The sequence below is a fragment of the Sulfitobacter sp. W027 genome (genome assembly GCF_025143985.1).
Taxonomy (GTDB): domain Bacteria; phylum Pseudomonadota; class Alphaproteobacteria; order Rhodobacterales; family Rhodobacteraceae; genus Sulfitobacter.
In genome coordinates this window covers 169,288-283,516 of sequence record NZ_CP083564.1, presented here as the reverse complement: position 1 = coordinate 283,516, position 114,229 = coordinate 169,288, and the positions used below count along the sequence as shown (strand labels likewise).

Sequence of the window (114,229 nt, the reverse complement as noted above, 5' to 3'; positions counted from 1 at the left end):
TTGGGTCAGGAAATAGATGCGATGTCCGCCGACTTGGGCCAGCCATTGCACCAATTCTCGGTACTGACCGGGCATGTTCTGATGCACAAAGAGAAAATTCATCCGACCGCCCCGTCATTAGCTTGAACCACAGTTAGCCGTATCTGGCGCGCTCTGGCAATATCCAGCGCCTTTTCATTCTGCCCGCCCGCTTGAACCTCCCCCGCCCCTATGGCACCTTTGGACATGACAGATAAAACGTTTCCCTCTTGGCCCGACGTGGCCGCGCAACTGGTCGAGGTCGCTGCCGGGCGGCACCCCGCTGATACGATCATTACGGGCGGCATCTGGGTGAATGTCCACACCCGCGAATGCCTGCCCGATCATGACATCGCCATTGCCGCCGGGCGCATCGCTTTTGTCGGGCCGGACGCAAGCCATTGCCGTGGCGACAACACCCAGATCATTGAGGCACGGGGCCGCTATATGGTCCCCGGCCTCTGCGACGGGCATATGCATATCGAAAGCACGATGCTCACCCCCGCCGAGTTCGCCCGCGCCGTGATCCCGCATGGCACGACATCGGCCTTCACCGACCCGCATGAGATCGCCAATGTGCTGGGTCTGAACGGCGTGCGCATGATGCATGATGAAGCGCTGATGCAGCCGATCAACATCTTCACTCAGATGCCCTCTTGCGCCCCCTCTGCACCGGGGCTTGAGACGACAGGCTTCGAGATCACCGCCGAGGATGTGGCCGAAGCCATGGCATGGCCCGGTATTATCGGCTTGGGCGAGATGATGAATTTTCCCGGCGTCAGCAACGCCGACCCGCAGATGCTGGCCGAGATCGCCGCGACCCAGCGTGCAGGTAAAACGGTGGGGGGCCACTATGCCTCGCCCGACCTCGGCCCCGCCTTTGCCGCCTATGTGTCGGGCGGGCCGGCAGATGACCACGAAGGCACCTGCGAAGCGGACGCCGTGGCGCGGATGCGGCAGGGGATGCGGTCGATGATCCGGCTGGGATCGGCGTGGTATGACGTCAAAACCCAAATCACCGCGATCACCGAAAAGGGTCTCGACTCGCGCAATATGATCCTCTGCACTGATGACAGCCACTCCGGCACCATCACGAGCGAGGGTCATATGAACCGCGTGGTCCGCCATGCCATCGACTGCGGCTGCGACCCACTGGTCGCGCTGCAAATGGCGACGATCAACACCGCCACCCACTTCGGGTTGGAGCGTGAGATCGGCTCGCTCACCCCCGGCCGTCGCGCTGATGTGATCCTGACCTCCGACCTCAAAACCCTCCCCATAGAGACTGTTGTTGCGCGGGGCGAAGTGGTGGCCGAAGACGGCAGATGCCTCGTCGATTGCCCGCATTACGACTGGCCTGACATGGCTCGCAACACTGTGAACATGGCACGCGACCTAAGCGCCGATGACTTCGACATCCCCGCCCCCGAAGGCGCAAACGCCGTCACCGCCAATGTCATCGGTGTAGTCGAAAACCAAGCCCCCACACGCGCGTTGAAGTTTGAACTGCCGGTCACCGAAGGCCGGGTGCAGGCCACAGGCGAGGTCTGCCAGATCGCGCTGGTCGAACGCCACCGCGCTACCGGCACAGTCACCAACGCTTTCGTTTCAGGCTTTGGCTATGAATGCCGTATGGCCATGGCCTCCACCGTGGCGCATGACAGCCACCATATGATCGTGGTGGGCACCGATGCCGAGCAGATGGCGCTGGCCGCCAACCGGCTGCGCGAGGTTGGCGGCGGCATCACCATTTTCCGAGACGGCGAAGAATTGGCGCTTGTCGCCCTGCCCATCGCCGGGCTCATGTCGGACCGCCCCGCCGCTGAGGTCGCCGCCGATGCGGAAGCACTTGTGCAGGCGATGATCGACTGTGGCTGCAAGCTGAACAACGCCTATATGCAGCACTCGCTCTTGGCCCTTGTGGTGATCCCGGAACTGCGGATCTCGGACCTTGGGCTGATCGATGTGCAGAAGTTTGAAATTATTCCATTGTTAGAGCCGCAAACATGACCACGATCCTGACCCCGGATACCCCGAACCCGGAAAGCTTCCGCGATGCGACCGCCGCCGTGGACCGCCTGACCGAACTTTATGAGCAGGCCACGACCTTCCTGCATGACGCTTTCGCCAAGGCGATGGAGACTTCGGCCCCCGACGCCCGCGTGCGCGCATTTTATCCAGAGCTGCGGTTTCGCACCTCCTCTTATGCCCATGTCGATACACGGCTGTCTTTCGGACATGTGTCGTCGCCCGGTACCTTCGCGGCGACGATCACCCGGCCTGATCTCTTTCGGAACTACCTGATCCAACAAATCGGCCTGCTGATCGAGAACCACGACCAGCCGATAATCGTCGGTCCCTCCACAACGCCGATCCCGGTGCATTTTGCCATGTCCGGGGACAACGCGCTGAACGTGCCGCAAGAAGGGGCCGCCGATTTCACCCTGCGCGATGTTTTCGATGTGCCTGACCTCAGCACCACTAATGATGACATCGTCAACGGCACCTATGTCCCCGAAGACGACGTGCGCCCGCTGGCGCCCTTCACCGCGCAACGGGTCGATTATTCGCTCGCTAGGCTGGCGCATTATACCGCCACGGACCCGGAGCATTTCCAGACCCATGTGCTCTTCACCAACTACCAGTTCTATGTGACGGAGTTCGAACAATACGCCCGCGAGATGCTGCGCGATCCCGACAGCGGCTATACCGCCTTTGTCTCGACCGGCAATGCCGAGATTACGGATCACGACGCGCCGCTGCCCGAAACGCTGAAGACCCCGCAGATGCCGACCTATCACCTGAAGCGGGCGGATGGGTCGGGCATCACGCTGGTGAATATCGGCGTTGGCCCGTCGAACGCGAAAACGGCCACGGACCATATCGCCGTGCTGCGCCCCCATGCGTGGTTGATGGTCGGCCACTGTGCCGGGCTGCGCAATACGCAGGCTTTGGGCGATTTCGTGCTGGCGCATGGCTACTTGCGCGAGGACCACGTTCTGGATGACGACCTGCCGGTCTGGGTGCCGATCCCGGCGCTGGCCGAGATTCAGATTGCGCTGGAACAGTCTGTGGCGCAGGTCACCCAGCTCGAAGGCTATGAGCTGAAGCGCATCATGCGTACCGGCACCGTCGCCACGATCGACAACCGCAACTGGGAATTGCGCGATCAATCCGGCCCAGTGCAACGCCTCAGCCAGTCCCGCGCCGTGGCACTGGATATGGAAAGCGCGACCATCGCCGCCAATGGCTACCGCTTCCGGGTGCCCTATGGCACGCTGCTTTGCGTTTCGGATAAACCACTGCATGGAGAGTTGAAGCTGCCCGGCATGGCCTCGGACTTCTATAAAACCCAAGTTGCACGTCATCTGATGATCGGAATTCGGGCTATGGAGTTGCTACGCCGCATGCCATTGGAGCGGATCCACAGCCGAAAACTGCGGTCTTTCGACGAAACGGCGTTCCTGTAAGGCCGAAAACAGCGGAAAATCGCATGTTTTCACGTTTAGTGCGCCACAATTCGTTGTGTTATCCCACAACATACCGTTACATTCCGGCCATGAGGCCCTAAAAGCGGGCAGTCTAAGGAGAATAAAATGGCAAAACCGATGACCAAGACCCAGCTCGTTGCTGCTCTGGCAGAAGAGATGGACACAGACAAGAAATCCGCAGGCGCAGCGCTCGACGCCGTTTGCAACCTGATCACCCGTGAAGTGTCCGCCGGCGGTGCCGTGACCCTGCCGGGCGTTGGCAAAATCTATTGCCGTGAGCGCCCCGAGCGGATGGTCCGCAACCCCGCCACGGGCGAGCAGTTCAAGAAAGACGCCGACAAAGTGGTCAAGATGACCATCGCGAAGGCGCTGAAGGACAGCGTGAACGAGTGAGCCTTTGGCTGACTGTTTGCGAAAGGGTCGCCCTCGGGCGGCCCTTTTTTGTTAAGGGTGGTGAGGGAAAGCACCTACGGCTTGATACCAAACTCAGCGGCGGTCGCAATCGTAGTACTGCATCTCTATCATCCCGTGAATTAGTGATCCGAGGGCCAGCGCCTGCCCGCGGGTTGGCGATCCGACGTCGCTTCATGCCACTTTATGGTGCAGCCATGTGATTGCTGCGCGAAGCTCCACCCAGCCTCGCTCAATCGCCTACCCGGTCGCACCAAAGGTGCGCCTAAACTAAATAGGCACGCTTTTAGCGTGACGGGCGGGCAGGCGATGGCCCGGGGCCTGCGGCTTGACTCCGGGCTAGGGTGGTATTTTCTACCGTCTTCCCACCTTGTCCTCCTCCCGCAAACCCGCCATTGCTTAGCAAGTTCAGCACAGGAGGCATCTCATGGACATCCGCGCAATTCTCATGGGTCTGGCCTTTGCTGTGATGTGGTCCTCGGCCTTCACCTCTGCGCGGATCATCGTCATGGACGCTTCGCCTCTACTGGCCCTGTCGCTGCGCTATCTGATCTCTGGCCTCATCGGCGTCGGCATCGCGCTGACCTTGGGGCAAAGCTGGCGGCTCACCCCCGCACAGTGGCGGGCGACAATCATCTTTGGCGTGCTGCAAAACGCGGTCTACCTCGGCCTCAATTTCATCGCCATGCAGACAATCGAAGCCTCCCTCGCCGCAATCATCGCCTCCACCATGCCGCTGCTCGTCGGCTTCGCCGCTTGGGCGTTCTTGGGCGAAAAGCTGCGCCCCTTGGGCATCGCGGGCCTTTTCGCTGGTGTCGTGGGAGTCGCCATCATCATGGGTGCGCGTTTGGGCGGCACGGTGGACCTTTATGGCCTCGCGCTCTGCGCCATCGGCGTTGTGGCCCTCACCGCCGCCACCCTGTTGGTACGTGGCGCTACCTCAGGCGGCAACTTCCTCATGGTCGTCGGCTTGCAAATGCTTGTCGGCTGCGTGGCCCTCTCCATCGCGACCCTTTTGTTCGAGACCCCCCGCATCGACCCTAGCCTGCGCCTCACTCTCGCCTTCGCCTATACCTGCCTCGTCCCCGGCCTTGCCGCCACTGTGGTCTGGTTCTGGCTGGTCAACCGCATCGGGGCGACGCGGGCGGCGACCTTTCACTTCCTCAACCCGTTCTTTGGGGTTGCCATCGCGGCCCTCCTGCTGGGCGAAACGCTGGGGCCGCGTGACATCCTTGGCGTTGCGATCATCGCGGGCGGCATCCTTGCGGTGCAGATCTCGCGTCAACGAAAGCGGTGAGCCGCCTCACGCCGCTGTTACCGCGCCCGCGCAAACCCTTTGAATTTCCCCGCTACACCCCATCTAATAGGCCAAGCCCATGAATGGAGGACGCCATGCCCCGCTACGAAAAAACCAACGAAGCGCTTGATGCGCTGAGCCCCGAAGAATTTCACGTCACCCAACGCAGCGGCACCGAACGCCCCGGGACCGGCAAATACCTGAGCAACAAAGAGCCGGGCATCTATGTCGATATCGTCTCAGGCGAGCCCTTGTTCGCCAGCGGTGACAAATACGAGAGCGGCTGCGGCTGGCCGAGCTTTACCAAACCGATCGAGCCCGCCTATGTTGAAGAGCTTCAAGACGCCTCGCTCGGCATGGTCCGCACCGAGGTGCGCAGCAAGCACGGCGATAGCCACCTTGGCCACGTCTTTCCCGATGGCCCGCCTGACCGGGGCGGGCTGCGCTACTGTATCAACTCCGCCTCCCTGCGCTTCATCCACCGCGACGACATGGAAGCCGAAGGCTATGGCGAGTACCTTAACCAAGTGGAGAATGTGACATGACAACCGAACGTGCAGTATTGGCCGGTGGCTGTTTCTGGGGCATGCAGGACCTGATCCGCCGGCGCCCCGGCGTGGTCTCGACACGCGTCGGCTATACCGGCGGCGACGTGCCCAATGCAACCTATCGCAACCACGGCACCCATGCTGAGGGGATCGAAATTAACTTTGACCCCGAAAAGACCTCCTACCGTGAGCTGCTGGAGTTCTTCTTTCAAATCCATGACCCCACCACGGCGAACCGCCAAGGCAATGATGTCGGTATGAGCTATCGCTCTGCGATCTACTACACCAACGACGACCAAAAAGCCGTGGCCGAAGACACCATCGCGGATGTGGAAGCCTCCGGCCTCTGGCCGGGCAAAGTGGTGACCGAAGTCGAGCCGGTCGGTGATTTTTGGGAAGCGGAGCCGGAGCATCAGGACTATCTTGAACGTCTGCCCAACGGCTACACCTGCCACTTCCCCCGCGCGGATTGGGTGCTGCCCAAGCGCGAAGCAGCCGAGTAACACAGCAGCCCCCGGCCCCGCGCCGGGGGTTAGCCCACGGCCACGCGTGGCCGCCCCGAGGCTTCGACGGTAAGCTCTGCCTCAACGAAAACCTCCCGCCCCTCGACTCCCGCCGTGCGGATATCGCGCGTCACTTGGCATTCAATTTCCGCCGCCCCGGCAGACTGCGCACGGGCACGGGCGGCTTGGGTCAATACAGTCTCTAGCTGAGACAACGCACGCTCTGCATCCGGGAAATCCTGTGGCCCATGGGCCAAATGCACTCGAAACACCCCCTCGCGCGGGGCGGTGATGGTGCCGCTTTCGCGCATGATAACCCGCCCCACCACTGCGCCGATGGCATTGGCGACATGCGCGTGCTCTGGCAGGATCATCTCTGTCCCCAGCACCTCTCCAACTGCGGGGTAATAGGTCGCGGCAGATGCGCCGAGGCCGACGACAGGCAGGTTCAAACCTGCGTCAATCCGCACCACCCCGCGATGCCCGGACAGGCCACGCTGCATCAGTACGTGACGGGCCAAAACCTCGGGCGAGAGGCCGAAACCCGGCTCCTCTTCTGCAAAAGCAGTCTCTAACAAAGTCAGGCTCGTCTGATGAGTCAGCCGGTTGATAATGATCTGGGCCAGCGCATCAGCATCGGGGCAAAACCGCAGCCCCGAACCGCCGCGCTTGCGCCCGAACAACTCAAGCGCCTTGCGCGCGGCGTCACTGTCCCATGCCGTTAAATGACCCGCCACATGGCTCGCATCCGAAGGGGTGACCCCCGCCACCTGCACCAGCCCGCGCGCCACCAGCCGCGTCAATGCACCCTGTTCTACCCGGTTCCGCAGGATTTCGCCCAAAGGCCAGACCGCGCCGCCGATCCGTTCCAGCAAAGCCAAATCGCGCGGGGCGAGTCCCTCGCCCTCCTGCCCCGGCACGGCACGCAGGAAACGGCCATCATGCTCCCCCGCCACGCTGCGCCGCAGTTGTGCGTCCAAGGCATTATGCACCACCTCTGGCGCGTCGACTGCGATCAGAGACACCGGCAGCAGCCGCTTCGGCCCAAGGGTGACGCCCGCCGTCAAACCTTCGGAGACGAAATGCACCTCGCTGTCACCGCCTAGCCCATGGGTGCGCATCGCCACCGCTTCGACCATGGTTCGATAGGGGCCAACCTGCGCGCCCGCCGGATCAATCGCCGGACGACCATCGCGCAGCAGTGCCACATCTGTCGTCGTCCCACCGATGTCCGACACCAGCGCCGTTTCCGCCCGGGTGAGCCAGCGTGCCCCGACCAGTGACGCGGCGGGGCCGCTGAGGATCGTCTCAATCGGTCGCTCACGGGCCTGCGCGCTCGACATCAGCGCGCCATCGCCGCGTACCACCATCATCGGAGCGTCGATCCCCAAGGCGCGCAGTTGGTCCTCTGCCCGGCCAATCAGCCGGTCGATCATGCCGATCAGCCGCGCGTTCAAAAGGGCCGTCAGCGCCCGCTTGGGGCCGTTCAATTTGGCCGATAGGTTATGAGAGGCCGAGACAGGACGCCCGGTGATCTGCGCCACCAATTCCGCCGCCCGCAGCTCATGGGCCGGGTTGCGCGTGGCAAACTGGCTGGCCACGGCAAAGCCGCTTACATCCTCTTTAAGTGTCTCTAAAAAGGGGATCAGGGCCGCTTCGTCCAGCGGTGCAACCTCTGCACCCGCGTGATCGTGACCTCCGGTCAGCAGCAGGCTGGGATCCCCCCGAAGCGCCTCAATAAGTCCGTGCGCCTCAAGATCGCTGGCGCGAAACCCGACGTAGATCAGAGCCACACGCCCGCCCTGCCCTTCAACCAGCGCATTGGTGGCGAGGGTTGTGGATAGCGACGCCATGGCGATTTCACCTGCCGGTATGCCGGATTGCGCAAGTACCGCCGTGACCGCATTGCCCACACCAATCGCCAGATCGGTTCGCGTCGTCAAAGCCTTGGCAGAGGCGATGACCTCGGTCTCATCCCGGATCAGTACCGCATCCGTATAGGTGCCGCCCGTGTCTACGCCCAATAAAACCGCCAATGGCGCGCCCCCTATGCCAACCGCTCTACCGCCCAACGCGCTGCATCTGCAACGGCGGGGTCGGCGTCTTCGGTCAGAGATTGCGCCACAGGGCGTAGCGGCGCCAGTCCGGAATTGCCGATGGCATAGAGTACGTTGCGCACAAAACGATCCCGTCCGATCCGCTTGATCGGGGAACCGGAATAGCGCGCGCGAAAAGTGGTGTCGTCCAGCATTGCAAGCTCAGCCAGATCCGCGGGCTGCACCGCAGGGCCGTGATAGCGCATATCGCTCGCCGTCACGGCAAACTTGTTCCATGGGCAGGCGGCAAGGCAATCGTCACAGCCATAGATCCGATTGCCCATCTTCTCGCGCAATTCCAGATCGACCGGCCCTTTATGCTCAATCGTCAGATAGGAAATGCAGCGCCGCGCGTCGAGTTGGTAGGGTGCGGGGAAGGCCTCCGTCGGGCAGACATCAAGGCAGGCACGGCAAGAGCCGCAGTGGTCTATCTCTCGTGGATCAGGCGTGAGGTCGAGGGTGGTGAAAACCGACCCTAAAAAGGCCCAGTTTCCAAATTTCCGGCTCAGCAAGTTGGTGTGCTTGCCCTGCCAGCCCAATCCCGCCGCCTGCGCCAAGGCTTTTTCGGGCACCGGGGCGGTATCGACGAAAACCTTCACCTCAGGCTCTGCCGCGCGCGCCTCTTCCATCAGCCAGCGCGCCAGCCGCTTCAGTCGTTTCTTGACGATATCGTGGTAATCTCGCCCCTGTGCATAGACCGAGATTGCCCCCATGTCGGGATGTTCCAACACCGCGCGGGGATCATGGTCAGGGGTATAGCTTTCGGCCAGCATGATGACCGACCGCGCCTCGGGCCAGAGCGCTGCGGGATTGCCGCGCCAGTGCATCCGCTCTTCCATCCAGCCCATCTGCCCGTGATAGCCTGCCTCGACAAATCGGGCGAGGCGTTCGGGCACTTCGGGCAGAGCGTCGGGACGGCAGATACGGCAGGCGACAAACCCTTCTTCCAGCGCCCGTGCGACCACACGCGCCTTTAGGTCATCGCTGTCCCCGGTCACCCTTTTGGCGCCTCGGCCGCCATCAGAAATCTAGGTTGTTGTATTGTCTGGGCGGCGGGAAGCCCGGCACCTGATCGGCAAGGATTGAGCGGAAGGCCGGCCGCGATTTGATCTTGGCGTACCAATCCTTAACCACGTCAGAGCGATTCCAATCGACATCCGAGATATAGTCGAGCGAAGACAGATGTGCGGCAGCTGCAAAGTCGGCCAGTGTCATCACATCACCCGCCAGCCAACGCCGATGGTCGAGCAACCATGTCATGTAATCCAGATGATACTTGATCGCCTTAGCCCCGGCTTTGACGTTTTTACTGTCCGGATAGCCCTGTTTAGTGACTTTCTTGTTCACCCGTTCATACAGCAGCTTGGAGGTGACCTCATGATGGAACTTATCATCGAACCAGTTCACCAATCGGCGCACTTCAAGCCGTTGTACGGGGTCGCTGGGCAGCAGTGATGCCTCGGGCCGGGTCTCTTCGATATATTCGCAGATCGCGGCGCTTTCGGACATCATGATGCCGTCGAGCCGCAGCACAGGCACCTTGCCGGCCGGATTGCGGCGCAGAAAATCCGGGTCTTGCTCCCAGTAACGCTCCTCGACCAATTCCACCTCGATCTTCTTCTCCCCAAGGCTAAGCCGCACCTTGCGACAGAAGGGGGACAAGGGAACGTGAAACAAGCGAGCCGTCATATAAAGTCCGTGTGTTTAAAGGGATTGCACTCTTCCATGCCTGCTGGCGAAGGGATTTTCAACTGTCGAAACAGGCGGCACGGCCATCCGCGCGGATGGTCGCCGCCCCGTCCATGATCTGCGCGGTGCGCTTGCGGGTAAAGTCTCCGGGGCGAGAAGCGGAACGCTCTTTTGGGTCGGGCAGGATCGCCGCGAGCCGAGCCGCCTGCGTGGGGCTAAGGTCTGCTGCCGCGACGCCAAAGTAATGCGGAGCCGCTGCGCCGACGCCAAAGACACCCTCATCGAACTCCGCCACATTCAGATAGACCTCAATGATCCGACGCTTGGGCCAAAGCGTCTCGACCAGCGGGGTCATCCCAGCCTCGAGCGCCTTGCGCAGCCAAGAGCGGCCATGCCAGAGGTACACATTCTTGACCGTCTGCTGGCTGATCGTAGAGGCCCCACGGGCGGAGCCGTTTTCAATCGCGGTCCGGATCGCCTGCATGTCAAAACCCCAATGATTGCAGAAATTCGCATCCTCCGCCGCCACGGCAGCGCGAGCCATGACAGGGGCGATCTGTTCCAGCGGCACCCAGTCGCGCTGCACTCCGCCTAAACGGCGTGATTCCGAGAGCATGTAGAGACCGGTGGGCGGGTTGACGAAGCGGAACAGCAGCACCAGCAGCACGACGAAGAGGCAGGCAAACGCCACCGCGCGCAGCATCCAACGGCCCGCACGCTTTTTCAACGGGGGGGCAGCCTTGCTCGATTTCTTGCCCTTGGGGGCGGTCTTTTTACGTGTCGCCATGACTTAGCTATAGGCCGCCTACGCGGTTTTGTGAACGGCTCTCGCGCGCTGTGATTTCAGAGGCGAGGTAACTGCCGATCCGAGCCGAGCCGCGGGCAGAGGGATGCACATTATCGCCTGCAAAGAGCCCGCGGTCCCCCCGATCGATCACGTCTTCGGAATCGACAAAATGGATGCCGGGGCGGCTTGCGGCGAAACTTGCGATGCGGGACTCGATCTCTACCAGATCATCGCGGCACCCCGCAAAGGAGCCAGAGCCGGAGCCTGCGTAATAGCCCATCCACATGACCTGCGCCCCGGTTTGGGCGCGAAGTTTACTTAGGAACGCTGGGATGCTGCCACTTTGGCTATCCGGTCCGATCAGCGCATTCACCGATGCCCCACAGGCACCGCAGCCGCAATCGGCGCTCAGATCGTTGGCCCCGCCATTGACCACCACCCAGTTCCAGCGTCCACCGGGGAACTGTTGTTGGATATCAAAGCCGACGGCTGAGGCGATGGTCGAGCCATTGTCGAACTGCGCGCCCGGCACGGCGCGGCTGATGACGCTGCGGCCCGTTGCGCTTGAGATAACGTCGGGGATCGCGGCATTGCCGTTCCATGCCATGATGGAATCGCCCAGCACGAGGATGTCCCCCCCGCCCCGTGGGGCGGTATCGGTGCAGGCGTTGAGGCCTGTGAACAGGGCCAAGATGATCAAGATTTTCCGCATACCGCCTCCTGTAAGACGGTTGAGGTAGTGCATCCGACAATATCTACCACCCCAGCCCGGAATCAAGCCGCAGGCGCCGGGCCATCGCCTGCCCGCCCCACCGGGTAGGCGATTTGGTGAGGCTGGGCGTGACATTGAGAACGCACATCACGGCTGAACCATAAAGTGGCATGAGGCCACGGAGGATCGCCCACCCGCGGGCAGGCGATCGCCCTCATCATTCCGCCGGAACGGCCGTCTCCTCAACGCTCAACGGCGCCGGCAAATGCACCAACATCTCCTTCGGGCAGACCTGTAAGAAGTTGTGCTTCTCACTCTCCCAATGCTGGAGGATATCCGCGCCCTTGCGGCTGTTCGTCTCTGCCACATGGCGCTCGATCAATCCGTGCAACTGATCCAGCCAATGATCCACAGTCACCGCACAGGTCACGATGGTTTCGGCATTCATGAGCTTCGGTGCCAGCCCGTCGGGATCATAGAGATAGGCCATCCCCCCGGTCATCCCGGCGGCAAAGTTCGCCCCGATCTCGCCAAGGATCACCGCAACACCGCCGGTCATATATTCACACCCGTTGCTGCCACAGCCCTCGATCACCACATGCGCGCCCGAGTTGCGGACAGCGAAACGCTCGCCCGCGCGGCCCGCAGCAAAGAGGTATCCCGCCGTCGCGCCATAAAGCACGGTGTTGCCGATGATCGTGTTCTCCGACGCCACCACAGGGCTTGCCATTGAAGGCCGCACCACAATCGTGCCGCCCGAAAGCCCTTTGCCTACATAGTCATTGGCATCGCCCGAGACTTCGAGCTTCAGCCCCGGTGCCGCAAAGGCTCCCAAGGACTGCCCCGCAGAGCCGGTTAGCTTCACCGTCAAGTGATCCGGCTGAAGGCTGTTACGCATCCCGAACTTGCGAACGATATGGCTGCTGACCCGCGTGCCCACGGTCCGATGCGTGTTTTGCACCGCGTAGGAGAGCTGCATCTTCTCGCCGTCCTCCAAGAACCGCGCGGCATCGCGCACGATCTGAGAGTCCAGCGTATCGAGCACGACCTGACGCGGCTTGTCGCGGTCATAGACGTTTTCATGCGCCCCATCGACGGTGATGAGCAGCGGGTTCAGGTCCAGATCATCCAAATGCGACGAGCCACGGCTGACCTGTGTCAGCAGATCGGCGCGGCCAATCACCTCATCAAGGCTCCGCGCACCGATGCTGGCAAGAATCTCGCGCACTTCGGTGGCGTAGAAGGTAATCAGGTTCACCACCTTGTCGGCATTGCCGGTGAACTTGCCACGCAGGGCTTCGTCCTGCGTGCAGACCCCCACCGGGCAGGTGTTCGACTGGCACTGACGCACCATGATACAGCCCATGGCGATCAGCGCGGCGGTGCCGATGCCGTATTCCTCGGCTCCCATCATCGCCGCCATGACGATGTCGCGCCCGGTGCGCAGCCCGCCATCGGTGCGCAATGTCACCCGGTCGCGCAGGTTGTTCATCGACAGAACCTGATGCGCTTCGGTCAGACCCATCTCCCACGGCAGACCGGCATATTTGATCGAGGTCGCAGGCGAGGCCCCGGTGCCACCGTTATGGCCCGAGATCAGGATGATATCGGCCTTGGCCTTCGCCACCCCGGCGGCAATCGTGCCAACGCCCGAAGAGGCCACCAGTTTCACCGTCACCTTGCAGCGCGGGTTGATCTGCTTGAGGTCATAGATCAGCTGCGCGAGGTCTTCGATCGAGTAGATGTCATGGTGCGGCGGCGGCGAGATCAGCGTCACGCCTTTGGTCGAATGCCGCAGCCGCGCGATCAGGTCGGTGACCTTCATGCCCGGAAGCTGGCCACCCTCACCGGGCTTGGCGCCCTGAGCCACCTTGATCTCCAACTCTTCGCACTGGTTCAGATATTCCGCCGTCACACCAAAGCGGCCCGAGGCGACCTGTTTGATCTTAGCGCTTGGGTTGTCACCATTGGCCTCCGGCACGAAATGCGCCGGATCTTCGCCGCCCTCGCCGCTGTCGGACTTCGCACCAATACGGTTCATCGCCACGTTCAGCGTCTTGTGGGCTTCAGGGGAAAGCGCCCCCAGCGACATGCCCGGCGTCACGAAACGTTTGCGGATCGAGGTGATGCTTTCCACCTCCTCCAACGGCACAGGATTGCCGCGCGGCTTGATGTCCAAGAGATCGCGCAGATGGATCGGCGGGTTGCTCTGCATCTTCTTCGAATACTGCTGCCACATCTGGTAGGATGCGCGGTCGCAGGCCATCTGCAGCATATGCATGCTGCTCGCCTCCCAAGCGTGTTTCTCACCCGACTTGCGCTGCTTGTAAAAACCGCCGATGGGCATGACGACATCATCGCCCTGCCAACCGCGCGCGTGAACCTCTTCGGCCTTGCGCTGAATGCCCACGACACCAATGCCGCTGATACGGCTGGTCATGCCGGGGAAATATTCCGCACACATGGCGCGCGACAGGCCCACCGCTTCAAAGTTCAGGCCACCACGGTAAGACGAGATCACCGAAATCCCCATCTTCGCCATGATCTTCAAGAGACCCTGGTCAATCGCCTCACGGTACTTTTGCACCGCCTGCGTCAGCGTCATATCCAGCAGCCCGCGCCCGATACGGTCGGCCAAGGAATCCTCGGCCAGATAGGCGTTCACCACGGTAGCACCACAGCCCACCAGAACGGCAAAGTAATGCGGATCAACACATTCCGCCGCGCGCACTTTGAGCGAGGTAAAGGTCCGCAAGCCCTTGCGCACCAGATGACTGTGCACCGCGCTGGTCGCCAAGATCATCGGCATCGCGACCCGATCTTCACCGCTATGCTGGTCCGTCAGCACCAGATGCCCCGCGCCCGAGCGCACTGCGTCCTCCGCCTCGGCCCGAATGCGTGCCAAACCGGTGCTAAGGTTGCTGCTGCCCGGCTCAAAGCTGCAGTCGATCGTAACAGTATGCACCTTGAACTGCGCCATCAGTTCTTCGAATTGCGCATTGCCGACGAAAGGACTGTCGAGCACGAGAATCTCGGTTTGAGAGCTGTCCTCGTCCAGCACGTTTTTGAGGTTCCCGAAGCGGGTCTTAAGGCTCATCACCCGGAATTCACGCAAGGAATCAATCGGCGGGTTGGTCACCTGGCTGAAGTTCTGGCGGAAGAAGTGGCTCAGCGGGCGGTATTGGCCGCTAAGGACAGCCGACGGCGTGTCATCGCCCATCGAGGCCAGCGTCTCTTTCCCGTCCTCGGCCATGGGGGCGAGGATCTGCTCAAGCTCTTCAATGGTATAGCCCGCGGCCACCTGACGGCGGCGCAGTTCAGCCCCCTCAAACAGCGGTCTCTCGGTGACGCCAGCAAGGACATCGTCCATCTCGGTGATCTTGCCGACCCATTCGCCGAAGGGCTGGTTGGCGGCCAGTTTGTCTTTGATTTCAGTGTCGTGGAAAAGCTTGCCCTCATCCATATCGACCGCGATGAGCTGCCCCGGACCAAGCGCGCCCTTGCGCACCACGCGGGCCTCATCCAGCGGCACCATCCCGGCCTCGGAACCGGCGATCAGCATGCCATCGGATGTCACCACATAGCGCATCGGGCGCAGACCGTTGCGGTCAAGCCCGGCGCAGACCCAGCGACCATCGGTCATCGCCAGAGCAGCGGGACCGTCCCATGGCTCCATGACAGAGTTGCAATAGGAGTACATGTCGCGCCACGCCTGCGGCAATTCCACGGCCTGTTTCGACCACGACTCCGGCACCAGCATCGTCTTGGCCATCGGAGCAGAACGGCCCGCGCGGACCAGCACTTCGAACACCGAATCCAGCGCCGCTGAGTCGCTCGACCCGGCGGCGACGATTGGTTTGATGTCTTCTGCCATGTCCCCGAAGGTGGCGGAGGCCATGCGGATCTCGTGGCTCTTCATCCAGTTCATGTTGCCCTTGAGCGTGTTGATCTCGCCGTTATGGGCCAACATGCGGAAGGGCTGCGCCAGCCACCACTGCGGGAAGGTGTTGGTGGAATAGCGCTGGTGATAGATCGCGAAGGCACTGATGAACTTGTCGTCCTTCAGGTCGGGATAGAATTCGGCAACCTGTTCGGCCAGCATCATGCCTTTATAGATGATGCTGCGGCAAGACATCGACGCGATGTACATCTGCGGCACCTGCGCGGCGATGGCGGCTTTCTCAATCCGGCGGCGGATGACGTAGAGTTCACGCTCGAATGTCTCTTCATCGACGCCCTTGGCGTTGGAAATTAGGATCTGCTCAATCTCAGGCCGGGTCGCGTTGGCTTTCTCGCCCAGCACGGAGATATCAACCGGCACATGGCGCCAGCCGTAGATGTAGTAGCCCATGCGCAGGACTTCGGTTTCGACGATGGTCCGGCAGGTTTCTTGTGCTGCAAAATTGGTGCGCGGCAGGAAGACTTGGCCCACGGCGATCAACTCGTTCTCGCGCGGGGTGTGGCCGGTGCGGCGGACCTGCTCATAAAAGAAGGGCACGGGGATCTGCACGTGGATGCCCGCGCCATCGCCGGTCATCCCATCTGCGTCAACCGCGCCGCGGTGCCAGATTGCCTTCAGCGCGTTGATCCCGTTCAGGACGACTTCGCGGGTCTTCTCGCCGTTGATATTGACCACAAGGCCCACGCCACAGGAAGAATGCTCTTCCTCGAAACTATACATGCCCTTCTCGGCCATCATTGCGCGTTTGGCTTCTTCGCGGGCCACCCAGGCGTCATCATATTTGGTCATGGCTTGGTTCCTTCCACAAACGCCGCAAATCCTGCTTCGACTTCGGCCTTGGTTTTGATCTCGTGGTCCCCGGCAAAGGCATAGCCGTCGGGCTTCACATCTATGTAAATCTCGGTCTTGAGCGGCAGGCCGCCCGCATTCTCCACCAACCCGGCAGAGAGTGAGTAATAGTCATGCCCCGGCAGCGTGAGGTGATACCAAAGCGTGCTGCCGCAACTGTCGCACCACGCCCGCTCGGCCCAGTCCGAAGAGGCATAGGATTTCACCGGGCCGTCATAGGTCAGGCTGCCCGGTTTGGCGTCGATCTCAAGGAAAGCGCTGCCGGTCCAACGACGGCACATCTCGCAGTGGCACGCGCCAAGCCCGTCTTTCAACGGTTCAAAGCTGACCGTGACCGCCCCGCAGAGGCAATGACCATTCAAAAGGCTCATCGCTCGTCCTCCACATGCTGGGTGCGGGCCTCGTAGTCGGCTTTGCTCACGCGCTCCAGTTCCCCGGCCAAGGCAAAGTTGCTTGGGGCGCGGTCGGCATAGACCACGCGCGCCAGCTTTGCGCCGCCGAAGCCATCGAAGAGCCCCGGAGCCAGCTCCAGCAGACCCGCATTCTCGCCTTCGGTATCGGCAAACCAAACCGCCGTGCCGCAGGTCTCGCACCACGCCCGCTCGGCAAAGGTGGAGGAGGCATAGGTCCGGATCGGCCCCTTATAGGAAACCCGCGCGCGGGGCACTTCGATCCCCATTTGGACAGAACCGCTCCACCGGGTGCAGAGGTCACAATGACAGGCCGAAATCGCAGCCAACGGCCCGGTCACATCCACCGTGACCGCGCCGCACAGACAATGGCCGTGGTGATGTTTGTCACCTATGATATTATCTGTTTTGATGGCTGCACCTGCACTCATCTCATTCCGCAGCGATGCGCTGCGCCCCATTGAAATCGTTAAGGATCGCTTCGGCGCAGTCGCGGCCATCTTTAATCGCCCAGACTACAAGGCTCGCACCGCGCACGATGTCGCCTACGGCATAGACGCCATCAAGCGTGGTGGCTCCGGTGACATAGTCGGCTTTGATCGTGCCCCAGCGGTTCACCGGCAGGTCCGGCTCGTTCCAAAGGGTCGGCAGGTCTTCGGGTTCAAAGCCCAGAGCCATGATGACCAGATCGGCCTCTTCGACGTAATCCGCACCTTCGATGACCTCGGGCGCCTGACGGCCAGTCACATCGGGCGCACCAAGCCGCATCTTCTGTACCATCACGCCGGTCACGGGATCGCCGACAAAACCCTTGGGCGCGCTCAGCCATTCAAAAATCACGCCTTCTTCCTCGGCGTTTTGCACTTCGCGCTGGCTGCCCGGCATATTGGCCCGGTCCCGACGGTAGAGACATTTCACGCTCTCCGCACCCTGACGGATCGAGGTGCGCACGCAGTCCATCGCCGTGTCACCGCCGCCGATCACAACGACCTTTTTGCCAGCGGCATTCAGACGGCCATTCTCGAATTCTTCGACCGTGTCGCCAAAGCTTTTGCGGTTGGAGGCGGTCAGAAAGTCAATCGCCCGCTCCACACCGAACCCACCCACACCGGGGACTTCGATCTCACGCGTTTTGTAAACGCCTGTGGCAATGATCACCGCGTCATGCTTGCCCCGGATCGCGCCAAAGCTGATGTCGGTGCCGACGTTGCAGTTCAATTCAAAGGTCACCCCACCCTCGGCGAGCTGTGCATTGCGGCGCTCGACCACGTCTTTCTCCAGCTTGAAGCCGGGGATGCCATAGGTCAGCAACCCGCCCGCCCGATCGTAGCGGTCATAGATGGTGACCTGCACGCCTGCGCGGCGCAGCATATCTGCCGCCGCCAGACCGCCGGGGCCCGCGCCGATGATGCCGACGCTCTCGGGGCGCTCTTCGCGCGGGGCGGCGGGTTTGACCCAGCCCTGCTCCCACGCAGTGTCGGTTATGTATTTCTCGATCGAGCCGATGGTGACGGTGCCATGGCCCGACTGCTCGATCACGCAGTTGCCTTCGCACAGGCGGTCCTGCGGGCAGATGCGGCCACAGATCTCGGGAAAAGTATTCGTGGCCTGACTGATCTCATAGGCCTCTTGCAGACGCCCTTCGGCGGTCAAGCGCAGCCAGTCTGGGATGTTGTTGTGTAGCGGACAATGGGTCTGGCAGTAGGGCACGCCGCATTGGCTGCAGCGGCTCGACTGCTCGGCGGCCTTGGCATCCGCGTATTCGGCATAGATCTCGTCGAAATCCGTCCTGCGCAAATTGGGCGGGCGCTTTTCGGGCATATCCCGTGCGACGTCTGTAAATTTCAGCATGACCTGCTTCGCCATATACCCGTTCCTTCGACAAATTCCGTCAGAAGGCTCAAATACAAGAGCGGCAAAGTAAATAAAAGACAGCAGTGATGACCTATTTACCTCTTTCCGAGCAATTAAGGCACCCGGATAACAATTTTATGCATCATTTAAGGTCCGATGTGGACCTATCTGCCTACATGCCCGCCCATAACGCGAGGATAACGACCCCGCCAACTAGGATTCGCCACCAACCGAAGAGTGCGTAGCCATAGCGGCTCACGTAATCGAGCACCCAACGCACCACGATCACGGCAGAGATAAAGGCCATGGCAAAGCCTACGGCGATTTCACCCATGGCAGAGGCATCAAGCACATCACGGTTTTGATAAAGGTCATAGGCGAAGGCCCCCGCCATGGTCGGCATCGACAGGAAGAACGAAAATTCCGCCGCAGCACGTTTGCTAGACCCCAGCAACAAGGCCCCGACAATGGTCGCACCCGACCGCGACGTGCCAGGCACCATAGCGAGGCATTGAATCACACCGATCTTGAAAGCCATCGAAGGCGGGAATTTGGTCGCGTCGGAATAAGTCGGCGCGGGGGCGATGCGATCCACTACTAAAAGCACCACCCCACCCAGCACCAACATGATGGCGATCAGCATCGGCGTTTCAAACAGGACCGTTTTAATAAAGTCGTGCGCCAAAACGCCGATCACGACCGCAGGCAGAAAGGCCAGAAGCACCGACCAGATGAACCGCCGCGCTTGCGGGTCATGGGGCGCGGCAGAGAAGACCGCCCAAAGCCGTGCAGAATAGACCGTCAGGATCGCCAACACGGCGCCAAGTTGGATCACGACCTCAAAGGTCCGTCCCGCGCTGTGGAACCCTAAAAAATACCCAGCCGTCAAAAGGTGTCCGGTCGAGGATACGGGGATGAACTCTGTCAGCCCCTCCAGCAAACCCAAAAAAGCAGCGATCAGAGTGGTCGACTGTTCCATTATCCCTGCCGCAGATTACGTGCCGATGCTTTGATGGCGTCATATTGCCCCGAAGGACGGAACCGCCACAGATAATCCGGAAGCACTGCATCCATTGCGGTGGGCGTGATACCAAGCTCGGTAAAACCGCGCGCGCCGTCGGACACGACGTTGTCATTCCGCAGGTTCTTAACCTGATCGCGGGTCAGCATTTTGTTGGTGAACAGCCCAAATGTGACCGCCTGAACCATGTCAAAGCCGAAAGCCATCATCCGAGCAACGAACCACGGCAAGTTTAGCACCAAGCGGCGGCGATGGATCACGTCAAGCATGCGCTGCATCAAGCCACGGAACGTATCCACGTCCGGGCCGCCTAGCTCATAGACACCCGAAGGTGCCGCTCCTTCCAGCGCCTTTTCGGCAGCCTTGGCCACGTCATCGACAAAGACCGGCTGGAAACGGGTCGAGGCACCGGCGACAGGGAGGATCGGGCCGGTGCGGGTCATGCCAGCAAAACGGTTAAAGAATTCGTCCTCGGCACCGAACATGATGGAGGGGCGCAGAATAACGGCATGAGGCATATGTTTAAGCACAGCTGCTTCGCCTTCGCCCTTGGTGCGGGCATAATCGCTGTCGGCCTCCATATCCGCACCGATGGCCGAGACATGTACAAAGCGCTCAACACCCTCGCCCGCAGCCATACGGGCGATACGCTCGGCCCCTTCGGATTGCACTGCATCAAAGCTGTTCTTGCCGGTCTCAACCAGAATGCCGACGCAGTTAACGACCGCATCTGCCCCGCGCAACGCCTCGCGCACGGAGCCGTCATCGCGAATGTTACACAAAACCGGTTCGACTTGGCCTACCACACCATAGGTCCGCACAAAGAGCGCCTCGTTTGGGTGACGCATCGCCACCCGCACCCGCCAACCAGCTCTGGCCATGCGATACGCGATATAGCGTCCGACAAACCCCGAACCGCCATAAATCGTGACCAGCTTAGACATTCTGCCGCTCCTGTAGATAAATTCTCTGACAGGATGTACCTGCGCGCCGCCCCTGTCACAAGGCCAAACCCCCGGTTGCAGAGGCCATCGCACAGGATTTTCGGTTTTTCGCTCAGATTGCGATTGACAGTCACCCAACCGAGCCTTAGAGCACCCCACACGATACGTGCCCAGGTGGCGGAATGGTAGACGCGCTAGCTTCAGGTGCTAGTACTGGCAACGGTGTGGAGGTTCGAGTCCTCTCCTGGGCACCATATAAACTCAGCTAAGGCTTTGGGTTTATTCACCTTATCAGGTTTGTTACCCTACTTAGGTCCACTTTTAGGTCCACATTAGGTACACATCTATGGCCCGCCCAGCGCTAAAACTTAAATACGTTAAACTCGATGAGAACGGGCGTTTCCGCTACAGGCGAAGAGTCCCCAAGTCACTTCACAGGGCACTGGGAAAGTCAGAGTTTTCCAAGGTGCTGGGCATCTCAGAACGAGAGGCCACTTTAGCCTACGGCGAGTATCATCGTGATGTTGAGCGACAGATTGCACTGGTGAACTCAACGGGGGAGATTACCACCCCCCTAGAACATCAAGAGCACATAAAATCTTTCTTCAGGCTTAACGGCCTCGCCCAAGATGGCCCAGGTGCTACCACAGATGAGAAAACCGCAAGACGCGAATATTCAGAAGAGATACTCAATAAGTATCCTCTAATTGAAGAAACCGGAACCTATGAAGGCGTTTCAGAAGCAGACAGCAGGTTGGTTGCCGCCCTCAGGCTAGGCGTTGATACAGTCCAAAGCGAACCAACTGTCACCGACGCCTTTAACCTGTACCTAAAAGAGAAAAAGAACCCTGACCCCTTCAAGCAGCGGAAAAACGTGAACAACTTCAGACGCGTTGAAGATCATGCGCTAGTCGCCTTCGGGTCCAATCTACCGATTACAAAGATCAAACGCTCGCACGCAAGAGCTCTCCGAGACAGGTTGCTTAAGAGGATGAAGCCAGCTTCCGCACGACGGCAGATCAATAACATCAAAGCGGCCATCAATTATGCCGCACGTGAATACGATCTTGCTGAGTGTACTTGCTTCAGAAGCCTTGAGTACCCTGAAGCTTCGACTGCTCCCAGGGACCTTCGTGAGCCGCTTCCAACCGATATCATCGACAACATGTATGAAGCTTTGCAATCCCATTCTACACTCTTGGAAATTTGGACGTTGATGCATCATACCGGGGCACAAAATGCAGAAATACTCGGTCTTCACATGGATGAAATTAGCGTAGGAGATGAAGTCCCATACATCCATATTAAGCCGAATTCTTCCCGAGGCGTTAAGGATTCCGCGCGAATAAGGAAGGTACCCCTCGTCGGCAATCGTGCATTGAAGGTAGCCAAAGATATTAGGGCACGCGAAACTGGATTAGGTGAAGCGTTCCCGAAGTTCGCCAAGCCTCGGAGCCACGATAACTTCAGCAACCAACTCATGAGGATACTACGACGCTTCACGTCCGACCGAAGGCACGGGGTCTATTCCTTACGTCACAACATGAAAGACGCTCTCAGAGCTAAAGACATCCCCTTAGAGCTCCAGAATGCCATACTTGGGCACAGCCTTGGATCGGGTGCTCAAGCTAACTATGGCTCAGGATACAGTCTTCAGAAAAAGTATGATGCATTGCTGTCGGTCTGCACCGATTGATTGATCGATGCCATCCCTCCCTTGGACTGAAAGTTCTCCCTTGGACTAGGTCCAATGATCATTACAGCTAGATTAAATGTCGAACACCAGACGGAGGCATTTTGCACTTTCTACCGCTCCCCTACGACACCGATGAAAAGAGGAATATCCTGTTAGAAGCCGACATGGCAGAACTCCTCTACCGCCCCAAATCCGAAGCAGCGAAGGCGTTCACGAACGACCTTGCTCAACAGCTCACCACTCTAGAACTCAGACACGGCCTTAGAACGCGTAGGAGAAGCGTACAGGCCCACAAAAATATGCTAGCGAGCCTAGCAGCCTACTGGGCGGACTTGGTCAAGCACGCGGGCAACAAAGACGCCTTGGGCTTTTGTTACCGCTCAACGAAACAGGAGGGATACGACGGCACCTTAGTTGAGCGTCGCCAGATCGAAGCTGTCAGAGAGTTTTGTATCAGAGAAGGTCTAATCGAGGTTATTCCAGGGTACAGACCCAGTCAGGGCTTTGAGGGCGAGAAAATCGTAGGACCTGTGAGCGCCTACCGAGCCCAACGCATCAGGGCAACGCCAGCATTATTAGAACAAGCTGCCAGACACGGTATTACTCCTTCGAACATCTCCGACCACGTTGAATATGTCCATGCGGCCAGCTTACCTGTTGTCTTGAAGAAGCGAAAGAAGTCGAAGAACGGTCGTCCCGAAGCAGGCCAGACAATAGCCACAAAGCAGAACAAGAACCTGATCTTGTTGGCTGAACCCTTAATCACGCTCAACACCTTTTTGGACCAACAGACATTCAATTTACCTACCCAACCTCGGCTGAAACGCGTCTTCAACAATGTGGACGATCAAAATTTCAGCTGGGACCGAGGGGGCAGGATATATGCTGTTGGTAACGACAATTACCAAAACATGAAAATGGAGAAGCGCAAAGGAATACTGATCAACGGCGAGGAGACCTTAGAACTCGACGTGAGCGCAAGCCATCTGTCGATCTACCTTGCGCAGGTTGGGAAGTTGGTCAGGGTTTCGCGAGACCTGTACAGTGTGATGGGCTTTTCGCGAACATGTATCAAGCAAGTAGTTCTTGCTGCCTTTGGTCGGGGGGAGCTTCCGACTAGATGGGGAAGAGGAGTGAAGGACATCATCGCTGAAGCCGATGGAATAGCGTTAAGCGAAGTACCTAAGGTGCGACTGGTGGTTGATGCCCTGATAGATAAGTACCCATCCTTCAAGTGCCTCAAGGGAAGTGGTATGGATTGGTCAAAGCTCCAGTTTCTGGAATCGGAAGCGTTTCTGTCAGTGATGCTGAAACTTATGAATGAGCATCAGGTACCAAGCCTCCCTGTCCATGACAGCCTAATTGTCCCCAAATCGAAAGCTGGACTAACTAAGGAACTCTTAACTAAGGCCTACATTGATCAAATTGGGGTAGCCCCTCTCATCTAACCCAGCAAAAGATAAAGTTCCCCCTATTTCTTCAAAAAACTATGGTTTATTGAAGCACCCTATGTTGAATGGTCATTTGAAGATGGTGGTCAGTACGTAGTATCCAAGACAATCCTTAACGCTCTCTGATGCATTACTTTGTACGATAACAGGGGCGTACCCATCGGAGCACGGGTATTGCAAAAGTTCTGATGTCCGCTGAGCGGACATAGCCCATTCTGCAGCGCTTGCGCCAATGGTCGCTATGGGAGATAGCACTGTAAAAAGAGGTCTCTTTTGCACCCTCGACGGCGCCATGCGGAACGTGAAAAAGGGTAAGCCAAAGCTACCCAGGAAAAGGATTCTCGTTCAAGCTTTGCGACATGGGAACTCTTTCAGATCAAGTGTTCAGCGGATCGTGTCGCTTGCTACCAAAACTAACCCTTTAACCCGATAGTGTCCCTACCGGACCAGTTGTCGAAATTTACGTATCAATCTCTGATGAAATGCCAAAGAGCTATTCTGCAGAAGATAAGCTGCTCTTTTTTCCGCTTGCATTTCCAGCCATTCGTCTGCCTCAGCGGGCCGAGTCCGTAACCACATTTCGACTTCTCGGATCATTATTTTTCCGAACACTGCGTTTGCATGATGGGAGTCCTTAGGGTCCTTGTGACGGTATTTCGCAAGCATAAAACCCTCTGCATCCAAACACCTTTCAGGCACCTGGATAACATGCACATTGCTTCTCTCCATCACAGTGGTCATGATTTTCTGATAGGTTGCAAACATTTTCAACGCGTCATTAGCAGGATGAAATGACATTATCGGATGATCGCGAAACAACGAAGGCGGAGCAACCGCGATAACGCGCGTCCCACTGCGATGGAGTATTTCTATAAGCTCTATAACGTATTTCTGGTCTTCAAGAACGAGACGCTCAAAAAGTGCCAAGGACATCGGGCGTAATCCGTCCACAGAGGTTTCTAGGCTAATTTTCTGTGCAACGAGTTGATACATTACTCTAAGGGGCCACAAGGGCATGGATAATCCCAAGGTCCCGAAACGACGCGCCTTGGGCGGTAACTGCCTGAACGCTAACTTGTATTCAGAATTGGTAATTTTTGCAAAGTCACCTTCATTGGAGAAGAATGGAGTTGGCAGAATGTGCCCTCCTCCCAAACGCTTCAGAGCAATAGTCACGTCCTGAGCTAGTTCACCGCGCGCCTGCATAGCGCGATGCGCTTGCAAAAGTGCCGTAATGTGAGAGTCCCCGATCAAAAGCGCATTCACGACCGACCTCCAGCATATGACCCCAGGAGTTCTTCGTCACACCGAATATTTTCCGCCTTCTGTGCAGCTTCCACCTTAGCTATATGTGAAAGCGATGTATTAGAGGCTAGCGGTTGCTTTCCGACGTACTCATGGGCGGGCGGTACGTGCTGAGAAAAAAAAGTCTGCATTACTTGGGCTACACCCTCTGTGGTTACCCCGCGCCAATCTGCATCAAAGAATGATCCCTGCATGAACGGCGAAGTAATAATTTCGAACGAAGGGAAATAGTCCACGTAATCGTAGACGTCATAGAGTTCCCCTGCCGCCGCGCGCAGGATCGCTTTCGAATGCGCGGTCGCTACGGCAACCTGATGGCCGGTCGCAGTTGCAGCCAAGGGCACCGGACTGACTGTGAGCAAAAACTTCAATGTCGGATTGATCTCACGGGCCAAGCTGAAAAACGTGTGCATATCCTCGAGCACCGCAGAAACTGAAAGATTCTCAAAAACATGTTTTTGTGGATCATAGCTACCCCCTGCTGTGCCCGGGCAAAGCGGAAAATTTGCCCCATCTTCCCGCCCAGACCAAGACTCAGTCAGACCAAGCGTAAACACGAACACCTCTGCGGAGCGAAACATTTGCGCTACGCAGTCAAGATGGTAGGCACGCTGAGCCTCCAGTTCTCGAACAGTGGAAAATGGCTCGGGTTCGATAGTCGGGCGGAATGGATCTACGACGCCATCACCCCTACGCCAGACACATTCGACCGGCGAAAACATACCAAACGCACGCTTAAACAGCTGCAAAAGCTGCCGCGACGTATAAACGTTTCCATACCGCGCCGAGTACATATCATAGCCGAAGTCATACCGCATCTTTTCCGAAAGCATATTCGGCGCGGGTTCGGCATCAAGATAGTTAAATTTCTTTTCGCGTAGATTACGGCCAATATGTTGAGCGAAACAACTCCCCGCAGTCGCGATCTTACTTTCTGCAATTTCAAAGCGCTTTGAGTACCAGCTCCTAATGTGTGCTGAAGGAACCGAAGAAATAGTTTTTCTCCAAAACGCACTGTCGGGTTGCTTGTGGTAGGGATGTGTCAAAGAAATGCACCATCTATAAATTCGAATTCTTCATCCAGTTACTTACTTGCTAGCAACGATTATTTCATTCACGACTTATTCATACTGTCAACCCGCCAGCTCTCTAAAACCCAAAGCACGCTATGCTGACGACCCGCCACAATGCAGCAGGATACAAGTTCGGAGTATATGCGACTATACAGGACCTCAAGAAAGATCACCGACATGGCTAGGGTGCGCTGCCTCTCGCCGATCCACTCATTTTTTGCAATTAGTCGCTTCCTGTTGAAGATACTCAAATATTACGGTGTCACAAGTTCTTGCCGAAATCTCCGCACGTGCTGCCAGGTTTTGGCTAGGTTCGACTTAGCGAGCGTCCGTACGCAGTGCGGTATCCAGTAAATTGGGCCTAAAGCGGTCGCTAGCTGCGCATCGCAGGATCATCCCCTGTGTGGACAAAGCGACCATTCCTGATGTCGTCGGACCTCAGCGCTGTTTACTGGACGCTGACGCATGGCGAAATTGAAACTAGAAACCCTTTGCAGAGTGCACTGGTCGAGCAAGAAAATGGGCACCACCCGGAAAACTGGCTTGTTTCTCGCACTGCTGCGACCCTACATTTCCTCAGCAGACTAGCCATATAAGGATTTTCGGATGAAACCAGCGATAAAGAGCACTTCTATTCTTTGTGCTGCTTTCGTAATAGTTGCCTTTTCTCCGGATCGCGGTGCCGGAGAGGTAGGGTATAAAACGATTGGCGATTTGAGGGCAAACTGCCAGTTTGTAAACCAAAAATGGGAAGAGTTAGACAGACAAGAAATGATTCAGTCCACCGACTGTGCTAGTTTCCTGAAAGGTGTATCCGAACTAATGATGACCATATGTCTGTCAGATAAAGGGACTGTTCCGCCAACGCTTAAGGCTGATCCAAACCACACCTTGAGAGCGATTTCCCAGGGTTTCCTTAATTGGGCTGATGAGAATCCTAGTAGATGGTCCGATCCACGCCAAGTTGGAGTATACGAAGCAATAAGTTCTCAATTTCCATGCGAGAATTGACTAGGCTTCGATCTGCAAAGTTCATATTTTGAGCGTCTCGAATGGGCTCGAAGCAGACCTTCACTAAATTGAATGGCCGCAACATACCAAACCCCCAATATCGGCGACCGAAGTTTTTAATGACGCACTAAAAAATTCGGAAACAATAACAGCAATAAACCCCCGTTTTTTTGAACTTACCCTAAAACAGCCCCTACCCCCTCGAATCCGTAAAAGAAATGCGACGGGTTTAAGCGTGCCCCCGACTATTAACTCCCACATGCCAATAGGCCTTGCCCACGTGTCAGACCAACGATGTATCGGAATAGGCAGACAATGAAGTCGATTTCGGCTTTTGGCAGACACTCTGCCGCAACTTCGTAGACATCATTGGCAGACAAGGAGGGCACAAGATGCTTGTAGGATATGCACGTACGTCGACACTCGAACAGAAAGCAGGATTCGATTCTCAGAGAGAGGCATTGGAGGCTGTTGGGTGTAACAGGGTATGGGAAGAGCAAAGGAGCTCTGTAGGACCTCGTGAGGCGCTCTCAGAGGCCATCAGCTTCTGTCGGGAGGGTGACATCTTCGTTGTGACCAAGCTGGATCGCTTGGCTAGGTCCGTAAGACACCTTGGGGAGATCGTTGAGGAACTCGAACATAAGGGCGTCGACCTGAAAGTCTTAGACCTAGGCTTGGATACAACGAGAGCGACTGGAAAGCTGATGCTTAATGTTCTTGGTTCAGTCGCTCAATTCGAGCGTGAGATGATGTTGGAACGTCAGAAAGAAGGCATCGCCAAGGCAAAAAGGGAAGGCAAGTACAAGGGACGGATGCCTACTGCAATGGCGAAAAGTTCCCAAGCTGAAGAACTGCTTCGGAGAGGGTTGACTAAACGACAGGTAGCGAAAGAACTATCCATCTCAGAAAGGTCAGTACATCGGATTGTCGAGCGAACTAAACAGACAAGACCAAGCTAATCCCGTACAGCGATGTATTTCACCAACTAGGCCAAAGGGGAATCCTTAACGCCCTTTGGCCTGAACTATGAGCAATCAAAGGAAAACAACGTCCGTCACATGGAGAGCATCCACGATCTACATCAGTGTAAGTGAACTTCTGAATGCAGGATGAATAGAGAAAGTCGTCTGAGAACCGGTTTTTCGGATATGAGCGAGCATTAATCGGATTTCGTAACTGTAATCAAAGATATACTTTTCCTCTTGCATGACTACAATGCCTAAGAAACCGTAATAAATTAACCTTTCCACGACCCTCTCGCGCTCATCATGTCTAACGCCCGACCGATCAAGCACTTCATACAGGTCTGATGTAGTCAACTTTTGCTTAGAGTGAACGAAGTCCCACAAAAGTGTGTCATACGCAGGAAGTACGTCTTCCATCTCTCTCGACAACTCAACAAGAAGATCGGTCGAGTACGACTCCAAGCCCTTCGTCAAATCGTCTTCTTCGATACGCACATGCTGACGGTTGATAGCCACACTGCGGCAATGATTTATCAGGTTGAGGAGATTTCTTGGCCGCATCATCGACCTCCCAATAACGAACTCCGATGTCTCCTCGCCGAAGTAATGCGAGCAGAACAGAGACGCCCAAGCGTCTTCAAAGTTCATATTTTCCAAGCTAGGATTATCAACCAAGCGCAGCCTTAGCATTTCCCGCAATTGATCTGGGTCCTGCCAGTCAATTCGATTAGGTTGCTCCTTTCCAAAGTCGCTGGTTCGCGATACCAGTTCTGTGTAAATATCATCTCTAATAAATACTATGGTATTAAGATTTAACTGGGCTCGGTCAAACGATCGTCCTAGCTTTCGGGCAGCGTCAATAAGCGAACGTAGAATAGTGAAATCTACGTCTTCGAGTCCATGCGTAGGCCAGCCCCTATCGAGATTATCAAAGAGAACCCATGTATCCTCTTTATTTTTCAGATAGTCGAACAAGCATGCTCTGAAACGCTTAATGTCTACAGCGTAAATCTTGTTGGTTAGCTCGTTACCTTTAAAGCCACCGGTCATGAAATCGCGGTCTGTGGAAAGCGAACCGGCCAAGCCCACCGAGAATTTATGCAACCTTTCGCTGAAGTCGGAATCCCCAAGGTCGCTATACTCGGCTACCAGTTCTGATAAAGCCTCATAACCTTCAGTTAGGCGTTGATCTCGGGAGTACAGCTTCCTGTCATTTTCCACGACCTTTGTCGCAACCTCTAGTAGCAGCAAGTATTCCCAGAAGGCCATTGCAACATGTAGACCCTGACCTGTTGAGAGGTGCACCAGCACATCTTCCCTAAGCTTCACCAACTGGTAGCCCTCTGGTTTAAGATCAACAACTGTCGCTTTTTTATTGCTCCTTACAGAATTCCTTATTCTGGCCCAAATAGCCGTCTTCCCCGACCCCTTCCGCCCAACAATTGTTCTGACGTCGCCTTTCATCGCAGCCGAAAATGTTGCTGATTGAAGAAAGTATCGGTTCAATGACCGCATTTCGTTTTCGGCAGCCGGATCGCCTAAATCAATTTCGGCAACCTTGTTCGGCTTTCGTGGACTGACTTGTCGGATTTCCTGAAGGGCTTCAGCCACGCACGGTACGAAATCAACCATGCCATCATCGATGTCCTCCGGTCGTGCCACCTGAATCGTCGAATTGCGAAAATCAAGCGGCACTAATACACCCGTCGGGGCGAATATTACCGTTGCAATACGAAGGGCATGAGCTAGTCCAGCGCAGAAAGCAGTTCTGACATTGTGCCGCGTAGCAAACTCCTCATCTTCACCCCGCCACTCAAGCACCACCCCCAGTGAGCTCGCGATGTTTTCAATAGCAGCTGGCGCAGATAGCCTGATCTCTTCAGAGGGGCTAAAACTACGGAAAACAAGCCTACTTTTTTTGATCCTTGATGTTATCCGTTGCGACGTTTCATTTGGTCTCGCGCATCCAACCACATACAGAGGCTGACTTTTATTCTTCTCATAGTTGATCTCTAGCTTTCGGTTAGACAAGTCAGCAGTAACTTTGCTGGCAAACTCGAAGGCCGTACTGTAAGTATCATAGCCAAGAGTATCGAAAATCCCAATCTTGTTAAGTTCCGTGGAGGTTACGTCCGATTCGGCGTTGCGAACGATAATTACCCGCTTACCTAGCCCAATTGCGTATCCAATCTCGTACACCACGTTGACGTTAAGCGACGTGATGTCAGCAACGACGTATGGAGCGGCCTCTATCCCTTCGATGATGGGCTGCACAAGATCTAGCCCCACAATGTCATTCTGAGCCCAAGTCTTGAACTGCGGTCTATCGTTGAACTTGCTAGCTATCTCGCAACCTTCTTCAATTTTCCTCCTAACTTCCGGTGGGGTGGAGGCATATGCGACAAAAACTTCTGACGAGTTAGACAAAATTAGAACCTGTGCTACTATAAATCTGTGATGAAAAACCGCACGTGCTTGACGGACCTGCGGAACACTCAAACTCAAGGTGCACAGATGTAACATTTCATACAACCAGAAAGTTACTCGAACCGCAGGCGCATAACCTGCGGTTTTTCTTTTGGTTCTATGTCTCTGCACTTCGTTTTCTGATATGGAGACTGAATGCTCCTAAAGCATTACTGCAGCCAGCCTTTTGCTTTTTATAAAGGAGTGCACTCATGAGCTGCTTCGAATGAAAGAGCTTGCGAATTTAGACACCTTTCTCAGCTCAGATGAGAGCCCTGATGACTGCATGATGCTTTCTGATTTGGACGGCTATCTGACCGGGATTGCATGCTCGCCTGAGGTGATCCCAGAGCCCGAGTGGATGGCACTGGCTCTCGGTGGAACGCTGGTGGAGGTGCCTGAATGGGTCAAACAAACGATTGGCGCGTTGTTCGGGAACATACTTCAAAAACTGCAGAACGATCCACCATTCGTGAAACCCATCTTCTGGTTAGCGCCAGAAGGAGACGCGATCGCAATGGATTGGTGCGCTGGCTTTATCGACGCAGTCTCCCTAAGGCCAAGGAAGCGGCTTAGGCTTACCGAGAGCGGTACACAGGGCCATCTGATGCCCCCCCATGCTCCACATGCTGGATGACGTCGGGAGCTCTCTAATGGGCATCCCTCAAGAAGACCTCAACCAAACCTTAGAAGGGGCAGCAGAAGCCATTCCGGAAGCTGTATTTGGCATTTATCTATTCTGGCCGGAAGGTGCTTGACACAAGGCGGGTAAACAAACGGCCAGCGTGTGTGGTAAGTGTGTGTGGTCGAGCAACTGGATGACCGCCTAACTATCTAATATTGATGGAGAAATTATATCAACCACTCGCTGGCGGAGGAGGTGGGATTCTCAGCCTAAATCAAGAAAATAGGTCCACAAACGGGTCCACAGTCACGGGGTACACCCAGTTAAGCAATTGATATATAATGCATTACAAGAGACGGGAGCTCCTCTCCTGGGCACCAATATTCCCCGACAAATGATTGACGGAAAACAGGGTTTTAACCAAACCCATCGCTGAATGGCCCAACAAGGCTTCACGCAACCAATCCGCACGCAGGCACCCTTCCCTATTGAACGGTGATCCTCGTCTTTTGCATCGATAGACGCAGCCGTCGCCCAAGTTCAGGCAAACTAAAAGGCTTTTTCAAACAGTCACTTGCCCCCGCCGCCAAGGCACGGCGCAAGAGATCAGCGTCTTTCCGGGACGATATCATGACGACAGGGGTATCGTCGTAGAACGACAGACCTCTGACTTGGCTACAAAACTCAAGCCCGTCCATCGCTGGCATCATAAAATCTGTGATAATGACGTCCGCTACAATCCGCTCGTTTATCATATCCTGCAAAGCTTGGACCGGGCACTCATAGTCCGCCACACAAGAAAATCCGACCTCGGCGAGGGACGCTTGAATGAACTGCCGCGCGATGTCTGAGTCGTCGATAACGATAGCGTTCCAAGTCATCTTCCCAAGCCTTCCACGCTGGATCAAACCCCGAGGCTCACAGTAGGGGTGAGAAAGCTAATTTGGCGTAAACCCCTAGATGCGTTTACCGACAAAGAGTGCAGATGCGGCCCGCACGCAGGCGATATCGCCCTTTTGCCAGACAAGCTCGCCCTGCGCGGTGGCGTATTTCCCCATGCTGACGCAGGCTGTGATTGATGTAATCTCTGTCGCGCCTTTGGCGGCTTCGAAGATGCTGCTGAACTGGATGGACATGACTTATGCTCCTAAGTTGAACTGCTTCAACCTTCACACAAGTCACCGAACAATGCCTGCTGGCTTCGGGATAACAGCTCTATTCTTCGGTATATGCGGGGCCCCTTCCAGACCGCCGCCCCGTCCAATTAGGGGCGGTTGAGCAGCTTTTGGTACTTCGACACAAAAAGATGCGCGCCTTTCATCTTTTGCGTGATCCAATCGCCAACGGTGAACAGCAGCAGAAAGCTATTACCACGCTCCGGCCCCAAGGGCAGTAAGATTGGCGCTTCGGATCCCCATGGACGATAGGTTTTCATATCTACCAGCTTGCGCCCCGTGATCAGCCCCGTGAGCGTCCTTTTCAACCACGGCAATTGGCGGCTGACCGCGACGATAGTCATATTGTCACCGGGGTCCGCCACATCCCCGGCGGCAAAGACATTCGGCAGGGTCGACGGGCGCAGATAGCCGTCAGTCTTGATCCGCTCTGCCACAGTCACCTCTGCGCCCGGCAGGCCTTTCAGCAGGTCAGAGCAGGCCCGTGCCCCGAGAACGGGAAAGATCAGATCAAACGCCCGCTCAGTTCCATCGCCAAAGGTGACACTGCCCGCATGCGGCTCGGTTTTTGAGGCAAGCCCTTCGGCCTTTTCACCGAGTATGAGCTCAACCCCACCGGTCTTCAACTTTCGGCTCAGCGCAGACCCAAGACTTTCGGGCTTTGCCGCAAAGAGCTTGTCGTCCATTGTAATCACGGTGATTTTCTTATCCGGCATGGCATGGGCAATCTCACCGGCAAGTTCAACACCCACTGCCCCCGCGCCGATGATGCCCACGGTCTTTGCCGATGACAGCTTTTCGCGCGTCTCTTGGTTCGCGGCCCGCAGCCCGTCGACGTCTGCACCTTTGGGCTTGAACGGGGCCGCATACTCCGACCCCGTGGCAACGATGATGTAATCCGCTTCAACCCGCGTGCCGTCATCTAGGGTGACACCGTCCCCATCGATCTCCTTCGCCCGCGCCGCGACCACGCGACCGCGTTTCAGTAAACGGCCATAAGGGATCAGCGATTCCTCAACCAAACTCGGTTGCACCAAGGCGCGGATCATCGCCGGGGCATGTACAAAATGACTGCGCTGTTCGATCAGGGTGACATCGGCAATGTCATCCATGACCTTAGCAAGCTCAGCGCCGAGATATCCGCCCCCTACGATTGCGATACGTTTGCCCATCGGTGCCGTCTCCTTCTGGTCCTGTCAGATTTAGGGTGCGCGTGCCCCATGCAGTTAGGTACCGACATAGGCACTCTTTCCAAGATTTCCCGCTGCGCCCGTACAAATCCCATCCCCATTGCCACAAAAGCGGTCACATGCGCGCAGGATAGGCACCTGAAGAGCGGACGCGATTCTCTTAAGCGATACAACATATTGTTTAGAATCATCGCACCTGTTTAACTCCCCCCAGCGACAGGGAGAGCCGCGGCACAATGAAAGACACCAAAGCAGAGACTTTTCTGCGTTTTGATAACGTAAAGAAGAGCTACGATCAGGAAAACCTCGTCGTTAAAAGCTTCGACATGGATGTGCAGGAGGGGGAGTTCATCACCCTTCTTGGCCCCTCCGGGTCGGGCAAAACCACCGTTCTGATGATGTTGGCGGGGTTTGAGAGCGTCACTTCGGGCGATATCGCAATTAACGGTAAATCGATCAACAAGACCGCGCCGAACAAGCGCAACATCGGCATGGTGTTCCAGAACTATGCGCTATTCCCGCATATGACGGTGGCCGAAAACCTCGCCTATCCACTGAGCGTGCGCAAAATGTCCAAGGCGGATATCAAAGAGCGTGTGGCGGAGTATCTGGCATTGGTCGAACTGTCGGCCTTCGGCGACCGCCGCCCCGGCCAACTGTCGGGCGGCCAGCGGCAGCGCGTGGCACTGGCCCGTGCGATGATCTTCCAGCCGACGCTGATCCTGATGGACGAACCCTTGGGCGCGCTCGACAAGAACCTGCGCGAACAAATGCAGTTTGAGATCACGCGCCTGCACAAGCAGATCGGCTTTACCGTCATCTACGTCACCCACGACCAGACCGAGGCACTCTCGATGTCGGACCGGATCGCCGTTTTCAACGATGGCGTAGTGCAGCAATGCGCGCCCCCGGCGGAACTTTACGAGCGCCCCGTGAACGCCTTTGTGGCTGAGTTCATCGGTGAGAATAACTTCGTGCAGGGCAAGGTCAGCAAGATCGAAGGTGAGATCGCCAAGGTCGAGACTGACACTGGCACCATCACGACCCAAACCTCCGAAGGGCTGACCGAAGGGGCCGCCTGCCGCGTCTCAATCCGGCCCGAGAAACTGTTCATTCACCCCACGACCCATGCGCATGACAACGCGCTGACGGCGACCTTTGTCACGCGGATCTATGTGGGCGATTTCATCCGCTATTATTTCCGCCTGCCAGACGGCACCGACATTATCGTCAAAGTGCTCAATGACCTGTCCGCGCCAGAGTTCGAAGACGGCGCAACCGCACAGCTGTTGTCCCTGACGAAAGATTGCATCGCCTTTGCCAATTAAGGGCGACCGGGGGCAAACCGGGGCCCTGCATAAAACCTGGACATGACAAGGAGAGACCCGATGAAGAAACATCTGACGTATCTGGCCACGACGGCGCTGCTTGCCAGCCCCGTTCTGGCCGAGGATTTGACGGTGACGTCCTTCGGCGGCGCTTATGGCGCGGCACAGATGGAGCACATGATCGAGCCCTACATGAAGGAATCCGGTACCAACGTCCTGTTCGAAGACTACGGCGGCGGCGTTGCTGAGATGAAGGCACAGGTCGAGGCCGGTAATATCCTGTGGGATGTGGTCGACATCGAAGTGATCGACCTCGAGCGCGCCTGCGCCGAAGGTTATCTCGAAGTGATCGACCAATCCGTTCTGCCCGATGGCGATGATGGCACTCCGGCGGCGGATGACTTCATCGAAGATGCGCTGGCCAATGAATGCGGTGTGGGCAATATCGTTTGGTCCGTCGTCTTTGCCGTGAACACCGAGAACGGCGAAGGCCCCAAGACCATCGAAGACTTCTTTGACACCGAGAAGTTCCCCGGCAAACGCGGTCTGCGCAAGCGGCCTCAGGTGAACATGGAATGGGCGCTGCTGGCTGACGGCGTCGCCCCCGAAGAAGTCTATGAGGTGCTGGCCACCCCCGAAGGGCAAGAACGCGCTTTTGCCAAGCTCGACACCATCAAGGACGAGATCACTTGGTACGACAGCTGGTCTCAGGCCCCCGTTCTGCTGAACGACGGCGGTGCCACCATGGTGCAATCCGCCAACGGTCGTATCTTTGCCGCGATCAAGGATGATGGCGCACCCTTCGAGATCGTCTGGGACAGCCACATTTATGACCTCGACGTCTGGGCAATCATGAAAGGCACCAAGAAAAAAGACCTCGCGATGGAGTTCATCAAGTTCGCCACCGGCACCGTGCCGCTGTCGGGCATGCAGGACGTGGCTTATGGCCCGACCCGCAACTCCGCTCAGGCGCTGCTGCCGGATGAGGTCAAGCAGGATCTGCCGACCGCCCACCTTGACGAAGGCGTGAAGGCCGATGGTATCTTCTGGGCCGACTATGGCGAAAGCCTGGGCGAGAAGTTCAACGAATGGCTGCTGCAATAATCACCCTGCCCCGCGCCTTTTCGGGCGCGGGGAACCCAGCCCTTACAGATGAGTGATCGTGTGCCCAGCCTGAACACCGAAGACGCCGCCAACGCCCGTCGCCAATTGCGCAGACGCCGCACACAGGCGTTTCTGTTCGTGGTGCCGCTGCTGGTCTTTATCCTTTTTGCCTTCGTGGCCCCGATCACCACGATGCTGTTTCGCAGTGTGCATAACCCCACCGTGGCCGAACTGGTCCCCGACACCTTGGCCATGCTCGAAGACTGGGAAGGTGAGACCCTGCCTGACCCCGCTGTGGTGACGCAAATGGCCATCGACATGAAGCGCATGGCGGGCAACCGCACCTCCGGCAAATTCGCCGATGAGATCAACCGCGCCCTGCCGGGCATGTCGAGCGTGATCAAATCCACCGCCCGCGGGCTGCGCCGGGCCGATGATGCCGAGCTGGCCGCCAATGGGGCCGAGATGCTGCTGGCCGAGAACGACCGTTGGGCCAAACCCGCCACATGGCGCGCCATCCGCAGCGCCGGGCAGGTCTATACCTCAAGCTATTACCTCACCGCCGTCGATCTGGAATATGACGCCGAGGGTGAGGTCGTCATGCGCGACACGCAAATTTACAAACAACTCTATACCAAGACGCTAAAAATGGCGCTGATTATCACCGGGCTGACCATACTGCTGGGCTATCCGCTGGCCTTCTACATGTCCCAAGCCTCTCCCGCGACGGCGAACTTCCTCATGGTCTTTGTGCTGCTGCCCTTCTGGACCTCGCTTCTGGTGCGCACGACCGCTTGGATCGCACTGTTGCAAGCGGGCGGCGTGGTGAACTCCACGCTGATTTGGGCGGGGCTAATCAATGAGCCGATCGAGCTTCTCTACAACGAGTTTTCCACCATCCTCGCCATGACCCACATCCTGCTGCCCTTCATGGTGCTGCCGCTCTATGCGGTGATGCGCGGGATTGATGCGAGCTTCATGCGTGCCGCAATCTCGATGGGCAGCAACCCGATTGGCGCGTGGTACAAGATCTACCTGCCTATGAGCCTGCCGGGCCTGTCTGCTGGCGCGCTCTTGGTCTTCATCATCTCCGTGGGGTACTACATCACCCCGGCGCTGGTCGGCGGCACCGACGGGCAGATGATTTCCAACATCATCGCCTTCCACATGCAGGTGTCCAACAACTGGGAACTGGCGGCGGCCTTGGGCTCGCTCCTGCTGATCCTGATCCTTGTCCTCTACTGGCTGTTCGACCGTTTTGTCGGCACCGACAACCTCAAGCTGGGATAGACCATGAGCCGACTGCCCGACTATTACACGATCTGGCACAAAGCAGGCCACTACGGGTTGCGCATCATGGCGGGCTTGGTGCTGGTGTTCCTGATGATGCCGATTCTGGTCATCATGCCGCTGTCGTTCAATGCCGAGCCGTTTTTCACATTCACCCAAGGCATGCTCTCGCTCGACCCGGGCGCCTATTCAACGCGCTGGTACCAAGAGATCGTCGATGATCAGAAATGGCGCATCGCGATCCGCAACAGCTTCCTTGTGGGCATCGCTGCGGCCAGCATTGCGACGGTGCTGGGCACGCTGGCGGCGGTCGGGTTATCCTCGCCCTTCATGCCCTACAAACGGGTCATCACCGCGCTGCTGCTCTCGCCGATGATCGTGCCGCTGATCATCATCGCGGCTGGGATGTTCTTTTTCTACACTCAGTTCAATCTAGTGGGCACCTTCACCGGGCTGATCATCGCCCACGCTGCCCTTGGCGTGCCTTTTGTCATCATCACTGTGACCGCCACGCTCAGTGGCTTTGACCGCTCACTCTTCATTGCGGGGCTGAGCCTTGGGGCATCGCCGCTCAAAGTCTTCTGGGACGTGGTTATTCCGCTCATCCGCCCCGGCGTGATCTCGGGCGGGCTATTTGCCTTTGTGACCTCCTTTGACGAGGTGGTGCTGGTGCTCTTCCTCGCGGGTCCTGAGCAGCGCACGATTCCGCGCCAGATGTTCTCGGGCCTGCGCGAACAAATCAACCCGACGATTCTCGCGGTGGCGACGCTGCTGGTGGTGCTCTCGGCGACGATGCTTTTTGTGCTCGAAGCGCTGCGGCGGCGCTCGGCTCGGCTGCGGGGGCAGGAATAGGCGAAACCGCGTTCACGGCACCAAACACCTGATCTTCAACACTAGGAAGGAGGATGAGTGGTGAGCCGTGATGGGTTCGAACCATCGACCTACTGATTAAAAGTCAGTTGCTCTGCGATTTTCACGTGATCTCATGAGATGTCATTCGATGTCAGGGAATGCGGCAATCCACCTATATACCTGTTTTTAATGTTTGATCTGGCGTCTCAGGAAGTCCTATTGTATCTTATCCGGTCTCAGGACATCGCAAAGCAATTGTCCCCCAAGTGTCCCCCAAGGGCCGAACTGTCCTAAGGAGATGATATGGCCCAAGTACTCACAGACGTTTTTCTAAGGAAGATAAAGCCCCCGACCGAGGGTCGCGACGAATACTCGGACACGCTTCGCCAAGGTTTGCGACTTAGAGTTCTGCCATCCGGGCGGCGCACTTGGATGTATGAAAAGCGCGTTCGCGGCGGAGTAAAGCGGAAGCACACACTCGGAACGTATCCCGCCATGTCCATCAAAGAGGCTCGGGACGCTGCACTTGAGCTTCAGCTGGAGGCGGAACGGGGTATCGACCGGATACTTGATGCGCAGGAGGCCGAGAAGCAAAGAACCCGGACCTTGAGCACTCAAAAGACCGTCCGAGAGGTTCTGAAAATTCATGATGAAGTACACTGTTCAACCTTGAAGTCTGGCAAGGAGCGGATGCGCGGTCTGAATGAAGCGCTTGCGCCGCACTTGGATGACCGCCTCGAAGATTTGGACAGGTCGATCCTGCAATCCATCGTCGACAAAAAGGCAAGGTCCGGCGCACCGGTTCAGGCAAACAGGATTGCCGCATATCTCGGCAAGTTTTCAAAATTCGCATGGCAGCGCGGGTATCAGACGACCCACATTGGACACTGCTTGGAGAAGCCCAGAAAGGAGGTCCCGCGCGACCGAGTGCTTACCTTGAAAGAAATGCGAAATATCCAACGTGCGTCCTTTGAAATGGGTCCGTTATGGGGTCCACTGCTGAGGCTGCTCATTGCGACCGCGCAGAGGCGGCATCAAATCGGCAACTTGAAATGGCGTGAAATCTCCTTCGATGAGCAGCAGATAAATTTTGGTGCAGGCCGAACTAAAAACAATGAGTGGAACCATTTCGTCCACCTTCCCAGCTTATGTGTCCACGAGTTGAGAAGCATGAGGGAAGCCGCCGCAAGCCGATGGGGTTCTGAAGGCTTAAACGACCGATATATTTTCACGACGACAGGGCGCACACCACCGTCTGGATACTCCAAGTTCAAGCAAAGGCTGGATAAAGCGCTTGGTCCAGAGATGGAGCATTGGACATTCCATGACTTGAGAACCGGGTTTGCTACCGTGATGTGCGAAGCAGGTGCAGATGAGATCATTGTAGACCGCATTATGAACCATGCGGCGGTATCATCAGCGCCGAGCGCAGTCGCGCGAATTTATAACCGCGCCAAGAATAGTGGAGCACGACGCGAGATTATCGATAACTGGCACAAAGTGCTCAATGAGGTTCCGCCTTCTGACGGTACAACGGTCGTTGGCATCCACCAAGGCTCTGGTGCAAGGCGTGCGTAATTCTCACTCCTTAAATTTCGCCTTAACCGCAACCTGCTACGAATGGCATCATTCATTTAACAAAGAGATAACGATGACTGATAAAATTCTACGCTGCCGAGACGTTCAGGAGGTGACTGGTCTTAGCAGGTCCACGATTTACCGCATGATGAGCCGGGATGATTTCCCGAAGGCTACCAAGCTGGGGGTTCGCGCCGTCGGTTGGCGGCAGAGCGCTTTGGATAGCTGGATTGAGGGGCGATGCGATGAATAGTCAGTGCGTCCGGACGATTCCAATCACCGAGAACGGGCAGCATTTCCCTGAAGCTGGGAGGCTCATTTTGGGCTACATGCTATACCCGAACTGCGAAACAAGCGCCCATGCAGACCGAGAAGCAGCGGAAGCGGCATTGGGCCACGCAATCGGGACCGATAATGAGCGGGCTTATGCCCAATCAGACCTGTTCGAACGTCGCAGGTTTCTTATGAAGCAATGGGGGAGGTTTTGGACCGTCTCCGAAGCCGATGTAGTGAGGGTTTCTCATTGGGCAGGTTGATAAAAGCGCAAATTGATTGGGGCTGTCCCGATGGGATGAGCGCCGACGACTGCCCAAATCCTCTTGGTTGGTGCGAAAGCAGGTGGCGCTGGGAGTTTTTGAGACGTTCGCCTAAAGTAAGGAGCGCGTTTTCTCTTGCGCTCTGCAAGCGATACCAATCCAAAAAGATGGAAATACCTAACGGTTACATGGCTCTTGAAGAGAATCTAGAGCTTGTTCTTGCAATCTCCCCACAGGAGGCTGCGCGGGTTGGCTACGCCGCCCTACCCAACCCAGTGAATCCGGATTCCTTTAACTTACTTGATCATCAAACCCTTAGCTTCCACGAAGCGAGGCGAATAACATTATGGGACCTTGAGTTAGTTGCGGCGGGAGCGAACGAAGCATTAGATGTTTTTTCAGTGAACCAGCTGCCGATTATCTTTGACCCTAGTGCGCCTATAGCCCCTCAACTAGAGGGGCTTGCTGAATATTTGTTGAGCTTTCGGCACCCTTCCGTCCGCGACGACCCCCGGAAACAACGCGGCGACCTTTGGTTTTCTTATCTGCGGATACTAGACGCCCGCGAAGCAGGCTATACGTATGCCCAGTGCGCCGAGCGCCTTTGTGGCGGCACGACAGCGAGCGACCAAACAGCAAGGGATCGTGTAAGAGCGGCTCAACGCCTTCAAGACCGCATGTGATCTAAGCTCCCGCTTCCTTTCACATTAGAAAGCATACAGCAGCTTAAGGCATAATTGGGACATTCCAAGAAAGGAGTGATCCAAATGCCGAACGATAAACAAACAGATGTAAAGAACTGGCCCCCACACATGCGGGTTTCGCAGGCATCGGCCTACTCAGGTGTCAGCGTGTCGCACCTTGCCAAATTGCGCATGGAGGTCAATCGCGGGAAAGGCCCCGTCTACTCTAAAGTTGCTGGCTGTGTCGTCTACCGCAAAGCTGACCTCGACAAATGGCTCGCTGATAACCTCATTGGCGCAGCTGCCTAGAAGAAAACCCCCACCCGCAAGGCGATGCAGGCAGAGGGCAATTTCTTTTCGTGAGTCCGGCAAGACACACTTAGGATAACCCAAAGCCGCACGCCTTTCAATCCTGAAAGGAACGCGGAAAATGACTAATCAACTTAACTTCGAGCCGAAGCCCCGCTGGATACTCTCGGTGCGTGATCTGCCGAACGAACGTGGACGCGCCCGCTATCAGGTTACCGGTGCTGATGGGCAGACCGCAGAAATCGTCCTGGACAAGCGCAAGCGCCAAGTTGTGGATGCGCTCCTGTCTGGCGAACTCTATTGCGCCTCGACTGTTCGGATTGGCGATATCGTCTTTCGGCTGAAAGAGGACAACGGCCTTCACGCCGAAACCAAAACTCTCTCGAACGGGCGAAAGTACTACACCCTGCAAGGCAAGGTCCAATTCTTGGGGCCGATCAGCAAGGAGGGCGTATGCTGATGGCCCTCAAAGTCCAGATTACCCGCTTGCAACGCCTCTATGGCCTTACCGCAACCCAAGCCCGCCTTGTCGCTGGCCTGCACTACGGGGAGGGCGTTTGATGGACGGGTTGCATATGCCCGCGAACGACCGGGGCCATTGCGCCTCGGTCAACCGCACGGCGCACCGTATCGATTGCGTATCCCGGTCTCTTGGGTACTGTATGCTGCTGGATAACCTCGACGCGTGGCTTGGCCTCGCCTGCATCCTGCGCGCACGTCTCAGCCCTACAGAGCGCGCAGCGCTGGCCTATGTAGCGCTGAAGGCATTGTCGCTAGAGAACGCACAGGCTGTCGCAGATGCGGCGCTGGGTGACGCTGTGCCCTCGACAGCGGGGCAGCCCGTCGCTCCATTGTTCAACCACATGGACGAGGCGGCATTCTGGGCTGATATGGCAGCACCTGACGAGCGGGAGGCCTATTGCCTCGCCAGCTTCAAGGCGATGCCCTACGAGCGCCAGTCGGCCTTCCTCGACTTCGTACAAGGGAGGCAGGCAGCTTGATGCGTGATTTCACAGCAATGGCAGTGCAACTGGATCAGCACCGGGCGGAGCATCCGACCGACGCTCACCGCTTGCCGACGCCTTTCATCTGGCAGGACCCCAATAGCCTGCCCCGCCGCCCGTGGGTTTACGGGCGGCACCTTCTGCGCAAGCAGGTCGCGGTGACCGTTGCCCCCGGTGGCGTGGGCAAGTCGTCTCTGACCATCGTAGAAGGGCTTGCGATGGTTTCTGAGCGGGAACTGCTGGGGGAGTGGACAGCCAAAGGCTTAAAAGTCTGGCTCTACAACCTCGAAGACCCGCGCGATGAGATGAACCTGCGGATCACAGCGGCTATGCAGCATCATGATGTGCAGCCTGATGAAGTTGAAGGGAGGCTGTTCGTCGACACCGGGCGGGAACGTGAGCTTTGCACCGCCGTGCAGACCCGTGAAAGCGTGGTGATCGTAAAGCCTGAGATTGAAGAACTGGCTCGGGAAATCGCTGAACGGCAAATTGACGTGATGGTCGTTGACCCGTTCGTGTCGTCGCATCAGGCCGGTGAGAATGACAACGTCGCCATTGATCTCATTGCCAAGGAATGGGCGCGTCTGGCGGATCGATGCAACTGCGCGATTGAACTGGTCCACCATACCCGCAAGACCAACGGCGTAGAGGCCACCTCAGAGGACAGCAGGGGCGGTTCAGCCCTTCTGGCGGCTGCACGGTCTGGCCGGGTCCTCAACCGCATGACAGCGGACGAGAGAGAGCAAGCGGGCATTCAGCCTGATGACCTCACCACCTACTTCACCGTGACCCGCGACAAGTCCAACCTTGCCCCTGTGGGCAAGCGCACGTGGCGGCGTATGGTCTCCGTGGAGTTGGCGAACGGCGAAAGCGTCGGCGTGGCCGAGGTCTGGGAATGGCCGGACACCTTCGACGGCTTCACCAGCAAGGACCTGCTGGCCGTGCAGCATGCCATTGAGGGCAAGCACCCGCGCTACTCGGATCAGTCGGGCAAAGATTGGGCCGGGGTCATCGTTGCCGAGGTGCTGGGGCTGGACGCTACGAATGACAAGCGTCGGATCAGGAAGATGATCGAGGCTTGGCTGCATTCCGGAGCGCTCATCAAGTCGCCGATCATCGACGCAAACAGACGCACGCGACCCTGCCTAGAGGTCGGCGAATGGGCGTCCGAATGAACTGCTACACCACCCCTAAAACAGTGGTGGAGCAGGGTGGAGCAAACACCCCCCTAAACCACTGCTACACCACCCCTCCCCCTAAAGGGGGGGAGGGTGGTGGTGGAGCGGCTAGTGGTCTCCCTGAGGTGGTGGAGCAAATCGGCGGGTTCAAACCCCTTACACATTCTCAGAAAGGGCATGCGATATGAGCAAGAGCAACAACCGAAACAGCGGCGAGAAAACGGAAGGCCGGAACGCTGACGGCACCTTCGCCCCCGGCAATCCCGGCAAGCCTAAAGGATCGCGCCATAGAGCCACACAGGCCATTGAGGCGATGTTAGAGGGGCAGCAGGAGGCATTGACGCAAGCGGCGATAGACAAGGCGCTGGAAGGCGATGTCACGGCTCTGCGCCTCTGTCTCGACCGGATCGCGCCTGCCCGCAAGGATGCTCCGGTATCCTTTGCCTTGCCAGAGATTGAAACGGCTGAGGACGCAGCCAAGGCCGCTCGGGCCATTCTCAAAGCAATTGCTGACGGAGACGTGACCCCGCTGGAGGCAGCGACCGTCATGGCCGTGGTTGAGCAGTTCCGCCGCACCTTGGAAACCACAGAGATTGAACGCCGGATCACGGCATTGGAGGCAAGCAAATGAGCAGCACGAAACACAGACTTCGGGAACTTGAGCGCGGCAATCAACGCTTTGAAGTGCGACTGACCTCACTGACCTTCGACAATGGCGGTGACACCGCTCAGGAGGGCAGTCAGACAGCCGCCTTCCGCTGCGATGGCTCTATCTTTGAAATCGCCCGAACTCCCGGCGAAGACGCAGAAGCGTTTGCGCGCAGAGCAGAGGCCGAGGGTATAGCGCTGGCGCGGGCTGAATATCCCAAGGCCATCATATTAGCCCCCGGCGCAGAGGACCTTTAACCATGACACGAGAAAGCAGAGTGCAGCGTCTTGAAACGGCCTTCGGAGCGCCGCGCAAGACCATACTAGCTGTTGTCCCAGAGGCTTGGGATAAGGACGAGGTACAGGCAGGCATTGCCAGACTTCGGCAAACGTTTGCGCTGCCCTCCACGTGGGAGGTCAGTCTGAAACGGGATCAGAACATCACCGCTGAACGCCTGCTGTTCGCGGGCAGCCTAGATGCCTTGTTCAAGCACGTTGCCAAACACAGCGACAGGATCGGCGTATCAATGCGGGAGGGGCAGGCATGAACCTCACATCGAGACTTCATTATCTGGAAATCAAGAAACCAAAGACCGCGACGGGGGATGCGAAGCTGAGGCTTGAGCGGCATCTTCAAACCATTGCTGATCGACGCGCGCCGCCCACCCTCGAAGAACAGCAGGCTGCGAAAGATTGGCTTGCCAACGAATGGCCGCAGCATCTGGAAAGGATACGCCGCAATGCAGATTAAGAACCGCATCTCCCGCCTAGAGGGTCACCACGCTGGCGCAGAAGAAATAGGCCCGGTTGTTGTACATTTCGTCAGCCCTGTTGAGGGCGAGGGCTATGGCATGGGTTATGCAACTTTTCTCGGCACAGGCATTCCCCAAATTTGGCGGGATGAGGGCGAAACCCGAGAGGAATTTGAAGCCCGAGCTGATCAGATTTGGAGCACGCGGGACCGTAAAGCACGTGACCGTAGTGAGGTAATATGATACCATCAACCAAAGGAGCGCGCGCCATGAATGACCCCGTAAAAGAACCCGCCCAGAACACGGAAAAGACGATGGGCGACATCATGCGCGAGATCATGGCTTGGCCTCTCCCAGCCTTGCCGCGCCCAACCCACAACGCCCCCGAGCGCAACCAGTAGGAAACAAGCATGTCACTGGACCCCCGTATCATCCTCGCCGGAACTCAGCCCGACTTCGTGAACGTGCTTGCGCGCTCCGATCAGGCTGCGCAGCAGAAGAACGAGTTTCAGCGCACCAACGCGCTCAACAGCCTCTATCAGGAGCAAGGACCGCAGATTGCCGCAGGCGATCAGAATGCGCTTAACGCCCTAGCCGGGTTCGACCCCAAAGCCGCCCTTGGCGTACAGTCCGCCCGTCAGAACATGCGGATCAACGAGGAGGAGCTAAGTCTCCGCAAACAGTCTGCCGCACGAGAGTCGGCGAAGTGGGCACAGACGCAAGACGACCGCACCAAGGCAGAGCAGGCCCAAAAAATGCGTCAGGGGCTTATGGCTGCGGGTTCTGCGTTTGAAGCGGGGGACCAAGCGGGGCTTGACCGTATCTTGCAGGGGTATGGCGTTGAGCCTGTGCCGCTGGCTGAGTTCCCCTATCTTGCCGCGCAAGTGGAGGGAGCGCTTGAGGGGCTTTCTGCGGCAGGCCAGTTTAGCAAACCGCCCGCGCCGAAGTGGAAAGTGACCGACAGCGGGCAGGCAATCAATGAACTTGACCCGTTGGCCGGGGCACAGGACATTCCGAACTTTGAGGCGAATCCAAAGACGTCCGCCGCAGAGCAGAAGATTGAGCGTATCATCTCTGAGTATGGCGTTGACCGGCGCACCGCTGTCGGGATTGTGGACGGCGTCTTGAACGTCTCCCGCCACCCGCTCGACGGCTCGGTTGTCGTCACAGACCTTGCGACAAATCAGGTGGTCACACCGCAGCAGGCAGAACCCACGCCTCCGCCGGGTGGGTTGCCAGAGCGCACCAATTCATTCGAAGGCACGAACCCTCGTGGCGCGGTTGGTTTACCCGGCGTTGCGGCATCCCTCGCAAACACCATTCTCGACAGCGTGGGCCTTGGTCAGGCGGCACCGGACATTGACCGCGCGCAGACTGCAATGGACAGCCTTGCTACACGAACCGTGCAGGGGCTTTCAGCGCAGTGGCCGGGGCGTCCTTCCAACCTCACCCGCGAGATGATCGACAACATGACCGTGCGGCCCGGTGACTTTACGACTGGCCCCGGCAGAGCGGCAAACAAAGTTGCCGACATGAAGCGCGAAATCGAGCGGGCGATTGCCTCTGCCCACGAGGTTGCCAGCAGCCAAGGCAAGTACAGCAAGACGCAGATAGCCGAAGCGCAAGCGGCCTTGAACGACCTGTTGCCGCTCTACCAAGACTACATCGACCTTGGCAGTGCTCTCGGCGGCCATGCTGGCGCGGGCGAAGGGCAGACCAAAAGCGGCATCAAATGGAGCGTTGAATAATGGCAACTCTGAACATTGAAGGCCGCAAGGTCAAAGTTGACGATAGCTTTCTGAGACTGTCGCCGGAGCAGCAAGAGGCAACGATTGAAGAAATTGCGTCCAGCCTTGGCGTGAAGGGCGCGCAGCATCCGATCATGTCTCAGGTGAACCGGGGCATTGCCGATGGCGTGGGCGGGCTAGTGGATCTGATCAACCCGTTTGATGGCGACGAATTTGGCTTTTCCACCGGGTCGGCCAAGGATGGATTGCGCGGTGCCATGGAGGCAAGTGGCGTTGAGGTGGCCCAAGGCGAAGCGGAGGGGTTTGCTGACAACTTCTGGCGGGGCGCCGGAACAGGTGCTGCCGGGATGGTTCCCGCTGCCAAAGGTCTGCAACTGGCGCAGCGTGCCCCCGGTATGGTCGGGGCCATTGCCCAACGGCTTGCCCCTCAGGCAGCGACGACAGGGGGCGCAGCCACTGAAATGCTCGCCGCTGGCACAGGTCGAGGGTCGGGCGAGTTGCTTGAACAAGCAGGCGCGCCTGAATGGGCGCAGCAGACTGCGGAAATTGCCGCCCCTGCTGTTGCCTTGCCTGCCCTTGGGGCCACCGCGCGTGGCGCTGGTCGTGTCGCTTCCAAAGCCCCCGGCGCAGCACTTGCCCGCAGAACGGCTCAGGAGGTCAAGCGAGGCGTGTTGCCTATGACCCAACAGGGAGCCGAGGAAGTGGCCGCAGAACGCCTGAGAGGCCTCGTAGGGGGCGAGGAGCGCGCGGCAGAGCTAGGGCGCCGGATTGAGGCTGACAACGACCTAGGGCTTACGCCCGCGCAGCAGACGGGCGATCCTAACCTTCTGGGGCTTGAAGCGCAGGCGATGCGTGAAAACCCGCTTCTGCGCGAGGCCTTGGAAGCCAACAAAGCCGCATCACGGCAAAAGGCGGCAACCGCTATCGATGCCACCACCGGCGATGTGCAGGACGCGACAGGCTACTTTGAACGCAGGCTTGATGGGTTCCGGAAAAGTCTGAACGCGCAAGCTATCTGGGTCAAGGCAAAAGCTGGCGCGACTGAGGCAGGCACAACGCCCAATGCCACCGAGACGGAGAACTCAATACGGGTAGTCGATGCTATCCAAGGTCAGCTTGATGTCGCGTTGAAGCGTGAAGGCGCATTGTGGGGCGCTGTTCCCCGAGGGGCGAAGGTGAGCACCGACAATGCCCGCGCTGCCGCCCAGAAGGTTACCGACAGCATTCCCTATGCGCAGCGGGAGGATATCCCCAAAGCCGTCAGCGATATTCTGAGCGCCGATGTCTATGCCGAGGGGGCGACCGTCAACGACATGCACGGAGCCTATTCTAAGCTGCGACAGGTGGCTCGTTCAGCAATGGCGGGGACCGATCAGAACAAGAACCGTGCCCGCATCGCCAATGAGGTCGCAGAGGCCATCTTGAAAGACCTAGGGGCAGTCGATGGGGCAACGGATATTGGCCGCAAGATCAACGCGGCCCGCGCCTACAGCCGTGCTCTTCATGAGACCTTTGATCAAGGGACAGTCGGCAAAGTCTTGAACCGCACGATTGACGGGGACGGCACCATAGCACCTGAAACAGCTTTGGGGCGCACGGTGGGACGTGGCGGCGCTGTAGCGAAGGTTTCCGCCGAGGATTTGGAAAAGGCGGCACCCGAGGGCGGCGCGGCTATCGGTGACTTCCTCAAGGGGCGGTTTGCGGCTACCATGCGAGACGCCAGCGGCACCTATACGCCGAAGCGGGCGCGGGAGTGGATGCGCAACAACAGCGAACTTATGGGGCGCTATCCCGAACTGCGGGGCGAATTTGCGAAGGCTTTGCAGAGCAGCGATAGTGCATCTGCGTTTGCGGCGCGGGCCGAAGCCTGGATCAAGCTGGCTGACAAGAGCGCAGCGGCTCAGTTTGCGGGGACTAGGGATGGCAAAGCGGTCCTATCGATCATCGGTGCGGACAATCCGGCGAAGCAGGCCCGAGCGGTCGTATCCACCGCCCGCAAGGACCCGACTGGGAAGGCTTTGGCAGGCGTTAAGGCTGCTTTTTCTGATCACCTGATTGGCGGTGCGACCTCGAAGGATGGTGCTCTGTCCGGCAAGGGCCTGCTGGCACTGATGCAGGACAAGCAAATGCAATCTGCCATGGCGCAGGTGTTCAACAGCGGAGAAGTCGCGCGCTTGCGTAGGATCGCCGTTCAATTGGCCAAGGTGGACGCGAAGCCAGCCGCTGACGTGGGCAATGTGATGGACAGCCCCGCGAACAAGATGGTCGAGATGGTCGTCAGGATTGCCGCAGCACGGCATGGCGGCAGCATGGGTGGCGGGTCCATGGGTGGCAGCATCCAGACCGCAAATATCTTCACAGAGCGCGCCCGCAAGGCGCTGCGCAACTTGACCAACGATAGGGCGAGGCAACTGCTGTTGGACGCGGTAGAGGACCCGGAACTGTTCAAGGAGTTGCTGCGGACGCCTGCAAGTATTCGGCTGGCGGGGCCGAAGAAAAGCAGGCTTGCGCCTTACTTGATTGGTGCCGGGGCAGCGGCGGCTCTGGAATAAACCAAAACGCCACGCTGTATTATGCAGCGTGGCGTAAGGTGCCTAGGGTGTCACACGTGACATGGCTGCATTACTGGCTGTCGTCTACCACCAAGGTGATTTCACCAGAATTGGCGGAGTTGACTGCAACCACCTGATCAACCGAATATCCTTCGGCCTCCAACGCGGCCATCAACTCTGCGTTTGCCTCAATCTCCGTGCGCAGGTCAGCAATGCTTTCTTCCTGCTTACTCAGAGCATTGTCTAAAGCGCTTGCGTTCTCCGCAGCTTCACCTTTCAGATCAGATAGCAGTGTGATCGTCGCGTCAGCTTCCGCGTCAAGGCCGGACACTACATCCGCAGATACCTCGGAACTCTGGAGGCCGGAGATCAGCTGTCCATAGTTCCCCTTCGCAGCTTTGGAATTGCCTTTGTCTGCGGCGACGTTGCTGTTGCCAGATGCATTGGTCGACGCATCTGCACCTACACTCGCTCCTGCATTAACGTCAGCCCCAACACCAGCGTTTCCATCGGTGCTGGCGGTTTGAGCGAAAGCGGCTGTGGAAACTGTCGTGGCCATCAGTACGGACATCAGAGTTTTCATATTCATTGACATAGTGGTTCCTCCTTCATTCTGCCCATGGGGTTACGGGCAGGGTAAGGCTGGAACTTCGATGGGTTGCCTTAGTTCCGGCGTGGTTTTAACGCTTGGCAAGATAGCGCCAGATAGCATTCATTTCGGCGAAACCTTGCTACCAAAATGGACAGCAGAAAGGACGATATGATTAAGCTCTTACTTGTCGAAAATGACTTAGACATTTGTGAATTAGTGAGGCTTTCGTTAGAACTCCATGGTGAATTCGATGTGGTCGATTGCTCTTCAGGAGAGGAAGCACTCCGCATAGTTGGCGACTATAGGCCGGATGTTTTCTTGCTCGATTTCATGATGCCTGAAATGTCCGGTCCGCAGGTGCTTAAGAGGTTTCGTGAAGTTCCGGAGCTTGCAGACGTGCCTGCATTTTTCTTACTGCCCGAACATGGGAAGCCACTAAATCCGAATTGCTAGATTTGGGGGCCAAGGAAGTTATCTATAAGCCATTCAAGCCCACTATACTTGGCGCTCAAGTAAAAGCAGCAATAGGTCGATGATGGCACCTCGGACCCCCATTAGGTTTTTTTCTGTGCCGCCTATCTTACCTTGTGTTCACGCTCATGCCGCATGGTTAAGGAGGAGCACTAGAGACATCACGGCTGCGACCCCTGCGATATATAGTCGTAAGAATTTCATGCCATCATCCATGACAGTGATGATAGTTAACCTGTGTTGTATTGACCAGAGACAACCACAAGCAGCGAAGTGTAACACTTTTCTGGAGTTTGGTTATTAGAACACCGCAGAAAAGTATCGCAACATTGGAGAAACCCCGCTTCCGATGTTGTGTTACATTCCTCCGGTCTTGTCGTACTCAAACTAGGGAGTAACGGGGGGAGGACGGTCATTCACTCCGCACACCAAAAATCAGAATGTGTAATCAGCTGGCCCTGGTCGCCCGCTCACCGTCTGCCGGAAGTTGGGAATTGAGAGTTAGACATAAGCCACATGTTCGGTCGCCCACCATTCAGAATCTAACGAGAGGGGTTGCGCAAACGAACCCCCCATCCGCCGCCATTTTCAGGAATGAAGTCAACGCCAGCAGCTTCCAAGGCAGATATAACGCCCCGCTCTACGTCCTCTGAGACAAGCCCTTTGTGACTAGCCTTCGCTTCGAGCCTTCTTAGGGTGATTAGGGGGATATTAGCCGCGTCACAAAGCTCCTGCTGGGTCAAACACGCTAGGACACGACCCGCTTTTATTGGTGCTTTCATCTCTGCTCCTCTAGTTGATAACTTTTTATCACTGATACACTTGTTATCAGTTGGGTCTAGTGATATATAGTTATCAGTAACGGAGAGCAACGCACCGGAGGCAACCGCCAATGACAACCGCAGCCCAATACAATCGCAAAACCATCATGACCGCAGCTTGGGAAATCGTCCGCAAAGCCAACGTGGCCCTGCACCGGTTCCGGGTGATCATGCGCCGCGCTCTGAAAGCCGCATGGTCCAATGCGAAGCACGAACGGGCGATGGAGGCACGACAGGAAAAGCAGGCGCTGGCATCCCCCGAAGTGACCCGCATCCAAGGCGAAATCGCCATCCTCGAAAGCAAGACCCATTGGGAGCAGCCCGACTATGCCCGCATTGGCGTCCTTCGCGCTGCTCTGAGGGCCGTGCTCAGTCAATCTGGCGACTATCTCCCGGATCGCGGTTGAGGTGGCGTCCACCATACCGCGCCTGAATTCCCGACAATCAAACCACCGTGGCTGAACGCCACACGAACGGAGGAAACCCACATGTCCAAATTCACGAATGCCCTACAGGTCCTGCAAGATGCCCGCCAAGCCCATGAGGCCGCTATCGCCGTAGGGGATACACATCAGGCAGCTAATGGCGGCAAGACGTCCCCTGCAAAGGAAGATGCAGTCGGGGACGCTGCCGAGGCGGTAGGTAAGGCTGAACGCGCCCTTATGGCTATTGAACCACAAACCCCGGTTGATGCTTTGCGGAAGGTTAAAGCCCTCATCTGCGAAGGCATGGTTAATGAAGCTATTGCGGCCCTTCGCTCTGATGCCGAACGGTTGACCGAAGGTGAGCGCGATCCGCTGGTTAATCTCGACGCTCGGTGCCGTCCGCTGCGCAAGCTGATCAACAGCGTGGATGGAAGTGACCCGTTGCTTGATGACATGATCGAAGAACTGCACCGCCTTGAGGGTGAGATGCTGAAACACGTGCCGACAACCGCAGAGGGGCTGGCCGCGTTGGCCAACATGCATTGGCAGACTGAAGGGCCGGTCTCGCACATGGGATCGCCTGACTGGCAGGCGTCTATGAGCAATCCAACCTACATCGCAATGCTGAACTTGCGCACAGGCGCGCGTCGTTTGGCAGGGGAGGCCGTACAATGAACACGAACTTCGCAACCGCAATTTCTCACGCATGCGACCTCAGCAGCCTTCTGCGCGTCTGTGTTCGCTCTCTTGAAGGCGATGCGCCAGAGCAGCCGGGAGACGACGCAGCAACCGCCCATACCGTCAAGCTGGCGGGGAACATGGTGGGCGACCTGATCAGCACCCTTGAACTGGTTGAGCTTAGAGGGGAGCGCTCGGAGCAGGATGCCAGCCAGAGAACAGGTGCCGTGCAGCTGCTGGATAAATGGAAGGCTGCAAAACGCACCAGAGACGCGCTGATGCAGGCGCTACCTGCTGAGCAGGCAGCGGAGCCTGCGGAACTGTCAGAGCTTGATCAGAATATCGAATGGCTTGCTGAACGCATTTCCTGCTTTGAGCCTCAATCAGATGAAGACGCAGCCGCCATGCTGGAATGGTGCGTTGAGGACTGCGCCGAAGAACTGCTGTGTGAGCAGTATCCGCGCGCTCAGAGGGCTGTGATTGAATACCTGCGGGCCAAGGCCTAACAAACCCGCCTGCGCCCCTCTGCCGGGGCGTGGGCAACGCGGTGGGGGCCGCATAGGAGACTGTCAGCAAATGAACTGCTACACCAACAACCGAAACTGGTCCGACAGGTTCTTGCCTGAGATTAAGCAACTCATCGGCGGCTATCTTTTGGAAACCGCTGCCGACCCATTTGACCACATTCAAGCCACCGACCTCATGATGCTGGATGCCCGCGACATGCGGGTTGCCGCACGGGTAAGGCGTCCCGGCTACGCGCAGCGCTATCCCTACCAGTTCACCATACGCTCAGCAGTGGCATCTGGCGCACAGACAGAGCTTTCCAAGATTGTGAACGGCAATGGTGATTGGATGTTCTACGGCCATTCCAACCCAGATCAGACGGGCCTTGAGGCGTGGTGGCTGCTCGACCTCCGCGCCTTTCGGGCCGCGCTTATCCGCAACAGGGTGAACGCACCTCAAATTGTAATGGGTGATCAGCGCAATCCAGACGGCACGCGCTTCAAGTGGTTCGACCTGAGGTCATTTCCCGCTGATCCGCCGTTGGTCGTGGCATGTTCAAGGACAGGGCAGAATTGAGCCATTTTGTCTCAACATTCCTGATATTTAGTGGTTTCGAGTTAATATAGATTATAGCACCCCTCCCGATATCTGGTAGAAGGCTAACGAAAGCGGCCCGAACCGTACCCATAGAATGAAAGTACGTTAAAGTCGGATGTCTTCTAAAAATAACGAGGATGAAGTTCGCTTCATCCATAAAGCTCGCCGCTGGCGGAGGTCATACTGGTTGGCTATCGCAACCTTAGTCGTTCTCTGGGGCTATGCCGTCTATGAGGTGGTCGGTTACGTAATGCGCAGCTAGCGCCGTCCCAAAGTGAGCTAGCCAAATTTTTCAGTCAGCTTGCTTGCCATCGCATTGGATCAGTCCACTTACTCGTCATGGCTGATGATGACGAGAAAACGAAGCGGCAGACACATCGATGGACGCTCGAGCGCATTGCGTTCGCGGCGGCTGTTGGCATGCTGTGGTTGCTTGCTTTCGCCGTAGCCCTCTACATCTGACTTTTGGCATCTTATCTGGGCTTGCCGCGATTCCTTTCTCAGCATAGCTTTGCTGGCTCGAACAGAAAAATGCATGGCGAAACCGATACCCCATGTCATATTAGCGTTGCGTGAGCAACAAAGGGAGGCAACCTGAATGACTGACTCTGAGCGCATCAAGCTTCTAGAGGCTGCTTTGATCAAGTACGTAGAGATGTATGGGTTCATTGACGAGGCTCGGGGACTACTACATCCGTGTCCCCCAGCTTAAGCCGTCCGCGTCTCGTCATTGAAGTCGAGCAACGCTAGCTGCGTCCCAACATTCGCCTCTTTAAGCAGCGCAACGCGTATGCTGAGCGGTTCGGGTGGTTTGATCTGCGGTCGTTTTAAGCTGATCTGCCACTAGTGGTTGCTGGGAGGCAAACTTAGCCACCGTCATGTCACGTCGCTTTCGCATTTTTTATGTTGTGAGGGTAAGTTGTTAGGCTAAAATTCTGTATTGAAGTGGTTCGTTTCTAATCCTTGTAGATCAGTTCCTCTGCGGAGATAATGTATCTGGCAAACAGGGGGCCACAGTGCAGGAAGAGCGAGATATAGCTTTAATCGATGATCTCCGGGGGCTTTCGGCGGAATCCCCTTGGCTAGAGTTTAAGGTCAACCAAGCCGATCCGCAAAAAATCGGAGTGCTGATTTCAGCCCTTTCAAACGCGGCCAGGCTTGAAGGAAAAGAGACTGCTTTCCTAGTGTGGGGTGTCGAGGACAAGTCACATGCGGTAGTTTCAACGACCTTTGACCCGGGACTTAAAAAGGTCGGAAATCAGGTGTTCGAGTTCTGGTTGAGGCAGAAGCTCAGTCCATCTCCTGCGTTTACCTTTCGCACAGTTGATCACCCGGACGGAAAACTCGTGTTGCTGGAAATTCCGGCTCCTACCATGGCCCCAGTTTCATTTGAGGGCGTCCAATATATTCGAGTGGGTAGCGCTACGCCTCGCCTCTCAGAAGACCCAGAGAGATACACCGCTCTGATTGAGAAGATGCGCCCATATACTTGGGAAAGCGGAGTCGCTCTGAACTTTGTGCTGCCTGAAGATATTATGAAACTTCTTGATGCCAATTCCTATTTTACACTGACGAAACAGCAAATGCCTGACAGCCCCACGCAGATTTTAGAGAAAATGGAGGCTGACCGACTGATACACAAGGATGTCGGTGGCAGATGGAATGTACTGAACCTTGGGGCAATTCTTTTCGCTAATGATCTTCGTGACTTCAACAGTAGCTTGGAGCGCAAAGCGGTCAGGTTCGTCAGGTATGACGGTGCCAGCAGGGCTTCTATAGTGACCCATAGACAAGATGGACGCAAAGGATACGCGACCGGTTTTGAAGGTCTCATGGCATTTATCAACGCGCTACTACCCACTAACGAGCACATCGGTCAGGCGTTGCGTGAAACTAGGCCGCTTTTCCCAGAGCTTTCTTTGCGTGAGCTAGTTGCGAACGCCCTGATTCACCAAGATATGACAATTTCTGGGACTGGCCCCCAGGTGGAGCTGTTCGAGGACCGAATTGAGATTACCAACCCCGGTAGCCCACTAGTACCTCCAGACCGAATGGTAGATTTGCCTCCGCGATCACGAAATGAAAGCTTAGCTTCACTCATGAGGCGTATGGGCATGTGCGAGGAGCAAGGCAGCGGCTTGGACAAAGTGTTTACTGAAGTTGAGTTCTATCAGCTGCCCGCGCCTCTTCTGAAAGACAACAATAATTCAATGCAAGTTGTAATGTACGGCCCCCGAACGTTTGCTGAGATGAGTCGGGACGAACGTGTTCGAGCTTGCTACTGGCATACGGTCTTGAAATTTATGGCCGGGGACCGGATGAAGAACAATTCACTTTGCGGGCGCTTAGGGGTTGATCCCAAGAATGCCTCCATGGTGAGTGGTGTCATCAGCAAAGCTTTGGAAGCGGGATTAATTAAAGTGGCTGACGAGGCTCACCCCAAGGCTGGCTACTACCCCGTCTGGGCTTGATTTCTTGTCCCACTCTTGATTGCACGTATATGACGCGACACCTTTTTTCAGAATTACTATTTTATTTCAGTGCGTTATATTGACGTGTTTGACGCGGATTTTCTTGACTCACTCTTCAGTCACCTACCTGAAGAATTTGCTACCCTCGCCTTGCACCACTTGATGTGGTGCTGGGCCGGGATACAAAGCCAAAATGTGGGGATTTGAACTCTTAACTAACTTTAGAGTCAGGCTGCTGTAGGCACTTCGCGTGCAGCAGCCTCTTCACTTAGGAAAATGGGGCGATGATCCGCCGCCGGGCGTCGCCCGAGCTTACGTGCCAATTGTTTCAGCCAAAGTCGTGACCTGAGAATCGCTTGCTTGAGGGAAGGACACGAACTAGGTGCCGACACGGTCTCTCGATTTGAGAGCGATGACATTGTCCCCCATATGTCCCCCAATAGGGCACAGCCGACTGCGGCACCGGAACACCACAACACAACCTCTTGATACAGAAAGAGAAAGTGGTGAGCCGTGATGGGTTCGAACCATCGACCTACTGATTAAAAGTCAGTTGCTCTACCAACTGAGCTAACGGCCCACTAGGCGGGTAACTAGAAATTTGGCGCGGCAGGGTCAAGCCCTTAATCGCGAAAATATTGCGAGATGCTGGATTAGTTTTCATGCCGGGGTTATATGCGCCGAATGTACAGCAATCAGACCCCCGTTTTGCCCTTCATGAAGATGCATGGCCTCGGCAACGACTTTGTCGTGCTGGATGCTCGCGCGCAGGCAATTGAAGTGACCCCTGAGATGGCCAAGGCGATCGGGCATCGGCAATTTGGTGTGGGATTCGATCAGCTTGCGGTCATCACACAAGGTGCGGGAGATGCGCATCTGACATTTTACAATTCCGACGGCTCGCTGTCTTCGGCCTGCGGCAATGCGACCCGCTGCATCGCGCGTTTCTTGATGGATGAGACGGGCCGTGATTCGTTGCATCTGACCACCCCGCGGGGCGATCTGGCGGCAAAGGACGCGGGCAATGGTCTGACCTCGGTCAATATGGGCCATCCGCAACTGAAATGGGACGAGGTGCCGCTGGCGCACGAGATGGGCACGCTGCACCTGCCGATTGACGGTGATCCTGTCGCCACTGGAATGGGCAATCCGCATTGCACTTTCTTTGTGGAGGATGCCGAAGCTGTGGATCTGTCGGACATCGGCCCGCGCGCCGAACATGATCCGCTCTATCCCGAACGCACCAATGTCCAAGTCGCTCAGATCGTCGGCCCCGACCACATCCGTATGCGGGTTTGGGAGCGGGGCGTTGGCGTAACACTGGCCTCCGGTTCCTCTTCCTGCGCTACTGCCGTGGCTGCCGCCCGGCGGGGCCTGACGGGACGTGCCGTACGCATCGATCTCGACGGCGGCACGTTACACATCGACTGGCGCGATGACGGTGTCTGGATGACCGGGCCGACGATGCATGTCTTCTCAGGCACCTTTACCGCCGATTTTCTGGAGAGCCTGACATGAGCGCCCCCGTTTTCAGCACCATGGGCTGTCGTCTTAATGCCTATGAAACCGAGGCGATGAAGGAATTGGCCGAACAGGCTGGGTTGCAGAACGCTGTGGTTGTCAACACCTGCGCCGTAACCGCCGAAGCCGTCCGCAAGGCCCGTCAAGACATCCGCAAATTGCGCAAAGCGCATCCCGACGCGCGTTTAATCGTCACCGGCTGCGCCGCACAAACCGAGCCTGAGACTTTCAACGCCATGCCCGAAGTCGATGCCGTGATCGGCAACACCGAAAAGATGCAGGGCGCGACATGGCAGGGCTTGGCGGCTGATTTCATTGGCGAGACGGAGACGGTGCAAGTCGACGACATCATGTCGGTCACTGAAACGGCAGGCCACCTGATTGACGGGTTCGGCACCCGCAGCCGCGCCTATGTGCAGGTCCAGAACGGCTGCGACCATCGCTGCACCTTCTGCATCATTCCTTACGGTCGCGGCAATTCGCGATCCGTCCCTGCTGGCGTGGTGGTGGATCAGATCAAGCGGTTGGCCGACAAAGGCTTTAACGAGGTAGTGCTGACTGGGGTCGACCTGACCTCTTGGGGCGCTGACCTACCCGCCACACCGAAACTCGGCGATTTGGTGATGCGCATCCTACGGTTGGTGCCCGATCTGCCGCGACTTCGGATTTCCTCGATCGATTCGATTGAGGTTGACGAGAACCTAATGCAGGCCATCGCGACCGAGCCGCGTCTGATGCCGCATCTGCACCTTTCGTTGCAGCATGGCGACGACATGATCCTCAAGCGCATGAAGCGCCGGCACCTGCGTGACGATGCGATCCGTTTTGCTCAAGAGGCGCGGGCGTTGCGGCCTGACATGACCTTCGGTGCTGACATCATCGCCGGTTTCCCGACCGAAACCGAGGCGATGTTTGAAAACTCGCTGAAACTGGTCGAGGAATGCGACCTGACGTGGCTCCACGTCTTCCCCTATTCTGCCCGTCCCGGCACGCCTGCGGCGCGAATGCCTGCGGTGAATGGTGCCGCTATCAAAGAGCGCGCGGCACGGCTGCGCGCGGCGGGAGAGCGGCAGGTGCAACTGCATCTGAACGCGCAAGTCGGACGCACGCACGATGTGCTGATGGAAAACCCGCACATGGGCCGCACGGCGCAGTTTACTGAGGTGAGCTTTGCCGCGCCGCAGAACGAGGGCTCGATCGTGCGGGCCGAGATTACTGGAATCTCTGGCGCCCAGCTGACCGCCTAGCGCGAAGGGCATCGTCCTCCCTGGGGGCCGATCCGAAACGATTCTTTCGGCGCAAGGGCCACCACACCCGAACCGATCCAGCACTATGACACGTCGCAAAATCGTCCTCCGGGGTCAAGGAGGGCGATGCCCGGTGTGCCACCGGGCGGAACGCGTTGCGAGGTTTTAGGCAAAATTACCGCCACCATTTAGCAAGTCCAGAAATGGAAAAAGGGCGCCGGTTATCCGACGCCCCTTCTCATTTCCTAAAAGGCCGTGGCCCGATCAGTCGTCCTTGCGGCGGTTCTTGATCGGTGCCCAAAGCTTTTTGTTGGTCAGATACAGCAACACCGACAGCAGACCCAGCAGCACGACACCGGCAAAGCCAGCCTGCTTGCGCGCGCCCAGCTTGGGCTCGGCGGTCCACATCAGGAAAGCAGAGACATCTTCAGCTAGATGCTGAGCGTCATTGGCATGTTCGTCAGCGAACTCAACCAGACCATCGGACAACGGTGGACCCATCGCGATCCAGCCCCCCGGGAAGACGGTGTTCTCATAAAGAACGGTGCCTGCCTGCTCTTTCTCTTCGCCAGTATAACCGGTCAACAGCGCGGTAATATACTCCGGACCGCCGATCCCTTTCAGGAACTGGTTGATGCCCAGACCGTAAGGACCATGGAACGCGGCGCGTTTCTTCGCCATCAGCGACAGGTCAGGTGCATTTGACAGGTTGGAACCGGGGAAGTGATCGACCGGGGTGCCGGGACGGGTGTCGTCCAACTCGGCGTCATAGACGTCATAGCCCTTGGCGTACTCGATCACCTGCTCTTCGGGCATGTTCGGACCGCTTTCGTCCGCCAATGTCCGCATCGCGACATATTCCAGACCGTGGCAGGCCGCGCAAACCTCGGTGTAGATCTGCAGACCGCGTTGAAGCTGGTTTACGTCATAGCCACCGAAGGGACCGTCGAAGGAGAAGTCGATGTTGTCGATATGCGGCGTAGCATGGGAATCGCCGTGATCGTCGTCACCAGCGTGATCGTCCGAGGCATGTTCCTCACCGTGATCTTCGCCGTCCATGACACCGACTTCAGCATCGTCGCTATGCGCTTGGCCTGCAACGTCATCTTCGGCGATGACTTCGGCATCGGCGTTTTCTTCGGCGGTGGACTGCTCTTCACCTGTGGCTTCGGCTTCCTCGGCAGGTGCGTCCTCAGCAGGCGCTTCCTCGGTTGCTTCTTCCTCAGCAGCAGGTTCCTCTGCCGGAGCCTCTTCGGGCGCAGCTTCCTCAGCGGGGGCTTCCTCTGCAAGTGCCTCTTCTGTGGTGGTCTCCTCAGCAGGTGCTTCCTCAGCCGCAGGCTCCTCAGATGGGGCGGGTGCGACTTCGGGTGCATCGGCTGCGGCAGGTTCGTCAGCCGGGGCTGCGTCGGTAGCCGGCTCTTCAGCAGGTGCTTCTTCAGCCGGGGCTTCTTCTGTGGCGGGCGCGTCAGCCGGTGTAGTCTCAGCCTCGGTCTCCGGCGTTTCCGCCGGAGTTGTTAGCAGTTCTTCTTCTGTCGCTGTGTCCTGCGCCAGCACTGCCGTTCCCGGCAGGGCAAGGCCCAAAGATACCACGGCAGAAAGGAGGTTGGTCTTCATCATGGTCATGATCCTTATTCCGCCGGGTTCACAAGCGTCTTGGTGCCGCCTGCCTTGGGCGCATAATGCGCGTCAAAGTCGGCTTCGATGGTTTCAGGCTGCGCCAGCGGCTTCTCGATCACGCCCAAAAGGGGCAGGATGACGAGGAAGTAGGCGAACCAATAGGCTGCCGCGATCAACGAGAAGGTCGCATAGGGCTCCTCCGCAGGCATCGCGCCCAGCCACATCAGGGCGAAGAAGTCGATCACCAGCAGGGCGAACCACCATTTGAACATCGGACGGTAACGGCCCGAACGTACGGAGGAGGTGTCGAGCCATGGCACCAGCGCCATAACCGCAATCGCACCGAACATCGCCAACACGCCGAAGAACTTGGCGTCGATGATGCCACCGGTCACGAAGGACGCGATTTGCACAACCCAAACCTCAGAGGTGAAGGCCCGCAGGATCGCGTAGAAGGGCAGGAAGTACCATTCCGGCACGATATGCGCAGGCGTCGCCAGAGCGTTGGCTTCGATGTAGTTGTCCGGGTGGCCCAGATAGTTTGGCATGAAGCCGACGACGGCGAAGAACAGCGTCAAGATCACGGCCAGCGCGAAGAGGTCCTTGATCACGAAGTAGGGCCAAAACGGCAGCGTGTCTTTCTTGGCGTCTTCTTTCGAGGTGCGGCGCACTTCGACCCCAGTGGGGTTGTTGTTGCCAGTCGTGTGGAAGGCCCAGATGTGGAGAACCACAAGGCCCGCAATCACGAAGGGCAGCAGATAGTGCAGCGAGAAGAAGCGGTTCAGCGTCGCGTTATCAACGGCAGGCCCACCCAGCAGGAAGGTCTGAAGACCCTCACCGATGAAGGGGATCGCGCCAAAGAGGCCCGTAATAACCGTGGCACCCCAGAAGGACATCTGCCCCCAAGGCAGCACGTAGCCCATAAAGCCGGTGGCCATCATCAGCAAGTAGATCAACATGCCGATGATCCATGTGATCTCACGCGGTGCTTTGTAGGAGCCGTAGTAAAGACCGCGGAAGATGTGCGCATAAACCGCGATAAAGAACAGCGACGCGCCGTTCATATGCAGGTAGCGGATCATATAGCCGCCGTTCACGTCACGCATGATGTGCTCGACCGAGGCGAAGGCCAGATCGACATGCGGCGTGTAATGCATGACCAGCACGATGCCGGTGATGATTTGCAGTGCCAGACAGAAGGTCAGCACGATGCCCCAGATCCACATCCAGTTCAGGTTCTTGGGCGTGGGGATCATCAATGTGTCGTACAACAGGCCAACGATGGGAAGGCGGCGGTGCAGCCACTTTTCGCCGTTCGAATTCGGCTCGTAATGGTCGTGAGGAATTCCAGACATCTCTCTTCCGCTCCCTTAACCCAGTTTGATCGTGGACTCGTCCACGAATTCGGCGACAGGCACCGGCAAGTTGCGCGGGGCCGGCCCTTTACGGATGCGGCCCGCGGTATCGTAATGCGACCCGTGGCAGGGGCAGAACCAGCCGCCAAAGTCGCCAGCATCGCCCAAAGGCACACAGCCAAGGTGCGTACAAACGCCCATCTGAACCAGCCACTCGCCATTTTCGTCCAAGGCGCGGTTGGCGTCCGTGGCAGGCACATCGCCGCCAAGGTTCGCGTTCTGCGCGATGGGGTCCGGCAGGCTGGACACGTCTACAGAGTTTGCTTCTTCGATCTCGGCCTCTGTGCGGCGGCGAATGAACACCGGCTTGCCCAGCCATTTCACGGTCAGCTGCGTCCCGACTTCAACGCCGGACACATCCACACGAATGGACGACAGCGCCTTTACATCGGCAGAGGGGTTCATCTGGTTGACCAAAGGCCAGACGGCGGCACCAACGGCGACGGCACCTGTACCGGCTGTCGCGTAATACAGGAAATCCCTCCGGGTGCCTGCGTGTTCTTCTGCTTGGGACACGGGTTTACTCCAATTCTTGGCCAAATCTGGCCGTCAGACATAGGGGTGGCGTCACCTTGCCACCTGACTTCTCGCCGCTATCTACCGGGATGGACCGCGCCCGTCCAGATGTCAAAGCCGCGCATCTCGGGTCAAGCCTGCCACAACGCGGCAAAAATACCGCGAATGTGGCAATATCATTACGGCCCGATTACTGCGGCGGCACTGTATGGGTCATTGCAGGGCGCGAATCAAAGGCATCGAACCAAGCTGCCAGATCGGGGTTTCCGGCCCGCCAATCCCGCGCGCCATGGCGGAAATCGATATAACCCAAGGCGCAGCCAACCGCGATCTGCCCCATGTCCAAAGGCCCAGCGAGATGCGCAGCCCATTGGTTGTTCAGTGTTTTACAGGCCCGCTCAACCTTGCCCCACTGGCCCTCGACCCATTCCGACATGCGTTTGTCTTCGGGGCGCAGCTTGCCTTCGTAGACCATGGCGAGAGCGGCATCGAGCATCCCATCCGCCGTGGCCTCCAGCGTCAAAGTGTCCCACCTGCTTGCGCCTTGAGGGTAGAGCCCCGCGCCGGCGCGGTCATCCAGGTAGGCGCAGATCACCCGGCTGTCATAGAGCGTGCATCCGTCTAGCCGCTCCAGCGCGGGTACTTTGGTCAGCGGATTGCGCGCGGCAAAGCCCTCGGCCGGGGCCAATGGTGTGCCCGAGGTCGGCTCCAGCGCGACATCATCAAGCTGGCCGGTCTCATGCAGCAGCACCATGACCTTGCGGACATAGGGCGAGGTTGGAGAATAGAATAGTTTCACGTGAAGTCCCCCCTTGGTTGACCGTACTATTCAACGGGGCAGAGCCAGACGCAACGGCGATCAAAGGCCGCGCATCAACGCAGCTATCACTGTCGGTTCCGTTCCAAACCCATGCGCCGCCACCTGATCCGCCGCCGCAAGACGCACGGCCACATCCTTGTTCTGGCCCAGCTTCCATGTGCCGTCGATTCCGGTGACGCGGATCTGACAGGGGACGATCATGCGCAGCATCTTGTCTCGCGCCTCGGGGGTCATCTTGTCCAATTTCCACGGGGTCTTGGGCGCAAGCCGCGCCTCATAGACCGCCGATTGCCGCGCCAGCAGGTCGGGCAGTTCCTTCGCCGGGCGCATCTCAAGCATCCCGGTTAGATGCACGGCGACATAGTTCCATGTCGGCACTTGATCTTCGATCCCGTACCAATCCGGAGACACATAGCTGTCGGCCCCGGTCACCGCCAATCGCACCGGCTGCGGGCTCTTCAGCGCCCTCGCGATGGGGTTCGAGCGCACCAGATGCAGCTCTGCCAGATCCCCGGCAACGTTCAGAATGAAGGGCACATGCGCCATCAGCGGTCCCTCTGCCCCGTTGATCGCCAAGACGCCAAAGCCGATGTCACGGGCAAAGGCAAGGTTCCGGTCGCGGCCCTCTTTGCGGTAGATCGGATTGGGGTGCATGGTGCCTCCTGAGCGTTTCTTTTGGTATTGCAGAGCCTTTCCCAACTTGGCAACCTAGCATCATTCTCAGGGCGGGGCGAAATTCCCCACCGGCGGTAAGCGGTTCCCGCAAGCCCGCGAGCGGCCCCACGGGGTGTCAGCAGATCTGGTGCGATTCCAGAGCCGACGGTCACAGTCCGGATGAAAGAGAATGCGAACAAAGACGGGGGCCAAGCCTCGGTCTTTGCGCGTGATCGCCTTGGGTGGACGTGTCTGAACCTAAAGGAGATCACCATGACACAACAACGTTCCGCCCGTTTCGCCTTTGTGCGTGCAAGCTGGCATGCGGATATCGTCGACCGCGCCTATGACGGGTTTACCGAAGTTATCGACGCCGCGCAGGTGGACAGCTTTGCCGTTCCCGGTGCCTTTGAACTGCCGCTCATGGCGCAGCGTCTGGCCAAGACGGGCCGCTACGACGCGGTGATCTGCGCGGCCTTCGTGGTGGATGGCGGCATCTACCGCCATGACTTCGTGGCGCAGACGGTGGTCGATGGGCTGATGCGCGTGGGGCTGGACTGCGACCTACCGGTGCTGTCGGTCTCGCTCACTCCGCATCATTATCAGGAAACCGACCACCACAATGCGATCTACCGGGATCACTTCGTCACCAAAGGACGCGAGGCTGCTCAAGCAGCTCTTGGCATGACCGAAACGTTGAAGGCGTTTTCTTTAAAAGAAAACGCCCCGGAAATTTCAAAAATTTCCGCCGCCTAGCCGAGATAGGCGCGCAGGGCCGGGGGCGGGTTGCCCAGCAATTCCGCAGCCGGCCCCGGCGCATGGGCGCGCCCGCCTTCGACAAAGATCACCTCATCCGCGATGCGGCGCACGTCATCCGGTGCATGGGTCACCATGATCAACCCCGCCCCGGTCTCGCGGGCGAGGTCTTGGACGAGGTCGAGCATCTCAATCCGCAGCGCCGGGCCGAGTGCGGCAAAGGGCTCATCCAACAGCACCCAAGGCCGCGCCTGCACCAGCACCCGCGCCAGCGCCACGCGACTTTGCTGTCCGCCCGACAGCGCCCCGGGGCGTTTCGCGGCGTGATCGCTGAGCCCCACCCGCGCGAGGGCCACATCAATTTTCTCTCGATCCGCCGCTTTCAACCGAAGATCGGGGCGCAGTCCAAGGCCGACGTTCTGACGCACAGTAAGATGTGGGAACAGGTTATTATCCTGAAACAGCATCGTCATGCCGCGCTGGCCGGGATGCTGATCCGTGATCTCCTCCCCCTCCCGCAACAACCGCCCCGCCGCCACCGGCACAAACCCACAGATCGCCGCCAGCAGGGTCGATTTGCCCGACCCCGAGGGGCCGATCACCGCGTAGCTGCGCCCCTGCGCCAGCGTCATGTCGGCCGTGAGGCTGAAATCGCCCCGCTCAATGCGCATCTCTTCAAGCGTCAGCATGCCAGCGCCCCCATTTGTCGCAGATGAAAAACACCGCCAGCGCCAAGACCAGCAGTAACAGCGCCGCGCCTGCTGCGGCCTCCATCCGGTAGGCGCCCATCAAACGGTACATTTGCAACGGCAGTGTCGCACGGTCCTGATCGGCGAACAGCGCGATCACGCCGAGATCCCCCACCGACAGCGCCCCGGTCAGCCCGGCGGCAAAGCCCAGTTGCGGGCGCAAACGCGGCAAGACCAGCAGACGCCACAGCGCCCAACCTCTCATGCCGAGGGTCTGCGTCAGCGGGCCAAAATCCTGCAACATCTCGCGAAGGCGGGGCACCAGAATGCGCAGCACAAAAGGCAGCGCCATGAGCGCGTTGACCAAGGCCGTGACCGGCAGGCTCAGCCGCGCCGGGTCAAGTACGGGGTTGATCAGAATGAACCACCCCGTGCCGATCATCAGCGGCGAGGCGGCGAGGCCCATCAAGCCAATCGCCTCCACCCCGCCGCGCCGCCGGGTGGCGATCCAACCCGCCATCGGCAGCGCCAGCAGGGCCAGCACCGCCACGCTCAACCCCACTACCAGAACGCTGTTCAACGTGGCCTGCCAAACCGAAGGCGGCAGTTGTCCTAAACCAACCAACCCGCGCAGCATCACAGCCCCTAGAGGCAGCAGCAAAAACAAGGCAGCGAGCATAATTACCACCCCATCCAACACCCGTTGCCCTCCGCCCCGCGCATCCCAGCGGCGCAGGGGGCTGTCCAATCCGCCGCCCATACTGATCGGCGGAATAAGCCAAAGCGCCGCAACCGCCGCAGTGCCAGCCAGAACAAGCTGCACTACCGATAATAGCGCGGCGAGGCCCAGATCAAAATCAAACCGAAACGCCTGATAGATCGCCAGTTCAATCGTCGTCGCACGCGGTCCGCCGCCCAGCGTCAACGCCACGGCAAAACTCGTTAGGCAAATCACGAAAATCAGCGCCGCCACCCCGGGCAACACCTGCCGCAACATCGGCCATTCAAGCGTCAGAAACAGCGCGCGGGGCGTCATCTGTAGCTGTCCGGCCAGCCGAAACCGCTCGGACGGGATGCTTTGCCAGCCTTGCAGCAAAAGCCGTGTCGCCAATGGAAGGTTAAAGAAAACATGGGCCAGAACCACGCCGTGCAGCCCGTAGATCGACACCGACGGCAGGCCTAGAGCCGCACCAAACTGGTTGAGCACGCCCGAACGGCCAAAGACCGTCAGTAGCCCCAGCACCGCCACGATCACCGGCAGGACAAAAGGCGCGCCGAGTAGCGTAATCAACGCCCCCCGCCCCCAGAACCGCCGCCGTGCCAAGGCCCGCGCGACCGGTACCGCGAGCAGAACGGACAACACCGCCGACCACACCGCCTGCGTGACGGTAAAACGCACCGCCGCCCAATCCGCGGCCCCCAGCCCCGCCGCCACATCGGCCGCCATGAAAATGGCGACCAAGGCGGCGAGGATCAAGCCCGCGACCAGAGCGGCGGCGAAAAGCCCCGTCTTGTTGCTTAGCGCGACAGCGCGGTCAGCCATTCGTTCACGGCCTCTTCCCGGAGCGCAGGTACATCGGCATTGGGCACCAACAGCGCCTTACCGGGCTGGATCATCCCGTCGAACCCTTCGGGCAGACCATCCTGAGGCGTCACGGCAGGATACATCCAGTTGGTCGTCGGCAGCACCGACTGTGCGGCATCAGAGACGAGGTATTGCAGGAATTGATCCGCCAGTTCCGGCTGATCCGACCCCGCAAGTTTCCCCGCCACTTCGATCTGCATATAGTGGCCTTCGTCAAAGAGCGCGGCAGTCTTGCTGTCATCCTCTTCCGCGATCAGGTGGTAGGCGGGGGATGTGGTGTAGCTCAGCACCATGTCGGCCTCGCCTTCGAGGAAGAGACCGTAAGCTTCGGACCAGCCTTTGGTCACGGTCACGACGTTATCCGCCAGCGCAGCCCAAACCTCGGATGCGTCGTCGCCGTAAGCCGCTTTGACCCACATCAGCAGGCCCAAACCGGGGGTCGATGAGCGCGGGTCTTGGATGACGATCTTCAAATCGCTCTCGGCCAGCGTTTTGAAATCGGCAGGGGCCGCAAGATCGGTGCCGTGAACAAAGGCAAAGTAGCCCCAGTCGTAAGGGACGAATACGTCATCTTCCCAAATGATCGGCAGGTCGTATTCGGCTTGCAACCCGCTCGGCGCAAACAACTCTGTCTCCTTGGCGGCGGCGACAAGGCTGGTGTCGAGGCCCAACACGATATCCGCGTCAGAGCGTGCGCCTTCGAGCTTCAGCCGTGCCAGCAAGGCCGCGCCATCGCCCATACCGACAAATTTCAGATCGCAGCCGCATTCGGCCTCAAAACCCTTTTCGATGGCCGGGCCGGGGCCCCATTCGGTGACGAAACTGTCGTAGGTATAGACTGTCAGTTCAGGCGTCTCCGCCCATGCAGCCGATGCGCCCATGACGCCCGCAGCAAGTGTAAGATACTTCATTGCATCCTCCTTTTGCGGCGAAAGGTAAAAGGTGGATGTCTGTCCGGACCTTCCCTCCGCCGGTGTTAACCGGTTCAGGTTCAACGGGTCCGCGCAACACGCACATCTCAGCCGAAAGGCCCCCCGAGGTAGCGTCAGGGGTAGATGCCCCCCACACAATTGGCAAGGCAAATCCCCTTGAGGCAGGGCGCTGCCCCCGCTAAGGGTTTGACAACAGGAGGTCCGCCCATGTCGATCAACAGCTTTGGCCATCTTTACCGGGTCACCACATGGGGCGAGAGCCACGGGCCCGCCCTTGGCGCCACGATTGATGGCTGCCCCCCCGGCGTGCCGATTGACGAAGCGATGATCCAGCAGTGGTTGGACAAGCGCAAACCGGGCCAGAACAAATACACCACGCAGCGGCGTGAAGCGGATGAGGTGCGGATATTATCCGGCACTTTCGAGGGCGTCACCACCGGCACGCCGATCCAACTGATGATCGAAAACACCGATCAGCGCTCGAAAGACTACGGGGATATCAAGGACAAGTTCCGCCCCGGTCACGCCGACATCACCTATTTCCAAAAATACGGCATCCGCGACTATCGCGGGGGTGGGCGTTCCTCGGCGCGCGAGACGGCGGCGCGGGTGGCGGCGGGCGGTCTGGCGCGTGAGGCGATCAAAGCGTTGGCGCCGAACCTGAAAATCACCGGCTATATGGTGCAGATGGGTCCACATAAGATCGACCGGGATGCGTTCGATTGGGACCAGATCGAGCATAACCCGTTTTGGGTACCCGATGCCAAGGCGGCAGGCGACTGGGCCGCGTATCTCGACGGGCTGCGCAAATCGGGCAGCAGCGTCGGTGCAATCATCGAAGTCACCGCGCGCGGCGTGCCTGCGGGGATCGGCGCGCCGGTCTATGGCAAGCTCGACACCGATCTGGCCGCCGCGATGATGAGCATCAATGCCGTCAAAGGCGTGGAAATCGGCGAAGGCATGTCGGCGGCGATGCTGACGGGCGAATTGAACGCCGATGAGATCACCATGGGGCCGGAGGGGCCGGAGTACTCCTCCAACCATGCGGGCGGTATCTTGGGCGGGATCAGCACCGGGCAGGATGTGGTCGTGCGTTTCGCGGTCAAACCGACGTCCAGCATCCTGACCACGCGGCGCACCATCACCAAACAAGGCGAAGAGACCGAGATCATCACCAAGGGCCGCCACGATCCCTGCGTGGGCATCCGGGCGGTGCCCGTGGGCGAGGCGATGATGGCCTGCGTGCTGCTGGATCACCTGCTCCTGCACCGCGGGCAGATCGGAACCAACCGCGGACGGATTGGCCCCGAAGCATGAGGACCAGAGCATGAAAGTCGATGATTTCTCCGCCCGCCCCGCCCTTGGCGTCGGGCTGAAGATCACGGCGATTTTGCTCTTTACCTGCATGTCCGCGATCATCAAGTCGCTGGCCGACGACGTGCCGGCGGGCGAGTCGGTCTTCTTCCGCTCTTTCTTTGCCATTCCGGTGATCCTGATCTGGCTGGCACAACGCGGCAAACTGAAAAGCGGGCTCAAGACGAAGAACCCGATGGGCCATGTCTGGCGCGGGCTGTTTGGCACTACTGCGATGGGCCTGACCTTCACTGGCCTTGGCCTGCTGCCCCTGCCAGAGGTCACCGCCATCGGTTTCGCCACGCCGATTTTTACCGTCATCCTTGCCGCCGTGCTGCTGGGCGAGCAGATCCGCCTGATCCGCGTCACCGCCGTCGCGATGGGGCTGGTGGGCGTGATGATCATCCTCTGGCCGCGGTTCAGCAATATCGGCACGATGGAGCAGACGGCCACCATTGGCGCGCTGTTGATCCTGATGGCGACGATGGTGCGCAGCCTTGTGCAGATCCACATTCGCCAGCTGGTGCAGAACGAAGACACCGCCGCGATCGTCTTCTACTTCTCCTGCACCGCGTCGCTGCTGGCCCTTTGCACCCTGCCCTTTGGTTGGGTCATGCCGGATCTGCAAACCTTCGGCCTCTTGGTTCTGGCCGGGCTGATTGGCGGAGTGGCGCAAATTCTGATTACCTCGGCCTATCGCTTTGGCTCGGCTTCGATGCTGGCGCCCTATGACTATACCTCGATGCTTTTCGCCATCGTGCTGGGCTATGTCTTCTTTGCAGAACTGCCGACGATGATGATGCTGGCGGGCGCGGCGCTGGTGATCAGCGCGGGCGCATTGGTGATCTGGCGCGAGCGCCAATTGGGGATGGAGCGCGGCAAGGCGCGGTCTGTTACCGATCCGAAGGCATGATCTAATGCAGGCTTTCGCCTGACCCGCCCTCTGCCTATGGTGCCCCGAAACCAGCTAAAGGAGTTGACCGATGAGCGATGCGGATCCGCAAGACCACAAGGAAAAGATGCAGCAGCGTCAGGCCGAGCAGCGCGCCAAGGTGGCCGAGCTGCAAGACCCAGAAAAAGGTCTGGTGCTGGTTCACACAGGGCCAGGCAAGGGCAAATCCTCTTCTGCTTTTGGCGTTGTCGTACGCGCCCTTGGATGGAAACAGCGCGTCGGCGTGGTGCAGTTCATCAAGGGCAAATGGAAGACAGGCGAGCGGCTGTTCTTTGAACAGCTGGACGAGGTGACATGGCACACGATGGGCGAAGGTTTCACCTGGGACACCCAAGACCGCAACCGCGACATCGCCGCCGCCGAAGCTGCATTCGGCAAGGCACGCGAAATGATGGAGAGCGGGGACTATGACCTTGTGGTGATGGATGAGATCAACATCGCCATCCGCTATGAATACCTCAAGATCGAAGACGTGATCGCCGGGCTTGATGCCCGCGACAAACGCACCGCCGTCGTGCTGACAGGCCGCGACGCCCGGCCCGAGCTTTGCGACTATGCCGATCTGGTGACCGAGATGTCAGAGGTGAAACATCCGTTCAAAGCAGGCATCAAAGCGCAGCGCGGCGTCGACTACTAAGACACGAAAAAGGATCGCCCTTCCAAGGGCGATCCTTTGGCTCTCACCGCTCAGATGATTTTCAGATCGCAGCGCCCTTAGGGTCAAGCGTCACTGTGTAAAGCTCGGTATCGGCGCGGTCCATCAGGCGCACTTTCATCTGCTGGGTCTTGGCGTCGATATCGACCAAGCCAAAGAATTGCAGTCCGGCGGAAGGCGGCAGGTTCACCTGACCTTCTTCCGGCGCTTTGACGTATTTCAACTCGGGGCCAAAGGTGCCGTCCAATTCGTTCGGGCCAAAGGTGCCTGCGTGTAGCGGGCCCGAGACGAACTCCCAGAACGGATCAAAGTCTTGAAACTGCGCCTTGTCGGGGTTGTAATAATGCGCGGCGGTGTAATGCACATCCGCCGTGAACCAAACGACGTTATCGACCTGCGCGGTCTTGATGAAACGCAGCAGCCCTGCAATCTCTTGCTCGCGGCCCTTGGCGGCACCGTTGTCGCCATTGGCAACCGCCTCGGCCCCGCCGCCAACGACCAGACCGATGGGCATGTCGCAGGCGATGACCTTCCATGTGGCCGACGAATTGGTCAACTCGCGCTTGAGCCATGCCATCTGTTCGGCCCCGAGGATCTCTGTGGCCTGCGACATCTCGGTCTGCATGTTCTCGCTGTTCGGCCCCCGGTAGCTGCGCAGGTCAAGGAAAAAGACATCCAGCATCGGACCGTAGTTGATCTTGCGGTAAACCCGGCCCGGCTCGGCGGGGGTGATGCGCAGCGGGGTCATCTCATGGAAGGCTTGCGAGGCCCGGGCGGCGAGGACATGGATCGACTTCTCGCTATAGCGGTCGTCTTCCATCAGGCTGCGCGAAGAGGACCAGTTGTTTACGACCTCATGGTCATCCCACTGCATGAACGTCGGCACATGGGCGTTCATCTCGCGCACATGGTCGTCCATCAGGTTGTATTTCCACTGGCCGCGATATTCGTCCAGCGTCTCGGCCACCTTGCGTTTTTCGTCAATGATGGTGGTGTTCTTCCACATCGTGCCACCGTCAAGCTGCACCTCATCCTCAAGCGGGCCATCGGCATAGATGGTATCTCCGGAATGCAGGAAGAAGTCGGGGCGGTGTTTGGCCATAGTCGCATAGGTCCGCATGCCCTCATCGTCGATGCCCCAGCCCTGACCGGCGGTATCGCCCGACCAAGCAAAGCGCACATTCCGGCGGGCGGCCGGCGCGGTGCGGAAACGACCGATGATCGGCTCAGAGGTGGCGTTGATGTCGCTTAAATCGGCGGCAGTGAAACGGTAAGAGATATCTTGATCTGAGGGCAACCCTTCAACCAGACGCTTCACCGCCAAATCGTGGTTCGGCAACGCGTTCATCGGCGCCAGTCGGCGTGCGTTGGCAAAGCTTTCGGTGGTGGAGACCTCAACCTGCACGCGGGCCGGACGGTCTGTGCGAGTCCAGATCATGCCCGAGTTCGTGTCAACATCACCCGATTGCACGCCATGGGTGAACACCGGGCGCGATGCGGCGCGGCTAAGGCTGGGCATGGCGAGGCTTGCTGCAAAAGCGGTAGAGCCCGCCAGCACAGCGCGGCGGGTTGGGCGGATCAATTTGGTCATCCTAGGCTTCCTTTAGGAGGTGGCAATGACCGCACAGAACCCCCGGCGCGTGACAGGACGCCGACAGGTAGGTGACTATTTGACAAAGCTTTGGTGACAGGGCGGTAACGTGTTACCAAAATTACTGACTGAACTTCTTCTCGTAACATTTAGATTGAAACGAATCGTCCCCACGTGTAAATTGCGTAGCAACAACAGGAGTACCCCCATGCAGGCATTCATCTGCGACGCGCAGCGCACCCCCATTGGCCGTTACGGCGGCGCCCTCTCTTCGGTTCGCGCCGACGATCTGGCCGCGATCCCGCTGAAGGCGCTGATGGAGCGGAACCCGTCGGTCGACTGGGCGCGTGTCGATGATGTCATCATGGGCTGCGCCAACCAAGCGGGCGAAGACAACCGCAACGTAGCGCGCATGGCCGCTCTGCTGGCGGGCCTGCCCGTCGATGTGCCGGGTGCCACAATTAACCGTCTTTGCGCCAGCGGCATGGATGCCGTCGGTGTCGCTGCCCGTGCGATCCGCGCCGGAGATATGGACCTCGCCATCGCCGGTGGGATCGAAAGCATGTCCCGCGCGCCTTTCGTGATGCCAAAGGCCGAAACCGCCTTTTCGCGCAGCAATGCTGTCTATGACACGACCATCGGCTGGCGCTTTGTGAACCCAAAGATGAAGGCGCAGTTCGGCGTGGATTCCATGCCTGAGACCGCCGACAACGTTGCCGCTGACCACGACGTGTCGCGCGAAGACCAAGACGCCTTTGCCGCCCGCAGCCAGCAACGCTGGACTGAGGCGGATAAAAAGGGCCTCTTTGCCGAGGAAATTACCCCCGTCACGATCCCACAGCGCAAGGGTGACGACGTAATCGTCGACCGCGACGAACACCCCCGCCCCGGCACCACGCTGGAAAAACTCGGCAAGCTGCGCGGCATTAATGGCGCCGACCTGACCGTCACCGCAGGCAATGCCTCGGGCGTCAACGACGGCGCTGCGGCGATGCTGCTGGCCTCGGAGGCCGGCGTGAAAGACCACGGCCTCACCCCCATCGCCCGCGTCGTCGCCATGTCCGCCGCAGGTGTCGAGCCGCGCGTCATGGGCATCGGCCCGATCCCGGCGGTGCGCAAGGTGCTGAACCGCGCCGGCCTGACCATTGAGCAGATGGATGTGATCGAACTCAACGAGGCTTTCGCGAGCCAAGGCCTCGCCACCCTGCGCGCCCTTGGCGTGCCGGACAACGCACCCCATGTGAATGCCAACGGCGGTGCCATCGCCATCGGCCACCCCTTGGGCATGTCCGGCGCGCGTCTGGTGATGACCGCGGCGCTGCAACTCAAGCGGACGGGCGGCAAATACGCGCTATGTACCATGTGTGTGGGCGTGGGTCAGGGCGTCGCCCTGATCCTCGAAAACGCAGGCTGAGACTTCTTTCCGAGAAAGGAACAGACCGATGTATGCACAGATGATCAAATCCACCGGCAAGGGCGTCAAAACCCTTGACGAAATGGACCCCGACGAGCGCGCCTTTCAGGAGCGCATCGACGCGGGCGGCAAGATCGAGCCCAAGGACTGGATGCCCGACGGGTATCGCAAGAACCTGATCCGCCAGATCGGACAGCATGCACATAGCGAGATCGTGGGCCAATTGCCCGAAGGCAACTGGATCACCCGCGCGCCAACGCTGGAGCGCAAGGCGATCCTTCTGGCCAAGGTACAGGACGAGGCCGGTCACGGCCTCTACCTCTACTGCGCCGCCGAGACGCTCGGGGTGACCCGCGACCAGATGACCCGCGACCTGCTGTCGGGTAAGATGAAGTACTCCTCGATCTTCAACTACCCGACCCTAACATGGGCCGATATGGGCGCGGTCGGTTGGCTGGTCGACGGCGCCGCGATCATGAACCAGGTGCCGCTGCAGCGCACTTCTTACGGGCCCTACGCCCGCGCCATGGTGCGGATCTGCAAGGAAGAGAGCTTCCACCAGCGTCAGGGCTTCGACATCATGATGAAGATGGCCAATGGCACGGAAGCACAGCGCAAGATGGCGCAGGATGCGCTTAACCGTTTCTGGTTCCCGGCGCTGATGATGTTCGGCCCCTCGGACAAGGATTCGGTCCACTCCGCGCAGTCGATGGCCTGGAAGATCAAGATGAACACCAACGACGAGCTGCGCCAAAAGTTCGTCGACGAAACGGTGCCGCAGGCTGAATACCTCGGCCTCACCATCCCCGACGAGACCCTGAAGTTCAACGAAGAGACCGGCCATTACGATTTCGCCGAGCCGGACTGGGAAGAGTTCTTTCAGGTGCTCAAGGGCAATGGCCCCTGCAACACCGAACGGCTGGCGGCGCGCAACAAGGCTTGGGACGAAGGCCGTTGGGTGCGCGAGGGGCTTCTGGCCCACGCCGAGAAAAAGCGCAGCAGACAAATGGCAGCGGAGTAAGCGACATGAGCAGCCCTGAATCCAGTGAATACGACGGCACCGAAGCCGCCCCGCACGGCAAGGCGCGGGCGACCGAATGGCCGTTGTGGGAGATTTTCATCCGCGGCCAGCACGGGCTGAGCCACCGCCATGTCGGCAGCCTACATGCCGCAGACGCCGAAATGGCGATCAAGAACGCCCGCGACGTCTATACCCGCCGCAACGAGGGCGTGAGCATCTGGGCGGTCGAGGCCAGCGCCATTGCCGCCTCCTCGCCCGAAGAAAAAGGCGCGCTTTACGAGCCGGCGAACGACAAGGTCTACCGCCACCCGACCTTCTACGACATTCCCGACGAAGTGGGGGCGATGTGAGCGACCCCAAGTTCGAATTCCTCTGCCGGATGGGCGACAACGCGCTGGTGCTCGGTCACCGCGTCTCGGAATGGTGCGGTCTCGCCCCGGTGCTGGAAGAGGACATTGCGCTCGCCAACGTGGCGCTCGACCTGATCGGGCAGACGCAGCTTTGGCTGGGTCTGGCAGGCGAGGTCGAAGGCGCGGGACGTGACGCCGACGCACTCGCCTTTCATCGCGATGTCTGGGACTTCCGCAACATCCTGCTGGTCGAGCAGCCCAACGGCGATTTCGGCCAGACCATGATGCGGCAGTTCCTGTTCGACGCATGGCATCTGGCGCAGCTCACCGCGCTGATCGATTCCTCCGACAAGCAGATCGCCGCAATTGCGGAAAAGTCGGCCAAGGAGGTGACCTACCACCTTGAGCGGTCCTCCGACACGGTGATCGGTCTTGGCGACGGGACAGAGGAAAGCCACTGCCGGATGCAGGCGGCGCTGAACCTGCTCTGGCCCTACGTGGGCGAGATGTTCATCGGTGACGACGTCGATAAGGCGATGGTCGAGGCCGGCATTGCGCCCGCGCCCGAAAGCCTGCGGGCGGATTACGACCAATTGGTGGGCGACACGCTGATGGCGGCGACCCTGACCAAGCCCGAGGACGACTTTGCCCATAGGGGCGGGAAGACCGGTGCGCGGCACAGCGAGCATCTGGGCCATATGCTGACCCAGATGCAGTGGCTGCAGCGCGCCTACCCGGACGCCACATGGTAAAACCCACGCCCCACAGCCGGCCCGCCCCCGCGCCGGTGCCGGGGGTGGTGCGAGGTGCCGCCCAACACGGCCCTGCCTTGGGCGAGAAGCCCACGCTAGAGATGGTTTGGGCGTGGCTCTCGGCGATCCCGGACCCCGAGATCCCGGCGATCTCGCTCACCGATCTGGGCATTATCCGCAATGTAGAATGGGACAACGACACGCTGGTGGTGACGATCACACCGACCTATTCAGGCTGCCCCGCCACCAGCATCATCAATCTCGACATTGAGACGGCCCTGCTCGGCCACGGGATCGAGAAGCTGGAGTTGAAACGCCAGCTCTCCCCGCCCTGGACCACTGAGTGGATGAGTGACACCGGCCGCGCCAAGCTCGAAGCCTATGGCATCGCCCCGCCCCGCCCCGCTGGCGGACCGCAGCACTGCCCGCACTGCAAATCCAAGGCGGTGGAGCGCATCAGCCAGTTCGGCTCGACCCCCTGCAAGGCGCAGTGGCGCTGCCAAGACTGCCTTGAACCCTTCGACTATTTCAAATGTATCTGAGGCCCCGATGAGCCAGTTCCACCCCCTGTTAGTGACTGATATTCACCACACCATCCGCGACGCGGTGGTGCTGACGCTGAAGCCGGAAAACCCCGAGGCCTTCGCCTTTACCCAGGGCCAATACCTGACCTTCAAACAGGATTTCGACGGCACCGAGTTGCGCCGCAACTACTCGATTTGCGCCGGGCTGGACGATGGCGAGCTTAAAGTCGGGATCAAGCGGGTCGATGGCGGCGCTTTCTCGACCTATGCCAATACTGAGCTCAGGGTCGGCGACGTGCTGCACGCCATGCCGCCACAGGGCAAGTTCTTCACCCCGATCGAGCCAGAGGTGGCCAAGAACTACCTCGGCTTCGCGGGCGGCTCGGGCATCACCCCGGTGCTGTCGATCCTGAAAACCGTGCTGAAACGTGAGCCGCAGTCGACCTTCACGCTGGTCTATGCCAACCGCGCGGTGAACACGATCATGTTCCGCGAGGAACTCGAGGACCTCAAGAACCGCTACATGGGGCGGTTGACGGTGATCCACATCCTCGAATCCGGGCAGGACATGGAGCTCTTCGAGGGCCGCGTCGATCAGGACAAATGCAACGCGCTGTTCAAGCACTGGATTCAGATCGACACGATCGACACCGCCTTCATCTGCGGACCGGAGCCGATGATGCTGGCGATTGCCGAGGCGCTGAAGACCAATGGTCTCAGCGAGGAACAGATCAAGTTCGAACTGTTCAGCGAAAGCCAGCAGGGCCGTCTGGCGAAACAGGAAATGGCCAAGCGCAGCGAGGGCCAGAAGGGCACCGAGATCACCGTTATCATCGACGGCGCGCGGCGCAGCTTCTCCATGCAGAAGGGGCAATCGGTCCTCGAAGCCGCGTTGGAGAACGGACAGGAAGCGCCGTTCTCCTGCAAGGCCGGGGTTTGCTCGACCTGCATGGGCAAGGTGCTTGAGGGCGAGGTCGAGATGATCTCGAACCACGCGCTTGAGGACTACGAGGTCGAGCGTGGCTATGTGCTGACCTGCCAGAGCTACCCGCTGAGCGACACGCTCGTCATCGACTACGACACTCACTGAAGGAGCCGACATGCGCGATATTCACAGTTACGCCGCCGGCGAATGGCTGGCCCCCGGCGCCGGCGCCCGCAATATCGCCAGCGCCATCACCGGGGAGGTGATCGCGCAGGCTGGCAACGACGCTCTGGACGCGGGCGCGATGCTGGGATTTGCCCGCGACCGTGGCGGCCCTGCCTTGCGCGCCATGACCTTCCACGACCGCGCGCGCATGCTGAAGGCGCTGGCGTTGCACCTGATGGAGCACAAACAGGCGCTTTATGACCTGAGCTACGACACCGGGGCCACGCTCTCGGATCACAAGATCGACATCGACGGCGGTATCGGCACCATGCTCGTCTTCGCCTCCAAGGGCCGGCGCGAGATGCCGGACGCCCATGTCTACCTCGACGGGCCACCCGAGCAGCTGGGCCGCGCGGGACAGTTCATGGGGCGGCACATCTGCACGCCGCTGCAGGGCGTCGCCGTGCATATCAATGCGTTCAACTTCCCGGTCTGGGGGATGCTGGAGAAACTCGCGCCGACCCTGCTGGCGGGTGTCCCGGCCATCGTGAAACCGGCGACCGCCACCTGCTACGTCACCGAACATTGTGTGCGGCTGATGCTGGACAGTGGGCTGCTGCCCAAGGGCGCGCTGCAACTGGTCAGCGGCGGCTTGGGCGACATGCTCGACCTGCTCGGCTGTCAGGATGCCGTGGCTTTCACCGGCTCCGCCGACACCGCGCTGAAGCTGCGCGGCAATCCGAAGCTCATGGAAAACTCCGTGCGCTTCACCTCCGAGCAGGACAGCCTTAACGCTTCGGTCCTCGGCCCCGATGCCGTGCCGGGCACGCCCGAGTTCGACCTTTTTGTCAAGGAAGTGCAGCGCGAGATGACCGCCAAGGCGGGGCAGAAATGCACCGCGATCCGCCGCATCATGGTGCCGCAGTCGCAGGTCGACGCGGTGATCGCGGCCCTGTCCGAACGGCTCGCCAAGACCACCATCGGCGATCCCCGCGCCGAGGACACGCGCATGGGCGCGCTGGTCTCGAACAGCCAGAAACGCGATGTGCTGGAAAAGGTCGGGCTGCTGAGCGCCGAGGCCGAGCGGGTCTTCGGCGATCCGGAGAATTTCACCGTGAAGGGCGCCGACCGCGACAAGGGTGCCTTCCTGCCCCCGATGCTGTTCCACTGCGCCGATCCGGACAGCGCCGAGCGCGTGCACGACACCGAAGCTTTCGGCCCGGTCTCAACCCTCATGCCCTACCGCGACCTGCCGCACGCGGTGCGGCTTCTGAACCGCGGGCAAGGCTCGCTTGTCGCCTCTATCATCACGAACGACGGTGAGGTGGCGCGAGAACTGACCATGGGCTCCGCCGCCTTCCACGGGCGGCTCTATTTTAACAACCGCACGTCTATGGCTGAGGCCACGGGTCACGGCTCTCCGCTGCCGCATATGGTGCATGGTGGGCCGGGCCGCGCAGGCGGGGGCGAGGAATTGGGCGGCATTCGCGGCGTCATGCATTACATGCAGCGCACCGGCGTACAGGGCAGCCCGGACATTCTCACCGCGATTGGCCGGCAATGGGTGCCGGGTGCGACCGAGATCTCGGACCGCGCCCACCCCTTCACGCGGCGCTTCACTGAATTGGATCTGGGCGAAACGTTCAACTCGCCTGCCCGCGAAGTTTCGCTCGAGGATATCGAAACCTTCGCCCATTTCACCGGCGACACCTTCTATGCGCATATGGACGACGAGGCCGCCGCCGCGAACCCGTTCTTCCCCGGTCGCGTCGCGCATGGCTACCTGCTTCTGAGTTTCGCAGCAGGTCTCTTCGTGCAACCCGATCCCGGCCCGGTGCTGGCCAATACTGGCCTCGACAACCTGCGCTTTCTCGAGCCGGTCTCGGCGGGCGACAGCATCAAGGTCCGGCTCTCGGTCAAACACAAAACCCCCCGAAACGAGGAATACGGCGAGGTGCGCTGGCATGTGACCCTAACCAACCAGCGGGAGGAAGCGGTCGCGGAATACGAACTGCTGACGATGAATGCCCTCTGATCCCCCCCTCCCCGCCGTCGCAGTCTTCGCGGGCTTGGGCGGTCAGCGCGTTTGGTCGCTGATGGTCAGTCTTTTCGGCGATCTTGCCCAAGGGCATGGGGATGCAATCGACGGGCCGGTCCTGTCCACAATCATGGCCGCGCTCGACGTGCGGCCAGAGGCGAGCCGTGTGGCCCTGCACCGGCTGCGCAATGACGGCTGGTTGCAATCACGCAAGGTGGGACGGATCAGTCAGCACAGTCTCACTGCGCAGGGTCGCGCGGAAAGTGTTGCGGCCAGCCCCCGCATCTACGCCGCGCCGCCGGATCTATCAGAGCCGTGGCAAATGGTGATGGTCGAGGAGAATGGCCGCGATACCGACGGCGCCCTGCGCAATGCAGGCTTCATCGCCGCGATGCCCCGCGCCTATGTCGGGCGAATCGACAGCGCGGCACCTGAAGGCTTCCTTGCACTGCCCGGCAACACCCCACCAGATTGGCTGCGCCGCGCGGTGGAGCCTGCGGAACTGGAGGCTGATTATTCCGCGCTGCTGTCCGCGCTTACCGCACTTGAGGACGAGTTGCCCCGCGCGGACCAATTGAACGCTTTGCACGTGGCAGTGCTGCGCTGCCTTATCGTGCACAATTGGCGGCGTTTGGTGTTGAAACACCCTGCCCTTCCCGGCGGATTGATCCGTCCCGAATGGCCCGGTTACCAATGTCACCTCAGGGTCGACCGCTTGCTGCACCGCTATCCGCGCCCGGCATTGCAGGAACTGGCCGCCGCGTCGGCAGCCGCCTAACGGCTGGTAAAGCCCCGCTTTCCCATGCCGGGGAAGCGCGGTATAGACGAAACCATGACAAATTACCTCTATCAGAACGACTTGCCGGATGACCTCGACCTCGGGCCGTTGGTTGCCATTGATTGCGAGACGATGGGCCTACATCCGCACCGCGACCGGCTGTGCGTCGTGCAACTGTCGGGCGGCGACGGCCATGCGCATCTGGTGCAAGTCGCCAAGGGTCAGACCGAAGCGCCGAACCTCTGCGCCTTGCTGGAAAACCCGCATGTGCTGAAGCTGTTTCACTATGGACGCTTCGACATTGCTGCGATGCTGAACGCTTTTGGCGCGACGGCTGCGCCGGTCTATTGCACCAAGATCGCGAGCCGTTTGATCCGCACCTATACCGACCGCCACGGGCTCGCGAAGCTCTGCCAAGAATTGCTGGGCGTCGATATCTCGAAACAACAGCAATCCAGTGACTGGGGCGCCGAAGAGCTAACCCAAGCGCAAATTGACTACGCGGCATCGGATGTGCTTTATCTTCATCATCTGCGCGAGGAACTTAACAAACGTCTGGTCCGTGAAGGCCGAATGGAAATGGCGCAGGCCTGTTTCGATTTCCTACCGATGCGTGCCCGGCTTGATCTGGAGGGATGGCCGGAAACGGACATCTTCGCACACGCATGAACACGCCCTTTCTTGATACCGCCCGCCGCGTGATCCGCTGCGAATCCGAGGCGCTGACGCTGTTGGCCGATAGCCTTGATGATCGCTTTCGCGCCGCTGTTGACCTGATGCGCGCCTGCAAGGGCCGGGTGATCGTCACCGGCATCGGCAAATCGGGCCATATCGGCAATAAGATCGCGGCGACGCTGGCCTCTACCGGCACGCCTGCGCAGTTCGTTCACCCAGCCGAAGCGAGCCACGGCGATCTGGGCATGATCACCGCTGCTGATGTGGTGCTGGCGATCTCTAACTCGGGCGAGGCACCGGAGCTTGCGAACCTCGTCGCCTATTCGCGCCGCTATGCCATCCCGCTGATCGGCATCACCAGCCGCACCGATAGCAGCTTGGGCCGCCATTGCGACGTGGTGCTGGAACTGCCCCGCGCAGCAGAGGCCTGCGGCACTGGCGTTGTCCCCACCACCTCGACCACGCTCACACTGGCGATGGGCGATGCCGTGGCCGTGGCGCTGATGGAAAACCGCGCCTTCACCGCCGAACATTTCCGCGACTTCCACCCCGGCGGCAAATTGGGCGCGCGACTGAGCCGTGTGGCCGATCTGATGCATGTGGGCGACGCGCTCCCGTTGGTCACGGCAGACGCCCCGATGGCCGAAGCCTTGGCAGAAATCAGCCGCAAGGGCTTTGGCGTGGTTTGCGTGACCGATCCGACGGGTGAGATCAACGGCATTATCACCATGGGTGACCTCGCGCGCCACCTCGATGGGTTGATGACCATGACTGCACGTGAGGTCATGACCCCTTCACCTGTGACCATTGGCCCCGACGAACTGGCCGAAAAGGCCGTGGGCGTGATGAACAACCGCAAGATCACCTGTCTGATCGTGACAGACCCGGCCCAGAACGAGGGCAAATCGCCCGTGGGCCTGCTGCATATCCACGACTGTCTGCGCGTCGGGTTGGGGTAACGCGGGATGAAGGGCGACCGCCACTCCCGTGTTGTGTCATGGCTGAAAGTGCTCTTTCCGCTGATCGCGCTGGCGCTGCTGTCGACCCTTTTCCTACTGTCACGCGCGATTGAACCACAAGCCGTGATCCCCTTCGCGGATAAGGAAGTGCAAGAGCGGCTGCGCGATCAGCAGATCACCGGGCCCTTCTATTCCGGCACCACGGCGGATGGCGATCTGATCTCATTCTCTGCCGAAAAGCTGACGACCCCCGGCGGTGAGACGGGCACCAACGAGGCGCAAGATATCGAGGCCACGCTTGACTTGCAGGGCGGTGCCAAAATCACGCTCCGCTCCAGCAGCGGACGGTTTGACACCGGCGCGGAGGAGGCGGAACTGGCGGGCGATGTGCGGGTTAACACCTCAACCGGCTACCAGATCCTCTCTGAGCGGATGACATCGAACCTCACCACACTAGATCTTCTATCGCCCGGCCCGGTCAAAGCCACCAGCCCGGCAGGCAAGATCACCGCCGGAAGCATGGCAATCACCAATCGGCAGAACAGCGCCGGCTCGCAATTGCTTTTCACAAAGGGTGTGAAACTGGTATACACGCCCCAAGCAACGAAAGAGTAACTGCCTTGAGACACTTGTTTATTTTGATGCTGCCGCTGCTTTTCGCGCTGCAGGCCGTCTCTGTCTTTGCACAATCTGCCAACGTCGCCTTCGGCGCGCTTGAGCAAGATACGAGTCTGCCCGTTGAAGTGACCGCCGATAACCTGTCGGTGGACAACGCCTCGGGTACCGCCATCTTCACCGGCAACGTGTTGATCTCTCAGGGCGAAATGACACTCTCCGCCGGTAAGGTGCAGGTCATCTATCGCGCCTCGGATCAAGGCATCGCCAAGTTGGAGGCGACCGGCGGCGTGGTCTTGGTTGCGGGCGAAGACGCCGCTGAATCGCAGCGCGCGGACTATGACATCGACGCAGGCACATTGGTAATGAGCGGCGATGTCCTGATGACCCAAGGCCCCAGTGCGCTGAGTGCGCAGGAAATGACAGTGAACCTGAACGACGGCACGGCGCAGATGTCGGGCGGCGTGAAAACCATTCTGCAGCCCGGCAGCGGCAACTGATGCCCCCCGAACTCAAGGTCGCCGGGGGCGAATCCGGCCTGCGCATTCAGCATTTGCGCAAATCTTACCGCAAGAAAGCGGTGATCCGCGACTTTTCGATGGAGCTTGACCGGGGGGAGGTCGTGGCCCTTTTGGGGCCGAACGGCTCGGGCAAAACCACGACTTTTTACGCAGTGGCCGGTCTGGTCACACCCGAAGGCGGGCACGTTACCGTGGACGGCAAGGATGTTACCACACTTCCGATGTACCGTCGCGCACAGCTGGGAATCGGCTATCTGCCGCAGGAGATGAGCATCTTTCGCGGCCTGTCCGTGCAGGATAACATCAGCGCAATCCTCGATATCCGGGTCAAACACCGCCACCAGCGGCGCGAACGGCTCGAAGAGCTGCTGACCGAGTTTTCCATCGAACACCTGCGCCGTGCGCCCGCGCTCGCTCTCTCGGGCGGGGAGCGCCGCCGGGTTGAAATTGCCCGCTGTCTGGCCGCCAATCCGAACTATCTGCTGCTTGACGAACCCTTTGCCGGGGTCGACCCGATCTCTGTCGGGGACATCCGGCAATTGGTGGCCGATCTCAAAAAGCGCGGCATCGGGGTGCTGATCACCGACCACAATGTGCGCGAAACACTAGAGATCGTCGACCGTGCCTATATCCTGCATGAGGGCAAAGTTCTGATGTCCGGAACGCCCGAAGAAGTTGTGCAAAACGAGAATGTGCGCCGGGTCTATCTGGGCGATAACTTCCGTATTTCCTAAGGCTTAGCGTCATTCTACGCCTCGGACAGAGCGCGGCAGAGCATTGCTTAGCCTTTGTCGAAAATCGGTCTGATTGTAGTCATTAAAAGTTGCCCGACGCATCGGCGCCATTGACTTTCAAACGGAAAGGCGGCCTCATTGATCTATGGTGAAATCGCGTTCCTGTTTGATCCTGCATCGCCCTTCCCGCGAAGGAACGGTCAAAATCATTCTGGTCGCAGCACCATTCCTCCATATCTGAAAGTTGCCCTACTCCACGCTCGTGGACCGTTTGGCAATGTTCGGAACAAGAAAGACAAGGAGACGATATGCGGTATCAGATCAGTGGCAAGCAGATCGACATTGGCGATGCGCTCCGGACACATGTCCGGACGGAAATGGACGAGGCGGTTGGCAAATACGCCGAACGCCCGACCGATGCGATGGTGGTGTTTTCCAAAACGGGTCACGAATTTGCCTGTGAGGCGACCGTGCATCTTTCCACCGGTCTCACCGCTTCGGCCAAGGCCAAGGCGACAGAGATCTATTCTGCCTTCGACAGTTGCTGCGAAAAGATGGAAAAACAGCTGCGCCGTTACAAGCGCCGCCTGAAAGACCATCACAAAGAACGCGCCGAACCGGTTGAACTTCTGGGAGCGTCCTCATATATCCTCGCGTCAGACAGCGATTCAGATGCGCAGGAACCTGATACCCTCCAACCCATGATCATTGCAGAGATGCAGACGAAGGTGCCAACTTTGTCTGTCGGCGAAGCGGTGATGCAAATGGAATTGTCGGGCGATCCGGTGCTGCTGTTTCGCAAGGAAGGCCAGGAAGGGATGAACGTCGTGTACCGTCGCGAGGACGGGAACATCGGCTGGATCGACCCTTCGTAACCCACGGCGGTAATATCCGCCAAAAAGCAGGGCGAGCGGAATGGATTTCGGCAAACTCCTCAAGCCAGAGGCCGTGAAGGTTTTGACTTCGGCTTCGAGCAAGAAGCGTCTGATGCAGGATATCGGCGAACTCGCCCAGCATGCCTATGGGCTGCCGGCCGGCCAAGTGGTAGATGCGTTGATGACGCGCGAAACCCTTGGGCCGACCGGCGTGGGCCACGGTGTTGCCCTGCCTCATGCGCGCATGAATGGCATCGACAAGGTTGTCGGTGCTTTCGTGCTCTTGGACAAACCTATTGATTTCTCCTCGGTCGACCGGCAACCGGTCGACGTGGCCTTTGCCCTCTTCGCCCCCGAAGATGCGGGGGTGGAACACCTCAAGGCGCTGGCATTGGTGGCCCGCACGCTGCGCGACACCAGCATCTGCACCAAGCTGCGGTCGAACCCCGACCCCGCCACGCTTTACACCATCCTGACCGAAGACAAGGCCGACAAGGCCGCCTGACCTTCGGTCAGACCGCTGCGGGCTCTAGCTCTGTCGGAGTAGGTTCGCCGCGTTTCGCTTTCTTCTCTCCCAGCATCAGCATGGCCGGTGTTACCACCAGCGTCAGCACGGTCGCGACCACCAGACCGCCCGCGATGGCCGAACTCAGCTCGGTCCACCATTGGGTAGAGGGCGCGCCATAAACGATCTCACGGCTGAAGAAGTTGATGTTCAGACCGATGACCATCGGCATCAGGCCAAGCGCTGTGGTGACCGAGGTCAGCACCACAGGCCGCAGACGCTGCGCCCCGGTCCGCAGCGCGGCCTCTAGCGGCGACAGCCCGGCTTTCTTGAGGTCATTATAGGTGTCGATCAGAACGATATTGTTGTTCACCACGATCCCCGCCAAGGCGATCACTCCGATGCCGCCCATGACCACGCCAAAGGGCCGCCCGGTGACAAGCAGGCCAAAGAGCACGCCCGCGATCGAAAAGACGATGGCCGACATAACAACAAAGGCTTGGTAGAAAGTGTTGAACTGGATCACCAGGATCACGAACATCAGGAAAATCGCGGTGATGAAGGCCCCCGCGAGAAAAATCATCGATTCCTGCTGGTCCTCCGCTTCACCGGCGAACGACGCTTCAACACCCGGCGGCAGGTCCATCGCGTCAATCGCGCTGCGCAGGGCGACGGTCTGATCGTTGACCAGAACGCCCGGTGCAACGTTGGCCTCGATCGTAACGACCCGCTCTTGATCCACCCGCGTGATCGTGCCGGTGCGGGGGCTTGGCTCAAATGTCACGAAGTTCGAGATCGGCACCAGCCCCGCCGAAGTCGGCACGCGCAGCGATTGAAGCTCCTCCAAGGTGCGTTCATCAGAGGGAAAGCGTACGTTAATGTCGATAGAGCCTTCGGCATCGTCGGGCCGGTAATCCGCCACGGTAATGCCGCGCGTCAGCAGCTGCACAGCCTGCCCCAGTGTCGAGATATCGGCCCCAAACCGCGCGGCCTCGGACCGGTTCACCGCGATGCGCCACTCTACCCCCGGCAGGGGCCGCGAATCCGTCACATCGGTGAAACCGCCGATATCTGCCATCTTCTCGCGTATCTGATTGACCACCTGCTGCTGCACCTCGGCGTCATGCGCCTTGATCCGCAGGTTGAGCGGCTTGCCCGCCGACGGGCCGTTTGAGGCGGTCTGCACCTGCACGTCAATCCCGGGTATTGCCGCCATCTCGGTCCGGATTTCTTCGCCAATCATGGCCGCCGTCCGCCGCTCGTCCCATTCGGTGAACTCAACTTGAATGGTGCCGATCAGATCGGCGCTGTCGCGGTTGCTGCTGCCTGTGCGCGCATAGACACTGGCGATTTCATCATAGGCGAAGAGCCGCTGCTCAACCTGCCGCACCAGCGCGTCTTGCTCATAGATCGAAAAGTTATCCCTAGCGCGGACCTGCACCTGTGCGAAATCAGGCTCTACCTCAGGGAAAAAGGTGATCCCGTTGCCGAACTGCGCATAGGCGGTAAAGCCGCCCATCAACATGGCTATGGCAAGGATCAGAGTCATCCAAGGACGCAGAATGGCGAATTGCAGCAGCTTTACATAGCCGCCAGTGAAGCCTGTCAGATCACGCGGATCGCCCTGTTCCGCAGCATAAAGTGTCGCCTTATCCTTGGCCGATTGCGGCGGGCGTTTGCCGATGATGCCGCCAACCACTGGGATGAAAACCAGCGCCATGAAAAGCGAAGCGGTCAGGGTCAGGATCACGGTGATCGGCAGAAATTTCATGAACTCCCCCACCGTGCCGGTCCAGAACAGCAGCGGGAAGAACACGCTCAGCGTCGTCGCCGTCGAGGCGATGATCGGCCATGACATACGCTTGGCCGCATGGGCATAGGCGGCGCGGGGCGAATGCCCCTCTTGCAAGCGGCGGTCGGCCAGTTCGGTGGTCACGATGGCCCCGTCGACCAGCATCCCCACCACGAGGATCAGGGAGAACAGCACCACAAGGTTCATCGTATAGCCCATGACCCAAAGCGCGGTGACCCCGGCCAGAAACGCCCCCGGAATCGCCAGACCCACCAGTAGCGCCGAACGGACGCCCAAGGCCCAGACGATCACGATCATCACAAGGATGACCGCCGCGATCACATTGGCCTCAAGATCACTGAGCATGCTTTGCACCTGTTCGGATTCATCCTGAGTGTATTTGACAGTGATGCTGTCGGGCCATTCCGCGCGCATGTCGTCAATCAGCTCGCGCACGGCGGCGACCGTTTCGATGATATTCGCACCAGAGCGTTTCTTGATCTCAAGCGCCAGCGCGGGCTGTCCATCAATGCGGGCAAAGCCGGTGGGGTCTTTGAACGTCCGGCGGATCGTGGCGACATCCGCGAAAGTCACCACCGTATCGCCGCGCACTTTGATTGGCAGGGACATGACGTCTTCGACGTTCTCGATCAGCCCCGGCACCTTAAGCACCAAGCGCCCCGCGCCGCTTTCGATCGCCCCTGCCGCAATCAGGCGGTTGTTGCGGTTGATCTGGCTAATCAGTTCTTCGAAAGAGATGTTGTAGGTCTCAAACACCGTCGGGTCGATCAACACTTCTAGAAGTTCTGTTCGCTCGCCGCCGACATCGACTTCAAGCACGCCGGACAGCCCCTCAATCGCGTCCTTCAACTCTTCGGAAATCGTGTTGAGCATCCGTTCCGGCACCGGGCCGGAAAGGATCGCCGTCAGGATCGGAAAAAGCGCTGTGTTGATCTCAGTCACGACCGGATCGGTGGCATCTTCGGGCAGGTCGGATTTGGCCCGGTCCACGCCTTCGCGCACCTTGTCGAGCGCTTCGTCGGAATCAAAGCCCGGTTCAAACTCCAACTGGACGGAGGCATGGCCTTCAGCCCCGTTGGAGGTGATCTGCTTTAGGCCAGTAATGGCGCTGAGTTCCGTTTCCAGCGGTTCAACCAACAGCCGTTCGCTGTCTTCGGGAGAGATGCCTTCGAGAGAGGTCGAGACATAGAGCGTCGGGATCGGAATCTCGGGGGAGCTTTCCTTGGGGATGCCGACATAGGCGTAGGCCCCAACAGCCAATATCATCACCAAGCCTAGGATCACCACGCGGGCGCGGCTGAAGGCAGCGTCAATCAGCGCGTTCATTCCACCCGCTCCGACTGGGCCGCCTCGGCGCTGCCTGTGATCTGACCTTCACCGGTCGAGGTCTCTTCCAGCTCATCAATCTCCGGCACGCCCGCCATCGGCTGCTCTTCGGCGCCATCCTCACCGCCGGTCTCGGGCTGAGGGTCAACAGTTTCGCCGTCGTTCACAAACCCCTGCCCGATGGTGATGATCTCGGTCTCATCGGGCAGACCCGCAATCCAAATGCCGTCGGTCTGGGCCCGGACAATAGCAATCTTATTAAAAACGACCTTGTTTTCATCGTTCACCGTTTTCACGCCCAAGGTGCCGTTGGTGTCCAGAGACAGGATCGCCGGAGAGACGAAATGCGCGCGGGTCTCGCCGGTGGGGATGCGCACACGGGCAGAAATGCCAGCAGGGATCGTGCCGTCGGCGTTCTCGACCCTGATCTCAGCGGTGAAGGTTCGCGTCTCGGCGCTGGCGCTGCTTGAGACGAACTGCACCTTGCCCTGCGCCTCTGCCCCGGTGATGAACATCACCTCGGCGTCTTGCCCTTCTTCAATGTCTTTCAGGGCCTGCTGGGGCACCTGCACTTGGATCGTCAACGGCGTGTTATCGACCAAACGCGCGATTTCATCGCCAGTCGACACAAACTCACCGGCCGAAATGTCCAGCATCTCAAGCCGTCCGGGGAAGGGCGCACGGATTTCTGTGTTGTTCAGCGCCTCTTCAGCTGTGGTGACCGAGGCTTGCGCGGCGGCCAGGGTTGCCCGTGCCTGGCTGACCCGATCAACGGTAGAGACGCCCCGGTTCAGCAGCGCTTCGGCATTGTCATATTCGCGTTGCGCACGGTTCAGTTCCTCACGGGCGCGGGCCAAGTCGGAGTCACGCGCCGTGGTGCTGAGCCGGGCAATCAGATCGCCTGCTTCGACCACATCGCCCTTTGCGACCAGCACTTCAGAGATCTCGCCCCCGGATTCCGCGCGCACCATTGTATCGCGGTCTGGGAGGGCCTGCCCTTCGGCCACAAAGACCTGCGTCACGCTATCGGCACGAGAGCCGCGCACCGCCACTGTCACTGCCTTAGGCGCAACAGGCGCGACAGTGGCCTCCTCAGGCGCGTCAGAGGGGATGATATAGCCGCTGCCCATCCAAAGGCCGATCAATACGGCGATCCCACCGGCGATGAACTTCGACCGTTTCGAGCCAGCATCGCTGTCAAAGGAGAGCGTCTGACGCTCAGGGGATGTGTCACTCATTGGTAGAACTCCATCGCCGCAACCTCGTTTTCAGGTCGCGCGTCAAATCTTGGGTTTGCTCACCCGGGCTGCGACATCATCCAGCGCGGTGCTGATCGTGTCGTAAAACTCGGCAAAGGAATCGAGCCTTTGGCGCACCCCTTCGGCCTCTTCGGGCAGCTTGCTGATCGTGTCATTTATTTCGGCCTTGGCGTGGCGCGTGCCCGCCAGCGCGTATTTCGTCATCGCGGCATAGGCATCATCGGCAAGTTGAAAGTAGTCCTGCCGGTCGCCGGTTTTGTTAATACGCCGGATCAGGCCCCGCTCTTCGAGCAGGCGGATCGACGTGCTGATCGTGGCGCGGCTGACCGACAGGCGGCGCGACAATGCGCCGAAAGCAATCGCCTCACCTTCAAAGACGAGCATAGCGAAGACCTGACCCGACATGCGGGGCAAGCCCTCGCCCATCGCGATCACGCCCATCCGCGCGATGAAATCATCGCGGACTTGGTCGATTTGGTTTGTGGTATCCATCATTTCCCCGTCAACGGCATGCTGCGTTGACGGTAGATAGACAAAGCTCAGTACAAATCAAGTCTATTCAGAAAATTCCGAACAGACTGAACGCAAGATGCCGCAAGGTCACTCTAGGGCGAACAGCCTTACTTTAATCCGTTCTGCGCGATGAAGCGGGCGAGATCGAGCACAAGCTGGCCACGCGCCGTGGCGATGGCATTGACCCCACCCTCGCGGTTGAAAGGGACGCTGAGGTTAAACAGGCCCGAACGCTCCCGACGGCCATCAGGAACGGCCACGAAATACTGACCTGAGGCGCGGAATTCACCGGCTTCGGTTGCCACAAACTCGGCGAAGCGCACTTCGAGGCGGGCATCAGGGAAGGCCTCAAAGGGCCAGGGCTCAGATGCGACGCGGCGGCCCGTCATCCGCGCGAGGTTCTGGCTCAGCTCAAGCGCCACGGCACGCTCAGGCGCGTCGGCCCAGAGCACATCGGTGGAACTGACAAGGCTGCCGTCCGCCATCTGCAACGAAATCTCTTCGGCGGCGGCATAGGTCGGCAGGGACACATCGCGCACTTCGACCGAGCTGAAGGCGATAGAGGTTTTTTCCGTGACCGCCGGGGCGCGCACTGTGAACCGCTCAGCAGTGCCGCCGCAGGCCGCCAGAGCCGCGAGCAGGCCGAGAGTGATCAGGGGTCTTGCAACGTTCATGCTTTACCGTCCCAGCAATAGAGAATTGGGGTTACGTTCAATGGTCCGCGCTAAAGATGCAAGGGCCTCGGCGGCTTTCTGGATGTCGCGCAGGGTGCGCTCAGCGCTGCGGCTGATCTGCTCACCCTTGTTATAGCCTTCAATGGTGCGGCTGGCCTGTGCGAAAAGCGCGGTCAAACGCTCAACTACCTGCGGAAGATCACGGGCCGATAGGGCAATGTTATCCGCCGCATTGCGGGCCGAGGCCAAGGTTTGGTTTACATTCTCAACCGCGCCGCCTTCACGCAATTCTTCGAGGGTGGCGTTTACCTCATCCAATGCCCGTTTCAGCGCGCCCGGCAGGGCGACCGCATCTTCGGTGCCGATCACCGCGTCGGCGGATTCGGTGAGATCCGTCAGGGCGACGACTAACTCTTCCACTTCAAGGGTCTCGGCCTTGGCGGCGACCGCCTGAATGCTCTCCACCAGTTCTGGCACGCCTTCGACCGAAGACGAGACCGCATTCGCCGCATCCGAAGCGCCTTGCAATGCGCTGGAAAGCCGTTCGGCGATACGCTCTTCCTCAAGCTGGGCCGCCAGCTGTTCGATCCGCACGAGCGTTCCGTTCAGAGCAACCGGCACGTTCTTCACCTCTTCGGAAGAGATGAGCCCGGTCAATTCACCTAACAGGGTCCGCACGTCCTGCGGGGTTTCGCGCAGGTCTTCGTCAGAAACGAAAGCCTCTGCCGAGTTAAGGAAGGTAATCGCGCTGTTGAGCAACTCTTCAATCGGCAAGCTGTTGATGCGGGTAAAGACCCCTTCGACGGTGGCCGCGGCATCCGAGACATCACTTTCGGTGGTCGGCATCAGTGCGAGATTGTTGTCCGTCTCGTTCAGGGTTGCGTCAGGTGCGTCGTCGACCATGACGAACTCAACCTTTAAGCCGCCGGTCAGCAAGCTGGCGGAGGCAAGCCGGGCGCGCAGTCCGTCCGCGACACGCTCTTTCAAAAACGCCAGCGCGGCGTCGGCGGTCACGTCATCCTGAAGCCCCAGATGCGCCGGTTGGATCGACAGGATCGCATTCAACCGCACGCGGCTGTCGCCAAATCGTTCGAAATCTACGAGACCAGAGAGGGTCTCAACCTCGCCAATCTCAAGCCCGCTCATCTCGACCGGGGCGCCGACAATCAGGCCCGAGATATTATCGTCAAAAACGACGCTCATCTTGAGCGGATCGACTTCGGACGCGTTAAAGACAGAGTTCCGCGCGGTTTCTTTGTCGGGGTAGATCTCAAACACCGTCCCGTCAGACACCTGCGCCCCGCCCGAGACGAAGGTGTCAAAAGTGATCCCGCCGCCTACAAGGGTCGCGAGCGAGGAAAAGTCGATCTCGGCCCCCGCGGGGCCAATGTTGACGCTAAAGCCGGAAGCGTCCCAGAAACGGGTGGATTCATTGATAAGCTGGCGGTGTTCTTCAAAGATCAGCGCCTCGACAATAGCAAAGTTGCCGCGCGGGGCGATCTTGGCATAGCCCACGCGGCCAACTTCGATCCCCTTGTAAAGGATTGGTGCATTGTCGGTCAGCTGGCCATTGGCAGTGGAGCGGAAGGCAATCTCAAGCCCGCTCTGACCGCCGCGGATCAGAGGCTCGGTCGAAGAGCCCTGAAAGCGCTGCGCCGCCGGGCCGACCTGTTGGTCCCACGAGCCTTCGATATAGACACCGCTCAGCACCGTGCTGAGACCGGTAATCCCCTGCGCCGTGACTTCGGGCTGGACAACCCAGAAGACCGCACCGCTGTCGATATAGGGCGCCACATCCTTGTCGAGACGGATATGCGCCGTGACCTTGTCCAACCCAGAGGTGAACCCGACCTTCTCGACCACGCCGACTGTTACATCGCGAAAGCGCAGTTCGGTCTCTCCGGCTGAAATGCCAGCACCTTCTTCAAATTCGATGACAATCACCGGGCCGCGTTCCGAATAAGAACGGTAAGCCACGAAAAGCGCCACGATCAGCGCAAGGATCGGGATGATCCAGACCACCGACGCCCCGCTAAGGAACATCTTGCGTGTCGGGGAAATCGGTACGTCGGGAGGCGTCTTAGTCATCGGTTTTCAGGCCCTCGTCCTTGGTCTGAGCGTCCCAGATCATACGGGTATCAAACGCTTGTGCCGCCAGCATGGTAAAGATCACGGAGAGGGCGAAAAAGATGCTCGCGGTACCGGGATTGATGGCTGCCAGTGTCTTGAGTTGCACCAGAGACGACAAAATCGCAACCACAAAGATATCAATCATCGACCAGCGCCCAATGTACTCAACCACTTCGTAAAGGTAATGCCGCTGCCGCTGCGAGGTGACCGAGCGCCTTTTGACGCTGATCGCGAGAAAGGCCACGGCCATGAATTTAGCAAGCGGAATGGCGACGGAAGCAAAGAGGATAATGAAAGCGATCCCCCAGTTGCCGTACTGCGCGAGTTCCACCGCCCCGCCGATGATTGTGCTTTCATCGACTTGAAACAGCGTCCGGGTCTTGAGCATTGGATAGGTGTTCGCGGGGATGTAGCACATCAGCCCAACCGTCCAAAACGCCCAGACACGCTGAAGGCTCTGCCGGTCGCGCGAGACAAGCTTGTTGCCGCAGCGGCCACAGGTCGGCGTGCCCATCGGCCAAGGCTTGCTACAGCGGGTGCAGGCAACGATGCCCAACTCCCGTGCGCTCAGTATTTCTTGGGCTGTTCCAGAGAGTTCCATACGGACCATTTGCATAAAAATCTGTCCTGCGCGATGACAAGCACAACCAGCGCGCCGAACATGTAAAAGGCCGGCCCAAAGCCGACATCGGCCAGATCGGCCACTTTGACCAGCGCCACAGCGCAGCCAATCGCAAAGACCTCAGCCATCGACCAGGGGCGCAGTTCCTCTGACAGGCGAAAGGCCGCAACGGCGTGCCGCGCGGCCGGGCGATCCAGCACCACGGGGATCAGCACATAAAGTGTCAGCATCACCCGCAGCAGCGGGATGAAAAAGATCAGCGCCGCCGTTGCCAGCGACAAAAAGATCATCGGCCCCCCGGCAAAGGCCAGTGCCGCGTCCAGCACAGAGACCGCATTTCTGTTGCCCGCCGCGTCAATGGTAAGAAAGGGAAAGACTGCCGCGCCGATGATCAACACCATAACCGCCACCGCCACGGCAATGATCTGCAATCCTGCGTTCTTACGCGGCGTGATCAAGGCCGTATGACAGCGCTCACAGGCCGCACGCTCCCCATGGGCGGGGCGGCGCAGTCGGTAGACGGCATCGCATTGCGGGCAGACGATCAACTCGTCCATCGGCAATTCGGCAAGGGGGGTGTCGGGGTGATCCATTCTGAACGGATATATGATGCCGCCCGTGACTGTATCAACAAATATTCGCGGCTCTGTGGCGCTTCTGCACCGGCGGAACATCGCGCTCTCGCGAATGTGAGCGGAACAGGCCGCCGCGCACATCGTTGGTCCAGCAGAAATCACAAAGGAGAAAGCAATGACCGATATCACCAATGCAAAGATCCTGATCCTCGCCACCGACGGCTTTGAGCAGTCCGAACTCGAAACGCCCCTGAAAGACCTCCGCGCGCGCGGCGCCACCGTCCATGTGGCCACCCCCGACGGGAATGAGATCAAGGGCTGGGACGAAGACGATTGGGGCAACACTGTCCCTGCCGATCTCGCGCTGAAAGACGTCAATGTTGACGATTACCAAGGCATCGTTCTGCCCGGCGGTCAGATTAATCCTGATCTGCTGCGCGCCAACAAAGACGCTGTCGCGTTGATCCGCAAATTCCACGACAGTGGCAAGACCGTCGCCGCGATTTGCCATGCCCCATGGCTGCTGATCGAAGCAGGCATTATCAAAGGTCGCAAGGCAACCTGCTTTAGCTCCATCGCAACTGACGTGAAGAACGCAGGGGCGCATTACGAAGACAGCGAAGTGGTGGCCGATCAAGGTATCGTCACCAGCCGGTCGCCCGAAGATCTGGACGCGTTCGTCGCCAAGATCGTCGAGGAGATCGAAGAAGGCAAACACGACCGTAAGGCAGCCTGAACCTTACCTCTCGCCTTAGACTGCCCCCGGCCCTTTGGCCGGGGTTTTTCATGCGCGGATTAAATCTACGCCAATTTCAGCCAACACCGCATCGGTATCTGCACCAATCGCACGCGGCGGGCTGGGCATTTCCGGTGCGTTGGGGCCAAACCGTGGGGCGCGGCCCGATTGCAGCACGCCATCTACCTTCAGCACATTACCTCGTGCCGCCATCTGCGGATGGTCCGGCGCTTCGGAAAAGCTGAGCACCGGGGCCACGCAGGCATCCGACCCGTCGAAATGCGTGGCCCAGTCGTCACGGCTGCGGGTGGCAAAGATCGTAGAGAATTCGGCGATCCGTGCGGGCCAAGTCGCCGTGTCATTTTGGCTCGCGGCAAGCTCTGCGGGCAGGCCCAACTTTTCCAACAAGATCGCGTAGAATTGCGGCTCTAACGCGCCAGCGGCGATGAATCTGCCATCGGCACAGGTGTAGCAGCGGTAGAATGGCGCGGCCCCATCAAGCCAATTTGTAGCACGCTTTTCCGTCCATGCCCCTTGGGCCAGCATCCCATGGATCAGCCCCATCATCGCAGGCACCCCGTCGACCATCGCCGCGTCGACCACTTGGCCTTTGCCTGTCACACCGCGCTCGATCACCGCTGAGAGGATGCCGAACAGCAGGAACATCGTCCCGCCTCCGTAGTCCGCGACCATATTAAGCGGCGGCACAGGGGGCGCATCCGCGCTGCCCATCGCGTTTAAAGCCCCTGTTAGAGCCAGATAATTGATATCATGCCCCGCCGTCTGCGCCCATGGGCCGGTCTGGCCCCAGCCGGTCATTTGGCCATAGATCAGCTTATCCGGGCACTCCTCGGGCCCGAGGCCCAAACGCTCCATCACGCCGGGGCGGAACCCTTCGATCAGCACATCGGCAGAAGCGATCAGCGCCTGCGCTGCTGCGATGCCTTCGGGGGATTTCAGGTCCAGCACCACCGACCGCTTACCGCGCCGGTTGATGTCAGATGGGTCTGGCGGGGCCGCTTTGCGGTCAACCGTGATGACATCCGCGCCCAGATCGGCCAGCAGTTGCCCAGCCAGCGGTGCGGGGCCAAGCCCCGAAAACTCCACCACCCTTAATGAGGACAGCGGCCCCTTGCGCACCGCGCCGCTCATGCCGCCCCCGGCACCAGCACCTGCCGCGCGCCTTCGGTGAAATCAGACAGTGACAGCGCCCATGTCGTGCCGGGCCAGCGCAACTCCATCTCACGTTTTCGCGGTCGGTAGACAGCGGTATAAAGCGTGCCGAAACCGGCGTTAAAGGCCGTGGAATAAAGCGGCGGCTTCAAAAACGCGCCGATAAACTTCTCCTCCGGGTCACGGTGTAGGCGCAGACGTTGCAGAAGATAGCGTTCCCGCTCAACCGTCGCTGTAAACCGCGCGTGGCTGATCCATTCGACATTCTCTTGATGGTTTGTTGCCACCGCGGCACGGGTGATAACCGCCGGGCGATCTGGGGCCATCATCGCGGTCAGATAGTTGCGCTTACGGTCTAGCACGGTGACATTGTAGCTCATATGCGTCGGCACGCGCGATAGCACCTCGCCCGCCTCCTGCGCGGTTTCGCAGGTTTGCAGCGCATAGCGCAGGATCAGCGGAACGCCGAAGCCTTCGCCCACCACGCGCCGCCCGCCGAAGGTCAGCGAGATCGACAGTCCCGCGTCATTCACCCCGTCAACCAGCCCCCAAAGCCCGTCCGAAGTGCCCATGACCTGTCGCCCCTGCCAACCGGTGCGCAGCACCATCGCGTCAAAGGCATTGGGGTTATAGTCATAGTTGCGCACCATGACCGGCTCTTTTCCCGCCCAGATCGCCTGCGAACAGGCCGAAAGATAGGGCGGCGGACAATAGAAACTGAGGAACCGGGCCGCGTGATCGCCGCCGCCCGCGAGGGTGCAAAGCTCGTCATAGAGCGGCACCATTTCAGGCATGTGTTTGGCCAGCGCGCGGCGGCATTGGGCATAGGTCGGGCGCGCGGCCTCCCCCTCCTTCAGCCACCACGCGTGGTAGTCAGGCCAATAGGCCGCGAAGAGGCCGGCCCACTTGGGGCCGGGCTGGTCTTCGGACAGTGCGCGCCAATACATCGCGGCCCTTCATCTCGTTACAGGATCTTGAACGCCGGGTCAGAAAGCTCCGGACCGGCAGAAGCGGTGGGCAGGGGTTTGCCATCCACCGCACGCTTGATCCCGTGGATCCACTTTTTCGCGCGCTCATTCAACTGGAAAGACTTCGTCATTGAACGACCCCGCGTCACAAGGATGCCAATGTCGGCCCCTTCATAGCGGTAATCGCCCGGCTGAAGGATGCGCAGGAAAAAGGCTTCGTTCTCCGATTCCACCGCGCGGCGGTGATAATCGAAGCGGTCAAAGACCACGCTGCCGTCTTCCTTCATCTTATAGATGCCGGTCTCAGGCGCATCGGTACAGATGTCGACGCTGTCATCGGTGTGCTTGATCACCATCTGGCTCCAACCATCGATCATCTCAGGGTCGGCCCAGCGGGCGTTTAGCTCATCCACATCCAGATCGAATTTCTTCCGGCTGAACTCGAGCAAGTGGAACAAGAACAAAGGCGCGTCGGCATGGGCGAAAGCCGCGTGGTTGGTCATCGAAGACGCCCCGGTGATGCGCGGGTTCAACTCGCCCAGCCAAAGATCGCCGGTTTTTTTGTCGATCAGGAAATCGAGTTCGAAATAGCCGCGATACCCTTCTTTGCGCAGTTGCTCACCAAACTTGAAGGTCAGATCGCGGGCTTTCTCGCGCACCTTAGGCGGGAAGGCGGTTGCAAGAATTTCATTTCCGCACCAGCCGCCGCGATAGGGGGTCAGCTCTTTGAAGCCGACCAGCTCGGTCATCAGCGGACCAACGATCGTGCCTTCCTTTGTGGCGCAGGCCTCAATCGCCGCACCCCGGCAATCGATGCGCTTCATGATCTTGATCTCGCCCTCGCCGATGATCTCGCTCTCATGGCGGCGGAAATCAGCTTCGGATTTGATGAAGAACGTCGTGTGCCCGCTGTCGCCGTAAGCCGACTGCAACACCAAGTCATTGCCGATCCCGGCCTTCTCGCAAGTCTTTTTCAGATCTTCATAAGACTTCACCTCTGCCAATACATTGGGCACCGAGGGCACACCGGCCTTGTTGCCGATGCGGACGGTCTCGATCTTGTTGTCCATCGACTGGCGCAGCTTGGCTTTGGGGAACCAGACGTCGGCGCCCAGCTCTTTCGACAGACGCTCGGTTTCCTCGTCGAACATCAGGAAAACAAACTTAGGCTTGCCACCGCGGCGCTTGATGAAGTCGATGACCTCCTTGTGCTGCAGCAGGTAGTTGTTGATGTCCTCGATGCTCTGGAACTCCGCATGCGGCTGTTCCGAGGGGCAAAAGACGTTGGGATGCTTGCCGCCGTAGCAGTCGATGTAGCAGATATATTTAAAGTTCTTCACCCATTCATCCAAGCCCAACAGGTTAAAGTTGGTGGCCGAAATGAAATAAATCGGGTCTTCGTTTCGGTGAAAGAACCGGCGGATTTCAGAGATATTTTTAAGTACTGTTGCCATGTGGTTGGTCCTTTTGGTCAAACGGGTGAAGAAGAAAGGTCTTTGCTGCGGACACGGTTAAGCGCATCGGTGGTAAAAACGCGCAGGCCCAGATCGGGCCGGTATCCGTGGATCTCGCTCACGTCCAAGGCGCGCATGAAATCGAGAATTTCCTGACTGACGACCTGTCCGGGGACAAGGATCGGGAAGCCGGGCGGATAGGGAATGATAAAACTGGCCGAGACCACGGTCTCGCCCGCGTCCATCGCCTCTTGGAGCGAGCCGTTCAGGTCGAGATAGTCACAGTTTTTCTCATCATAGGCGAGGAAGAAAGGGGTGCGAATGTCCCCCTCGGGCGTATCCGCTGCGCGGAAAGCATCGTGGAATTTGCTGAAATCCGGCAGCGGGGGGTAGTTTTCCATTAAATTGGTCACACGCCGGTCAAACGACAGCCGTTCCATCCGGCTGGCGTCATCCAGAAGATCATCAAGCGATTTGGCGATCTCGACCAGCACTTCGATCAGATAGGCGACCGAAGAGCGCGTGGTGCCGATGTTGGTCATGAACAACACGGTATTGCGCGAGGTCTTGTTGATCTGGATGCCGTATTTATCCATCAGGATCTGCGTCTTGAAGGTATCGCCATCCCAGCCGGTGCCGCCCACGGCAAGGGTCACGCGGGTGGCGTCGAGCACAAACTCATCCTGCTCCCAACAATCCCACATATCAGTCCAGCCCTGCTCTACGTCATAATAGCTGGTGACGCCGCTTTCGCGGTGCTGTTCGGGGATCATGTCGCCGGCGGAAAGCACTTTGAAATACTTCCGTAGCAAGGCGTGTTCGCTGATCGCGCGGCGCATAGACATCGCCGCTTCGACCTGCCGCTGGACAAACTCGAACCCTTCGAGTTCGACTTGACGTCGGCCAACATCCAGTGAGGCGATGATCTGGTAGTTCGGCGAGGTTGAGGTGTGGGTCATGTAAGCTTCGTGGAAGCTCTGCTCGACCTCCCCTTTGAAGTCCTGATCGTTGACGTGGATCATTGAGCCTTGGCGCAGAGATGTTAGCGTCTTGTGGGTTGATTGCGTGGCATAGGCCCGCACCCGCGCGTGGGGCGGCGGGATCAGCCGGGTTTTAAGTAGGGACTCGTCATCCGCGTCTTTCAGCGTTTTCTGCTGTGCCTCATAGGCGTCGGCATGGGCGTCAGACTTGAATTTCTCGCGCAGGGTGTTGGCTGCGTTCATCGCCGTTCGCTGGCGATATGTGGGACTAAACCGGGCGAAAGCAAACCACGCCTCGTCCCAGAGGAAGATAAGGTCGGGCTTAATCGCCAGACATTCCTCCATCACCCGCTCCACGTTGTAGACCAGCCCGTCAAAGGTGCAGTTGGTCAGCAGGAGCATCCGCACCCGGTCGAGCTTGCCCGCGGCCTTCAGCTCAAGCAGACGCTCTTTGATCTCGCGCAACGGCACCGCGCCGTACATTGAGTATTCATTGAGCGGATAGCTGTCGAGGTAGCTGACCTGTGCGCCGGCCAGCACCATTCCGTAATGGTGTGACTTGTGGCAGTCGCGGTCGACCAGCACGATGTCGCCGGGCCGGACCAGCGCCTGCACCACGATCTTGTTGCAGGTCGAGGTGCCGTTGGTGGCGAAAAACGTCTGTTTAGAGCCGAAGGCACGGCTGGCAAGTTCCTGTGCCTCTTTGATCGGGCCGTGCGGTTCCAGCAGACTGTCGAGCCCGCCGGAAGTGGCCGAAGTCTCTGCGAGGAAGATATTGGGCCCGTAAAACGCCCCCATGTCCTGAATCCAGTGGCTGCGGGTGATCGACTTGCCGCGGCTGATGGGCATGGCGTGAAAGACACCGGTTGGCTGTTTGGAGTATTCCACCAACGCCGTGAAGAAGGGCGATTTGTTCCGCGCCTGTACCCCGCGCAGGATGTTAAGGTGCAGCTCCATAAAGTCTTCTTGGTTGTAGAAAACCCGCCGACAGATGCCCAGATCAAGCCCGGCGATGTCCTCAACCGAGCGTTCGGTCACGAGATAGGCGTCCAATTCGGGGCGGACCTTGGCGATCATGCGGCAGAGTTCGGGGCCATAGCTTTCCGGTTCCAGCGCATCAATCTCATCGCGCCCCCCCGCGCGGGCAAGGTAGCGGGTCAGGATCTGCTGATCGACTTTCGACTTCAGCGTCAGCCCCGGACGCACCACAATCGCTTGGATGTTGTGGTTGAACATCACCGCAATCAGCGCGTCCTCAAGGCTGGGCACCACGACCGCCTCATAGATAAACGGGTCTTCGGTGCGGCGCATGCGGGTGACGTTGCTGCGCAGCCAGCGCTCTTGCTGTTCGCTTACATTGTCGACGATCAGCACTTCGAAATAGGGTTTCGCCAACGCCCGTGCCTCGGGCGGGAGCATCGCCTCGTCGTCGTGCTCGTCCTGATCCAGACTGTCGCGTTCCAGTGGGATCGTGCGGCGGCGATAGGCGCCGGTGGTCAACGCGCGGGTCACACGGTTCACTGCAAAGGCCAGATCCTCGAAATTGCCATGCGCGAACTGGCGGCGCATATGGTCAAAGGCGCTCATCCCCGGGAAGGCCCAATAGGGCTCAATCAGGGCCAGCGAGTCGAACAGCGCCTCGATTTCCTTACGCCCTTGTGCCGCGCCCTTGTTCTTGGGGTCACGTGCCATGGCGGTGGTGGCGGCGCGCAGGGCGCTCCACCGATCCGACCGCAGTTGAATGGCCGAGGAATAGTCGTTCATAGAATGCATCAGTCGTCCTCTGCTGGAGGGCCGACCGATGCTTCAGGTCACGCTTTGCGCGAACCTCGCCCCGGCCTAGCCGCTGGTATTTTCGTTCAGCCCGGGTGTGTCGGGCGTTGTCTGTGGATCGGGCATCGCCGCCGCGGGGGCTGCGGGTACCGGTGCTTGGGCCACCTCCGGCGCAGTGCCGGCGGTGGGGCTGGCTAGCGGCTCGGGTGGGAAACCGTTCTTGCCTTTGTAGGTCGGAATATCGGCAGGCACCTGTTGCGCTGGCACATCGACATGCAGACCCGCGCGGCTGCCCTGCTGTGGAATCTCAAGCGGACCGAGGGTGTGCAGGAAGGCATCCGCGCCGCTCTCGCGGTCATAAACAGGGAAGTCTGTCGGGCGGTCCCGGAAGGATTTAAGCAGTTGGCCCAAGCCTTTCATGCCCGTTTCACGCTGGCGGCGCACCATGTTGAGATCGATCTCAATCGGGAACATGTCTTCTTGGCCTGCCGACTGGTGCAAAACCATTGAGGTCGGATCAACCACGCAGGACTTGCCCACACCGCCCGCGCCAAGGCCGTTCACGTCAAAGATATAGCACTGGAACTGCGCCGCCGTGGCCCGCGCGATGGCAAGCTCTGCGTCGCGGTCCGTAGTGCCGGTCAAAACCGGGTGCAACAGCACTTCGACGCCTTGAGAAGTCAACTGCCGCGTCGTTTCGGGGAACCACATGTCATAGCAGATCGATAGGCCAAAGCGGCCCACATCCGGCACGTCGAAGATGCAGAACTCATTGCCCGCCGCGATCCCGGCCTCATAGGGGCGGAATGGGAACATCTTGGCATAGCGGCGCACCACTTCGCCCTCGGGGTTGATGACGACGGAGGTGTTATAGACCCGCCCATCTTCCGGATGCTTGAGGAACATCGAGCCGGGGATCAGCCATACGCGATGCCGCCGGGCAGCCGCCTGGAACTGCTCAATCGTTTCATTCTCGGGTGGCAGGGCAAACCGGTCAAGCGGGCCAAAGGGCGCCAATTCGGAGAACAGGACCATCTGCGTCCAAGGAAAGCGCGCCATCAGGATGTCGAGCCGCTGGATCATGCCCTCAACATTGGGCTGGAGGGCGTTGACGTACATTTGCACGCCGGCAATCGCGAAGGGGGTCATGCGTGAATACTCCGAACAACGCGGCGCAATGGACCATTTCCCTGCTTATCTCCGCGATCCACGTGTCTTACGCCCTCACGACCAGAACGGAAACAGGCGAACGGCGCACAATGCGGTCTGCGTTGGAGCCGACGAGGAATTCGCGCAGGCTGTCAGGGTGCTCAGATCCCATGACCACCAGATCGGCGTTTGATTTCTTTATCGTTTTCAGCGCCTCTCGGTGGATCTTGCCGAATTTTAGGTGCTGCTTCACCTTTACGTCATCAGGCACTTCCTGCTCGACAAGTTTTTCCAGCGCCTTGGCCGCGCGGCCTGTGGCCTGTTTTTCGTAGTCGGCGGGGAAAAACCCTTCGACCAGCGGCGTGCCCATGTCCGGCACGACAGAGAGGATATGCAAGGTGCCTTTGGACAAGCGGATCATATCAATCGCCTGAGGGAGCGCCTTTTCCCAAGATTTAGGGTCGCTCAGGTCAACGGTCAGCAGAATATTGTCAAACATGGTGCGCCCTCCTCAGGCTGTCGCGGGCTTGCGCGTTTCGCGCGCAGCACGGCCCCGTTGCAGGAAGACGACCAGCGCCAGCAGCAAGAGCGCGGGGATGAACATCCAATACTTGCTGGGCTGGGGCACGGGTTTAAGTACGCGCAGCACTTCTTGATCCCAGTCCAGACCGGCCGATTGCGCGGGACTGTCGTAGATCACATCGTCGATGATCATCTTATCGCCTTCCTCGCGGAACATCAGACCCGAAGCCTCCAGCTTCTCGGCCCCCGTCTCTCCCGCGCCAATCGGCAGCAGCGCCACGAACTCCAGCGGATCGCCCAGATCGTTCACGCCCGACACCCGCAGTCGGAGCCGTTCGCCCGCCGGTGTTTCCTCAGCCGCCTGCACGATCTCGGTCGGGGCCTCTTCGCTATAGGGGGGTGAGATCATGTCCATCCAAAAGCCCGGACGGAACAGGGTAAAGGCGATCAGCAGCAGCGCGATGGTCTCATAAAAACGGTTGCGGGCTAGGAACCAGCCTTGAGTAGCCGCCGCGAAAAGCAGCATCGCAATAGTCGCCACGACAAAGATGAACAGCCCCTGCCCCCAGTTGACCCCGATCAGCAGCAGTTCCGTGTTGAAGATAAACAGGAACGGCAGCGCGGCAGTACGCAGGGAGTAGAAGAAGGCGACCAAGCCAGTGCGGATCGGATCACCGCCCGACACGGCGGCGGCGGCGAAACTCGCCAACCCCACTGGCGGGGTCACATCGGCCATGATGCCGAAGTAGAAGACGAACAGGTGCACCGCGATCAGCGGCACGATCAGACCGTTCTGCTGGCCCAGCGTCACGATCACTGGGGCCAGTAGCGCCGACACGACGATGTAGTTGGCTGTGGTTGGCAAGCCCATGCCAAGGATCAGCGACAGCACCGCCGTCAGGAAGAGGATGGCAAGGATATTGCCGCCAGACAGCACCTCGACCACATCCGCCAGCGCCGAACCAACGCCGGTCTGACTGACTGCGCCAACGATGATACCAGCAGTCGCCGTGGCAATACCGATACCGATCATGTTACGGGCACCGGTGACCAGACCGTCGATCAGGTCAAGCACACCCGCTTTCACGTCGTTCACGAACTGGCTTTCGCCACGGAACATCGCCATCAACGGGCGCTGTGTCAGCAGGATAAAAATCATATAAGCCGCAGCCCAGAAGGCCGAGAGGCCGGGCGACAGGCGATCAACCATCAGCGCCCAGACCAGCACGACCACGGGCAGGATGAAATGCAGCCCCGACCGCGCGGTCGGCCCGGGCATCGGCAGCGATGTCACCTCAGCATTGGGATCGTCCAACTTGAGCGGTTCTTCTTTACTCGCCACATAAAGCAAGCCGACATAGACCGCCGTCAGGAAGACAAAGATGATGTAGCCCGCCGTCTCAGGGAAGGCCGGGCGGATCCAGCCCATCAGGTAATAGACGGCAAAGGACAGCGCGCAGATCGCGATGATCGCAAAGGCGATGCCGATCAACTGTTGCACCAGCGGCTTGGGCGTATAGGCGCGGGGCAGACCCTGCATCCCGGCTTTCATCGCCTCAAGATGCACGATGTAGACCAGCGCGATGTAGGAAATCACCGCAGGCAGAAAGGCGTGTTTAACCACGTCGAAATAGGGGATGCCGACATATTCGACCATCAAGAAGGCCGCAGCGCCCATGACGGGTGGCATGATCTGCCCGTTGACCGACGATGCCACCTCGACCGCGCCCGCTTTTTCCGAGCTAAAGCCGACCTTCTTCATCAGCGGAATGGTAAAGGTGCCGGTGGTGACAACGTTGGCGATGGAGGAGCCAGAAATCAGGCCGGTCATCGCCGAGGCGACAACCGCTGCCTTCGCCGGACCGCCACGCATATGGCCCATGAGGCTGAAGGCAACTTGGATAAAATAGTTACCCGCGCCCGCCCGGTCGAGTAGCGAACCGAACAATACGAAAAGGAACACGAAAGAAGTCGAGACGCCAAGCGCGATGCCAAAGACGCCTTCGGTGGTGATCCACTGGTGGTTTACGATCTCGCTCAGGCTGTTGCCTTTATGCGCGATGATGCTGGGCATTTGAGGCCCAAGCACGGTGTAGAACAAAAACAGGCTCGCCACGATCATCAGCGCGGGACCAAGCGCGCGACGGGTGGCTTCAAGCAGAATTAACAGTCCGGTAACCCCGGCGATATAGTCAGGTAGGATCGGCGCGCCGACGCGGTTGGCAATCTCGCGGTAGAAGATAAAAAGATATAGTGCGCAAAAGGTGCCGACGATGGCCAAGGCCCATTCCCAGATCGGAATGCGGTTCTTCGGGGAGCCGAGGAGCACCGTGGCAATGACAAAGGCTGCGGGGATCGGGATCCACCAAACGGCGGTCGAATCCTTGGTGCTGACCATAAAGAGTGCGGCCAGAACGGCAGGAACAATGACGCCAAGCGCCACCTGAAAGCTGGTGCGCGTGGCCGGGAACACCATGATGCCAAGGAATACGGCAAAGCCAAGGTGGATCGACCGGGCCAGCGTATCGTTGAAAAGGCCGACGGGCGAGGCGATATAAAGCTGGAACAGAGACCAAGCCAGCGCTACCAACAGCAGCAAGGTGCCCATCAACCCGCTGACCGACCGTCCGCCGGTGTCAGAAGAAGCGACAAGTTCGTCCAGTTCCGCTTGGCTCAATCCGCCCCGGTCACCGGTTGCGGCGGTTTCGACTGCCGCCGCTTGTTGCTGGTCCTTCTCAGACATATCGTCCCCCTGTCGGCTCCACCTTGGGATGGATGCGCATATTGTTTTTCTGGGTCTCTGACGGCAGCGTACTGCCGCCAGAGCTATCATGTCACGTGAAGATTACTCGATCCAACCTTGCTCTTTGTAATACTTCTCTGCACCGGGGTGCAGCGGAGCAGACAGACCGCCCGAGATCATCTCTTCTTGGGTCAGGTTCTCAAACGCCGGGTGCAGGCGCTTGAAACGGTCGAAGTTATCGAAGACGGCTTTGACGACCTGATAGACCACATCGTCATCCACATCGGCGGAAGTGACGAATGTCGCTTTCACGCCGAAAGTTTTGATGTCGCTGTCAGTGCCCTTGTACATGCCGCCCGGCACGGTGGCCTCGGCGTAATAGGGATTGTCGTCGATCAGACTTTGGATCGCGTCACCTTCAACAGGGATCAGCTTGGCGTCGATGGTCGACACGGCTTCTTGGATCGAACCGTTCGGGTGGCCCACAGTGTAGATGATCGCATCCACTTTGTTGTCGCCCAGTGCAGCGGCCTGCTCGGCAGGTTTCAGCTCGGAGGCCAGTGCAAAATCGTCCAGCGTCCAACCCTTGGCGTCCATCACGACTTCCATGGTGGCGCGCTGACCGGAACCGGGGTTGCCGATGTTGACACGCTTGCCTTTGAGGTCGTCAAAGGACTCGATACCGCTGTCGGCACGGGCGATGACGTTGAACGGCTCACCATGCACGGAGAAGACCGCGCGCAGGTTGTCGAACTTGTCGCCTTCGAACTGCGACGAGCCATTGTAGGCGTGGAACTGCCAGTCAGATTGGGCAACGCCCATGTCCATATCGCCCGCTTTAATCGCGTTGATGTTGGCGATGGACCCGCCAGTCGAGGGCGCGGTGCACTTGAGGTTATGATCCGCGGTACCGCGGTTCACCAGACGGCAGATCGACTGACCGACGACGAAGTAAACGCCTGTCTGGCCGCCGGTGCCGATGGTGATGAACTTTTCCTGAGCCATGGCCGCAGAGCCGGCCACCATGGCGCCGGTCATCGCGAGCATTTTGAACATTTTCATAAGATGTCTCCCATTGTTATATTGGCGGACCACCCTTTAGGCGGACACCATTGCATGCACAAGTAGAGCGCCGCAGCCTTCAGGCAACTGACCGGGCTTGGAAATTTCGCTTTACAATCAAGGCCTGACCTCCGTCACGCCCTTATCACGAGAATCCCCCGGTCAGGTTAGGTCGGATTGCAATTTTGATCAATCCGGACGCCCAGAGGGCACAGCAGACTGGGTAAAGTAAATCAGCCGGCCTGCGGACGCAGAACCGGCAAAACCGGCGCGGCTGCGATGAGCGATTGGGTGTAGGGGTGCTGCGGCGCGTCAAAGACCTGCGTCGTCTCTCCGGCCTCAACAATCTTGCCGGACTGCATCACCAGCACTCGATCCGTGACCGTGCGCACCACCGAGAGGTCATGCGAGATGAAAAGATAGGTCAGGTCATAATGGCTGCAAAGATCGGCCAGCAGATCAAGGATCTGCGCCCGGACCGAGACATCCAGCGCGCTGACCGCCTCGTCAAAGAGGATCAGCTCAGGCCGGATGATCAGCGCACGGGCAATGGCGATGCGCTGGCGCTGACCGCCGGAGAATTCGTGAATGTATTTTCGCGCATCTGCCGGGCGCAGCCCCACAGCAGTCAGCGCTTCGTCAATCGCCCGGGTCCGCTCCGTCCCCTGTGGCGGGTTATCGAGAAGGTGAAAAGGCTCTGTCACCAGACGATCCACCCGGTGGCGCGGATTGAAGCTGCCGAAGGGGTCTTGGAACACTACCTGCATCTTGCGCCGCACGGCGAGGTTCGGCTTCGTACCGGTAAAGACGGGCTGGCCATCAACGGTAATGCTGCCCTTCTGCACCGGCTCCAGCCCCAAAATCGCCCGCGTCAGGGTCGATTTCCCGCAACCGGATTCGCCCACCAGCCCCAGACGCTCGCCCTGGTTCAGGGTAAAGCTGAGGTCGTCCACCGCGCGGAACGTGCCCGGCGCACCAAACAGCGTTTTGCGCGGCAGATGGTAATCGCGGCAGACGCCTTTGACCTCCAACAGCGGCACGGGCGCGGGTGGCGTGGGCAGGTTGACCTCATGGCGGGAAGCCTCAAAGAGCATCTTGGTATAGGGGTGGCGCATGTCGCGCAGCAGGCTCTGAGTCTCTCCCTGCTCGACAATCTGGCCCTTGCGCATGACGATGATGCGGTCGGCCATATCGGCCACGACGGCAAGGTCATGGGTGATCATCAACAGCCCCATGCCGTCTTCGCGCGCCAGACGGGTCAGCAGGGTAAGGATTTGCGCCTGCGTGGTCACATCCAACGCTGTGGTCGGCTCATCCGCGATCAGCAGACGGGGACGCAGGGCGATGGCGATGGCGATCACAACGCGCTGGCGCTGCCCACCGCTCAGCTCATGCGGGTAGCGCGACAGGGGGAAGCGGTCTTGCGGCAGGCCCACGCGGGTCAAGGTATCGGCGGCGCGGGCCTCGGCCTCGGCGCGCGACACGCTCGGCTCATGCACGCGGATGGTTTCGGCCACTTGGCGGCCAATGGTCTGCACCGGGTTCAGCGCGGTCATCGGCTCCTGAAACACCATGCCGATGTCATTGCCGCGCACCCCGCACAGCGCCGCTTCGCTCATCTGGGTCAGATCATCATCGCCCAGCATCAGATGGCCCGTGGTCTTCGCGCCCTTGGGCAACAGCTGCATCGCCGCCAACGCGGTCATCGACTTGCCCGAGCCGCTTTCCCCCGTCACGGCCACGATTTCACCCGGCGCGACCGAGAAGGTCACCCCGTCGAGGATGCGCAGCCCGTGAATCGACAGCGAAAGATTAGAGACATTCAAAAGCGTCATGTACGTGCCACCCTCAGACGCGGATCCAGCATGTCCCGCAGCCCGTCGCCCATCAGGTTCAGCCCCAACACCGTTAGAATAATCGCAAAGCCGGGCATCAGTGCCATATGCGGCGCGATACTGACCATGGTTTGGGCGTCGGCCAACATTCGACCCCAGGATGGCACTGGTGGCTGTGCGCCAAGACCGACGTAGGAAAGACCCGCTTCGGCGAGGATGCCGAGGGAGAACTGGATGGTCCCCTGCACGATCAGCAGATTGGCAACGTTGGGCAAGATATGCTCGAACGAGATCCGCGCGGCGGATTTGCCCGCCACGCGGGCCGCCATGATGAACTCGCGCTGCCACAGCGACAGCGCCGCCCCGCGTGTGATCCGGGCGAAGACCGGGATGTTGAAGATGCCGATGGCGATGATCGCGTTGATCGCCCCGGCGCCAAAGACCGCCGTGATCAGAATGGCGATAACGATGGCCGGAAATGCAAAGACCAGATCATTGCCGCGCATGATGACCTCATCCACAAGGCTCCCGCGCCGCGCTGCGGCCCAAAGCCCCAGCGGCACGCCCGCGCCCATGCCGATCCCCACCGCCACCAACGCCACGGCGATAGATGTCCGCGCGCCGACCATGATCATGCTGAGGATGTCGCGGCCAAAGTGATCTGTGCCCATGGGATGGGCCAGCGAAGGGCTGTGCAGTTTATTGGCGATGTCGAGCCCGGCATAGTCATAGGGCGTCCAGACAAAGGAGATCAGCGCGGCCAGCAGAAAGACCGAGGTGAGCGCAGCGCCAAGGATCAAGTTGCGGTTCATGTGCGGGCCCTCAGCCGGGGATCAACGGCGGCATAGGCCAGATCGACAAGGAAATTCACCAAGATCACCGAAAAGACCAAGAGCATCACCACCGACTCGACCACGATCAGATCCCGCGCCGAAATCGACTGAAACACCAGCCGCCCAAGGCCGGGGAGGTAGAAAACCTGCTCAATAATGATCGACCCGGCCAACAGGAAAGAGAACTGCAGGCCGATGATCGTGAGTACCGGGATCAGTGCATTGCGCAGCCCGTGCCGCCAAAGCGCCTGTCGCGCGGTCAGCCCCTTGGCCCGCGCGGTGCGCATGAAATCTTCGCCCAAGACATCCAGCAGGGCCGAGCGCATGACCCGCGCGAGGATCGCCGCCTGCGGCAAGGCCAGCGCGATGGCAGGCAGGGTCAGGGCATGCAGCCCGGCGAAAAGCCCCTTGTCCCAGCCGACGAAACCGCCTGCCGAAAACCAGCGCAGGTTGATCGAAAAGATCAGCACGAGGATCATGGCAAACCAAAAGTTCGGCACCGCCACGCCCAACTGCGTCGCGCCCATTACACCGATGTCACCCGCCCGGCCCCGGCGAGATGCGGCATAGATGCCCGCCGGAAAGGCCACGATGACAGAGAGGAAAAGCGCATAGAGCGCCAAGGGTACAGAAACCCAGAGCCGGTCGCCGATCATCTCGGTCACCGGGGTGCGGTAGGTGTAGGACGTGCCGAAATTCCCCTGCAACATCCCGCCGACCCATTCTAGGTATCGCTCGGGTCGGGATTGATCGAGACCCAGCTCACTGCGCAGAGCGGCCAGCGTTTCGGGCTGGGCATTGAGGCCTAGCATAAAGGAAGCCGGATCGCCGGGGGCGACCTCAATAACCACAAAGATCACCAGCGACGCGACGGCGAGGCTGATGAGCAGGGAGAGAAATCTTTTCAACGCATAGCGTAACATAGCGCGGAGGTTAGGCGGCGCACTCGGGAGGGTCCAGAGCCCGCGCGCAGTTTCCACCCTGCAAAAGTGAAAAGCGCTGAAGTTTTTCGAATGGGAAGGATCGAGCCGGTCCCTATCAACGAAAAATATACGAGGCGCTGTGTCCTAGCGAGAAGCGGCGACGGTTTATCGCCGATTGCCGCTATGCGCTGGAACCATATCCGTTATGCGGGGTTGTCTTTGGGAGAACAGAGAAAAACTGGAGATTAAAATGAAAACGACTTTGAAAACACTTGCGATCGCTGGCCTTCTGGGCACCGTTTCCGCACCCGCTTTCGCCGCTGCTCACATGGACATGGCCACCATGACCTGCGCGCAGTATCAAGAACTCAGCGATGAAGACAAGATGGAAGTGGCTTCCATGGCAATTGCCGAGCTTGAAGATGGCGGCCACGGTGGCTCGATGATCACCGAAACCAAGAACGACGGAACTGAGCCGAGCGACACCTCTGCCGCTGAAGCGACAGACGCTGAAGAGACTGAAGACTCGCTGATCGACGACACAAAAGCTGTCGAAGATTCTGAGTCGGCAGACGAAATGGCTGACACTGAGATGCAGCAGGCTATGGAAGACTTCGTTGTGGTCTGTAACCAGAACCCCGATGCACTGGTCAGCGAAGCCGCAGCAAACATGCGTGGCAAAGACTAATAGGTCTTCGCTTTTAATAGAGAGGGCGCGCTTCACAGCGCGCCCTCTTTCGTTGTGCTTTAGATATTTATCTAATCACTCGGCCCAACTTACACCGCTCAGATCGGTGGCTTGGGTAGGTGCGTTCACCCAAAGCCCCTGCACACCGGCCTTAGCGATAGTCGGGAAAGCGAGTTGGAACAGGTATCCGTTCACGTAGTCTTCGGCGATGGTCTGCTGTGCCTTGGCCAGCATTTCACTCCGCGCGGCGGGGTCGGCGGTTTTGTTGAACTCCGCGATCAGAGACTGGAATTCCGCATTGTCATACTGGAAGTAATAGTCCGGATTGGCGTAGATGTTAATGTCCATCGGCTCTGTATGGCTGACGATCGACAGGCCGAAATCCTTGCCTTTGAACACGGTTTCCAACCACTGCGCCCATTCGACATTGGTGATCTGCGCCTTGATGCCAACTTCGGCCAGTTGCGCCGCGATGATCTCTCCGCCGCGACGGGCGTAGGATGGGGGCGGCAAATGCAATGTTGTCTCGAACCCGTTGGGGAAACCTGCCTCGGCCAGCAGCGCTTTAGACTTTTCGGGGTCGTAAGCGCTCATCTCCGTCAGATCGACATAGTCGGGATTATGCGGCGCAAAGTGGGTGCCAATGGGCGTGCCATAGCCAAACATGGCCCCGTCGATGATCGCCTGACGGTCAATCGCATGGGCCACGGCCTCACGGACCTTAACATTATCGAAAGGTTCACGCTTGTTGTTGATCGACAGGATCGTCTCCCCTTCTGTGGAGCCGATCAGCACCTGAAAGCGCGGGTCGGCCTCAAACTGGGGGATATTCTCTGGTGCGGGGAAGCCAGCGAAGACGTCAACATCCTCGGCCATGACCGAGGCGAAGGCCGCTGTCGGGTCAGAGATGAATTTGAAAGTCGCGCTGGCAAGGGCCGGCGCCTCGCCCCAATAGTCGTCATTCCGGGTCAGAGTGATCTTGTCGCCTTGGTTCCAGTTTTCAAACTTGAAAGCGCCGGTGCCGATTGGGGTCTGTTTGATCGTCTCGATGGATTCGGGTGCAACAATCACTGCATCGCCCCAAGCGAGGTTGAACAGCATGTTGCCATTCGGTCCGCTCAGTTTGACCTCAACGGTCTGCGGGTCAATGACGTTCACCTCGGAAATCGCGGCATAGAGGGCCTTTTGCGCGTTGGCGCTGTCTTCGGCGTTGATCCGGTCGAGGGTGAATTTCACGTCCTCGGCATCCATCGCGCTGCCGTCGTGGAAGGTGACCCCCTCCCGCAGTTTGAAGGTGTAGGTCAGACCGTCCTCGGAAATCTCCCAAGATTCAGCCAAGCCCGGCACGACTGAACCGTCGCCCATAAAGCGGGTCAGCCCTTCGAAGACGTTGGTGTAAAGCACCGAGTCGATCGCCCCGGCGGCGGCAGAGGTCGGATCGAGGTGCGGCGGCTCCAACTGCAGGGCGACGGTGATGTCATCTTTGGCAAGCGCTGTCGTGGCGGCAACGGCCAATGCTGCACTCGCCACCCCTGTCATCAGGCGGTTCAAACGGTTCATGATGTTCTCCCATATTGGCGTATTTTTCCGGAGGCTAGCTAAAAGCTGCGCGGCACACCAGCATTCGTTGCCAAGCGCGCGCGGGAAGGGTATCGCGGGTCCTTTGCACGGGCAGCGCGCATCGCGCCGGCTGTGAAATGGCAACAGGAGAACGCCATGGCGACGCTGGGGATTGATTTCGGAACGTCCAACACCGCTGCTGGCATTGCAGTCAACGGCACCCCACAGCTGATCGCGTTGGAAGCCGATGCCCAGACCCTGCCGACGGCAGTGTTTTTCGACTTTGAGGCGCAGGAAATGCGGATCGGTGCTGCGGCTTCTGATGCGCTGCTGACCGGGGTTGAGGGGCGCTATATGCGCGGGCTGAAAAGCCTGCTTGGCACCCGGCTGATGCGCGAACGGCGGGTGCTTTTGGGCGAAAGGCTGGATTTTATCGATATCGTCGCGCGTTTTCTGTCCACAGTAAAGTCACGGGCAGAGGCGGCAACGGGTACGACATTTGACGCGGCGCTCTCGGGCCGCCCGGTGCGCTTTCACTCGGCTGACGCGGCACGCGATGCGCAAGCGTTGGAAGACCTCCGCGAAGCCTATGACCGGGCCGGATTTGACCGCGTAGATTTCATGAACGAGCCCGAAGCCGCCGCGCTTGCCAACCGCGATGCGTTGCAGCCGGGCGATCTGGGTCTGGTCGTCGATATCGGCGGCGGCACTTCGGACTTCACGCTGTTCCGCCAGCGCGGCAATGATGAGATCGACATTTTAGGAAGCCACGGCATCCGGCTTGGCGGGACAGATTTTGACCGCTGGCTGTCCATCGGACGGGTGATGCCGCAACTCGGTATGGGCAGCGAAATTCGCCATGCTTTCGGGGGTGACACCCACCTCGCGCCCAATGCGATCTTCAACGATCTCGCCACATGGGCGAAAATTCCGTTTCTCTATGGCCCTGACACCCGCAAGGCGGCTGCGGAACTGCATAAGTTCGCCGAACATCCCAAGCGTTTGGCCCGATTGGTAAAAGTGCTTGATGAAGAACTTGGCCATGACCTCGCTTTTGCCGTTGAAGCAGGGAAAATCCGCGCCAACGGCGCAGGTGTCGATGGGGATGCGGAGCCGGTGATCGACGTGTCGATGCTGAAACCCCGCGCCGCCCTGCCCCTGCCCCGCGACTGGATGCGCAAGCGGCTGTCAAAGCTGGCCGCGCAGATGGGGGATGCGGCAGAGACGACCCTGCAAAACGCGGGCATCGCGCCCGAAGCAGTGGACCGCCTGATATTTGTCGGCGGGTCGAGCCTGATGGAGGTGGTCGAAGCCGCTTTGCGGGCGCGTTTCCCTCGGGCGGAAGTGCATCGTGGGGCGGCACTGACGGCGATTGTTGAAGGGCTGGCGCTGAGCAGTGGTGGGGTTGAACGCGGGTGATCCCTCCGGGTGAGAGGGTGGGATCGGTATTTAAGAAAGGATGAAGATAAAGGGGGTTGTCCTTTAGTTGGTGAGGGGGTGGCTCTCGGGATGGACTGGTTTGGAGGGCAATGGTGACGTTGGGGCGTCGGCCATCGCAGCCTAGATTGCGCGGGGTATCGTTTGCGCCACTGTCGCGTCGCGGCAAGACTGAGTTCGTTCAGTTCATAATCGGACGTTAGTTGGCCGGTGCGCAGAACGTCTAAGAGATCTGGGAGCATGCTGCGCGACTGATCCGCGGGCGCTTATAAGGCAGTCTATTGCAATGCGCTTTTTATTCGGCAGGCATCAAGTGACGCTTCGTCATGGAGGCCGTAAATTGTTTGCTTGAGCCGTGAAATCAGTGCGCAGAACAGGCGAAGCGGGCTTTTTACTGTGCGCGGGGCCGCGGTGGGCTATGTTCATGATGTCCATGATTTTCAGGAAAACGCTGATGGCCCCATTGATCCAGAAAAAGCCCACCACTTCCGCCGTGCAGGAAGAGGCAGAAGAACGCTCTGTCAGTGAGGCAGCGGCGCTTTCGCCAAAGCTGATCTATGAGGTGATCCGGCGTGAGGGCCGCGATGAGTTGAACCGCACCAACCGGTCGCTGATCTGGTCGGGGATCTCTGCGGGGATGCTGATCAGCCTGTCG

109 protein-coding genes, 2 tRNA genes and 2 riboswitches (2 of these 113 running past the window's edge) are annotated in these 114,229 nt (G+C 59.0%); of the genes, 62 read left to right on the top strand and 49 right to left on the bottom strand.

All coding sequences use genetic code 11. From position 1 onward, the window contains the following. A protein-coding gene (locus K3759_RS01360; protein ID WP_259983869.1) for a glycosyltransferase family 4 protein crosses the window boundary here: on the bottom strand, positions 1–102 show its 5' portion. It extends 1,143 nt beyond the left edge of the window; the window shows 102 of its 1,245 coding nt (coding positions 1–102); the start codon lies at positions 100–102; the stop codon falls past the left edge of the window. Positions 103–225: 123 nt separating this feature from the next. Between K3759_RS01360 and ade the strand changes: the two genes are divergently transcribed. The 6 genes from ade (at position 226) to msrA (ending at position 6,268) form a co-directional block, all read left to right on the top strand. After that, on the top strand, positions 226–2,028 hold the full coding sequence (ade, locus tag K3759_RS01355) for an adenine deaminase (protein ID WP_259983868.1): 1,803 nt from the start codon (positions 226–228) through the stop codon (positions 2,026–2,028). Beyond that, on the top strand, positions 2,025–3,488 hold the full coding sequence (locus tag K3759_RS01350) for an AMP nucleosidase (RefSeq protein ID WP_259983866.1): 1,464 nt from the start codon (positions 2,025–2,027) through the stop codon (positions 3,486–3,488). The genes ade and K3759_RS01350 overlap by 4 nt, the downstream gene beginning before the upstream one ends. 126 nt (positions 3,489–3,614) lie before the next feature. After that, positions 3,615–3,902: an HU family DNA-binding protein gene (locus tag K3759_RS01345; protein ID WP_007118569.1), complete on the top strand. Its 288-nt coding sequence runs from the start codon at positions 3,615–3,617 to the stop codon at positions 3,900–3,902. A gap of 445 nt (positions 3,903–4,347) precedes the next feature. Next, positions 4,348–5,217, top strand: coding sequence for a DMT family transporter (locus tag K3759_RS01340; RefSeq protein WP_259983864.1), 870 nt, complete (start codon positions 4,348–4,350; stop codon positions 5,215–5,217). Positions 5,218–5,312: 95 nt separating this feature from the next. Then, on the top strand, positions 5,313–5,762 hold the full coding sequence (gene msrB / locus K3759_RS01335; protein WP_243261985.1) for a peptide-methionine (R)-S-oxide reductase MsrB: 450 nt from the start codon (positions 5,313–5,315) through the stop codon (positions 5,760–5,762). After that, complete coding sequence (gene msrA, locus K3759_RS01330; RefSeq protein WP_259983861.1) at positions 5,759–6,268, top strand: peptide-methionine (S)-S-oxide reductase MsrA; 510 nt, start codon at positions 5,759–5,761, stop codon at positions 6,266–6,268. The genes msrB and msrA overlap by 4 nt, the downstream gene beginning before the upstream one ends. Before the next feature lie 29 nt (positions 6,269–6,297). Here the strand turns inward: msrA and K3759_RS01325 are convergent, their stop codons facing one another. From K3759_RS01325 to K3759_RS01275, 11 genes are all read right to left on the bottom strand, one after another. Continuing rightward, entirely contained in the window at positions 6,298–8,304 is a 2,007-nt protein-coding gene (locus K3759_RS01325) for a hydantoinase/oxoprolinase family protein (protein WP_259983858.1), read from the bottom strand. An 11-nt stretch (positions 8,305–8,315) separates the two neighbouring features. Beyond that, positions 8,316–9,362, bottom strand: a complete 1,047-nt coding sequence (queG, locus tag K3759_RS01320) for a tRNA epoxyqueuosine(34) reductase QueG (protein WP_259983855.1) — start codon at positions 9,360–9,362, stop codon at positions 8,316–8,318. 22 nt (positions 9,363–9,384) lie between these two features. Beyond that, the gene (locus K3759_RS01315) at positions 9,385–10,053 is read right to left on the bottom strand and encodes a glutathione S-transferase family protein (protein WP_259983854.1); all 669 of its coding nucleotides are present in this window, start codon (positions 10,051–10,053) and stop codon (positions 9,385–9,387) included. Between the two features lie 58 nt (positions 10,054–10,111). Further along, complete coding sequence (mtgA, locus tag K3759_RS01310; protein ID WP_259983851.1) at positions 10,112–10,840, bottom strand: monofunctional biosynthetic peptidoglycan transglycosylase; 729 nt, start codon at positions 10,838–10,840, stop codon at positions 10,112–10,114. Between the two features lie 7 nt (positions 10,841–10,847). Then, positions 10,848–11,552: an SGNH/GDSL hydrolase family protein gene (locus K3759_RS01305; protein WP_259983848.1), complete on the bottom strand. Its 705-nt coding sequence runs from the start codon at positions 11,550–11,552 to the stop codon at positions 10,848–10,850. Positions 11,553–11,769: 217 nt separating this feature from the next. Next, positions 11,770–16,302 (bottom strand): glutamate synthase large subunit, encoded by a 4,533-nt coding sequence (gene gltB, locus K3759_RS01300; protein WP_259983845.1) that lies wholly within the window; start codon positions 16,300–16,302, stop codon positions 11,770–11,772. Further along, complete coding sequence (locus K3759_RS01295; protein ID WP_259947007.1) at positions 16,299–16,733, bottom strand: GFA family protein; 435 nt, start codon at positions 16,731–16,733, stop codon at positions 16,299–16,301. The genes gltB and K3759_RS01295 overlap by 4 nt, the downstream gene beginning before the upstream one ends. Further along, positions 16,730–17,203: a GFA family protein gene (locus K3759_RS01290; protein ID WP_259983843.1), complete on the bottom strand. Its 474-nt coding sequence runs from the start codon at positions 17,201–17,203 to the stop codon at positions 16,730–16,732. The genes K3759_RS01295 and K3759_RS01290 overlap by 4 nt, the downstream gene beginning before the upstream one ends. A gap of 1 nt (position 17,204) precedes the next feature. Next, complete coding sequence (locus K3759_RS01285) at positions 17,205–18,638, bottom strand: NAD(P)-dependent oxidoreductase (RefSeq protein WP_259983841.1); 1,434 nt, start codon at positions 18,636–18,638, stop codon at positions 17,205–17,207. A 160-nt stretch (positions 18,639–18,798) separates the two neighbouring features. Then, on the bottom strand, positions 18,799–19,605 hold the full coding sequence (locus K3759_RS01280; protein ID WP_259983839.1) for an undecaprenyl-diphosphate phosphatase: 807 nt from the start codon (positions 19,603–19,605) through the stop codon (positions 18,799–18,801). Next, a complete protein-coding gene (locus K3759_RS01275; protein ID WP_259983837.1) occupies positions 19,605–20,591 on the bottom strand; it encodes a complex I NDUFA9 subunit family protein in 987 nt (328 codons plus the stop codon). Before K3759_RS01275 ends, K3759_RS01280 begins: the two co-directional genes overlap by 1 nt. A gap of 168 nt (positions 20,592–20,759) precedes the next feature. Between K3759_RS01275 and K3759_RS01270 the strand changes: the two genes are divergently transcribed. From K3759_RS01270 to K3759_RS01260, 3 genes are all read left to right on the top strand, one after another. After that, positions 20,760–20,845: transfer RNA gene (locus K3759_RS01270), tRNA-Leu, on the top strand. A 92-nt stretch (positions 20,846–20,937) separates the two neighbouring features. Next, complete coding sequence (locus K3759_RS01265; RefSeq protein WP_259983835.1) at positions 20,938–22,287, top strand: tyrosine-type recombinase/integrase; 1,350 nt, start codon at positions 20,938–20,940, stop codon at positions 22,285–22,287. Positions 22,288–22,451: 164 nt separating this feature from the next. Next, positions 22,452–23,735 (top strand): hypothetical protein, encoded by a 1,284-nt coding sequence (locus K3759_RS01260; RefSeq protein WP_259983833.1) that lies wholly within the window; start codon positions 22,452–22,454, stop codon positions 23,733–23,735. 441 nt (positions 23,736–24,176) lie between these two features. Here the strand turns inward: K3759_RS01260 and K3759_RS01255 are convergent, their stop codons facing one another. Both K3759_RS01255 and K3759_RS01250 read right to left on the bottom strand, forming a co-directional pair. Further along, positions 24,177–25,004, bottom strand: a complete 828-nt coding sequence (locus K3759_RS01255) for a hypothetical protein (RefSeq protein WP_259983831.1) — start codon at positions 25,002–25,004, stop codon at positions 24,177–24,179. After that, positions 25,001–26,089 carry a GSCFA domain-containing protein gene (locus K3759_RS01250; RefSeq protein WP_259983830.1) on the bottom strand — a complete coding sequence of 363 codons (1,089 nt, stop codon included), beginning with the start codon at positions 26,087–26,089 and terminating at the stop codon, positions 25,001–25,003. Before K3759_RS01250 ends, K3759_RS01255 begins: the two co-directional genes overlap by 4 nt. A gap of 633 nt (positions 26,090–26,722) precedes the next feature. Here K3759_RS01250 and K3759_RS01245 point away from each other — a divergent pair. Both K3759_RS01245 and K3759_RS01240 read left to right on the top strand, forming a co-directional pair. Further along, entirely contained in the window at positions 26,723–27,127 is a 405-nt protein-coding gene (locus K3759_RS01245; RefSeq protein ID WP_259983828.1) for a Rap1a/Tai family immunity protein, read from the top strand. Positions 27,128–27,519: 392 nt separating this feature from the next. Then, positions 27,520–28,086: a recombinase family protein gene (locus K3759_RS01240; protein ID WP_259983826.1), complete on the top strand. Its 567-nt coding sequence runs from the start codon at positions 27,520–27,522 to the stop codon at positions 28,084–28,086. A 117-nt stretch (positions 28,087–28,203) separates the two neighbouring features. Here the strand turns inward: K3759_RS01240 and K3759_RS01235 are convergent, their stop codons facing one another. Continuing rightward, a complete protein-coding gene (locus K3759_RS01235) occupies positions 28,204–30,615 on the bottom strand; it encodes a nucleoside 2-deoxyribosyltransferase (protein ID WP_259983824.1) in 2,412 nt (803 codons plus the stop codon). Positions 30,616–30,784: 169 nt separating this feature from the next. Between K3759_RS01235 and K3759_RS01230 the strand changes: the two genes are divergently transcribed. Continuing rightward, positions 30,785–31,195 carry a YecA family protein gene (locus tag K3759_RS01230; RefSeq protein WP_259983822.1) on the top strand — a complete coding sequence of 137 codons (411 nt, stop codon included), beginning with the start codon at positions 30,785–30,787 and terminating at the stop codon, positions 31,193–31,195. Between the two features lie 473 nt (positions 31,196–31,668). On the opposite strand, the gene K3759_RS01225 is transcribed toward K3759_RS01230, so the two are convergent. From K3759_RS01225 to K3759_RS01215, 3 genes are all read right to left on the bottom strand, one after another. Further along, complete coding sequence (locus K3759_RS01225; RefSeq protein WP_259983819.1) at positions 31,669–32,064, bottom strand: response regulator; 396 nt, start codon at positions 32,062–32,064, stop codon at positions 31,669–31,671. A gap of 75 nt (positions 32,065–32,139) precedes the next feature. Beyond that, entirely contained in the window at positions 32,140–32,319 is a 180-nt protein-coding gene (locus tag K3759_RS01220; protein ID WP_259983817.1) for a hypothetical protein, read from the bottom strand. Positions 32,320–32,447: 128 nt separating this feature from the next. Further along, positions 32,448–33,530 carry an NAD(P)/FAD-dependent oxidoreductase gene (locus tag K3759_RS01215; RefSeq protein ID WP_259983815.1) on the bottom strand — a complete coding sequence of 361 codons (1,083 nt, stop codon included), beginning with the start codon at positions 33,528–33,530 and terminating at the stop codon, positions 32,448–32,450. 254 nt (positions 33,531–33,784) lie between these two features. Between K3759_RS01215 and K3759_RS01210 the strand changes: the two genes are divergently transcribed. The 19 genes from K3759_RS01210 to K3759_RS01120 all read left to right on the top strand — a co-directional run bounded on the left by K3759_RS01210 (position 33,785) and on the right by K3759_RS01120 (position 49,110). Then, on the top strand, positions 33,785–34,876 hold the full coding sequence (locus tag K3759_RS01210; protein WP_259983813.1) for an ABC transporter ATP-binding protein: 1,092 nt from the start codon (positions 33,785–33,787) through the stop codon (positions 34,874–34,876). Between the two features lie 60 nt (positions 34,877–34,936). Then, positions 34,937–35,980, top strand: a complete 1,044-nt coding sequence (locus K3759_RS01205; protein WP_259983811.1) for an ABC transporter substrate-binding protein — start codon at positions 34,937–34,939, stop codon at positions 35,978–35,980. 48 nt (positions 35,981–36,028) lie between these two features. Next, the gene (locus tag K3759_RS01200) at positions 36,029–37,270 is read left to right on the top strand and encodes an ABC transporter permease (protein WP_259983809.1); all 1,242 of its coding nucleotides are present in this window, start codon (positions 36,029–36,031) and stop codon (positions 37,268–37,270) included. 3 nt (positions 37,271–37,273) lie between these two features. Continuing rightward, positions 37,274–38,122: an ABC transporter permease gene (locus tag K3759_RS01195; protein ID WP_259983807.1), complete on the top strand. Its 849-nt coding sequence runs from the start codon at positions 37,274–37,276 to the stop codon at positions 38,120–38,122. A gap of 303 nt (positions 38,123–38,425) precedes the next feature. Further along, positions 38,426–39,700 (top strand): integrase family protein, encoded by a 1,275-nt coding sequence (locus K3759_RS01190; RefSeq protein WP_259983806.1) that lies wholly within the window; start codon positions 38,426–38,428, stop codon positions 39,698–39,700. Then, positions 39,630–39,953 (top strand): AlpA family transcriptional regulator, encoded by a 324-nt coding sequence (locus K3759_RS20225; protein ID WP_311199014.1) that lies wholly within the window; start codon positions 39,630–39,632, stop codon positions 39,951–39,953. Before K3759_RS01190 ends, K3759_RS20225 begins: the two co-directional genes overlap by 71 nt. Before the next feature lie 318 nt (positions 39,954–40,271). Further along, the gene (locus tag K3759_RS01180; protein WP_259983803.1) at positions 40,272–40,919 is read left to right on the top strand and encodes a hypothetical protein; all 648 of its coding nucleotides are present in this window, start codon (positions 40,272–40,274) and stop codon (positions 40,917–40,919) included. Between the two features lie 84 nt (positions 40,920–41,003). Further along, positions 41,004–41,228: a helix-turn-helix domain-containing protein gene (locus K3759_RS01175; RefSeq protein WP_259983802.1), complete on the top strand. Its 225-nt coding sequence runs from the start codon at positions 41,004–41,006 to the stop codon at positions 41,226–41,228. 121 nt (positions 41,229–41,349) lie between these two features. After that, a complete protein-coding gene (locus tag K3759_RS01170) occupies positions 41,350–41,688 on the top strand; it encodes a hypothetical protein (RefSeq protein WP_259983801.1) in 339 nt (112 codons plus the stop codon). A 100-nt stretch (positions 41,689–41,788) separates the two neighbouring features. Then, positions 41,789–42,229 (top strand): hypothetical protein, encoded by a 441-nt coding sequence (locus tag K3759_RS01165; RefSeq protein WP_259983800.1) that lies wholly within the window; start codon positions 41,789–41,791, stop codon positions 42,227–42,229. Next, a complete protein-coding gene (locus K3759_RS01160) occupies positions 42,229–43,407 on the top strand; it encodes a helicase RepA family protein (RefSeq protein ID WP_259983798.1) in 1,179 nt (392 codons plus the stop codon). The genes K3759_RS01165 and K3759_RS01160 overlap by 1 nt, the downstream gene beginning before the upstream one ends. 187 nt (positions 43,408–43,594) lie before the next feature. Then, a complete protein-coding gene (locus K3759_RS01155; protein WP_259983797.1) occupies positions 43,595–44,041 on the top strand; it encodes a DUF5681 domain-containing protein in 447 nt (148 codons plus the stop codon). Continuing rightward, positions 44,038–44,316, top strand: coding sequence for a hypothetical protein (locus tag K3759_RS01150; protein ID WP_259983796.1), 279 nt, complete (start codon positions 44,038–44,040; stop codon positions 44,314–44,316). Before K3759_RS01155 ends, K3759_RS01150 begins: the two co-directional genes overlap by 4 nt. Positions 44,317–44,318: 2 nt before the next feature. Then, positions 44,319–44,606 (top strand): hypothetical protein, encoded by a 288-nt coding sequence (locus tag K3759_RS01145; RefSeq protein ID WP_259983794.1) that lies wholly within the window; start codon positions 44,319–44,321, stop codon positions 44,604–44,606. Next, positions 44,603–44,809, top strand: coding sequence for a hypothetical protein (locus K3759_RS01140; protein WP_259983793.1), 207 nt, complete (start codon positions 44,603–44,605; stop codon positions 44,807–44,809). The genes K3759_RS01145 and K3759_RS01140 overlap by 4 nt, the downstream gene beginning before the upstream one ends. Next, entirely contained in the window at positions 44,799–45,053 is a 255-nt protein-coding gene (locus tag K3759_RS01135; RefSeq protein WP_259983792.1) for a hypothetical protein, read from the top strand. The genes K3759_RS01140 and K3759_RS01135 overlap by 11 nt, the downstream gene beginning before the upstream one ends. 26 nt (positions 45,054–45,079) lie before the next feature. Next, positions 45,080–45,211, top strand: coding sequence for a hypothetical protein (locus tag K3759_RS01130; RefSeq protein ID WP_259981387.1), 132 nt, complete (start codon positions 45,080–45,082; stop codon positions 45,209–45,211). Between the two features lie 9 nt (positions 45,212–45,220). Then, positions 45,221–46,558: a hypothetical protein gene (locus K3759_RS01125; RefSeq protein WP_259983791.1), complete on the top strand. Its 1,338-nt coding sequence runs from the start codon at positions 45,221–45,223 to the stop codon at positions 46,556–46,558. Continuing rightward, a complete protein-coding gene (locus tag K3759_RS01120) occupies positions 46,558–49,110 on the top strand; it encodes a hypothetical protein (RefSeq protein ID WP_259983790.1) in 2,553 nt (850 codons plus the stop codon). Before K3759_RS01125 ends, K3759_RS01120 begins: the two co-directional genes overlap by 1 nt. 70 nt (positions 49,111–49,180) lie before the next feature. Here the strand turns inward: K3759_RS01120 and K3759_RS01115 are convergent, their stop codons facing one another. Continuing rightward, entirely contained in the window at positions 49,181–49,705 is a 525-nt protein-coding gene (locus K3759_RS01115; protein ID WP_259983789.1) for a nicotinate phosphoribosyltransferase, read from the bottom strand. A gap of 165 nt (positions 49,706–49,870) precedes the next feature. Here K3759_RS01115 and K3759_RS01110 point away from each other — a divergent pair, with 165 nt between their 5' ends. The 5 genes from K3759_RS01110 to K3759_RS01090 all read left to right on the top strand — a co-directional run bounded on the left by K3759_RS01110 (position 49,871) and on the right by K3759_RS01090 (position 53,180). Continuing rightward, on the top strand, positions 49,871–50,155 hold the full coding sequence (locus K3759_RS01110) for a response regulator (protein WP_259983788.1): 285 nt from the start codon (positions 49,871–49,873) through the stop codon (positions 50,153–50,155). 910 nt (positions 50,156–51,065) lie between these two features. After that, on the top strand, positions 51,066–51,401 hold the full coding sequence (locus tag K3759_RS01105) for a hypothetical protein (RefSeq protein ID WP_259983787.1): 336 nt from the start codon (positions 51,066–51,068) through the stop codon (positions 51,399–51,401). 81 nt (positions 51,402–51,482) lie between these two features. Continuing rightward, a complete protein-coding gene (locus K3759_RS01100; protein ID WP_259983786.1) occupies positions 51,483–52,094 on the top strand; it encodes a hypothetical protein in 612 nt (203 codons plus the stop codon). After that, positions 52,091–52,603 (top strand): hypothetical protein, encoded by a 513-nt coding sequence (locus tag K3759_RS01095; RefSeq protein WP_259983784.1) that lies wholly within the window; start codon positions 52,091–52,093, stop codon positions 52,601–52,603. The genes K3759_RS01100 and K3759_RS01095 overlap by 4 nt, the downstream gene beginning before the upstream one ends. A gap of 70 nt (positions 52,604–52,673) precedes the next feature. Then, the gene (locus tag K3759_RS01090; RefSeq protein WP_259983782.1) at positions 52,674–53,180 is read left to right on the top strand and encodes a hypothetical protein; all 507 of its coding nucleotides are present in this window, start codon (positions 52,674–52,676) and stop codon (positions 53,178–53,180) included. Between the two features lie 351 nt (positions 53,181–53,531). Here K3759_RS01090 and K3759_RS01085 read toward each other — a convergent pair whose 3' ends face one another. Then, on the bottom strand, positions 53,532–53,762 hold the full coding sequence (locus K3759_RS01085) for a hypothetical protein (RefSeq protein ID WP_259983780.1): 231 nt from the start codon (positions 53,760–53,762) through the stop codon (positions 53,532–53,534). A 455-nt stretch (positions 53,763–54,217) separates the two neighbouring features. Here K3759_RS01085 and K3759_RS01080 point away from each other — a divergent pair, with 455 nt between their 5' ends. Next, positions 54,218–55,672, top strand: a complete 1,455-nt coding sequence (locus tag K3759_RS01080; RefSeq protein WP_259983777.1) for an ATP-binding protein — start codon at positions 54,218–54,220, stop codon at positions 55,670–55,672. A gap of 504 nt (positions 55,673–56,176) precedes the next feature. Here K3759_RS01080 and K3759_RS01075 read toward each other — a convergent pair. Then, positions 56,177–56,252: transfer RNA gene (locus tag K3759_RS01075), tRNA-Lys, on the bottom strand. Between the two features lie 104 nt (positions 56,253–56,356). Here K3759_RS01075 and dapF point away from each other — a divergent pair. Continuing rightward, positions 56,357–57,190, top strand: coding sequence for a diaminopimelate epimerase (dapF, locus tag K3759_RS01070; RefSeq protein ID WP_259985531.1), 834 nt, complete (start codon positions 56,357–56,359; stop codon positions 57,188–57,190). After that, on the top strand, positions 57,187–58,440 hold the full coding sequence (mtaB, locus tag K3759_RS01065) for a tRNA (N(6)-L-threonylcarbamoyladenosine(37)-C(2))-methylthiotransferase MtaB (RefSeq protein WP_259983775.1): 1,254 nt from the start codon (positions 57,187–57,189) through the stop codon (positions 58,438–58,440). The genes dapF and mtaB overlap by 4 nt, the downstream gene beginning before the upstream one ends. Positions 58,441–58,704: 264 nt before the next feature. Here mtaB and K3759_RS01060 read toward each other — a convergent pair whose 3' ends face one another. The 5 genes from K3759_RS01060 to K3759_RS01040 form a co-directional block, all read right to left on the bottom strand. Further along, positions 58,705–60,057, bottom strand: a complete 1,353-nt coding sequence (locus tag K3759_RS01060; RefSeq protein WP_259983772.1) for a cytochrome c1 — start codon at positions 60,055–60,057, stop codon at positions 58,705–58,707. Between the two features lie 11 nt (positions 60,058–60,068). After that, positions 60,069–61,412 (bottom strand): cytochrome b, encoded by a 1,344-nt coding sequence (petB, locus tag K3759_RS01055; RefSeq protein ID WP_243261966.1) that lies wholly within the window; start codon positions 61,410–61,412, stop codon positions 60,069–60,071. A gap of 15 nt (positions 61,413–61,427) precedes the next feature. Continuing rightward, positions 61,428–61,988, bottom strand: coding sequence for a ubiquinol-cytochrome c reductase iron-sulfur subunit (gene petA / locus K3759_RS01050; RefSeq protein WP_093927706.1), 561 nt, complete (start codon positions 61,986–61,988; stop codon positions 61,428–61,430). A 190-nt stretch (positions 61,989–62,178) separates the two neighbouring features. Further along, positions 62,179–62,787, bottom strand: coding sequence for a glutathione S-transferase (locus tag K3759_RS01045; protein WP_259983768.1), 609 nt, complete (start codon positions 62,785–62,787; stop codon positions 62,179–62,181). A gap of 60 nt (positions 62,788–62,847) precedes the next feature. Next, positions 62,848–63,462, bottom strand: a complete 615-nt coding sequence (locus tag K3759_RS01040; protein WP_259983766.1) for an FMN-binding negative transcriptional regulator — start codon at positions 63,460–63,462, stop codon at positions 62,848–62,850. Between the two features lie 58 nt (positions 63,463–63,520). Continuing rightward, positions 63,521–63,658: riboswitch (FMN riboswitch) on the top strand. 77 nt (positions 63,659–63,735) lie between these two features. On the opposite strand from K3759_RS01040, the gene K3759_RS01035 reads away from it, so the two are divergent. Continuing rightward, positions 63,736–64,218: a 6,7-dimethyl-8-ribityllumazine synthase gene (locus K3759_RS01035; protein ID WP_259983765.1), complete on the top strand. Its 483-nt coding sequence runs from the start codon at positions 63,736–63,738 to the stop codon at positions 64,216–64,218. Here K3759_RS01035 and K3759_RS01030 read toward each other — a convergent pair. The 3 genes from K3759_RS01030 to thiB are packed head-to-tail and all read right to left on the bottom strand — an operon-like array spanning position 64,215 to position 67,403. Next, a complete protein-coding gene (locus K3759_RS01030) occupies positions 64,215–64,907 on the bottom strand; it encodes an ATP-binding cassette domain-containing protein (protein ID WP_259983764.1) in 693 nt (230 codons plus the stop codon). The two genes, K3759_RS01035 and K3759_RS01030, sit on opposite strands and share 4 nt — an antisense overlap. Then, positions 64,894–66,450, bottom strand: a complete 1,557-nt coding sequence (locus K3759_RS01025; protein WP_259983762.1) for a thiamine/thiamine pyrophosphate ABC transporter permease ThiP — start codon at positions 66,448–66,450, stop codon at positions 64,894–64,896. The genes K3759_RS01030 and K3759_RS01025 overlap by 14 nt, the downstream gene beginning before the upstream one ends. After that, complete coding sequence (thiB, locus tag K3759_RS01020) at positions 66,426–67,403, bottom strand: thiamine ABC transporter substrate binding subunit (RefSeq protein WP_259983760.1); 978 nt, start codon at positions 67,401–67,403, stop codon at positions 66,426–66,428. The genes K3759_RS01025 and thiB overlap by 25 nt, the downstream gene beginning before the upstream one ends. A gap of 34 nt (positions 67,404–67,437) precedes the next feature. Further along, positions 67,438–67,539: riboswitch (TPP riboswitch) on the bottom strand. Between the two features lie 92 nt (positions 67,540–67,631). Here thiB and aroC point away from each other — a divergent pair. The 3 genes from aroC (at position 67,632) to cobO (ending at position 70,366) form a co-directional block, all read left to right on the top strand. Beyond that, positions 67,632–68,741, top strand: coding sequence for a chorismate synthase (aroC, locus tag K3759_RS01015; protein WP_259983758.1), 1,110 nt, complete (start codon positions 67,632–67,634; stop codon positions 68,739–68,741). 10 nt (positions 68,742–68,751) lie between these two features. Next, positions 68,752–69,690 (top strand): DMT family transporter, encoded by a 939-nt coding sequence (locus tag K3759_RS01010; RefSeq protein ID WP_243261957.1) that lies wholly within the window; start codon positions 68,752–68,754, stop codon positions 69,688–69,690. Between the two features lie 70 nt (positions 69,691–69,760). After that, positions 69,761–70,366 (top strand): cob(I)yrinic acid a,c-diamide adenosyltransferase, encoded by a 606-nt coding sequence (gene cobO / locus K3759_RS01005; RefSeq protein WP_259983755.1) that lies wholly within the window; start codon positions 69,761–69,763, stop codon positions 70,364–70,366. 61 nt (positions 70,367–70,427) lie between these two features. On the opposite strand, the gene K3759_RS01000 is transcribed toward cobO, so the two are convergent. Further along, positions 70,428–71,975, bottom strand: coding sequence for an alkaline phosphatase (locus K3759_RS01000; protein WP_259983753.1), 1,548 nt, complete (start codon positions 71,973–71,975; stop codon positions 70,428–70,430). Positions 71,976–72,183: 208 nt separating this feature from the next. Here K3759_RS01000 and pcaF point away from each other — a divergent pair, with 208 nt between their 5' ends. The 15 genes from pcaF (at position 72,184) to K3759_RS00925 (ending at position 84,826) form a co-directional block, all read left to right on the top strand. Beyond that, entirely contained in the window at positions 72,184–73,389 is a 1,206-nt protein-coding gene (gene pcaF / locus K3759_RS00995) for a 3-oxoadipyl-CoA thiolase (RefSeq protein WP_259983749.1), read from the top strand. Between the two features lie 28 nt (positions 73,390–73,417). Beyond that, positions 73,418–74,410, top strand: coding sequence for a 1,2-phenylacetyl-CoA epoxidase subunit PaaA (gene paaA, locus K3759_RS00990; protein ID WP_259983746.1), 993 nt, complete (start codon positions 73,418–73,420; stop codon positions 74,408–74,410). Positions 74,411–74,415: 5 nt separating this feature from the next. After that, on the top strand, positions 74,416–74,760 hold the full coding sequence (paaB, locus tag K3759_RS00985) for a 1,2-phenylacetyl-CoA epoxidase subunit PaaB (RefSeq protein ID WP_259983744.1): 345 nt from the start codon (positions 74,416–74,418) through the stop codon (positions 74,758–74,760). Between the two features lie 29 nt (positions 74,761–74,789). Next, complete coding sequence (gene paaC, locus K3759_RS00980) at positions 74,790–75,512, top strand: 1,2-phenylacetyl-CoA epoxidase subunit PaaC (protein ID WP_259985689.1); 723 nt, start codon at positions 74,790–74,792, stop codon at positions 75,510–75,512. A 101-nt stretch (positions 75,513–75,613) separates the two neighbouring features. After that, entirely contained in the window at positions 75,614–76,054 is a 441-nt protein-coding gene (gene paaD / locus K3759_RS00975) for a 1,2-phenylacetyl-CoA epoxidase subunit PaaD (RefSeq protein ID WP_259985688.1), read from the top strand. 7 nt (positions 76,055–76,061) lie between these two features. Then, positions 76,062–77,126, top strand: coding sequence for a 2Fe-2S iron-sulfur cluster-binding protein (locus K3759_RS00970; protein WP_259983743.1), 1,065 nt, complete (start codon positions 76,062–76,064; stop codon positions 77,124–77,126). Positions 77,127–77,136: 10 nt separating this feature from the next. Beyond that, on the top strand, positions 77,137–79,161 hold the full coding sequence (gene paaZ, locus K3759_RS00965; RefSeq protein WP_259983742.1) for a phenylacetic acid degradation bifunctional protein PaaZ: 2,025 nt from the start codon (positions 77,137–77,139) through the stop codon (positions 79,159–79,161). Further along, the gene (locus K3759_RS00960; RefSeq protein ID WP_259983740.1) at positions 79,151–79,942 is read left to right on the top strand and encodes a PaaX family transcriptional regulator C-terminal domain-containing protein; all 792 of its coding nucleotides are present in this window, start codon (positions 79,151–79,153) and stop codon (positions 79,940–79,942) included. The genes paaZ and K3759_RS00960 overlap by 11 nt, the downstream gene beginning before the upstream one ends. A gap of 54 nt (positions 79,943–79,996) precedes the next feature. Beyond that, positions 79,997–80,611 (top strand): ribonuclease D, encoded by a 615-nt coding sequence (locus K3759_RS00955; RefSeq protein ID WP_259983738.1) that lies wholly within the window; start codon positions 79,997–79,999, stop codon positions 80,609–80,611. After that, positions 80,608–81,576 (top strand): SIS domain-containing protein, encoded by a 969-nt coding sequence (locus tag K3759_RS00950; RefSeq protein WP_259983737.1) that lies wholly within the window; start codon positions 80,608–80,610, stop codon positions 81,574–81,576. The genes K3759_RS00955 and K3759_RS00950 overlap by 4 nt, the downstream gene beginning before the upstream one ends. 6 nt (positions 81,577–81,582) lie before the next feature. Then, entirely contained in the window at positions 81,583–82,191 is a 609-nt protein-coding gene (gene lptC, locus K3759_RS00945; RefSeq protein WP_259983735.1) for an LPS export ABC transporter periplasmic protein LptC, read from the top strand. 5 nt (positions 82,192–82,196) lie between these two features. Continuing rightward, on the top strand, positions 82,197–82,691 hold the full coding sequence (gene lptA / locus K3759_RS00940) for a lipopolysaccharide transport periplasmic protein LptA (RefSeq protein WP_259983734.1): 495 nt from the start codon (positions 82,197–82,199) through the stop codon (positions 82,689–82,691). Continuing rightward, positions 82,688–83,446, top strand: a complete 759-nt coding sequence (gene lptB, locus K3759_RS00935; protein WP_259985687.1) for an LPS export ABC transporter ATP-binding protein — start codon at positions 82,688–82,690, stop codon at positions 83,444–83,446. Before lptA ends, lptB begins: the two co-directional genes overlap by 4 nt. Positions 83,447–83,754: 308 nt before the next feature. Beyond that, positions 83,755–84,321 (top strand): ribosome hibernation-promoting factor, HPF/YfiA family, encoded by a 567-nt coding sequence (gene hpf, locus K3759_RS00930; RefSeq protein WP_259983731.1) that lies wholly within the window; start codon positions 83,755–83,757, stop codon positions 84,319–84,321. 40 nt (positions 84,322–84,361) lie between these two features. Further along, positions 84,362–84,826: a PTS sugar transporter subunit IIA gene (locus tag K3759_RS00925; protein ID WP_259983729.1), complete on the top strand. Its 465-nt coding sequence runs from the start codon at positions 84,362–84,364 to the stop codon at positions 84,824–84,826. Positions 84,827–84,833: 7 nt separating this feature from the next. Here the strand turns inward: K3759_RS00925 and K3759_RS00920 are convergent, their stop codons facing one another. The 7 genes from K3759_RS00920 to K3759_RS00890 form a co-directional block, all read right to left on the bottom strand. Then, the gene (locus tag K3759_RS00920) at positions 84,834–87,965 is read right to left on the bottom strand and encodes an efflux RND transporter permease subunit (protein WP_259983727.1); all 3,132 of its coding nucleotides are present in this window, start codon (positions 87,963–87,965) and stop codon (positions 84,834–84,836) included. Beyond that, the gene (locus tag K3759_RS00915; protein WP_259983725.1) at positions 87,962–89,203 is read right to left on the bottom strand and encodes an efflux RND transporter periplasmic adaptor subunit; all 1,242 of its coding nucleotides are present in this window, start codon (positions 89,201–89,203) and stop codon (positions 87,962–87,964) included. The genes K3759_RS00920 and K3759_RS00915 overlap by 4 nt, the downstream gene beginning before the upstream one ends. Positions 89,204–89,245: 42 nt before the next feature. Next, positions 89,246–89,719, bottom strand: coding sequence for a GbsR/MarR family transcriptional regulator (locus tag K3759_RS00910; RefSeq protein WP_259983724.1), 474 nt, complete (start codon positions 89,717–89,719; stop codon positions 89,246–89,248). A gap of 125 nt (positions 89,720–89,844) precedes the next feature. Next, the gene (locus K3759_RS00905; RefSeq protein ID WP_259983723.1) at positions 89,845–90,411 is read right to left on the bottom strand and encodes a membrane integrity-associated transporter subunit PqiC; all 567 of its coding nucleotides are present in this window, start codon (positions 90,409–90,411) and stop codon (positions 89,845–89,847) included. A 3-nt stretch (positions 90,412–90,414) separates the two neighbouring features. Further along, complete coding sequence (locus tag K3759_RS00900; protein WP_259983721.1) at positions 90,415–92,499, bottom strand: MlaD family protein; 2,085 nt, start codon at positions 92,497–92,499, stop codon at positions 90,415–90,417. Then, a complete protein-coding gene (locus K3759_RS00895; RefSeq protein WP_259985686.1) occupies positions 92,492–93,151 on the bottom strand; it encodes a paraquat-inducible protein A in 660 nt (219 codons plus the stop codon). The genes K3759_RS00900 and K3759_RS00895 overlap by 8 nt, the downstream gene beginning before the upstream one ends. Then, positions 93,109–93,756 carry a paraquat-inducible protein A gene (locus K3759_RS00890; RefSeq protein ID WP_259983719.1) on the bottom strand — a complete coding sequence of 216 codons (648 nt, stop codon included), beginning with the start codon at positions 93,754–93,756 and terminating at the stop codon, positions 93,109–93,111. Before K3759_RS00890 ends, K3759_RS00895 begins: the two co-directional genes overlap by 43 nt. Before the next feature lie 157 nt (positions 93,757–93,913). Here K3759_RS00890 and K3759_RS00885 point away from each other — a divergent pair, with 157 nt between their 5' ends. Next, positions 93,914–94,474 (top strand): type 1 glutamine amidotransferase domain-containing protein, encoded by a 561-nt coding sequence (locus tag K3759_RS00885; protein WP_259983718.1) that lies wholly within the window; start codon positions 93,914–93,916, stop codon positions 94,472–94,474. A 48-nt stretch (positions 94,475–94,522) separates the two neighbouring features. Here the strand turns inward: K3759_RS00885 and K3759_RS00880 are convergent, their stop codons facing one another. The 11 genes from K3759_RS00880 to K3759_RS00830 form a co-directional block, all read right to left on the bottom strand. Further along, on the bottom strand, positions 94,523–95,626 hold the full coding sequence (locus K3759_RS00880; RefSeq protein ID WP_259983716.1) for a CaiB/BaiF CoA-transferase family protein: 1,104 nt from the start codon (positions 95,624–95,626) through the stop codon (positions 94,523–94,525). After that, positions 95,623–96,594, bottom strand: a complete 972-nt coding sequence (locus tag K3759_RS00875; protein WP_259983714.1) for a C45 family autoproteolytic acyltransferase/hydolase — start codon at positions 96,592–96,594, stop codon at positions 95,623–95,625. Before K3759_RS00875 ends, K3759_RS00880 begins: the two co-directional genes overlap by 4 nt. A 17-nt stretch (positions 96,595–96,611) precedes the next feature. Then, on the bottom strand, positions 96,612–98,069 hold the full coding sequence (locus K3759_RS00870; RefSeq protein ID WP_259983712.1) for a biotin carboxylase: 1,458 nt from the start codon (positions 98,067–98,069) through the stop codon (positions 96,612–96,614). A gap of 17 nt (positions 98,070–98,086) precedes the next feature. Then, a complete protein-coding gene (locus K3759_RS00865) occupies positions 98,087–100,822 on the bottom strand; it encodes an aminotransferase class I/II-fold pyridoxal phosphate-dependent enzyme (protein ID WP_259983710.1) in 2,736 nt (911 codons plus the stop codon). A 66-nt stretch (positions 100,823–100,888) separates the two neighbouring features. Continuing rightward, on the bottom strand, positions 100,889–101,971 hold the full coding sequence (locus tag K3759_RS00860) for a carbon-nitrogen hydrolase family protein (protein ID WP_243261930.1): 1,083 nt from the start codon (positions 101,969–101,971) through the stop codon (positions 100,889–100,891). A 67-nt stretch (positions 101,972–102,038) separates the two neighbouring features. After that, complete coding sequence (locus tag K3759_RS00855; protein WP_259983708.1) at positions 102,039–102,470, bottom strand: universal stress protein; 432 nt, start codon at positions 102,468–102,470, stop codon at positions 102,039–102,041. Between the two features lie 12 nt (positions 102,471–102,482). Next, positions 102,483–105,236: a TRAP transporter permease gene (locus K3759_RS00850; protein ID WP_259983707.1), complete on the bottom strand. Its 2,754-nt coding sequence runs from the start codon at positions 105,234–105,236 to the stop codon at positions 102,483–102,485. Between the two features lie 102 nt (positions 105,237–105,338). After that, positions 105,339–106,298: a TAXI family TRAP transporter solute-binding subunit gene (locus tag K3759_RS00845; RefSeq protein WP_259983706.1), complete on the bottom strand. Its 960-nt coding sequence runs from the start codon at positions 106,296–106,298 to the stop codon at positions 105,339–105,341. Positions 106,299–106,531: 233 nt separating this feature from the next. Then, a complete protein-coding gene (locus K3759_RS00840) occupies positions 106,532–108,133 on the bottom strand; it encodes an ABC transporter ATP-binding protein (protein ID WP_259983704.1) in 1,602 nt (533 codons plus the stop codon). Then, positions 108,130–108,945, bottom strand: a complete 816-nt coding sequence (locus K3759_RS00835) for an ABC transporter permease (protein ID WP_259983703.1) — start codon at positions 108,943–108,945, stop codon at positions 108,130–108,132. Before K3759_RS00835 ends, K3759_RS00840 begins: the two co-directional genes overlap by 4 nt. Beyond that, positions 108,942–109,889, bottom strand: coding sequence for an ABC transporter permease (locus K3759_RS00830; protein ID WP_259983701.1), 948 nt, complete (start codon positions 109,887–109,889; stop codon positions 108,942–108,944). The genes K3759_RS00835 and K3759_RS00830 overlap by 4 nt, the downstream gene beginning before the upstream one ends. 250 nt (positions 109,890–110,139) lie before the next feature. On the opposite strand from K3759_RS00830, the gene K3759_RS00825 reads away from it, so the two are divergent. Next, positions 110,140–110,577, top strand: a complete 438-nt coding sequence (locus K3759_RS00825) for an HdeA/HdeB family chaperone (RefSeq protein ID WP_259983699.1) — start codon at positions 110,140–110,142, stop codon at positions 110,575–110,577. A gap of 75 nt (positions 110,578–110,652) precedes the next feature. On the opposite strand, the gene K3759_RS00820 is transcribed toward K3759_RS00825, so the two are convergent. Beyond that, positions 110,653–112,137, bottom strand: a complete 1,485-nt coding sequence (locus tag K3759_RS00820) for an ABC transporter substrate-binding protein (RefSeq protein WP_259983697.1) — start codon at positions 112,135–112,137, stop codon at positions 110,653–110,655. A 156-nt stretch (positions 112,138–112,293) separates the two neighbouring features. On the opposite strand from K3759_RS00820, the gene K3759_RS00815 reads away from it, so the two are divergent. Both K3759_RS00815 and K3759_RS00810 read left to right on the top strand, forming a co-directional pair. Further along, positions 112,294–113,556, top strand: coding sequence for an Hsp70 family protein (locus K3759_RS00815; RefSeq protein WP_259983695.1), 1,263 nt, complete (start codon positions 112,294–112,296; stop codon positions 113,554–113,556). A gap of 472 nt (positions 113,557–114,028) precedes the next feature. After that, on the top strand, positions 114,029–114,229 hold the 5' end (the start) of the coding sequence (locus K3759_RS00810; RefSeq protein WP_259983694.1) for a formate/nitrite transporter family protein. Its footprint extends 645 nt past the window's final position; the window shows 201 of its 846 coding nt (coding positions 1–201); it begins with the start codon at positions 114,029–114,031; its stop codon lies beyond the right edge, outside the window.

What these genes read in the sequence shown, in the direction of transcription:
- K3759_RS00825 (WP_259983699.1), top strand. Translation starts at nt 110,140, where the DNA reads ATGAAAACGACTTTGAAAACACTTGCGATCGCTGGCCTTCTGGGCACC.
- paaC (WP_259985689.1), top strand. Translation starts at nt 74,790, where the DNA reads ATGGGCGACAACGCGCTGGTGCTCGGTCACCGCGTCTCGGAATGGTGC.
- K3759_RS01025 (WP_259983762.1), bottom strand. Translation starts at nt 66,450, where the DNA reads ATGGCTGACCGCGCTGTCGCGCTAAGCAACAAGACGGGGCTTTTCGCC.
- K3759_RS00860 (WP_243261930.1), bottom strand. Translation starts at nt 101,971, where the DNA reads ATGACCCCCTTCGCGATTGCCGGCGTGCAAATGTACGTCAACGCCCTC.
- dapF (WP_259985531.1), top strand. Translation starts at nt 56,357, where the DNA reads ATGTACAGCAATCAGACCCCCGTTTTGCCCTTCATGAAGATGCATGGC.
- hpf (WP_259983731.1), top strand. Translation starts at nt 83,755, where the DNA reads ATGCGGTATCAGATCAGTGGCAAGCAGATCGACATTGGCGATGCGCTC.
- aroC (WP_259983758.1), top strand. Translation starts at nt 67,632, where the DNA reads ATGTCGATCAACAGCTTTGGCCATCTTTACCGGGTCACCACATGGGGC.
- K3759_RS01180 (WP_259983803.1), top strand. Translation starts at nt 40,272, where the DNA reads ATGAGCGCCGACGACTGCCCAAATCCTCTTGGTTGGTGCGAAAGCAGG.
- K3759_RS00815 (WP_259983695.1), top strand. Translation starts at nt 112,294, where the DNA reads ATGGCGACGCTGGGGATTGATTTCGGAACGTCCAACACCGCTGCTGGC.
- K3759_RS01060 (WP_259983772.1), bottom strand. Translation starts at nt 60,057, where the DNA reads ATGATGAAGACCAACCTCCTTTCTGCCGTGGTATCTTTGGGCCTTGCC.
- K3759_RS01125 (WP_259983791.1), top strand. Translation starts at nt 45,221, where the DNA reads ATGTCACTGGACCCCCGTATCATCCTCGCCGGAACTCAGCCCGACTTC.
- K3759_RS01090 (WP_259983782.1), top strand. Translation starts at nt 52,674, where the DNA reads ATGAACTGCTACACCAACAACCGAAACTGGTCCGACAGGTTCTTGCCT.
- K3759_RS01345 (WP_007118569.1), top strand. Translation starts at nt 3,615, where the DNA reads ATGGCAAAACCGATGACCAAGACCCAGCTCGTTGCTGCTCTGGCAGAA.
- K3759_RS01315 (WP_259983854.1), bottom strand. Translation starts at nt 10,053, where the DNA reads ATGACGGCTCGCTTGTTTCACGTTCCCTTGTCCCCCTTCTGTCGCAAG.
- K3759_RS01135 (WP_259983792.1), top strand. Translation starts at nt 44,799, where the DNA reads ATGCAGATTAAGAACCGCATCTCCCGCCTAGAGGGTCACCACGCTGGC.
- K3759_RS01130 (WP_259981387.1), top strand. Translation starts at nt 45,080, where the DNA reads ATGAATGACCCCGTAAAAGAACCCGCCCAGAACACGGAAAAGACGATG.
- K3759_RS01200 (WP_259983809.1), top strand. Translation starts at nt 36,029, where the DNA reads ATGAGTGATCGTGTGCCCAGCCTGAACACCGAAGACGCCGCCAACGCC.
- msrA (WP_259983861.1), top strand. Translation starts at nt 5,759, where the DNA reads ATGACAACCGAACGTGCAGTATTGGCCGGTGGCTGTTTCTGGGGCATG.
- K3759_RS01225 (WP_259983819.1), bottom strand. Translation starts at nt 32,064, where the DNA reads ATGACTTGGAACGCTATCGTTATCGACGACTCAGACATCGCGCGGCAG.
- pcaF (WP_259983749.1), top strand. Translation starts at nt 72,184, where the DNA reads ATGCAGGCATTCATCTGCGACGCGCAGCGCACCCCCATTGGCCGTTAC.
- K3759_RS01115 (WP_259983789.1), bottom strand. Translation starts at nt 49,705, where the DNA reads ATGTCAATGAATATGAAAACTCTGATGTCCGTACTGATGGCCACGACA.
- K3759_RS01275 (WP_259983837.1), bottom strand. Translation starts at nt 20,591, where the DNA reads ATGTCTAAGCTGGTCACGATTTATGGCGGTTCGGGGTTTGTCGGACGC.
- K3759_RS00830 (WP_259983701.1), bottom strand. Translation starts at nt 109,889, where the DNA reads ATGTTACGCTATGCGTTGAAAAGATTTCTCTCCCTGCTCATCAGCCTC.
- K3759_RS01245 (WP_259983828.1), top strand. Translation starts at nt 26,723, where the DNA reads ATGAAACCAGCGATAAAGAGCACTTCTATTCTTTGTGCTGCTTTCGTA.
- K3759_RS00875 (WP_259983714.1), bottom strand. Translation starts at nt 96,594, where the DNA reads ATGTATTGGCGCGCACTGTCCGAAGACCAGCCCGGCCCCAAGTGGGCC.
- K3759_RS01240 (WP_259983826.1), top strand. Translation starts at nt 27,520, where the DNA reads ATGCTTGTAGGATATGCACGTACGTCGACACTCGAACAGAAAGCAGGA.
- K3759_RS00885 (WP_259983718.1), top strand. Translation starts at nt 93,914, where the DNA reads ATGACCGATATCACCAATGCAAAGATCCTGATCCTCGCCACCGACGGC.
- K3759_RS01040 (WP_259983766.1), bottom strand. Translation starts at nt 63,462, where the DNA reads ATGCACCCCAATCCGATCTACCGCAAAGAGGGCCGCGACCGGAACCTT.
- K3759_RS00870 (WP_259983712.1), bottom strand. Translation starts at nt 98,069, where the DNA reads ATGGCAACAGTACTTAAAAATATCTCTGAAATCCGCCGGTTCTTTCAC.
- K3759_RS00955 (WP_259983738.1), top strand. Translation starts at nt 79,997, where the DNA reads ATGACAAATTACCTCTATCAGAACGACTTGCCGGATGACCTCGACCTC.
- K3759_RS00905 (WP_259983723.1), bottom strand. Translation starts at nt 90,411, where the DNA reads ATGAACGTTGCAAGACCCCTGATCACTCTCGGCCTGCTCGCGGCTCTG.
- K3759_RS20225 (WP_311199014.1), top strand. Translation starts at nt 39,630, where the DNA reads ATGAGGTTCCGCCTTCTGACGGTACAACGGTCGTTGGCATCCACCAAG.
- K3759_RS01145 (WP_259983794.1), top strand. Translation starts at nt 44,319, where the DNA reads ATGACACGAGAAAGCAGAGTGCAGCGTCTTGAAACGGCCTTCGGAGCG.
- K3759_RS01000 (WP_259983753.1), bottom strand. Translation starts at nt 71,975, where the DNA reads ATGACCAAATTGATCCGCCCAACCCGCCGCGCTGTGCTGGCGGGCTCT.
- paaD (WP_259985688.1), top strand. Translation starts at nt 75,614, where the DNA reads ATGGTTTGGGCGTGGCTCTCGGCGATCCCGGACCCCGAGATCCCGGCG.
- K3759_RS00845 (WP_259983706.1), bottom strand. Translation starts at nt 106,298, where the DNA reads ATGAAAATGTTCAAAATGCTCGCGATGACCGGCGCCATGGTGGCCGGC.
- K3759_RS01210 (WP_259983813.1), top strand. Translation starts at nt 33,785, where the DNA reads ATGAAAGACACCAAAGCAGAGACTTTTCTGCGTTTTGATAACGTAAAG.
- K3759_RS01170 (WP_259983801.1), top strand. Translation starts at nt 41,350, where the DNA reads ATGACTAATCAACTTAACTTCGAGCCGAAGCCCCGCTGGATACTCTCG.
- K3759_RS00850 (WP_259983707.1), bottom strand. Translation starts at nt 105,236, where the DNA reads ATGTCTGAGAAGGACCAGCAACAAGCGGCGGCAGTCGAAACCGCCGCA.
- K3759_RS00910 (WP_259983724.1), bottom strand. Translation starts at nt 89,719, where the DNA reads ATGATGGATACCACAAACCAAATCGACCAAGTCCGCGATGATTTCATC.
- K3759_RS01030 (WP_259983764.1), bottom strand. Translation starts at nt 64,907, where the DNA reads ATGCTGACGCTTGAAGAGATGCGCATTGAGCGGGGCGATTTCAGCCTC.
- K3759_RS00895 (WP_259985686.1), bottom strand. Translation starts at nt 93,151, where the DNA reads ATGGTCCGTATGGAACTCTCTGGAACAGCCCAAGAAATACTGAGCGCA.
- K3759_RS01165 (WP_259983800.1), top strand. Translation starts at nt 41,789, where the DNA reads ATGGACGGGTTGCATATGCCCGCGAACGACCGGGGCCATTGCGCCTCG.
- K3759_RS00970 (WP_259983743.1), top strand. Translation starts at nt 76,062, where the DNA reads ATGAGCCAGTTCCACCCCCTGTTAGTGACTGATATTCACCACACCATC.
- K3759_RS00900 (WP_259983721.1), bottom strand. Translation starts at nt 92,499, where the DNA reads ATGACTAAGACGCCTCCCGACGTACCGATTTCCCCGACACGCAAGATG.
- mtgA (WP_259983851.1), bottom strand. Translation starts at nt 10,840, where the DNA reads ATGGCGACACGTAAAAAGACCGCCCCCAAGGGCAAGAAATCGAGCAAG.
- K3759_RS01350 (WP_259983866.1), top strand. Translation starts at nt 2,025, where the DNA reads ATGACCACGATCCTGACCCCGGATACCCCGAACCCGGAAAGCTTCCGC.
- K3759_RS00920 (WP_259983727.1), bottom strand. Translation starts at nt 87,965, where the DNA reads ATGAACGCGCTGATTGACGCTGCCTTCAGCCGCGCCCGCGTGGTGATC.
- lptC (WP_259983735.1), top strand. Translation starts at nt 81,583, where the DNA reads ATGAAGGGCGACCGCCACTCCCGTGTTGTGTCATGGCTGAAAGTGCTC.
- K3759_RS01235 (WP_259983824.1), bottom strand. Translation starts at nt 30,615, where the DNA reads ATGTTACATCTGTGCACCTTGAGTTTGAGTGTTCCGCAGGTCCGTCAA.
- mtaB (WP_259983775.1), top strand. Translation starts at nt 57,187, where the DNA reads ATGAGCGCCCCCGTTTTCAGCACCATGGGCTGTCGTCTTAATGCCTAT.
- K3759_RS00865 (WP_259983710.1), bottom strand. Translation starts at nt 100,822, where the DNA reads ATGCATTCTATGAACGACTATTCCTCGGCCATTCAACTGCGGTCGGAT.
- K3759_RS01035 (WP_259983765.1), top strand. Translation starts at nt 63,736, where the DNA reads ATGACACAACAACGTTCCGCCCGTTTCGCCTTTGTGCGTGCAAGCTGG.
- K3759_RS01340 (WP_259983864.1), top strand. Translation starts at nt 4,348, where the DNA reads ATGGACATCCGCGCAATTCTCATGGGTCTGGCCTTTGCTGTGATGTGG.
- K3759_RS01220 (WP_259983817.1), bottom strand. Translation starts at nt 32,319, where the DNA reads ATGTCCATCCAGTTCAGCAGCATCTTCGAAGCCGCCAAAGGCGCGACA.
- K3759_RS00835 (WP_259983703.1), bottom strand. Translation starts at nt 108,945, where the DNA reads ATGAACCGCAACTTGATCCTTGGCGCTGCGCTCACCTCGGTCTTTCTG.
- K3759_RS01260 (WP_259983833.1), top strand. Translation starts at nt 22,452, where the DNA reads ATGGCAGAACTCCTCTACCGCCCCAAATCCGAAGCAGCGAAGGCGTTC.
- K3759_RS01150 (WP_259983796.1), top strand. Translation starts at nt 44,038, where the DNA reads ATGAGCAGCACGAAACACAGACTTCGGGAACTTGAGCGCGGCAATCAA.
- K3759_RS01305 (WP_259983848.1), bottom strand. Translation starts at nt 11,552, where the DNA reads ATGCGGAAAATCTTGATCATCTTGGCCCTGTTCACAGGCCTCAACGCC.
- K3759_RS01160 (WP_259983798.1), top strand. Translation starts at nt 42,229, where the DNA reads ATGCGTGATTTCACAGCAATGGCAGTGCAACTGGATCAGCACCGGGCG.
- K3759_RS01290 (WP_259983843.1), bottom strand. Translation starts at nt 17,203, where the DNA reads ATGAGTGCAGGTGCAGCCATCAAAACAGATAATATCATAGGTGACAAA.
- ade (WP_259983868.1), top strand. Translation starts at nt 226, where the DNA reads ATGACAGATAAAACGTTTCCCTCTTGGCCCGACGTGGCCGCGCAACTG.
- K3759_RS01120 (WP_259983790.1), top strand. Translation starts at nt 46,558, where the DNA reads ATGGCAACTCTGAACATTGAAGGCCGCAAGGTCAAAGTTGACGATAGC.
- K3759_RS00820 (WP_259983697.1), bottom strand. Translation starts at nt 112,137, where the DNA reads ATGAACCGTTTGAACCGCCTGATGACAGGGGTGGCGAGTGCAGCATTG.
- K3759_RS01195 (WP_259983807.1), top strand. Translation starts at nt 37,274, where the DNA reads ATGAGCCGACTGCCCGACTATTACACGATCTGGCACAAAGCAGGCCAC.
- K3759_RS01265 (WP_259983835.1), top strand. Translation starts at nt 20,938, where the DNA reads ATGGCCCGCCCAGCGCTAAAACTTAAATACGTTAAACTCGATGAGAAC.
- msrB (WP_243261985.1), top strand. Translation starts at nt 5,313, where the DNA reads ATGCCCCGCTACGAAAAAACCAACGAAGCGCTTGATGCGCTGAGCCCC.
- K3759_RS01205 (WP_259983811.1), top strand. Translation starts at nt 34,937, where the DNA reads ATGAAGAAACATCTGACGTATCTGGCCACGACGGCGCTGCTTGCCAGC.
- K3759_RS01100 (WP_259983786.1), top strand. Translation starts at nt 51,483, where the DNA reads ATGTCCAAATTCACGAATGCCCTACAGGTCCTGCAAGATGCCCGCCAA.
- K3759_RS01190 (WP_259983806.1), top strand. Translation starts at nt 38,426, where the DNA reads ATGGCCCAAGTACTCACAGACGTTTTTCTAAGGAAGATAAAGCCCCCG.
- K3759_RS01095 (WP_259983784.1), top strand. Translation starts at nt 52,091, where the DNA reads ATGAACACGAACTTCGCAACCGCAATTTCTCACGCATGCGACCTCAGC.
- paaZ (WP_259983742.1), top strand. Translation starts at nt 77,137, where the DNA reads ATGCGCGATATTCACAGTTACGCCGCCGGCGAATGGCTGGCCCCCGGC.
- K3759_RS00840 (WP_259983704.1), bottom strand. Translation starts at nt 108,133, where the DNA reads ATGACGCTTTTGAATGTCTCTAATCTTTCGCTGTCGATTCACGGGCTG.
- K3759_RS01140 (WP_259983793.1), top strand. Translation starts at nt 44,603, where the DNA reads ATGAACCTCACATCGAGACTTCATTATCTGGAAATCAAGAAACCAAAG.
- K3759_RS00950 (WP_259983737.1), top strand. Translation starts at nt 80,608, where the DNA reads ATGAACACGCCCTTTCTTGATACCGCCCGCCGCGTGATCCGCTGCGAA.
- K3759_RS00880 (WP_259983716.1), bottom strand. Translation starts at nt 95,626, where the DNA reads ATGAGCGGCGCGGTGCGCAAGGGGCCGCTGTCCTCATTAAGGGTGGTG.
- K3759_RS00915 (WP_259983725.1), bottom strand. Translation starts at nt 89,203, where the DNA reads ATGAGTGACACATCCCCTGAGCGTCAGACGCTCTCCTTTGACAGCGAT.
- cobO (WP_259983755.1), top strand. Translation starts at nt 69,761, where the DNA reads ATGAGCGATGCGGATCCGCAAGACCACAAGGAAAAGATGCAGCAGCGT.
- K3759_RS01285 (WP_259983841.1), bottom strand. Translation starts at nt 18,638, where the DNA reads ATGGCGAAGCAGGTCATGCTGAAATTTACAGACGTCGCACGGGATATG.
- paaB (WP_259983744.1), top strand. Translation starts at nt 74,416, where the DNA reads ATGAGCAGCCCTGAATCCAGTGAATACGACGGCACCGAAGCCGCCCCG.
- K3759_RS01110 (WP_259983788.1), top strand. Translation starts at nt 49,871, where the DNA reads ATGATTAAGCTCTTACTTGTCGAAAATGACTTAGACATTTGTGAATTA.
- K3759_RS01155 (WP_259983797.1), top strand. Translation starts at nt 43,595, where the DNA reads ATGAGCAAGAGCAACAACCGAAACAGCGGCGAGAAAACGGAAGGCCGG.
- K3759_RS01105 (WP_259983787.1), top strand. Translation starts at nt 51,066, where the DNA reads ATGACAACCGCAGCCCAATACAATCGCAAAACCATCATGACCGCAGCT.
- thiB (WP_259983760.1), bottom strand. Translation starts at nt 67,403, where the DNA reads ATGAAGTATCTTACACTTGCTGCGGGCGTCATGGGCGCATCGGCTGCA.
- petB (WP_243261966.1), bottom strand. Translation starts at nt 61,412, where the DNA reads ATGTCTGGAATTCCTCACGACCATTACGAGCCGAATTCGAACGGCGAA.
- K3759_RS01010 (WP_243261957.1), top strand. Translation starts at nt 68,752, where the DNA reads ATGAAAGTCGATGATTTCTCCGCCCGCCCCGCCCTTGGCGTCGGGCTG.
- K3759_RS01175 (WP_259983802.1), top strand. Translation starts at nt 41,004, where the DNA reads ATGCCGAACGATAAACAAACAGATGTAAAGAACTGGCCCCCACACATG.
- K3759_RS00925 (WP_259983729.1), top strand. Translation starts at nt 84,362, where the DNA reads ATGGATTTCGGCAAACTCCTCAAGCCAGAGGCCGTGAAGGTTTTGACT.
- K3759_RS01280 (WP_259983839.1), bottom strand. Translation starts at nt 19,605, where the DNA reads ATGGAACAGTCGACCACTCTGATCGCTGCTTTTTTGGGTTTGCTGGAG.
- gltB (WP_259983845.1), bottom strand. Translation starts at nt 16,302, where the DNA reads ATGACCAAATATGATGACGCCTGGGTGGCCCGCGAAGAAGCCAAACGC.
- K3759_RS01295 (WP_259947007.1), bottom strand. Translation starts at nt 16,733, where the DNA reads ATGAGCCTTTTGAATGGTCATTGCCTCTGCGGGGCGGTCACGGTCAGC.
- paaA (WP_259983746.1), top strand. Translation starts at nt 73,418, where the DNA reads ATGTATGCACAGATGATCAAATCCACCGGCAAGGGCGTCAAAACCCTT.
- K3759_RS00890 (WP_259983719.1), bottom strand. Translation starts at nt 93,756, where the DNA reads ATGGATCACCCCGACACCCCCCTTGCCGAATTGCCGATGGACGAGTTG.
- K3759_RS01215 (WP_259983815.1), bottom strand. Translation starts at nt 33,530, where the DNA reads ATGGGCAAACGTATCGCAATCGTAGGGGGCGGATATCTCGGCGCTGAG.
- K3759_RS00855 (WP_259983708.1), bottom strand. Translation starts at nt 102,470, where the DNA reads ATGTTTGACAATATTCTGCTGACCGTTGACCTGAGCGACCCTAAATCT.
- K3759_RS01085 (WP_259983780.1), bottom strand. Translation starts at nt 53,762, where the DNA reads ATGACATGGGGTATCGGTTTCGCCATGCATTTTTCTGTTCGAGCCAGC.
- K3759_RS01230 (WP_259983822.1), top strand. Translation starts at nt 30,785, where the DNA reads ATGAAAGAGCTTGCGAATTTAGACACCTTTCTCAGCTCAGATGAGAGC.
- K3759_RS00960 (WP_259983740.1), top strand. Translation starts at nt 79,151, where the DNA reads ATGCCCTCTGATCCCCCCCTCCCCGCCGTCGCAGTCTTCGCGGGCTTG.